This is a genomic window from Serratia sp. NA_112.1 (genome assembly GCF_052691715.1).
Genome location: NZ_JBQZFO010000001.1, coordinates 167,037 through 282,379 on the forward strand (window position 1 = coordinate 167,037; position 115,343 = coordinate 282,379).

106 protein-coding genes, 1 tRNA gene, 1 other RNA gene, 4 pseudogenes and 1 other annotated feature (2 of these 113 cut by a window edge) are annotated in these 115,343 nt (G+C 53.4%); of the genes and pseudogenes, 70 read left to right on the top strand and 42 right to left on the bottom strand.

What is annotated here, in order from left to right; translation table 11 throughout:
• From ACUTQ5_RS00855 to ACUTQ5_RS00890, 8 genes are all read right to left on the bottom strand, one after another.
• Positions 1-478, bottom strand: the 5' end (the start) of a protein-coding gene (locus ACUTQ5_RS00855; RefSeq protein WP_445649701.1) for an MFS transporter. Its footprint begins 887 nt before the window's first position; only the first 478 of its 1,365 coding nucleotides appear in the window; its start codon is at positions 476-478; its stop codon lies beyond the left edge, outside the window.
• 324 nt (positions 479-802) lie between these two features.
• A complete protein-coding gene (gene cyoE, locus ACUTQ5_RS00860; protein WP_445650235.1) occupies positions 803-1,693 on the bottom strand; it encodes a heme o synthase in 891 nt (296 codons plus the stop codon).
• Positions 1,694-1,710: 17 nt separating this feature from the next.
• Positions 1,711-2,049, bottom strand: coding sequence for a cytochrome o ubiquinol oxidase subunit IV (locus ACUTQ5_RS00865; protein WP_012005527.1), 339 nt, complete (start codon positions 2,047-2,049; stop codon positions 1,711-1,713).
• Positions 2,046-2,663: a cytochrome o ubiquinol oxidase subunit III gene (locus ACUTQ5_RS00870; RefSeq protein ID WP_046374351.1), complete on the bottom strand. Its 618-nt coding sequence runs from the start codon at positions 2,661-2,663 to the stop codon at positions 2,046-2,048. The genes ACUTQ5_RS00865 and ACUTQ5_RS00870 overlap by 4 nt, the downstream gene beginning before the upstream one ends.
• Positions 2,653-4,644, bottom strand: a complete 1,992-nt coding sequence (gene cyoB / locus ACUTQ5_RS00875) for a cytochrome o ubiquinol oxidase subunit I (protein ID WP_445649702.1) — start codon at positions 4,642-4,644, stop codon at positions 2,653-2,655. Before cyoB ends, ACUTQ5_RS00870 begins: the two co-directional genes overlap by 11 nt.
• 4 nt (positions 4,645-4,648) lie before the next feature.
• The gene (cyoA, locus tag ACUTQ5_RS00880; protein ID WP_445649703.1) at positions 4,649-5,596 is read right to left on the bottom strand and encodes a cytochrome o ubiquinol oxidase subunit II; all 948 of its coding nucleotides are present in this window, start codon (positions 5,594-5,596) and stop codon (positions 4,649-4,651) included.
• A 439-nt stretch (positions 5,597-6,035) separates the two neighbouring features.
• On the bottom strand, positions 6,036-7,514 hold the full coding sequence (gene ampG, locus ACUTQ5_RS00885; protein ID WP_445649704.1) for a muropeptide MFS transporter AmpG: 1,479 nt from the start codon (positions 7,512-7,514) through the stop codon (positions 6,036-6,038).
• Between the two features lie 53 nt (positions 7,515-7,567).
• Positions 7,568-8,146 carry a lipoprotein gene (locus ACUTQ5_RS00890; RefSeq protein ID WP_012005532.1) on the bottom strand — a complete coding sequence of 193 codons (579 nt, stop codon included), beginning with the start codon at positions 8,144-8,146 and terminating at the stop codon, positions 7,568-7,570.
• A 355-nt stretch (positions 8,147-8,501) separates the two neighbouring features.
• Here ACUTQ5_RS00890 and bolA point away from each other — a divergent pair, with 355 nt between their 5' ends.
• From bolA to ACUTQ5_RS00935, 9 genes are all read left to right on the top strand, one after another.
• Positions 8,502-8,816, top strand: a complete 315-nt coding sequence (gene bolA, locus ACUTQ5_RS00895; RefSeq protein ID WP_012005533.1) for a transcriptional regulator BolA — start codon at positions 8,502-8,504, stop codon at positions 8,814-8,816.
• Between the two features lie 366 nt (positions 8,817-9,182).
• Positions 9,183-10,487, top strand: a complete 1,305-nt coding sequence (tig, locus tag ACUTQ5_RS00900; protein ID WP_445649705.1) for a trigger factor — start codon at positions 9,183-9,185, stop codon at positions 10,485-10,487.
• 573 nt (positions 10,488-11,060) lie between these two features.
• Positions 11,061-11,684 carry an ATP-dependent Clp endopeptidase proteolytic subunit ClpP gene (clpP, locus tag ACUTQ5_RS00905; RefSeq protein ID WP_012005535.1) on the top strand — a complete coding sequence of 208 codons (624 nt, stop codon included), beginning with the start codon at positions 11,061-11,063 and terminating at the stop codon, positions 11,682-11,684.
• A gap of 162 nt (positions 11,685-11,846) precedes the next feature.
• Complete coding sequence (clpX, locus tag ACUTQ5_RS00910) at positions 11,847-13,118, top strand: ATP-dependent protease ATP-binding subunit ClpX (RefSeq protein ID WP_445649706.1); 1,272 nt, start codon at positions 11,847-11,849, stop codon at positions 13,116-13,118.
• Between the two features lie 195 nt (positions 13,119-13,313).
• Positions 13,314-15,668: an endopeptidase La gene (gene lon / locus ACUTQ5_RS00915; RefSeq protein ID WP_135315388.1), complete on the top strand. Its 2,355-nt coding sequence runs from the start codon at positions 13,314-13,316 to the stop codon at positions 15,666-15,668.
• Between the two features lie 216 nt (positions 15,669-15,884).
• Positions 15,885-16,157 (top strand): nucleoid-associated protein HU-beta, encoded by a 273-nt coding sequence (gene hupB, locus ACUTQ5_RS00920; protein ID WP_017891836.1) that lies wholly within the window; start codon positions 15,885-15,887, stop codon positions 16,155-16,157.
• 182 nt (positions 16,158-16,339) lie between these two features.
• Positions 16,340-18,226 (top strand): peptidylprolyl isomerase, encoded by a 1,887-nt coding sequence (gene ppiD, locus ACUTQ5_RS00925; RefSeq protein WP_445649707.1) that lies wholly within the window; start codon positions 16,340-16,342, stop codon positions 18,224-18,226.
• A 139-nt stretch (positions 18,227-18,365) separates the two neighbouring features.
• Complete coding sequence (locus tag ACUTQ5_RS00930) at positions 18,366-18,755, top strand: ComEA family DNA-binding protein (RefSeq protein WP_445649708.1); 390 nt, start codon at positions 18,366-18,368, stop codon at positions 18,753-18,755.
• A 155-nt stretch (positions 18,756-18,910) separates the two neighbouring features.
• Positions 18,911-19,324 carry an acyl-CoA thioesterase gene (locus ACUTQ5_RS00935; protein WP_017891839.1) on the top strand — a complete coding sequence of 138 codons (414 nt, stop codon included), beginning with the start codon at positions 18,911-18,913 and terminating at the stop codon, positions 19,322-19,324.
• A 35-nt stretch (positions 19,325-19,359) separates the two neighbouring features.
• On the opposite strand, the gene queC is transcribed toward ACUTQ5_RS00935, so the two are convergent.
• On the bottom strand, positions 19,360-20,058 hold the full coding sequence (queC, locus tag ACUTQ5_RS00940) for a 7-cyano-7-deazaguanine synthase QueC (protein WP_445649709.1): 699 nt from the start codon (positions 20,056-20,058) through the stop codon (positions 19,360-19,362).
• A gap of 118 nt (positions 20,059-20,176) precedes the next feature.
• The gene (locus ACUTQ5_RS00945) at positions 20,177-21,904 is read right to left on the bottom strand and encodes an SgrR family transcriptional regulator (RefSeq protein ID WP_445649710.1); all 1,728 of its coding nucleotides are present in this window, start codon (positions 21,902-21,904) and stop codon (positions 20,177-20,179) included.
• Between the two features lie 103 nt (positions 21,905-22,007).
• On the opposite strand from ACUTQ5_RS00945, the gene cof reads away from it, so the two are divergent.
• Positions 22,008-22,832, top strand: a complete 825-nt coding sequence (gene cof / locus ACUTQ5_RS00950) for an HMP-PP phosphatase (protein WP_445649711.1) — start codon at positions 22,008-22,010, stop codon at positions 22,830-22,832.
• 45 nt (positions 22,833-22,877) lie between these two features.
• Here cof and ACUTQ5_RS00955 read toward each other — a convergent pair whose 3' ends face one another.
• Positions 22,878-23,822: a DMT family transporter gene (locus ACUTQ5_RS00955; RefSeq protein ID WP_445649712.1), complete on the bottom strand. Its 945-nt coding sequence runs from the start codon at positions 23,820-23,822 to the stop codon at positions 22,878-22,880.
• A 123-nt stretch (positions 23,823-23,945) separates the two neighbouring features.
• On the opposite strand from ACUTQ5_RS00955, the gene ACUTQ5_RS00960 reads away from it, so the two are divergent.
• The 5 genes from ACUTQ5_RS00960 (at position 23,946) to amtB (ending at position 30,126) form a co-directional block, all read left to right on the top strand.
• Entirely contained in the window at positions 23,946-24,407 is a 462-nt protein-coding gene (locus ACUTQ5_RS00960; RefSeq protein ID WP_445649713.1) for an Lrp/AsnC family transcriptional regulator, read from the top strand.
• Between the two features lie 217 nt (positions 24,408-24,624).
• Positions 24,625-26,400 (top strand): SmdA family multidrug ABC transporter permease/ATP-binding protein, encoded by a 1,776-nt coding sequence (locus ACUTQ5_RS00965; RefSeq protein WP_445649714.1) that lies wholly within the window; start codon positions 24,625-24,627, stop codon positions 26,398-26,400.
• Positions 26,393-28,171 (top strand): SmdB family multidrug efflux ABC transporter permease/ATP-binding protein, encoded by a 1,779-nt coding sequence (locus ACUTQ5_RS00970; RefSeq protein WP_445649715.1) that lies wholly within the window; start codon positions 26,393-26,395, stop codon positions 28,169-28,171. The genes ACUTQ5_RS00965 and ACUTQ5_RS00970 overlap by 8 nt, the downstream gene beginning before the upstream one ends.
• Positions 28,172-28,464: 293 nt before the next feature.
• Positions 28,465-28,803: a P-II family nitrogen regulator gene (gene glnK / locus ACUTQ5_RS00975; protein ID WP_012005549.1), complete on the top strand. Its 339-nt coding sequence runs from the start codon at positions 28,465-28,467 to the stop codon at positions 28,801-28,803.
• A 36-nt stretch (positions 28,804-28,839) separates the two neighbouring features.
• Complete coding sequence (gene amtB / locus ACUTQ5_RS00980) at positions 28,840-30,126, top strand: ammonium transporter AmtB (protein WP_445649716.1); 1,287 nt, start codon at positions 28,840-28,842, stop codon at positions 30,124-30,126.
• A 247-nt stretch (positions 30,127-30,373) separates the two neighbouring features.
• Here the strand turns inward: amtB and tesB are convergent, their stop codons facing one another.
• The gene (gene tesB / locus ACUTQ5_RS00985; protein WP_153857814.1) at positions 30,374-31,237 is read right to left on the bottom strand and encodes an acyl-CoA thioesterase II; all 864 of its coding nucleotides are present in this window, start codon (positions 31,235-31,237) and stop codon (positions 30,374-30,376) included.
• 230 nt (positions 31,238-31,467) lie between these two features.
• On the opposite strand from tesB, the gene ACUTQ5_RS00990 reads away from it, so the two are divergent.
• Positions 31,468-31,959: a YbaY family lipoprotein gene (locus tag ACUTQ5_RS00990; RefSeq protein WP_445649717.1), complete on the top strand. Its 492-nt coding sequence runs from the start codon at positions 31,468-31,470 to the stop codon at positions 31,957-31,959.
• A 65-nt stretch (positions 31,960-32,024) separates the two neighbouring features.
• Here ACUTQ5_RS00990 and ACUTQ5_RS00995 read toward each other — a convergent pair whose 3' ends face one another.
• The gene (locus tag ACUTQ5_RS00995) at positions 32,025-32,339 is read right to left on the bottom strand and encodes an MGMT family protein (protein ID WP_445649718.1); all 315 of its coding nucleotides are present in this window, start codon (positions 32,337-32,339) and stop codon (positions 32,025-32,027) included.
• A gap of 157 nt (positions 32,340-32,496) precedes the next feature.
• On the opposite strand from ACUTQ5_RS00995, the gene ffs reads away from it, so the two are divergent.
• The 16 genes from ffs (at position 32,497) to ACUTQ5_RS01075 (ending at position 45,721) form a co-directional block, all read left to right on the top strand.
• Positions 32,497-32,593, top strand: an RNA gene (gene ffs, locus ACUTQ5_RS01000) — signal recognition particle sRNA small type.
• 343 nt (positions 32,594-32,936) lie between these two features.
• Positions 32,937-33,737, top strand: a complete 801-nt coding sequence (locus ACUTQ5_RS01005; RefSeq protein ID WP_445649719.1) for a winged helix-turn-helix domain-containing protein — start codon at positions 32,937-32,939, stop codon at positions 33,735-33,737.
• Positions 33,722-34,216, top strand: coding sequence for a FidL-like protein (locus ACUTQ5_RS01010; protein WP_445649720.1), 495 nt, complete (start codon positions 33,722-33,724; stop codon positions 34,214-34,216). Before ACUTQ5_RS01005 ends, ACUTQ5_RS01010 begins: the two co-directional genes overlap by 16 nt.
• Positions 34,217-34,626: 410 nt before the next feature.
• Positions 34,627-35,118, top strand: coding sequence for a winged helix-turn-helix domain-containing protein (locus tag ACUTQ5_RS01015; protein WP_445649721.1), 492 nt, complete (start codon positions 34,627-34,629; stop codon positions 35,116-35,118).
• A 49-nt stretch (positions 35,119-35,167) separates the two neighbouring features.
• Positions 35,168-35,674, top strand: a complete 507-nt coding sequence (locus tag ACUTQ5_RS01020; RefSeq protein WP_445649722.1) for a type II secretion system protein N — start codon at positions 35,168-35,170, stop codon at positions 35,672-35,674.
• Between the two features lie 125 nt (positions 35,675-35,799).
• Positions 35,800-37,692, top strand: coding sequence for a type II secretion system secretin GspD (gspD, locus tag ACUTQ5_RS01025; RefSeq protein ID WP_445650236.1), 1,893 nt, complete (start codon positions 35,800-35,802; stop codon positions 37,690-37,692).
• Positions 37,689-39,185 carry a type II secretion system ATPase GspE gene (gene gspE / locus ACUTQ5_RS01030; protein WP_445649723.1) on the top strand — a complete coding sequence of 499 codons (1,497 nt, stop codon included), beginning with the start codon at positions 37,689-37,691 and terminating at the stop codon, positions 39,183-39,185. The genes gspD and gspE overlap by 4 nt, the downstream gene beginning before the upstream one ends.
• Positions 39,175-40,386 carry a type II secretion system inner membrane protein GspF gene (gene gspF, locus ACUTQ5_RS01035; RefSeq protein WP_445649724.1) on the top strand — a complete coding sequence of 404 codons (1,212 nt, stop codon included), beginning with the start codon at positions 39,175-39,177 and terminating at the stop codon, positions 40,384-40,386. Before gspE ends, gspF begins: the two co-directional genes overlap by 11 nt.
• 5 nt (positions 40,387-40,391) lie before the next feature.
• Positions 40,392-40,868: a type II secretion system major pseudopilin GspG gene (gspG, locus tag ACUTQ5_RS01040; protein WP_445649725.1), complete on the top strand. Its 477-nt coding sequence runs from the start codon at positions 40,392-40,394 to the stop codon at positions 40,866-40,868.
• Positions 40,868-41,359, top strand: coding sequence for a type II secretion system minor pseudopilin GspH (gene gspH / locus ACUTQ5_RS01045; RefSeq protein WP_445649726.1), 492 nt, complete (start codon positions 40,868-40,870; stop codon positions 41,357-41,359). The genes gspG and gspH overlap by 1 nt, the downstream gene beginning before the upstream one ends.
• Entirely contained in the window at positions 41,349-41,726 is a 378-nt protein-coding gene (gene gspI, locus ACUTQ5_RS01050) for a type II secretion system minor pseudopilin GspI (protein WP_445650237.1), read from the top strand. The genes gspH and gspI overlap by 11 nt, the downstream gene beginning before the upstream one ends.
• Positions 41,723-42,334, top strand: a complete 612-nt coding sequence (gene gspJ / locus ACUTQ5_RS01055; protein ID WP_445649727.1) for a type II secretion system minor pseudopilin GspJ — start codon at positions 41,723-41,725, stop codon at positions 42,332-42,334. Before gspI ends, gspJ begins: the two co-directional genes overlap by 4 nt.
• Entirely contained in the window at positions 42,331-43,266 is a 936-nt protein-coding gene (gene gspK / locus ACUTQ5_RS01060) for a type II secretion system minor pseudopilin GspK (RefSeq protein ID WP_445649728.1), read from the top strand. Before gspJ ends, gspK begins: the two co-directional genes overlap by 4 nt.
• A gap of 3 nt (positions 43,267-43,269) precedes the next feature.
• Positions 43,270-44,400, top strand: coding sequence for a type II secretion system protein GspL (gene gspL, locus ACUTQ5_RS01065; protein ID WP_445649729.1), 1,131 nt, complete (start codon positions 43,270-43,272; stop codon positions 44,398-44,400).
• A complete protein-coding gene (gene gspM / locus ACUTQ5_RS01070; protein ID WP_445649730.1) occupies positions 44,397-44,858 on the top strand; it encodes a type II secretion system protein GspM in 462 nt (153 codons plus the stop codon). Before gspL ends, gspM begins: the two co-directional genes overlap by 4 nt.
• 32 nt (positions 44,859-44,890) lie before the next feature.
• Positions 44,891-45,721 (top strand): prepilin peptidase, encoded by an 831-nt coding sequence (locus ACUTQ5_RS01075; RefSeq protein ID WP_445649731.1) that lies wholly within the window; start codon positions 44,891-44,893, stop codon positions 45,719-45,721.
• On the opposite strand, the gene gspS is transcribed toward ACUTQ5_RS01075, so the two are convergent.
• Complete coding sequence (gene gspS / locus ACUTQ5_RS01080; protein ID WP_445649732.1) at positions 45,718-46,092, bottom strand: type II secretion system pilot lipoprotein GspS; 375 nt, start codon at positions 46,090-46,092, stop codon at positions 45,718-45,720. The genes ACUTQ5_RS01075 and gspS overlap by 4 nt on opposite strands.
• Before the next feature lie 279 nt (positions 46,093-46,371).
• Between gspS and gbpA the strand changes: the two genes are divergently transcribed.
• Together gbpA and ACUTQ5_RS01090 are read left to right on the top strand one after the other, a co-directional pair.
• The gene (gene gbpA / locus ACUTQ5_RS01085) at positions 46,372-47,799 is read left to right on the top strand and encodes an N-acetylglucosamine-binding protein GbpA (RefSeq protein ID WP_445649733.1); all 1,428 of its coding nucleotides are present in this window, start codon (positions 46,372-46,374) and stop codon (positions 47,797-47,799) included.
• Between the two features lie 56 nt (positions 47,800-47,855).
• Positions 47,856-48,392: a cytochrome b gene (locus tag ACUTQ5_RS01090; protein ID WP_445649734.1), complete on the top strand. Its 537-nt coding sequence runs from the start codon at positions 47,856-47,858 to the stop codon at positions 48,390-48,392.
• A gap of 240 nt (positions 48,393-48,632) precedes the next feature.
• Here the strand turns inward: ACUTQ5_RS01090 and ACUTQ5_RS01095 are convergent, their stop codons facing one another.
• The 3 genes from ACUTQ5_RS01095 to ACUTQ5_RS01105 all read right to left on the bottom strand — a co-directional run bounded on the left by ACUTQ5_RS01095 (position 48,633) and on the right by ACUTQ5_RS01105 (position 49,776).
• Positions 48,633-48,836, bottom strand: coding sequence for an HHA domain-containing protein (locus tag ACUTQ5_RS01095; protein WP_021180142.1), 204 nt, complete (start codon positions 48,834-48,836; stop codon positions 48,633-48,635).
• Positions 48,837-48,891: 55 nt separating this feature from the next.
• Positions 48,892-49,260 (bottom strand): Hha toxicity modulator TomB, encoded by a 369-nt coding sequence (tomB, locus tag ACUTQ5_RS01100; RefSeq protein ID WP_004940312.1) that lies wholly within the window; start codon positions 49,258-49,260, stop codon positions 48,892-48,894.
• A 162-nt stretch (positions 49,261-49,422) separates the two neighbouring features.
• On the bottom strand, positions 49,423-49,776 hold the full coding sequence (locus ACUTQ5_RS01105) for a hypothetical protein (RefSeq protein WP_445649735.1): 354 nt from the start codon (positions 49,774-49,776) through the stop codon (positions 49,423-49,425).
• A 448-nt stretch (positions 49,777-50,224) separates the two neighbouring features.
• Here ACUTQ5_RS01105 and ACUTQ5_RS01110 point away from each other — a divergent pair, with 448 nt between their 5' ends.
• The 3 genes from ACUTQ5_RS01110 to ACUTQ5_RS01120 are packed head-to-tail and all read left to right on the top strand — an operon-like array spanning position 50,225 to position 52,696.
• Positions 50,225-50,938 (top strand): metal ABC transporter ATP-binding protein, encoded by a 714-nt coding sequence (locus ACUTQ5_RS01110; RefSeq protein ID WP_445649736.1) that lies wholly within the window; start codon positions 50,225-50,227, stop codon positions 50,936-50,938.
• Positions 50,935-51,792, top strand: coding sequence for a metal ABC transporter permease (locus ACUTQ5_RS01115; protein ID WP_445649737.1), 858 nt, complete (start codon positions 50,935-50,937; stop codon positions 51,790-51,792). The genes ACUTQ5_RS01110 and ACUTQ5_RS01115 overlap by 4 nt, the downstream gene beginning before the upstream one ends.
• A 25-nt stretch (positions 51,793-51,817) precedes the next feature.
• Positions 51,818-52,696, top strand: coding sequence for a metal ABC transporter substrate-binding protein (locus ACUTQ5_RS01120; RefSeq protein ID WP_445649738.1), 879 nt, complete (start codon positions 51,818-51,820; stop codon positions 52,694-52,696).
• Between the two features lie 113 nt (positions 52,697-52,809).
• Here ACUTQ5_RS01120 and ykgO read toward each other — a convergent pair whose 3' ends face one another.
• The 4 genes from ykgO to sdeX all read right to left on the bottom strand — a co-directional run bounded on the left by ykgO (position 52,810) and on the right by sdeX (position 57,753).
• The gene (gene ykgO / locus ACUTQ5_RS01125) at positions 52,810-52,950 is read right to left on the bottom strand and encodes a type B 50S ribosomal protein L36 (RefSeq protein ID WP_012005563.1); all 141 of its coding nucleotides are present in this window, start codon (positions 52,948-52,950) and stop codon (positions 52,810-52,812) included.
• Positions 52,951-52,962: 12 nt separating this feature from the next.
• Positions 52,963-53,220 (bottom strand): type B 50S ribosomal protein L31, encoded by a 258-nt coding sequence (locus ACUTQ5_RS01130; RefSeq protein ID WP_174353276.1) that lies wholly within the window; start codon positions 53,218-53,220, stop codon positions 52,963-52,965.
• 181 nt (positions 53,221-53,401) lie between these two features.
• Complete coding sequence (sdeY, locus tag ACUTQ5_RS01135) at positions 53,402-56,548, bottom strand: multidrug efflux RND transporter permease subunit SdeY (protein WP_445649739.1); 3,147 nt, start codon at positions 56,546-56,548, stop codon at positions 53,402-53,404.
• A gap of 17 nt (positions 56,549-56,565) precedes the next feature.
• On the bottom strand, positions 56,566-57,753 hold the full coding sequence (gene sdeX, locus ACUTQ5_RS01140; protein WP_445649740.1) for a multidrug efflux RND transporter periplasmic adaptor subunit SdeX: 1,188 nt from the start codon (positions 57,751-57,753) through the stop codon (positions 56,566-56,568).
• Between the two features lie 142 nt (positions 57,754-57,895).
• Between sdeX and acrR the strand changes: the two genes are divergently transcribed.
• The 3 genes from acrR to mscK all read left to right on the top strand — a co-directional run bounded on the left by acrR (position 57,896) and on the right by mscK (position 62,443).
• Positions 57,896-58,579 (top strand): multidrug efflux transporter transcriptional repressor AcrR, encoded by a 684-nt coding sequence (acrR, locus tag ACUTQ5_RS01145; protein WP_445649741.1) that lies wholly within the window; start codon positions 57,896-57,898, stop codon positions 58,577-58,579.
• A 14-nt stretch (positions 58,580-58,593) separates the two neighbouring features.
• On the top strand, positions 58,594-58,947 hold the full coding sequence (locus ACUTQ5_RS01150) for a DsrE/DsrF/TusD sulfur relay family protein (protein WP_445649742.1): 354 nt from the start codon (positions 58,594-58,596) through the stop codon (positions 58,945-58,947).
• Between the two features lie 103 nt (positions 58,948-59,050).
• Complete coding sequence (gene mscK, locus ACUTQ5_RS01155; RefSeq protein ID WP_445649743.1) at positions 59,051-62,443, top strand: mechanosensitive channel MscK; 3,393 nt, start codon at positions 59,051-59,053, stop codon at positions 62,441-62,443.
• Positions 62,444-62,486: 43 nt separating this feature from the next.
• On the opposite strand, the gene rsmS is transcribed toward mscK, so the two are convergent.
• Entirely contained in the window at positions 62,487-62,666 is a 180-nt protein-coding gene (rsmS, locus tag ACUTQ5_RS01160; RefSeq protein ID WP_012005570.1) for a pleiotropic regulatory protein RsmS, read from the bottom strand.
• A gap of 106 nt (positions 62,667-62,772) precedes the next feature.
• Positions 62,773-63,309, bottom strand: coding sequence for a primosomal replication protein PriC (priC, locus tag ACUTQ5_RS01165; RefSeq protein WP_445649744.1), 537 nt, complete (start codon positions 63,307-63,309; stop codon positions 62,773-62,775).
• Positions 63,310-63,459: 150 nt separating this feature from the next.
• Here priC and ACUTQ5_RS01170 point away from each other — a divergent pair, with 150 nt between their 5' ends.
• The 12 genes from ACUTQ5_RS01170 (at position 63,460) to ACUTQ5_RS01225 (ending at position 76,713) form a co-directional block, all read left to right on the top strand.
• On the top strand, positions 63,460-63,840 hold the full coding sequence (locus ACUTQ5_RS01170; RefSeq protein WP_445649745.1) for a DUF454 family protein: 381 nt from the start codon (positions 63,460-63,462) through the stop codon (positions 63,838-63,840).
• 113 nt (positions 63,841-63,953) lie between these two features.
• The gene (apt, locus tag ACUTQ5_RS01175) at positions 63,954-64,505 is read left to right on the top strand and encodes an adenine phosphoribosyltransferase (protein WP_445649746.1); all 552 of its coding nucleotides are present in this window, start codon (positions 63,954-63,956) and stop codon (positions 64,503-64,505) included.
• An 83-nt stretch (positions 64,506-64,588) separates the two neighbouring features.
• Entirely contained in the window at positions 64,589-66,541 is a 1,953-nt protein-coding gene (gene dnaX, locus ACUTQ5_RS01180; RefSeq protein ID WP_445649747.1) for a DNA polymerase III subunit gamma/tau, read from the top strand.
• Positions 65,874-65,938: a sequence feature (DnaX frameshifting element), on the top strand. Its footprint overlaps the gene before it by 65 nt.
• A 41-nt stretch (positions 66,542-66,582) precedes the next feature.
• The gene (locus tag ACUTQ5_RS01185; RefSeq protein WP_012005575.1) at positions 66,583-66,912 is read left to right on the top strand and encodes a YbaB/EbfC family nucleoid-associated protein; all 330 of its coding nucleotides are present in this window, start codon (positions 66,583-66,585) and stop codon (positions 66,910-66,912) included.
• A complete protein-coding gene (gene recR, locus ACUTQ5_RS01190) occupies positions 66,912-67,517 on the top strand; it encodes a recombination mediator RecR (RefSeq protein ID WP_012005576.1) in 606 nt (201 codons plus the stop codon). The genes ACUTQ5_RS01185 and recR overlap by 1 nt, the downstream gene beginning before the upstream one ends.
• A 135-nt stretch (positions 67,518-67,652) precedes the next feature.
• Positions 67,653-69,518: a molecular chaperone HtpG gene (htpG, locus tag ACUTQ5_RS01195; protein WP_445649748.1), complete on the top strand. Its 1,866-nt coding sequence runs from the start codon at positions 67,653-67,655 to the stop codon at positions 69,516-69,518.
• A gap of 202 nt (positions 69,519-69,720) precedes the next feature.
• Positions 69,721-70,365, top strand: a complete 645-nt coding sequence (adk, locus tag ACUTQ5_RS01200; RefSeq protein WP_012005578.1) for an adenylate kinase — start codon at positions 69,721-69,723, stop codon at positions 70,363-70,365.
• A 168-nt stretch (positions 70,366-70,533) separates the two neighbouring features.
• The gene (locus ACUTQ5_RS01205) at positions 70,534-71,667 is read left to right on the top strand and encodes a sugar diacid recognition domain-containing protein (RefSeq protein ID WP_445649749.1); all 1,134 of its coding nucleotides are present in this window, start codon (positions 70,534-70,536) and stop codon (positions 71,665-71,667) included.
• A 118-nt stretch (positions 71,668-71,785) separates the two neighbouring features.
• Positions 71,786-73,051: a GntP family permease gene (locus ACUTQ5_RS01210; RefSeq protein ID WP_012005580.1), complete on the top strand. Its 1,266-nt coding sequence runs from the start codon at positions 71,786-71,788 to the stop codon at positions 73,049-73,051.
• Positions 73,052-73,060: 9 nt separating this feature from the next.
• The gene (locus ACUTQ5_RS01215) at positions 73,061-74,209 is read left to right on the top strand and encodes a glycerate kinase (protein WP_445649750.1); all 1,149 of its coding nucleotides are present in this window, start codon (positions 73,061-73,063) and stop codon (positions 74,207-74,209) included.
• 145 nt (positions 74,210-74,354) lie between these two features.
• Entirely contained in the window at positions 74,355-75,317 is a 963-nt protein-coding gene (hemH, locus tag ACUTQ5_RS01220) for a ferrochelatase (RefSeq protein ID WP_445649751.1), read from the top strand.
• Positions 75,318-75,408: 91 nt separating this feature from the next.
• Positions 75,409-76,713 (top strand): inosine/guanosine kinase, encoded by a 1,305-nt coding sequence (locus ACUTQ5_RS01225; protein ID WP_261090298.1) that lies wholly within the window; start codon positions 75,409-75,411, stop codon positions 76,711-76,713.
• Between the two features lie 214 nt (positions 76,714-76,927).
• Here the strand turns inward: ACUTQ5_RS01225 and ybaL are convergent, their stop codons facing one another.
• Both ybaL and ACUTQ5_RS01235 read right to left on the bottom strand, forming a co-directional pair.
• The gene (ybaL, locus tag ACUTQ5_RS01230; RefSeq protein WP_445649752.1) at positions 76,928-78,619 is read right to left on the bottom strand and encodes a YbaL family putative K(+) efflux transporter; all 1,692 of its coding nucleotides are present in this window, start codon (positions 78,617-78,619) and stop codon (positions 76,928-76,930) included.
• Between the two features lie 245 nt (positions 78,620-78,864).
• Positions 78,865-80,085: an MFS transporter gene (locus tag ACUTQ5_RS01235; RefSeq protein WP_445649753.1), complete on the bottom strand. Its 1,221-nt coding sequence runs from the start codon at positions 80,083-80,085 to the stop codon at positions 78,865-78,867.
• 182 nt (positions 80,086-80,267) lie between these two features.
• Here ACUTQ5_RS01235 and ushA point away from each other — a divergent pair, with 182 nt between their 5' ends.
• Positions 80,268-81,923 carry a bifunctional UDP-sugar hydrolase/5'-nucleotidase UshA gene (ushA, locus tag ACUTQ5_RS01240; protein WP_445649754.1) on the top strand — a complete coding sequence of 552 codons (1,656 nt, stop codon included), beginning with the start codon at positions 80,268-80,270 and terminating at the stop codon, positions 81,921-81,923.
• Between the two features lie 38 nt (positions 81,924-81,961).
• Here the strand turns inward: ushA and ybaK are convergent, their stop codons facing one another.
• From ybaK to ACUTQ5_RS01255, 3 genes and pseudogenes are all read right to left on the bottom strand, one after another.
• Entirely contained in the window at positions 81,962-82,441 is a 480-nt protein-coding gene (ybaK, locus tag ACUTQ5_RS01245; protein ID WP_445649755.1) for a Cys-tRNA(Pro)/Cys-tRNA(Cys) deacylase YbaK, read from the bottom strand.
• A gap of 225 nt (positions 82,442-82,666) precedes the next feature.
• On the bottom strand, positions 82,667-83,470 hold the full coding sequence (locus ACUTQ5_RS01250) for a TraB/GumN family protein (RefSeq protein ID WP_445649756.1): 804 nt from the start codon (positions 83,468-83,470) through the stop codon (positions 82,667-82,669).
• Between the two features lie 180 nt (positions 83,471-83,650).
• Positions 83,651-83,848: pseudogene (locus ACUTQ5_RS01255) on the bottom strand (cation transporter); the annotation flags it as partial.
• A gap of 105 nt (positions 83,849-83,953) precedes the next feature.
• On the opposite strand from ACUTQ5_RS01255, the gene cueR reads away from it, so the two are divergent.
• Positions 83,954-84,355, top strand: coding sequence for a Cu(I)-responsive transcriptional regulator (gene cueR / locus ACUTQ5_RS01260; RefSeq protein WP_445649757.1), 402 nt, complete (start codon positions 83,954-83,956; stop codon positions 84,353-84,355).
• Here cueR and ACUTQ5_RS01265 read toward each other — a convergent pair.
• A complete protein-coding gene (locus tag ACUTQ5_RS01265; protein WP_445649758.1) occupies positions 84,352-84,813 on the bottom strand; it encodes an NfeD family protein in 462 nt (153 codons plus the stop codon). The two genes, cueR and ACUTQ5_RS01265, sit on opposite strands and share 4 nt — an antisense overlap.
• A 2-nt stretch (positions 84,814-84,815) precedes the next feature.
• Complete coding sequence (locus tag ACUTQ5_RS01270; RefSeq protein ID WP_445649759.1) at positions 84,816-85,721, bottom strand: SPFH domain-containing protein; 906 nt, start codon at positions 85,719-85,721, stop codon at positions 84,816-84,818.
• 240 nt (positions 85,722-85,961) lie between these two features.
• On the opposite strand from ACUTQ5_RS01270, the gene cfa reads away from it, so the two are divergent.
• A complete protein-coding gene (gene cfa / locus ACUTQ5_RS01275; RefSeq protein ID WP_445649760.1) occupies positions 85,962-87,113 on the top strand; it encodes a cyclopropane fatty acyl phospholipid synthase in 1,152 nt (383 codons plus the stop codon).
• 280 nt (positions 87,114-87,393) lie between these two features.
• On the opposite strand, the gene ACUTQ5_RS01280 is transcribed toward cfa, so the two are convergent.
• The 3 genes from ACUTQ5_RS01280 to tesA all read right to left on the bottom strand — a co-directional run bounded on the left by ACUTQ5_RS01280 (position 87,394) and on the right by tesA (position 89,769).
• Positions 87,394-88,248 (bottom strand): co-chaperone YbbN, encoded by an 855-nt coding sequence (locus ACUTQ5_RS01280; RefSeq protein ID WP_409327254.1) that lies wholly within the window; start codon positions 88,246-88,248, stop codon positions 87,394-87,396.
• Between the two features lie 80 nt (positions 88,249-88,328).
• Positions 88,329-89,105 carry an SDR family oxidoreductase gene (locus ACUTQ5_RS01285; protein ID WP_445649761.1) on the bottom strand — a complete coding sequence of 259 codons (777 nt, stop codon included), beginning with the start codon at positions 89,103-89,105 and terminating at the stop codon, positions 88,329-88,331.
• A gap of 25 nt (positions 89,106-89,130) precedes the next feature.
• Complete coding sequence (tesA, locus tag ACUTQ5_RS01290) at positions 89,131-89,769, bottom strand: multifunctional acyl-CoA thioesterase I/protease I/lysophospholipase L1 (RefSeq protein WP_261090892.1); 639 nt, start codon at positions 89,767-89,769, stop codon at positions 89,131-89,133.
• Between tesA and ybbA the strand changes: the two genes are divergently transcribed.
• The 5 genes from ybbA (at position 89,740) to ACUTQ5_RS01315 (ending at position 96,876) form a co-directional block, all read left to right on the top strand.
• A complete protein-coding gene (gene ybbA / locus ACUTQ5_RS01295) occupies positions 89,740-90,426 on the top strand; it encodes a putative ABC transporter ATP-binding protein YbbA (RefSeq protein ID WP_445649762.1) in 687 nt (228 codons plus the stop codon). The two genes, tesA and ybbA, sit on opposite strands and share 30 nt — an antisense overlap.
• The gene (gene ybbP, locus ACUTQ5_RS01300) at positions 90,423-92,855 is read left to right on the top strand and encodes a putative ABC transporter permease subunit YbbP (protein ID WP_445649763.1); all 2,433 of its coding nucleotides are present in this window, start codon (positions 90,423-90,425) and stop codon (positions 92,853-92,855) included. The genes ybbA and ybbP overlap by 4 nt, the downstream gene beginning before the upstream one ends.
• Positions 92,856-93,262: 407 nt before the next feature.
• A complete protein-coding gene (locus ACUTQ5_RS01305; RefSeq protein WP_445649764.1) occupies positions 93,263-94,669 on the top strand; it encodes a sugar porter family MFS transporter in 1,407 nt (468 codons plus the stop codon).
• 73 nt (positions 94,670-94,742) lie between these two features.
• Positions 94,743-95,759: a UDP-glucose 4-epimerase GalE gene (gene galE, locus ACUTQ5_RS01310; RefSeq protein ID WP_445650238.1), complete on the top strand. Its 1,017-nt coding sequence runs from the start codon at positions 94,743-94,745 to the stop codon at positions 95,757-95,759.
• A gap of 343 nt (positions 95,760-96,102) precedes the next feature.
• Positions 96,103-96,876 (top strand): class I SAM-dependent methyltransferase, encoded by a 774-nt coding sequence (locus ACUTQ5_RS01315; protein ID WP_445649765.1) that lies wholly within the window; start codon positions 96,103-96,105, stop codon positions 96,874-96,876.
• 234 nt (positions 96,877-97,110) lie between these two features.
• On the opposite strand, the gene purK is transcribed toward ACUTQ5_RS01315, so the two are convergent.
• The 4 genes from purK to ppiB form a co-directional block, all read right to left on the bottom strand.
• Positions 97,111-98,178: a 5-(carboxyamino)imidazole ribonucleotide synthase gene (gene purK, locus ACUTQ5_RS01320; protein ID WP_445649766.1), complete on the bottom strand. Its 1,068-nt coding sequence runs from the start codon at positions 98,176-98,178 to the stop codon at positions 97,111-97,113.
• A complete protein-coding gene (purE, locus tag ACUTQ5_RS01325) occupies positions 98,175-98,699 on the bottom strand; it encodes a 5-(carboxyamino)imidazole ribonucleotide mutase (RefSeq protein WP_017891880.1) in 525 nt (174 codons plus the stop codon). Before purE ends, purK begins: the two co-directional genes overlap by 4 nt.
• Before the next feature lie 165 nt (positions 98,700-98,864).
• Positions 98,865-99,587, bottom strand: a complete 723-nt coding sequence (locus ACUTQ5_RS01330) for a UDP-2,3-diacylglucosamine diphosphatase (RefSeq protein WP_445649767.1) — start codon at positions 99,585-99,587, stop codon at positions 98,865-98,867.
• Positions 99,588-99,597: 10 nt separating this feature from the next.
• Positions 99,598-100,092: a peptidylprolyl isomerase B gene (gene ppiB, locus ACUTQ5_RS01335; protein ID WP_012005604.1), complete on the bottom strand. Its 495-nt coding sequence runs from the start codon at positions 100,090-100,092 to the stop codon at positions 99,598-99,600.
• Between the two features lie 302 nt (positions 100,093-100,394).
• On the opposite strand from ppiB, the gene cysS reads away from it, so the two are divergent.
• Positions 100,395-101,780 (top strand): cysteine--tRNA ligase, encoded by a 1,386-nt coding sequence (gene cysS / locus ACUTQ5_RS01340; RefSeq protein ID WP_445649768.1) that lies wholly within the window; start codon positions 100,395-100,397, stop codon positions 101,778-101,780.
• Positions 101,781-101,838: 58 nt separating this feature from the next.
• Here cysS and ACUTQ5_RS01345 read toward each other — a convergent pair whose 3' ends face one another.
• Positions 101,839-104,016, bottom strand: coding sequence for an extracellular solute-binding protein (locus ACUTQ5_RS01345; RefSeq protein WP_445649769.1), 2,178 nt, complete (start codon positions 104,014-104,016; stop codon positions 101,839-101,841).
• 354 nt (positions 104,017-104,370) lie between these two features.
• Here ACUTQ5_RS01345 and ACUTQ5_RS01350 point away from each other — a divergent pair, with 354 nt between their 5' ends.
• The 3 genes and pseudogenes from ACUTQ5_RS01350 (at position 104,371) to ACUTQ5_RS01360 (ending at position 107,165) form a co-directional block, all read left to right on the top strand.
• Positions 104,371-105,192 (top strand): MBL fold metallo-hydrolase, encoded by an 822-nt coding sequence (locus tag ACUTQ5_RS01350; protein ID WP_445649770.1) that lies wholly within the window; start codon positions 104,371-104,373, stop codon positions 105,190-105,192.
• Positions 105,193-105,203: 11 nt separating this feature from the next.
• Entirely contained in the window at positions 105,204-106,439 is a 1,236-nt protein-coding gene (locus tag ACUTQ5_RS01355) for an MFS transporter (RefSeq protein ID WP_445649771.1), read from the top strand.
• 37 nt (positions 106,440-106,476) lie between these two features.
• Positions 106,477-107,165: pseudogene (locus tag ACUTQ5_RS01360) on the top strand (MgtC/SapB family protein).
• A gap of 74 nt (positions 107,166-107,239) precedes the next feature.
• On the opposite strand, the gene ybcJ reads toward ACUTQ5_RS01360, so the two are convergent.
• Entirely contained in the window at positions 107,240-107,452 is a 213-nt protein-coding gene (ybcJ, locus tag ACUTQ5_RS01365) for a ribosome-associated protein YbcJ (RefSeq protein WP_012005606.1), read from the bottom strand.
• Positions 107,453-107,462: 10 nt separating this feature from the next.
• A complete protein-coding gene (folD, locus tag ACUTQ5_RS01370; protein WP_012005607.1) occupies positions 107,463-108,329 on the bottom strand; it encodes a bifunctional methylenetetrahydrofolate dehydrogenase/methenyltetrahydrofolate cyclohydrolase FolD in 867 nt (288 codons plus the stop codon).
• A 231-nt stretch (positions 108,330-108,560) separates the two neighbouring features.
• Between folD and ACUTQ5_RS01375 the strand changes: the two genes are divergently transcribed.
• The 4 genes from ACUTQ5_RS01375 (at position 108,561) to ACUTQ5_RS01390 (ending at position 111,899) form a co-directional block, all read left to right on the top strand.
• Entirely contained in the window at positions 108,561-108,770 is a 210-nt protein-coding gene (locus tag ACUTQ5_RS01375) for a hypothetical protein (protein WP_445649772.1), read from the top strand.
• Positions 108,767-109,054, top strand: coding sequence for a hypothetical protein (locus ACUTQ5_RS01380; RefSeq protein WP_445649773.1), 288 nt, complete (start codon positions 108,767-108,769; stop codon positions 109,052-109,054). The genes ACUTQ5_RS01375 and ACUTQ5_RS01380 overlap by 4 nt, the downstream gene beginning before the upstream one ends.
• Positions 109,055-109,149: 95 nt before the next feature.
• Positions 109,150-109,226, top strand: a tRNA-Arg gene (locus ACUTQ5_RS01385).
• A gap of 717 nt (positions 109,227-109,943) precedes the next feature.
• Positions 109,944-111,899 carry an acyltransferase family protein gene (locus ACUTQ5_RS01390; protein ID WP_445649774.1) on the top strand — a complete coding sequence of 652 codons (1,956 nt, stop codon included), beginning with the start codon at positions 109,944-109,946 and terminating at the stop codon, positions 111,897-111,899.
• Between the two features lie 97 nt (positions 111,900-111,996).
• On the opposite strand, the gene ACUTQ5_RS01395 is transcribed toward ACUTQ5_RS01390, so the two are convergent.
• Positions 111,997-112,158 (bottom strand): YnfU family zinc-binding protein, encoded by a 162-nt coding sequence (locus ACUTQ5_RS01395; protein WP_445649775.1) that lies wholly within the window; start codon positions 112,156-112,158, stop codon positions 111,997-111,999.
• 313 nt (positions 112,159-112,471) lie between these two features.
• A pseudogene (locus ACUTQ5_RS01400) lies at positions 112,472-112,822 on the bottom strand (aldo/keto reductase); the annotation flags it as partial.
• Positions 112,823-113,054: 232 nt separating this feature from the next.
• Between ACUTQ5_RS01400 and ACUTQ5_RS01405 the strand changes: the two are divergent.
• Together ACUTQ5_RS01405 and ACUTQ5_RS01410 are read left to right on the top strand one after the other, a co-directional pair.
• Positions 113,055-113,596 (top strand): annotated as a pseudogene (locus tag ACUTQ5_RS01405) (flavodoxin family protein).
• A 596-nt stretch (positions 113,597-114,192) separates the two neighbouring features.
• Positions 114,193-115,343, top strand: the 5' portion of a protein-coding gene (locus tag ACUTQ5_RS01410; protein ID WP_445649776.1) for a GGDEF domain-containing protein. The gene runs 298 nt beyond the window's last position; the window shows 1,151 of its 1,449 coding nt (coding positions 1-1,151); the start codon lies at positions 114,193-114,195; its stop codon lies off the right edge, out of view.

The window sequence follows — 115,343 nt, forward strand, 5'->3', positions numbered from 1 at the left end:
GGGTGACGATTGGACCAACGACCATCGCAATAGCGAAGGTAATACCGAAGCTGACGCCGATAAACGCCATTGCCTTGGTGCGGTTCTGTTCCCGCGTCAGGTCTGACAGCAGTGCCATCACTGCGGCGGCAATAGCGCCGGAGCCCTGCAATGCCCTGCCGAGGATCACCCCCCAGATGGAGTCGGTCGCGGCGGCAATGACACTACCCAGCGCAAAGATCAGCAGCCCGCCGACAATCAGCGGTTTGCGGCCGATACGATCGGAGATCAGGCCGAAGGGGATCTGAAACACCGCCTGCGCCAGGCCATAAATACCGATGGCGATACCGATCAGGGTTTCGCTGGCGCCGTTCAACGCCATACCGTAGGTGGTCAGTACCGGCAACACCATAAACATACCCAGCATGCGCAGTGAGAATACCGTGCCTAATCCCCAGGTCGCTCGTCGTTCCAGCGGGGTCATTGCATTATCGTTCATTAAAACCTCATTAAAAGCCATTCTGTCAGGCTATCGGTGATAACGCCTGAGGGGATAGCTTCTGTCAAAGCTGCGTCATTTTAGTGTGAAGGGCAGGGGGGGTAAATCTAATGTTGTTTAGCAGATATTACAGCTCTCCCTTCATGTTTGAAGCTACAGCGGTGTTGGCTGCGAGTACTTACCTCGGTCACTTGGTTGGCCAAGCTCCCGAGGATTCGCATTCTTGCCGCTTTGCTGCAGCTCCAATCATTTCGGGAGTAAACGGACTTCTGAACCGACAAATAAAATGGGCCGCGAAAGCGGCCCATTCACAGACGATTTGGCTTACCAGACGTACGTCATCAACGCTTCCGGCGCGGCTGTCGCGCTGAAGTCGATAGACATCATTACGCTTAGCGAAGTGATGGCAACAATCGAGAACACAAACAGCTTGCGTGCCCAAATGCTGTCATTTTCGGTTTTGTAACCACGCAGTGCCATGCCCAGCCACCATACGCTTACCGCCGCAGCGACGATCAGATATTTGTAGCCGGCGTAGCCGCCCAAGGTCAACATCAGGGTGGCAATCATAAACGCCACAATGTAGACCGTGATGTGGTTCTTCGCCACCGAAATGCCTTTCACTACCGGCAGGACCGGAATGTTGGCTGCCTGGTAATCTTTAAAGCGGAAGATGGCAATCGCATAGGAATGCGGCATCTGCCACAGGCTAAAGATAGCCAGCAGGATCAACGCACCGGCATCGAACTCGTTGGTGACTGCGCAATAACCGATAACCGGTGGCGCAGCGCCCGACAGGCTGCCGATCAGCGTGCCGTAGACCGAGTGGCGTTTCATGTACAGGCTATAAACGCCGACATAAACCACGAAGCCCATCACCGCCAGCCACATGGCCAGCGGGTTGGCACCGATATACAGCAACGCAAAGCCCGCAATACCCAGAGCGGTAGCATAAACCAGGCTTACACTCGGCGCGATCAGGCCCTTAACCAGCACCCGATTCTTCGTTCTCTCCATTTTCTTGTCGATGTCGCGGTCAATGTAGTTGTTAAATACACAGCCCGAAGCGACAACCAACGAGACCCCAACCAGGGTGGCGAGAAACAGGGGATAGTCGATGCTCCCTTTTGAGGCGAGCAGGAATCCCCCGACGACAGAAACTAAATTGCCGAAAATAATTCCTGGTTTGGTTACTTGCAGGTATTGCTTAATCATCACGTCCAGCTCTGCTCTTAATCGACCATCATATTGATGTTGAGGTTGTACATAATCCAGAGTGAACCCACAACAACGATACCGATGATCATAGCGGTGAACAGCAATGCCACCAGGTTCCAGCGCTCTTCCGATGAGGTATTCATGTGCAGGAAGTAAATCAGGTGAACAACCACCTGAATCACCGCCATGCCGACTACTACCGCCAGGATAGTGGAGTGAGAGGCGGTGCCGCTCATCACCATCGCAAATGGAATCACCGTCAGGATGATCGACAGAATAAAGCCGATCAGATAGGTCTTGACGCTACCGTGGCTTGCGCCGCCGTGAGAAGTTTCATGGGATGAATGACTCATGACATAACCCCCAGCAGGTAAACAACGGTGAAGACGCAGATCCAGACCACGTCCAGGAAGTGCCAGAACAGGCTCAGGCACATCAAACGGGTTTTGTTGGTTGCGGTCAGGCCACGCTTGCTGACCTGAATCATCATGATGATGATCCAAACCAGACCGGTAGTTACGTGCAGACCGTGGGTTGCAACCAGAGCGAAGAAGCTGGAGAGGAACGCGCTGCGATCCGGACCATAGCCTTCAACGATCAGGTGATGGAATTCGTAGATTTCCATCGCGACGAAGCCCAGACCGAACAGGAAGGTCAGGAACAGCCAGGTGTTAACGCTGCTAACCTTACCTTTGTTCATGCCGATCATCGCCATACCGTAGGTGATGGAGCTGAACAACAGCAGGAAGGTTTCAACCAGGACAAACTTCAGATCGAAGATGTCTTTGCCAGAGGGACCGCCAGCGGTTCCGTTCACCAATACTGCATAAGTCGCAAATAAGCTCGCAAACAAAATACAGTCGCTCATCAGGTAGATCCAGAATCCGAAGACTTTGGTCTCTCCTGCGTCGTGGTGCCCATGCTCTGCATGGGCTGCGTTATGGTTAGTCAGAGTATCAGTTGACATGTTTCACGCCTGCTTTGCTGATTTGTTCATAGTGTTGGTTTTCAATGCGCTCGATCTCATCAACCTGCACATAGTAATCAACATCTTCATCGAAGCTCTTGGCAATCCAGGTCACGATCATACCTACGAAGGCAGCGATCGCCATCCACCAGATTTCCCAGATCATCGCGAAACCAAATACCAGGCTGAAGCCAGCAATAATCACACCGGCACCTGTATTCTTCGGCATATGAATCGGTTCGTATTTAGCCGGTTTCTTATAAGCTACGCCTTTTTCTTTCATGTCCCAGAATTCATCACGGTCATGAATCTGCGGCACTACGGCAAAGTTATAGAACGGCGGTGGAGACGAAGTCGCCCACTCCAGCGTACGAGCACCCCATGGGTCACCAGTCAGGTCACGGTTCTGCTCACGGTCACGCACACTGACGAACACCTGAATCACTTGGCACAGGATACCGCAGGCGATCAGAGCCGCGCCGCCCGCCGCTACCAGCAGCAGTGGGTGGAACTCTGGGTTGATGTTCTGGCTGATACGACGAGTCATACCCATAAAGCCCAGAGCATACAGTGGCATAAAGGCCACGAAGAAGCCGATGATCCAGAACCAGAACGCACGGATACCCCATTTTTCGTTCAGCGTGAAGCCGAAGGATTTAGGGAACCAGTAGGTCAGGCCTGCGAAACAACCGAACACCACACCACCAATGATAACGTTATGGAAGTGGGCAATCAGGAACAGACTGTTGTGCAGCACGAAGTTCGCGCCCGGCACGGCCAACAGAACACCGGTCATACCACCCACGGAGAAAGTGATGATGAAGCCGATGGTCCACAGCATAGCGGAGTTGAGCTGAATGCGGCCCTGGTACATGGTGAACAGCCAGTTGAAGATTTTCACCCCGGTAGGGATGGAAATGATCATGGTGGCGATACCGAAGAAGGCGTTTACGTTCGCGCCGGACCCCATGGTAAAGAAGTGGTGCAGCCATACGATGAACGACAGAACGGTAATCGCGATGGTTGCCCATACCAGTGAGGTATAGCCGAACAGGCGTTTTCTTGAGAAGGTCGCGGTAACTTCAGAGAACACACCAAACACTGGCAGAACCAGGATATACACCTCTGGGTGACCCCAGGCCCAAATCAGGTTGATGTACATCATCATGTTGCCGCCCATATCATTGGTAAAGAAATGGGTGCCCAGGTAGCGATCCAGGGTCAGCAACGCGATGGTAACAGTCAGAATTGGGAAAGAAACGATGATCAGGACGTTAGTACACAGAGCCGCCCAGGTGAACACCGGCATCTTCATCAGAGGCATGCCAGGAGCACGCATCTTCAGAATGGTGGCGAAGAAGTTCACACCGGTCAACAGGGTACCAATACCGGAAATCTGCAGGCTCCAGATCCAGTAGTCGACCCCGACGCCAGGACTGTATTCCTTACCCGACAGCGGTGGATACGCCAGCCAACCTGTTTGCGCGAACTCACCAACCCCCAGAGAGATGTTGATCAGCACTACGCCCACCACGAAGAACCAGAAGCTCAGGGAGTTCAGGAACGGGAAGGCAACGTCGCGCGCACCGATTTGCAAAGGTACCACTACGTTCATCAGACCGACCACGAAAGGCATCGCCATGAAGAAGATCATGATGACGCCGTGGGCGGTGAAGATTTGGTCGTAGTGGTGCGGCGGCAGGAATCCGGCCTCGCCGGCGGACGCAAGCGCCTGCTGACTACGCATCATGATGGCATCGGCAAAACCACGCAGCAACATAACCATTGCCACGATGATGTACATGATACCAATTTTTTTATGGTCAACCGAAGTCAACCAATCGTTCCATAGCCATTTCCACTTGCCGAAATAGGTTATCAGCGCCAGCAGTGCCAGGCCCCCAATAACAATTGCAGCAACGGTGACCATGATGATCGGTTCGTGGTACGGAACCGCATCAATCGTTAATTTTCCCAACATCAGTTTATTCCTCGGCTCCGGCGTGAGCATGTTCACCCATGTCCATACCTTGGCTCATGTCCATACCTTCGTGCGCAGTAGCGCCTTTGTGCATGTCCATATCACCCATGAATTTGCCAATAGTTTCTTTGAACAAATTCGGTTTGACACTGGAGAAGTACTCGACCGGGTTGTTTTCACTCGGCTCTGCCAGTTTGTTAAAGTCGCTGGTGGCGTTTAGGTTATTCGACGATGCTTTCACCTTGGCAACCCACTGATCGAAGTCGCCTTCGGTTGGGGTGACAATGGCGGTGAATTTCATGCCGGAGAACCCGCGACCGCTGAAGCTGCTTGAAATACCGTCGTATTTGCCTGCTTCATTGCCGATCAGGTGCAGTTTGGTTTGCATCCCGGCCATCGCATAAATCTGCCCACCTAACTGAGGAATAAAGAACGAGTTCATTACCGAGTTAGAGGTGATTTTGAATTCAACTGGAACGTCTTTCGGGAAAGCCAGTTCATTAACCGTTGCAATGCCTTGCTCTGGGTAGATGAAGAGCCATTTCCAGTCGAGCGACACCACTTCGATCGTCATCGGCTTCTTGTCAGTGACAATCGGCTTGAACGGATCGAGCTCGTGGGTAGTCTTCCAGGTAATGGTGCCAAGGATGGCGATGATAATGATAGGAATGGTCCAGACGACCGCTTCGATTTTGTTGGAATGTGACCAGTTCGGACTGTATTTGGCATCTTTGTTGGAAGCACGGTACTTCCAGGCAAAGGCGAACGCCATAAAGATAACTGGTACCACCACGATCAACATTAATGCGATTGCAGTGATAATCAGTGTCCGTTGCTCAACACCAATTGCTCCTTTAGGATTCATCAATACCATATTGCAACCACTAAGCATTACAGTGGAGACAATTAATGACAACATCCCAATACTTTTATTGTATTTCTTAAGTCTCATCTAACGACCTCAATTACAAAGGCTCTATTGTCGTTTCATGTGTGCGAGCATTTTACGGGAAGGTTGCAGTACTGTAAACATGCTTAAGGGAGTGTCAGCGCCTTGTTGACTCTTTCTGTTAAGGGGGTCACAGATGTCACGTTGCGTGACAATTTACTAATGGCAACAAAGCGTTGGCAGGCTGAATCGTGCCGGGCAATTCGTATGTTAAGGAAAACTAAAGGTATGATGAATCCGGCAGGTAAAAACGCTTTTTTGAAATACGAATGAAAGGTTTATTTAATGTAAAAGAATTGTGTATTAAAGGTGAATTTAATTTTATTTCCTGAGCGCCACATTCGGATAAAAAATAATTTGGACGGGAATTATATTTTTTAACTAAATAAATACATCACACTGATGCATTTTTGCCGACCGGTGTTACCACCGGCCGACGATATCAGGCCAACCGGGTGCGCCGCAACGCCAGATAGTCCAACAGGCTACCCATCGCAATCCCCACCAGGCTCAGTGCGGCACCCATCTGTAGTAACCGATCGGCCAGACCTGGCAAGATGCTCCAGTCGAGAGCGTTGGTGATAAGCAGAATCAACCACAGCCCCAGCAGCGCGCAACCTAGGGTCAGCATACGCAACGCCCAGCGGTAAAACTGACGGAATTCGGTGCGTGGCATGAAGTTATCCGTACGCTGGGTATATTCAAGCGTCTGTCGACACAGGCGCAGCAACAGCAGGCCGGGCAGGGCAGCGGCAATCGAGAATAAATAGAACAGTGGCCAGCCGTGCGCTTCGACAAACCAGCCGGCAATTGGGCCAACATAGACTCGGCCGACGGCGGATAACGCCGACAGCAGGGCAAATTGGGTAGCGGAAAATGATTTGTTGCACAGCGTCATCAGCAGCGCAACGAAGGCGGCGGTGCCCATGCCGCCACACAGGTTTTCCAGGAAGATAGCGCTGCCCATCGTCATGAGGTTTTTATCGGTAACCGCTAATATCCAGTAACCGAGATTAGAGACCGCCTGCAGGATGCCGAACAGCATCAGGGCGCGGAACAGGCTGAGGCGTTGCATCAGCACGCCGCCAAACAGCGCCCCGACGATAGTGGCGAACAGGCCGAGGGTTTTGTTCACCAGCCCTACTTCCCCGGCATCGAACCCTACGCCGCGGATCAGGAAGGTGGTGCTCAGGCTGCCGGCAAAGGCATCGCCCATTTTGTACATCACAATCAGCAGTAAAATCAGCCAGGCATTGTTACGCGCGAAGAAATCACGCAACGGGGCGACTACCGCCTGTTCCATGGTACGCGGTGCCGGAATGCTGTCGTCCGGTTCTGGTGCCAGCAAAGTAGCGACGATGCCGATCAGCATCAATCCAGCCATCAGCCAGTAGGTTGACTGCCAGCCGAAGTAACGATCCGCCAGCCACAACGCCAGCCCGCCGGACACCAGCATCGCCAAGCGGTAGCCCAGAACCGAAATGGCGGCACCGGCACCGCGTTCTTCAGCGCTTAACAGATCGGTTTTATAGGCATCGAAAACAATATCCTGCGATGCAGAACAGAACGCCACCAATACCGCTAATGCTGCCAGCCACCACAGATGCTGTGCCGGTTGCATAAAGCCCATCGCCACAATCGATACTACCAGAAGCAGCTGGCTGATCAGCAGCCAGCCGCGTCGGCGCCCGAGGAATGGCGGGGTATAGCGGTCCATAAAGGGTGACCACAGGAATTTGAACACATAGGCCTGACCGACCAGCGAAAAAATGCCGATGGTTTTCAGATCGATGCCTTCGACGGTCATCCAGGCTTGTAGCGTGCCGGAGGTCAGCGCCAGTGGCAGACCCGAGGCAAAGCCCAGCAGCAGCAGGATCGCGGAGTTACGCTGGGTGAAGAGGTTAAGATAGTTTTTCGACATGAGTTCCCTGTCTGCACCGCCCGACTATCCGGGCGGTGCAAGGCGTTCGCGGATTAACGCGCGTTTTGCTTGATAAAGTCGTTGACGCTGGTGTCCTGCGCCATATCGGCAATAACGTCACCCAGTACGCTATTGACTGCGTTAGTGATTTTATCGTTGGTTGCCGTGAAGGCGCCCTGGACGTTATAGGTTGAGCGGTAGTTTTTCACCTGCTTATTGCCGTTTTTCGCCTGAGCGATGATTGAGATATCGGCCTTGGTGGTGATGTTGTAGCGCAGGTTGCCTTCGGAGACGTCTGCGTACAGGTTATTCACTACGATTTGCAGATCAACGGCGCCGTCGGCACCGATCATATAGCCGCGTGCGCCCATTTGTTTCTCTAACACTTCCTGTAGCAGGAAGCGCAGGTCGCGTGATGGTGTCAGCGTTACCAACTGGCCGTCGCGATTGACTTTAGCCAGGGCTTGATCTTTGCGCTGATCCGCGCCGTTAATACTGATGGTGACGCCTTGCAGAGTCGGGTCCTGCTGTGGTAGCACGATCTTTGGAGTCACGTTCAGGGTGTTGCTGCTGGTAGCACAGCCGGCCAACAGCAGTGCGGCCAACAGTGGAAGGCAAAGTTTCTTTAACATAGTTACTGTCTCATTCTCGATGGATTTTAAGCTGCCCAATATAGAGAGGCTGGCTTGAGCAAGCTTTCTGTAATAATCAGAGCGGGATAGCCAACAACAAATTGTCGATATCATAGCATCGCCGCCGGCCGGAGGAAGCGCAGAACGCACCGGAGTGACAAATTTTTACCTGTCGTTGATAAAAACATGCTTTTTTGACCGTCTCAATCAGAAAAACCTCAAGCGATGACGGATGTTGGCCGTTTTTTGTCCGCAAAGAAGAGAAATTTACCTGCGCAATGGTCTAAAAGGGGAGAAAGAGGCTAATATTGAAATAGATGGGGACGGTCCTCTGCCGGTGTAGTAAGGAGATCCTATGATTCGCGAGCAAATAGAAGCAAAGTTAAGGGCGGCATTTGAGCCCGCGTATCTGGAAGTCGTTGATGAAAGCTATCGTCATAACGTTCCGGCGGGTTCAGAAAGTCATTTCAAGGTGGTGTTGGTCAGCGATCGCTTCGTCGGCGAACGTTTCCTGACGAGGCATCGCTCGATTTACGGCGTCCTGTCGGAAGAGTTATCCGATGGTGTACATGCGCTGGCGTTGCACACTTACACCCTGAAAGAGTGGGAAGGGTTGCAGGATACCGTGCCGGCCTCGCCCCCTTGTCGTGGTGCCGGTACCTTGGCCTGACGGCTAAATTTGCGGTATCAGTGGAACTTTGACCACGATTTGGGGTATTACTACTGACGAATTTTGGAACGGCCTGCGGGCCGTTTCTGTTTTTGACGACGACACAGCCGATGTGCAATGCAGCCAAGGCCGGGTCGGCTTCGGCGGCCTTTTGGCGATCAAATCGACAAAAGTGTGAGTTTTAGCGCGCCGCCGCTGCCTTGCTTTCCTCGACTCGCTCCGCTTGCATCGCTATAATGTCGCGTCTTATTTTTCCGGAATGGTTTCGGGACACTTCTGTCATCAGGAAACTCGGTTCTGTAATGTAGCCGTCCTGGTTCTTCGAACGGAGTTGACCGAGCACTGTGATTTTTTTGAGGTAACAAGATGCAAGTTTCAGTAGAAACCACTCAAGGCCTTGGGCGCCGTCTCTCTATTACTGTACCTGCTGATACAATCAAGCAGGCTATTAAAAAAGAGCTGATCAACGCTGCAAAAAGCGTTCGTATCGATGGCTTCCGTAAAGGCCATGTACCGATGAACATCGTTGAGCAACGTTATGGCGCTTCAGTTCGTCAAGACGTACTGGGCGATGCGATGCAACGCAGCTTCGTTGATGCGATCATCAAAGAAAAGATCAATCCGGCTGGCGCGCCAAACTACGTGCCAGGCGAGTACAAAGAAGGTGAAGATTTCACTTTCGCCGTTGAGTTCGAAGTATATCCGGAAGTTGAGCTGAAAGGCCTGGACGGCATCGAAGTTGAGAAGCCGGTGGTTGAAGTTAACGACGCTGACGTTGACACCATGCTGGACACCCTGCGCAAGCAGCAGGCGACCTGGAAAGAAACCGATCGCGCAGCTCAGGCTGAAGACCGTGTGACCGTTGACTTCTCTGGTTCTATCGACGGTGAAGAATTCGAAGGCGGCAAAGCCTCTGATTTCGTACTGGCCATGGGCCAGGGCCGCATGATCCCAGGCTTCGAAGAAGGTCTGGTCGGTCATAAAGCCGGTGAAGAATTCGCCATCGACGTTAACTTCCCAGAAGATTATCATGCTGAAAATCTGAAGGGCAAAGCGGCAAAGTTCGATATCGTTCTGAAGAAAGTGGAAGAGCGTGAACTGCCAGAACTGACTGAAGAATTCATCAAACGTTTCGGCGTGGCTGATGGTTCCATTGCTGGCCTGCGTACCGAAGTTCGCAAGAATATGGAGCGCGAGCTGAAAGGCGCTGTGCGTAACCGCATCAAGACTCAGGCAATCGACGGCCTGGTCAGCGCTAACGAAATCGACGTTCCTGCTGCGCTGATCGACGGCGAAGTTGACGTTCTGCGCCGTCAGGCTGCACAACGTTTCGGCGGCAACGAGAAGCAAGCGCTGGAACTGCCACGCGAACTGTTCGAAGAGCAGGCCAAGCGTCGCGTAGTTGTCGGTCTGCTGCTGGGCGAAGTGATCAGCACCAACGATCTGAAAGCTGACGAAGAGCGCGTTAAAACGCTGATCGAAGAAATGGCTTCCGCTTACGAAGATCCAAGTGAAGTTGTTGAGTTCTACAGCAAAAACAAAGAGCTGATGAACAACATGCGCAACGTTGCTCTGGAAGAACAAGCAGTTGAAGCCCTGCTGGCAAAAGCGAAAGTGACTGAGAAAGCCACTACCTTCAGCGAGCTGATGAACCAGACTCAACAGGCGTAATGTCTGTATGCCAGGGCGCAACTTGTTGCGCTCTCAGGGCCGGCTTGCCGGCTCTGGCGTTAAAAAAGCCCGTAACCCTCGGTTGCGGGCTTTTCTTTTTGCCACGTTGCTGATTAATCTCAGGTTAAGCGTGACAATATGCACTATATTTACACTGTTGGTCTTGGCACAGTCTGGCATGATGGTTATCACTTGCAGTCAGGGTGTGCAGGATAACCGCTAAAAATACTCTGCCGGGCTTGAAATTCTGACTGTGGCCCCAATCTGTAAAAATGTATATATACCCTATAGCTTTCAAGTTACAGCTAGGCGCCCAGCTCGCTTATCCCCAGGCGCTTACTCGAGTAAGTAACTGGGGGGAGCGACAAATCTGTCGGGAACAGATTTGAACGCTGCGACTTGAAAGATGACGGGTATAGGCTGTTTGCCAGAGTGCGCGGGATAAGAAAAACCGTCGGGTACGTGTGGCGTGGGTCGAATGCTTGAGCATAGTCATCATGACCGTTCTCAAGTAGAATCGGTGTAATAGGGTGTAACCCTGGCCGCCAAGGCAATTTCTATTAGGAGACGGTAATGTCATACAGTGGCGAACGAGATCAATTTGCACCTAACATGGCCCTGGTGCCGATGGTGGTAGAGCAGACTTCACGCGGGGAGCGTTCTTACGACATCTATTCCCGCCTGCTGAAAGAGCGCATTATTTTCCTGACCGGCCAGGTCGAAGATCACATGGCCAACCTGATTGTGGCGCAGATGCTGTTCCTCGAAGCAGAAAGCCCGGAAAAAGACATTTTCCTCTACATCAACTCCCCGGGTGGCGTGATCACCGCAGGCATGTCAATCTATGACACCATGAAGTTCATCAAGCCGGACGTCAGCACCATTTGTATGGGCCAGGCGTGCTCGATGGGCTCCTTCCTGCTGACCGCGGGTGCCAAGGGCAAACGTTTCTGTCTGCCGAATTCACGCGTGATGATCCACCAGCCGCTGGGCGGCTATCAGGGCCAGGCGACGGATATCGAAATCCATGCGCGTGAAATCCTGAAGGTGAAGGCGCGTATGAATGAGCTGATGGCAGAACACACCGGCCAGACACTGGAGCAGATCGAACGCGATACCGAGCGCGATCGCTTTATGACCGCGGAAGAAGCGGTAGAATACGGTCTGGTTGACGGCATTCTTACGCACCGCAAGTAACACCACGCGGCTGGCGAGGTAATTGTGCGAGCCGATAGACTATAGTAATCAGAGCGGGCGTGGCTCGCTCTGGTGAGCATTATCGGCATTCCCGGTATGAATTCGGGGCGCACGGCCGCCGTGATTTTCCTGCGGGACAAAGACTAAAGAAGAGGTTTACTGATGACAGATAAGCGCAAAGACGGTTCAGGAAAGCTGCTGTACTGCTCTTTCTGCGGCAAAAGCCAGCATGAAGTGCGTAAGCTGATTGCCGGTCCGTCAGTGTATATCTGCGATGAATGTGTTGACCTGTGTAACGACATTATTCGCGAAGAGATTAAAGAAGTTTCACCGCATCGTGAGCGCAGCGCGCTGCCGACGCCGCACGAGATCCGCCACCACCTGGATGACTACGTCATCGGTCAGGAACCGGCAAAGAAAGTGCTGGCGGTAGCGGTGTATAACCACTACAAACGCCTGCGCAACGGCGATACCAGCAACGGTATCGAGTTGGGCAAAAGCAACATTCTGCTGATTGGTCCTACCGGTAGCGGTAAAACCTTGCTGGCAGAAACGCTGGCACGCTTCCTGGATGTGCCTTTCACCATGGCCGATGCCACCACGCTGACCGAAGCCGGTTATGTGGGTGAGGACGTGGAGAATATTATCCAGAAGCTGCTGCAGAAATGTGACTACGACGTGCAGAAAGCCCAGCGCGGCATCGTCTACATCGATGAAATCGATAAGATTTCTCGTAAGTCAGACAACCCGTCCATTACCCGTGACGTTTCGGGTGAGGGCGTGCAGCAGGCGCTGTTGAAGCTGATCGAAGGCACTATTGCTGCCGTTCCCCCTCAGGGTGGCCGTAAGCATCCGCAGCAGGAATTCCTGCAGGTTGATACCTCGAAAATCCTGTTTATCTGCGGCGGGGCATTCGCTGGCCTGGATAAAGTGATCGGTCAGCGCGTTAATACTGGTGCCGGTATTGGTTTTGGCGCTACCGTGAAGGGTGAGTCTGAGAAAGCGACCGAAGGTGAACTGCTGCTGCAGGCTGAACCGGAAGATCTGATCAAGTTTGGCCTGATCCCGGAGTTCATCGGTCGTCTGCCGGTCGTGGCCACGCTGAGTGAGCTGAGCGAAGATGCGCTGATCCAGATCCTGAAAGAGCCGAAAAATGCCCTGACCAAACAGTATCAGGCATTGTTCAATCTGGAAGGTGTGGAGCTGGAATTCCGTGAAGAAGCACTGAACGCCATCGCCAGAAAGGCGATGAAACGCAAAACAGGTGCACGTGGCCTGCGTTCTATCGTGGAAGGCGCACTGCTGGACACCATGTATGACCTGCCTTCAATGGAAAGCGTCGACAAAGTGGTGATCGACGAGTCGGTTATCGCCGGCCAGTCCAAACCGTTGCTGATTTACGGCAAACCGGAAGCACAGGCTTCAGGCGAATAATTAGCCAGTCAAACCAGAAAGTTAATGTCAAAATGGGGGATTTTATCCCCCATTTTTATTTCCTGCATTCTTGCCGTTGAATGTAAGAGATTCATCCCCATATACTCATTAACCAGATTTTGTGAAACGTTTGATGCTTGCGTCTCATGAGATTCCCCCTCAACCTGGCGGAAGTTAAACTTAAGAGAGAGCTCTATGAACCCTGAGCGTTCCGAACGCATTGAAATCCCCGTGTTGCCGTTGCGCGACGTGGTGGTTTATCCGCACATGGTGATCCCGTTATTTGTTGGCCGGGAAAAATCGATTCGGTGCCTCGAAGCAGCAATGGATCACGATAAAAAGATCATGCTGGTGGCACAGAAAGAGGCCTCAACGGATGAACCTGGCATTAATGATTTGTTCTCAGTCGGCACGGTAGCGTCGATCCTGCAAATGCTGAAATTGCCTGATGGCACGGTAAAAGTGTTGGTCGAAGGCCTGCAGCGGGCGCGTATTACTACGCTTTCCGACAGCGGCGAGCATTTTGCTGCCCAGGCAGAATATCTTGAGTCACCCGCGATTGACGAGCGTGAACAAGAAGTGCTGGTACGCACTGCAATTAATCAGTTTGAAGGTTACATCAAACTGAACAAGAAAATTCCACCGGAGGTGCTGACGTCATTGAACAGCATCGACGATGCTGCGCGTCTGGCGGATACCATCGCCGCGCACATGCCGCTGAAGCTCAGCGACAAGCAGTCGGTACTGGAGATGTTCGATATCACCGAGCGTCTTGAATACCTGATGGCGATGATGGAATCGGAAATCGACCTGCTGCAGGTTGAGAAACGCATCCGCAATCGCGTCAAAAAACAGATGGAAAAAAGTCAGCGCGAGTACTATCTGAATGAGCAGATGAAGGCGATTCAGAAAGAACTGGGCGAGATGGACGATGCGCCGGACGAGCATGAAGCGCTGAAGCGCAAGATCGAAGCGGCGAAAATGCCGAAAGACGCGCGTGAAAAAACCGAAGCGGAACTGCAAAAGCTGAAAATGATGTCGCCAATGTCTGCGGAAGCAACCGTGGTGCGTGGCTACATCGATTGGATGCTGCAGGTGCCGTGGAATGCGCGCAGCAAGGTTAAAAAAGACCTGCTCAAGGCGCAGGAAGTGCTTGATATCGATCACTACGGCTTGGAGCGCGTCAAAGACCGTATCCTTGAGTATCTCGCAGTACAGAGCCGTGTAAGCAAAATCAAAGGGCCGATCCTGTGCCTGGTAGGGCCTCCTGGCGTGGGTAAAACCTCGTTGGGTCAGTCGATCGCTAAAGCGACCGGCCGCCAGTATGTGCGTATGGCGCTGGGTGGCGTGCGTGACGAAGCGGAAATCCGCGGTCACCGCCGTACCTATATCGGTTCAATGCCGGGCAAACTGATCCAGAAAATGGCCAAGGTTGGGGTGAAGAACCCGCTGTTCCTGCTCGATGAGATCGACAAGATGTCTTCCGACATGCGTGGCGATCCGGCCTCTGCACTGCTTGAAGTGCTGGATCCGGAACAGAACGTGGCGTTTAACGATCACTATCTGGAAGTGGATTACGATCTGTCCGACGTGATGTTCGTGGCGACCTCGAACTCGATGAACATTCCTGCGCCGTTGCTGGATCGTATGGAAGTGATCCGTTTGTCCGGCTATACCGAGGACGAGAAACTCAATATTGCCAAGCAGCATCTATTGCCGAAGCAACTAGAGCGTAACGCCCTGAAAAAAGGTGAGTTGACGGTCGACGACAGCGCCATTACCGGCATTATTCGCTTCTACACCCGCGAAGCCGGGGTGCGTAGCCTAGAGCGTGAAATCTCCAAGCTGTGCCGTAAAGCGGTGAAAACGCTGCTGATGGACAAGAAGCTCAAGCATATCGAGATCAACGGCGACAACCTGAAAGATTACCTGGGTGTGCAGCGTGTCGACTACGGCCGTGCGGATACCGAAAACCGTGTGGGCGAGGTTACCGGTCTGGCATGGACGGAAGTGGGTGGCGATCTGCTGACCATTGAAACCGCCTGCGTACCGGGTAAAGGCAAGCTGACCTACACCGGCTCGCTCGGTGAAGTGATGCAGGAATCTATCCAGGCTGCACTGACCGTGGTGCGTGCGCGTGCGGATAAATTGGGTATCAACCCTGATTTTTACGAGAAGCGCGACATTCACGTGCATGTGCCGGAAGGCGCTACACCTAAGGATGGCCCAAGCGCCGGTATTGCGATGTGTACCGCGCTGGTTTCCTGCCTGACGGGTAACCCGGTTCGTGCCGATGTGGCGATGACCGGTGAGATCACACTGCGTGGTCAGGTTCTGCCGATTGGTGGCCTGAAAGAGAAACTGCTGGCGGCACATCGCGGCGGCATCAAAACCGTGCTGATCCCGTATGAAAACAAACGCGATCTGGAAGAGATCCCGGCCAATGTTATCGCCGATCTGGATATTCATCCGGTGCAGCGAATTGATGAAGTTTTGGACCTTGCGTTGCTCAATCCGGCCTTCGGCGCACTGCCGGTAGCGGCAAAATAGTGATGTATCGCAAAAACCATTGATAAAACTTATGCTGGCAAGTCATTTCGGACTTGCCAGTCTTTTTTTGTACCGCTAAGTTAGACAGCTGTCGGCCCGCGTTTTGTCACGCTTACGGTGGCTTGCCAAGGCACGATGGGATTGATATAACAGCTGCGCTGTCGCAACCGTAGGGATTTTTCGGTGCGACGTTTGAATTCTAGAGGGGATGATAGAGTGAATAAGTCACAACTGATCGACAAAATTGCCGCAGGTGCTGATATTTCCAAAGCGGCAGCTGGACGTGCTTTAGATGCAGTGATTGCATCCGTTACTGATTCCTTGAAGGAAGGGGATGACGTGGCCCTGGTGGGGTTCGGTTCCTTCACCGTGCGTGAACGTTCGGCCCGTACCGGTCGTAACCCGCAAACCGGTAAAGAGATCAAAATCGCGGCAGCCAAAGTTCCGGCCTTCCGTGCAGGGAAAGCGCTGAAAGACGCAGTAAACTGATTGTTTGCGTCTAACCGTTTAGCGTTACAGGGCTTTGTAATAAACAATCACCTGACGCAACGGTGCTGGTAAGGTAAGATATAAGGCGCATCAGATTGATGCGCTTTTTTTATTTTTGTCGCAGGGAACGCGCCTGCGCAAGGGTGTTTTTAATCCACATCACAGCGGAGTGTTGTCACACTATGATGGACAATTTACGCGCGGCAGCTAATAACGTCGTGCTCAAAATCATCCTGGCCCTGATCATCTTGTCATTTATTTTGACCGGGGTGGGTAACTACCTGATCGGCGGTTCCGGCGATTATGCAGCGAAAGTAAATGGTCAGGTGATCGAGCGCGCTCAGCTGGAACAGGCTTTCCAAAGCGAACGCAGTCGCATGCAGCAACAGCTGGGTGACCAGTTCTCTGCACTGGCGGGCAACGAAGGTTATATGCAGCAGATGCGCCATCAGGCGTTGTCTCAGTTGATCGACAACATGCTGTTGGACCAATATGCTAAGAAATTAGGCCTGGGCGTCAGCGACGATCAGGTAAAAGATGCCATCCGCAAGGCGCCTTACTTCCAGACTAACGGCCAGTTCGATAACGCTAAATATCTCGATCTGATTAGCCGCATGGGTTACACCGCCGATAACTTTGCACAGTCAATGCGCCAGCAGCTGGTTAACCAGCAGGTGATCCAGGCCTTTGGCGGTTCGGGCTTAATTCTGCCTGCCGAAGTTCAGGATATGACGGCACTGGTGCTGCAACAGCGCGATGTGCGCTTGGCTACGCTGGATCTGAAAGCGTTGCAGGCCAAGCAGACCGTGACCGACGACGAGCTGAAAGACTACTACAGCCAGAACAAGAACAGTTTTATTGCGCCAGAACAGGTCAAAGTAAGCTACATCCCAATGGACGCCGCTGCTATGCAAGACAAGGTGACGATAGCCGACGTGGATATCAGTGCCTATTACGACCAGCACAAAAGCAGCTACGGCCAGCCTGAGCGCAAGAACTACAGCGTGATCCAGTTGAAAACCGAGGCGGAAGCCAATGCGGTACTGGATGAACTGAAAAAAGGCGGCGATTTTGCCGCCCTGGCGAAAGACAAATCCACCGACATCATTTCACGCCGTACCGGCGGTGAACTGGGCTGGCTGGAGCCGGACACCACTGCAGACGAACTCAAGCAGGCTAACCTGACCGAAAAAGGCCAGCTTTCCGGCGTCGTGAAGTCTTCGGTAGGTTATCTGGTGATCCGCCTGAACGACATCGAACCGGAAAAAGTCAAACCTTTGAGCGAAGTGCGTGACGCTATCGCCAAGCAGGTTAAGCAGGAGAAAGCGGTAGATGCTTATTACGCACTGCAACAGAAGGTGAGTGAAGCTGCAACCAGCGATAACGAGTCTCTGGCATCGGCCGAAGAGGCCGCAGGCGTGAAGGCGGTGCAGACCGACTGGTTTACCCGCGACAACATCCCGGCAGCGCTGAACTTCAAACCGGTCATTCAGTCGATTTTCGACGGTTCCCTGATTGGTGAAGGCGGCTCTCCGGGCAGCAACTCCGACGTGATCACCGTTGATGGCGACCGTGCCTTCGTGATCCGCGTGTCTGGCCACAAGCCAGAGGGCATTGAACCGTTTGACCAGGTGAAAGATCGCGTGGCAGAACTGGTCAAGCGCAACAAAGCGGAACAGGAAGCCAAACTGCAGGGCGAGAAGCTGCTGGTTGAGCTGAAACAGGGTAAGGGCGACGAGGCGATGAAAGCCGCCGGGCTGAGCTTTGGCAGTGTGCAGAAGATGGCGCGTGCGCCGGAAGACAGCCAGTTGGTGCAGAGCGTGTTCGCGCTGCCGCATCCGCAGGAAGGCAAGCCGGTTTATGGCATGTCGCAGGACCGTCAGGACAACGTGGTATTGATTGCGCTGGATGCCGTGAAGCCAGGCACCTTGCCGGCTGAAGAAATGAAAACCTTCGTCAGCAAGATGGAAGAAGGTGCGACTGGCGTGTCCTTTGACTCTCTGCTGGCCAGCCTGCGCAAAGAAGCCAAGATCACCATGGGTGCCGCTGAGCAGCAGCAACCTCAGTAAAGCGCCGCAGTTTTCTGCAACGCAATGTAATCCTCAAAGGCCGCTTTCGCGGCCTTTTCCATATCTGAAATCCGCCAATTGCTGAAGTGTCTTCGCTGCGGCAAGGTGAGCTTGCTGTTACACACAAGGAGGATACAGCATGCAACCTACAGAAATAAAAGCGATAAATGAGAGTGGCTTTAGCTTCAAAGCCTTGCTGACCGTGGCACTGCTCTGCCTGAGCGGGCCTTCTTTGGCCGTGGAAGAAAAAGCGGTTACCGGGCAACCGGTGCTCTCGGCACCGGCGGCTAATACAGGGCAAGGCGCAGAGGCCGTGGTGGCTGCCAATGATGAGGTATCGGTCAGTATCAATCAGGCGGATGCCGAACAACTGGCCAGCATACTCAAGGGAGTTGGATTGAAAAAAGCGGAGAGCATTGTGCGCTACCGTGAGCAGAATGGCCCCTTTACGCAGATTGAGCAGCTTCAGGAAGTACCGGGCATTGGGCCAGCCCTGTTTGAAAGGAATCGCACGCGGCTCAAAATGTGATTTCGATCACGGCTGTGTGGCAAAGTGATAATGCAGCCCTTTTTCCTCTGCTACATTTTACAGGTCTTACCAGTTTGGCACCTTGACCAAATGGGTGAAGGAGTCGCTTGCGGCTCCTTCTTTCTGTAATCACCAGGCAGGAGCTGTTGTCACCTATGCACCAGACCTTTATCAAAGTCCGTGGTTATCATCTTGATGTTTATCAGCACGTGAACAACGCCCGTTATCTGGAGTTCCTGGAGGAGGCGCGATGGGATTGGCTGGAGAACCAGGAAGGCTTCCGTTGGATGACGGAAAACAACATCGCCTTTATCGTGGTGAACATCAACATTAACTATCGCACCCCAGCGGTATTGGGCGACAAGTTACGCATTGACAGCCAGATGGTACAGCTAAACGGCAAAAGCGGCGTGTTGAGCCAGAAGGTCTCGCAGGATGCCAGCGGGGCTCCGGTAGCAGATGCATTGCTGACCTTTGTTTGTGTCGATCTGAAAACCCAGCGGGCATTGCCGATTGAGGGGCAACTGCGCGAACACCTGCAGGTGCTCACGCCGCTGGAAGACAGGTAAAGCAACGACCGGCAAGCTGTGTCGCCGTTATTCAATTAGGCCAGCCCGGTCTTTTGCTTCAGGCTCGCCATCACTTCGGCCTTGTTGATTTGGTACTGCTGCAGGCCGTTGGCGCGCAGATGACAGGCCGCACATTCACCGCAGCCATCGCCTTTGATGCCGTTGTAGCAGGTCAAAGTCTCCTGCTGCACCAGCTCCAGTTGATGGTAGTAATCTGCCAGTGCCCAGGTTTCTGCCTTGTTCAGCCACATCAAAGGCGTTTCAAAGCGGATATCGCGGGCGATGCCCAGCACTATCGCCTGGTTCAGCGCTTTGACAAACTCGTCGCGACAGTCTGGGTAGCCGGAGAAGTCGGTTTCACACACGCCGGTGATCACCGCTTCAGCTTCGACCTGATAGGCATAAATCGCCGCCAGCGTCAGGAACAGAATGTTGCGACCCGGCACAAAGGTGCTCGGTAACCCATTGCTCTGCGTGCTGTCATAGGCGGGAACCGGAATGTTGTCACGGGTCAGGCTGCTGATCGCCAGCTCATTGAGCAGGCCTACGTCCAACAGCTTATGCGCCTTGGCCCCCAGGGCCACTGACAGTTCCTGAGCCACCTCAATCTCGGCACGATGACGCTGGCCGTAGTCAAAGGTGACGCAGTGAACTTCGTCGTACTGTTGCAATGCCTGAATCAAGCAGGTCGTGGAATCTTGTCCACCGCTGAAAACGACAACCGCGCGCTTCATAAAATAACCTCAATTTATTGCTGAGACCCTACCCGATATACATTCGGGCGGTAAGATAAAAATGCGTTGCGGCAGCAATGGTAGCAGAAATGGTGGCATACCGCTGTGCCGGGCAGATTCAGCCGGTTGATGGAGGAGTCGAATTTTCCACCGGCGGCGGCAGCCAGGCCTGACAGAAATCGAACCAACCATGGGCCGTCAGGGTGACGCCATGAATGCGCGGCGGCGCGCTGATTTGATACTGATAGTGAAACAGCGGAGTGATGATCGCCGCCGCCATAAGCTGCTGATAATAATCTTTCAATTGCTGGTAACGCGCTTGCTGTACCGGGAGCTGCTGGATCTGTTGCAGTGTTTGTTGCTGGTGTTGCCAGCGAGCGTCTGGCAGGATACCGCGCCACAGCGTATCTTGCCGCAGCCAGCTTTCCAGCGTGGCTTCCGGTGACTCTCCAATCAGATTATCCGCCAGCAGCAGATCGGCCTGTTCGATTTGTTCGGCGCTTTGCCAGCGTTTACCTGCGTAGTAGCGCAGCTCCAGCTCGCAGTCGTGTTGTGCCAACAGCTGTTGCAAGGCCACAGTGACTGTCTCTAGTTCTACCGGTGGCCGATACAACAGCGTCAATTTAGCGGGCAGGGCAATATCCTCGTCAACCTGATGCTGTGGAATTGCCCAGCCGGGCAGCATCTCACTGCTGGGGGTGATGACGCTGTTGGGCACCGGCAGATTGGCCAGCAAACCGGATTGCTGGATCAGCATCAGCAGTTTTTTCCCCTGAGCCTCGCTGAGCACGTCGCGCTTCAAATTCAGCGCCAGATAGCACCAACCCAGACTCATGCTGCGCTGTACCGGCCGCGCCAATGCCATCTCTTCTTGCTGACCGAGGGTAATGCGTACCGGATGCTGACAACTGGTATAAGCTTCACCGGTGTTCAGCTCGGGAGTGATCCAATACTCGATGCTCTCAAGAAAAGGATGCTGCAAATGGTAAAACGGGTGTTGTTCCAATCGGACCAGGTGCGGTTGGTTCAGCGTCAGCTTAAACGGGCCGGCTCCCATGCCCGAAGCCTCCGGATGGGTCAGCAGACAAGGCAACTCCGCCAGCCGGTGCGCCAACCAATAGTCTGGGTGCTGCAAATCAAACTGCAGGCACAGCGTATGGGGAAGACTGATAGCGGCAACGTTGGCCAGGCTCGGTTGACTGCGAGGATGCTGCTGCAGTTTTTCCAGCGTTTGCAGCAGTTGCTGGCCGGTCAACGGCTCACCGTTGTGCCAGCGCAATTGGCTGCGTAGAAAGAACTGCCAGCGCAGGCCGTCATGGCTGATTTGCCAATGGTGGGCCAGGTCGGATTGCGGCTCGGGATTACCGGTAATAAACCGCGTTAACCCGGCATGCAGGGTGGCAACCAAATGCTGTTCGGCGCGGCCGGTAAGGGTCAGCGGATCCAGCGATTCGAGCGTGCGGTAGTAGGGAATACGCAGCGTTGGGCTGCCGGCCTGCCATTGCCCACCGAGATGTGGACTGAGCAGCTCCTGCAAATGTTGTGGATCCAACTGCGCCATTTCCAGCGCCCCCTGATGATCGCCCTCCTTCAGCAACTTTTGCAGATGGGCTGCACGTAGTTCATCCGGTGTTTTCAGGCAGTGCAGGTGCGCACGTTTACCGCGCCCGGGCTGTGACTGCCAGCTCAGCCAGCCCTGTTCCTGCAGTTGTTGCACCAGCGTGCGGGCATGGCGTTCGCTGCAATAGAACATCGCCGCCAGCTCGCCAACGGTAATGGCGACCGGCGTGCCACCGAGTTGCTGGTACAGGCGTTGATACTGGCTGAGGCGGTGGGTCAGGCGCATGAAGGAAATCCGGAACAGTTTTCCGGAATTGTTCACTATTACTTCCGTAAATACCATCCCATACTGCTGGGACTGTAATCGCCTTCACATTCACGAGGTTTTTATGTATCGCCTGGCGGCTTTTGATATGGATGGCACTTTGTTGACACCGGACCACCGGGTCGGGCCGGAGACACTGGCAGTGCTAAAACAACTCCTTGAACGTGAGATGGTGGTGACTTTCGCCACCGGGCGCCACTATCTTGATGTGCAACCGATCATGGCGCAGTTAGGCTTGCAGGGTTATCTGATTACCGGCAACGGTACGCGGGTCTATGACAACCGGGGGCAGCAACTGCAGGCTACCGATTTGCCGGCCGATATTGCCGAAGAGGTGCTGCATACCCATTGGCATACCGACGCCAGCATGCACGTTTTCCGTGATGAAGGCTGGATGACCGAGTTTGCGCTGCCGGAGGAAATGTTGCAGGCCCACCACCTGAGCGGCTTCCATTACCAGCTTGCCGAACTGCGGCGTTTACCGGTGTTCGGCAACAGCAAGGTTTGTTTTGTTGGGCCGCATGAGGAACTGCTGAAACTTCAGGTGCAGCTGCGCCAGCAGTTTGCAGCGCGGGTCGATCTCTGTTTCTCGGCTTATAAATGCCTGGAAGTCTTGCCACTGGGCTGCAACAAGGGCTCGGCGCTGGATATGCTGAGCCGCCATCTGGGGCTGAAGATGGCGGACTGTATGGCGTTTGGTGATGCGATGAACGATAAGGAAATGCTGGCGACGGTAGGGCACGGGGTGGTGATGGGCAATGCCCTGCCACAGCTAAAGTCGCTATTGCCACAGCTACCGGTTATCGGCCACTGCGAACAGCAGGCGGTGGCCCACTATTTGCAACATTGGCTGCGTTCACCCTACCTCACCTATTCCCCCGAATTATGATGCTTTATTGGCCGCAGCCGGGTATGACTTACCCGGCTTTTTTTATTATGGCGAGACCTCTAACTGAGGCTTGTTTTTCGTGTTTGGGCTTGGCTGCTTCACGTTCCTGGTGGTATAGAGCGTCATCAGAATGCCGATTAACAGCGGAGCGATCAGCCATAAAGATGTGTTAGTGATAGTCGTTTTATCGACAAGTTTTTCGATGGTAATAGCAATCAAAGGAAACACCAGGAATACCAGTGAGGCCTGGAATGCCGATGCCCGCTGCTGCAAGGCAAAGTAGGCCAGTATGCCAAAAACTCCCGCAACCAGGCCGAGATATCCTACTGATAACAGAGCGTAGGGAGTAAACAAGCTGGTGTCCGGTTTTTCCGTAAAATAGCCCAAAGTAAACAGTAAGATGCCGGCACCCAGACAAGGTAAGGCATTGTAGGTCAGTACTGAAATCTTCTGGCCGTGCTTTTTACACAATACATACATAACAGCATGAATGAATACTGCCGCCAGCAGGGCGGCAATGCCAAGCCATCGGTTTTCCCCATTGCCGGTCGATTCCAGCAACAAGATGCCGGATAAGCTAATAACGCCAATAATTAAGCCTGTTAACTGCGATATGCTGATCCGTTCCCCTAATACCATAACGGAGACCATAAGTACCGCGACAGGCATATTGGCAAAAATGATTGAAGCCAATGCTGAACTGACATAGCGCTCGCCATAAATCATCAGCGTAAAGGGAATGGCAAAATAGGCGACGCAAACCAAGAGTTGGAACCCGCGCTTCCCTTTCGGAAAAAGTAGTGGAGTCCGGGTGAAATAAGCCAACAGCAGCAAGAGTGGCGCAGCCACCAGAAAACGCAGCCCAGTGGCGTAAATCGGTGGGATGACGCTGACTGCTATTTTCATCGCCATCCAGGTAGTTCCCCAAGTCAGTGCGACCAGAGTAAACAAAATAGCAATGATCCCGATCTTCTTGAGCTTGTTATCCATATCGGTGTCCTGTTGAACATTATTGACAATGAAGAATAGAGTACGTGAATGATGAGGAAAAAAGATTGCAATTTTCCCTGTTTAATCGCCTAATGAGAGAAAATTATTCTCCTGGTTGACGATATGTTAGATAAAACAGACCGTAAATTACTGTGCATGCTGCAACAGGACTGTACGCAACCCCTGCAGGTGCTGGCCGACGCGGTCAATCTGACGTCAACACCTTGCTGGAAAAGGCTCAAGCGGCTGGAAGAAGAAGGTTATATCCGTGGGCGAGTCGCGCTGCTGGATAACGAAAAGCTTGGCCTGGGCCTGACGGCATTTGTACTGATCAAAACCCAGCAGCACAGCAGCGAGTGGTATCAACAGTTTGTGCAACTGACCAAGCAGATGCCGGAGGTGCTGGCGTTCTATCGTATGGCGGGAGAGTACGATTACCTGTTGCAGGTGGAAGTGGCAGATATGAAAAGTTATGACAGCTTTTACAAGCGTCTGGTGAACGGCGTGCCGGGGCTGATCGATGTCACTTCCAGCTTCGCGATGGAAAAAATCAAATACACCACCGCACTGCCGGTTCCTGAGTGAAAAGTTCACCAAATTGGCAAAGTAACGGTGGTATCCTACTCTGCTGAGGCAGAACGAGAGACAAAACCAAGACACTTTGAATTTCAAGTTGCAGCTAGGCAACCAGCTCGCTCATTCCCAGACGCATACTCCGGTAAATCGTTGGGGTGAGCGAGTGCAGGAAACAACACTGCGGCTTGAAAGCCGACGAGTATTTTACATCCTGGAATAAAACTGCGTGAGACTATTTGCTCAAATCGGCTGGTATTTCCGCCGCGAGTGGCGCCGCTACCTCGGGGCGGTGGTGCTGCTGATCATCATTGCCATACTGCAACTGTTGCCGCCCAAGCTGGTGGGGATCATTGTGGATGGCGTCACCGAAAAACAGATGTCCGGCGGCGTATTAATGGCATGGCTGGGGCTGATGCTCGGTACTGCCGTGGTGGTTTACCTGCTGCGCTACGTGTGGCGGGTGCTGCTGTTTGGTGCATCCTATCAGCTTGCCGTGGAGCTGCGTGAAAACTTCTACCGCCAGCTTAGCCGTCAGAACCCGGCATTCTACCTGCGTCACCGTACCGGTGATTTGATGGCGCGCGCCACCAATGATGTCGACCGGGTGGTTTTCGCCGCCGGTGAAGGGGTATTGACGCTGGTGGATTCGCTGGTGATGGGATTGGCGGTGCTGGTAGTGATGAGTACCCAAATCAGCTGGCAGCTGACCCTGCTGTCGCTGATCCCGATGCCGATCATGGCGATCGTCATCAAGTACTACGGCGACCAGTTACACCAGCGTTTTAAATCGGCGCAGGCGGCGTTTTCCAGCCTGAACGATCAGGCGCAGGAAAGCATGACCAGCATCCGCATGATCAAGGCGTTTGGCCTGGAAGATCATCAGTCCAATCAGTTTGCCGAAGTGGCCGCCCAGACCGGCGCCAAAAACATGCACGTGGCGCGGGTGGATGCCCGTTTCGACCCGACGATTTATATCGCCATCGGTACCGCCAATCTGCTGGCTATCGGCGGCGGTAGCTGGATGGTGGTGAACGGCACCCTGACGCTGGGCCAACTGACCAGCTTCGTGATGTACCTCGGCCTGATGATTTGGCCAATGTTGGCGCTGGCCTGGATGTTCAACATCGTTGAACGTGGCAGCGCGGCCTATAGCCGTATCCGCAGCCTGCTGGATGAAGCGCCGGCAGTGACGGACGGCGAGCAAGCCTTGCCGACTGGGCGTGGCAATTTGGCAATCGACATTCGCGCATTTCACTACCCGGGCAATACCCACGCGGCGCTACACGATGTGGTGCTGAAGCTGGAACCGGGGCAAATGCTCGGCCTGTGCGGCCCGACCGGGGCCGGTAAATCGACGCTGTTGTCACTGATCCAGCGCCAATTTGATGTTGATGACGGCCAGATAAGCTATCAGGGGCTGCCGTTGACCCAGGTGAAACTCGACGACTGGCGTTCGCGGTTGTCCGTAGTCAGCCAGACCCCGTTTTTGTTCTCTGACAGCGTGGCGAACAATATTGCGCTCGGCAACCCAGGAGCGACGCAGGAACAGATTGAGCATGCGGCCCGCCTGGCCAGCGTGCATGAAGATATTTTGCGCTTGCCGCAAGGCTATGAAACCGAAGTGGGTGAGCGTGGCGTGATGCTTTCCGGTGGTCAGAAGCAGCGTATTTCCATCGCGCGCGCCCTGTTGCTGGACGCGGAAATTCTGATCCTCGACGACGCGTTGTCGGCGGTGGATGGCCGTACCGAACACCAGATCCTGCATAACCTGCGCAGTTGGGGGCAAAACCGCACGGTAATTATCAGCGCACACCGACTTTCGGCGTTGACCGAAGCCAGCGAAATTCTGGTGATCCAGCATGGCGATGTGGCACAGCGTGGGCAGCATGTGTCCCTGGCAGCTCAATCCGGCTGGTATCGCGATATGTATCGCTATCAGCAACTGGAGGCGGCATTGGATGAGGCCCCGGAAAGCGGTGAGGAGAGTGAAGCCAATGAATAAGATGCAAAAGCTGTGGCCGACGCTGAAACGGTTACTGGCTTATGGATCGCCGTATCGCAAACCGCTGGGGCTGGCGGTGTTGATGCTGTGGGTCGCGGCGGCGGCGGAAGTCGCCGGGCCGATCCTGGTCAGTTACTTTATCGATAACTACGTTGCCAAGGGGCAGTTGCCGCTGACTATCGTCTGCGGGTTGGCGGCGGCCTATATTCTGCTGGAGCTGTTGGCGGCGGCACTGCACTATTTTCAGGCATTGTTGTTTAACCAGGCGGCGGTCGGGGTGGTTCAACGGCTGCGAACGGACGTGATGGACGCAGCATTGCGCCAACCGCTGAGCGCTTTTGATACTCAGCCCGTCGGGCAGTTGATCTCACGGGTGACCAATGACACCGAGGTGATTAAAGATCTGTATGTGATGGTGGTGTCCACGGTGCTGAAAAGCGCTGCGCTGATTGGCGCTATGCTGGTGGCCATGTTCAGCCTCGACTGGCGCATGGCGCTGGTGGCTATCTGCATCTTCCCGGCGGTATTTGTGGTGATGGGAATTTATCAATACTACAGCATACCTATTGTGCGCCGGGTGCGGAGCTATCTGGCGGACATCAACGACGGCTTTAACGAAGTGATTAACGGCATGGGCGTGATCCAGCAGTTCCGCCAGCAGATCCGCTTCGGCGAGCGCATGAGCGCTGCCAGCCGTTCCCACTATACCGCGCGTATGCAGACGCTGCGCCTGGACGGTTTCCTGTTGCGTCCGCTGCTCAGCCTGTTTTCGGCGCTGGTGCTGTGCGGCCTGCTGATGTTGTTCGGCTTCAGCGGTGAGGGGGCGATCGGCGTAGGTGTGTTGTATGCCTTTATCAACTATCTGGGGCGTTTGAATGAGCCGTTGATTGAATTGACCTCGCAACAGTCGATTTTGCAGCAGGCAGTGGTGGCCGGTGAGCGTATTTTCGAACTGATGGATCGCAGTCAGCAGAGCTACGGCACGGACAATCGTCCGCTGGAGAGTGGTCGTATTGATATTGACGACCTGAGTTTTTCCTACCGGGATGACAAGAAGGTGCTGCAGCATATTTCTCTGTCGGTGCCTTCACGCGGCTTCGTGGCGCTGGTCGGCCATACCGGCAGCGGCAAGAGCACGCTGGCCAACCTGCTGATGGGTTATTACCCGGTCGATCAGGGGGAAGTGCGTCTCGACGGGCGTCCTCTGTCCAGCCTTTCACACGCTATCCTGCGTCAGGGAGTCGCTATGGTGCAACAGGATCCGGTGGTGATTGCCGAATCGGTGCTGGTCAACGTGACTCTGGGGCGCAATATCAGTGAAGATGCGGTCTGGCAGGCATTGGAAAGGGTGCAACTGGCTGAGTTGGTTCGCTCTTTCCCTGAAGGCATTCACACCCGGCTGGGTGAACAGGGTAATAATCTGTCGGTGGGTCAGAAGCAGCTATTGGCGATGGCCAGGGTACTGGTACAGGCACCGCAGATCCTGATCCTCGATGAAGCTACCGCCAACATTGACTCGGGTACGGAACAAGCTATTCAGAGGGCGTTGAGTTTGATCCGCGAGCACACCACGCTGGTAGTGATCGCTCACCGTTTGTCGACCATTGTGGATGCCGATTCGATTCTGGTGTTGCACCGTGGTCAGGCTGTCGAGCAGGGTAACCATCAGCAACTGCTGGCGCAGCAGGGGCGTTACTACCAGATGTATCAGCTGCAACTGGTGGGTGAAGAATTGGCCGCCGCGACCCGTGAAGGAATACCAACCGCATGATCTCGGGGGGCTGCGGCCCCCTTATTGTTTTGAGCGCCACGCACCACAAACAGGCACAGATCCGTTTTAAATCCCTTTCACTGCACTTTTTCGACGCGATTCGCACCAAAATAGTGCGCAATATTTAACCAGCTCATCAGCTGATCGCGCTCTGCCAGCCGACCGTCGCATGTCAGATCCCCATCCTGCTGGTTAATTTGCTGAATCCGCGTACAAATCCATTTATGGCATAGCCTTTGCTTTATTAAGTCTTGTACCGGGGGGAGTTTGGGCTTAATTCGTGGAGGGGCAATATGAAGCTGGTGACCGTGGTGATTAAACCATTCAAGCTGGAGGACGTGCGTGAAGCCCTATCCTCTGTGGGCATTCAGGGGCTGACCGTAAGCGAAGTAAAAGGCTTTGGTCGCCAGAAGGGGCATGCTGAGCTCTATCGTGGGGCCGAATACAGCGTCAACTTCTTACCTAAGGTAAAAATCGACATCGCTATCGCTGACGATCAGTTGGATGAAGTGGTCGATGTTATCAGTAAAGCGGCCTACACCGGCAAAATCGGTGATGGCAAAATTTTCGTTGCCGAATTGCAACGTGTCATTCGCATTCGCACCGGCGAAACAGACGAAGCAGCACTGTAATCACTGGCTCAGTAAAGTAATGGGGATGGATTGATAATGAAAAAACTTTTATCCATGTTGGGCCTGAGTACGGTAACCATGGTTCCTTCTTTGGCACTGGCCGCTCCGGCGGTCGCAGACAAGGCGGATAACGCCTTCATGATAATTTGCACTGCTTTGGTGCTGTTCATGACCCTGCCGGGTGTCGCTCTGTTTTACGGTGGTTTGCTGCGTTCCAAAAACGTGCTTTCCATGTTGACCCAGGTCACCGTCACTTTTGCTTTGGTGTGCGTGTTGTGGGTGCTTTATGGCTACAGCCTGGCTTTCAGCGAAGGCAATGCCTTCTTCGGCGGTTTCCAGACGGCAATGCTGAAAGGCATAGGTATTGACAGCGTTACCGGAACCTTTAGCCAGATGATCCACGTGGTGTTCCAGTGTTCGTTCGCCTGTATTACCGTGGCGTTGGTGGTGGGGGGCTTTGCCGAGCGTATCCGCTTCTCAGCGGTGGTGATCTTCGCGGCCATCTGGTTCACCATTTCTTACCTGCCGATTGCCCACATGGTGTGGGGCGGCGGCTTCCTGGCCGCTGACGGCGCGCTGGACTTTGCCGGCGGTACCGTGGTGCACATCAATGCTGCCAGTGCCGGTCTGATTGGCGCTTATCTACTGGGTAAGCGTGCCGGTTTCGGTAAGGAAGCTTTCAAACCGCACAACCTGCCAATGGTGTTTACCGGCGCTTCCATCCTGTATATCGGCTGGTTCGGTTTTAACGCCGGTTCTGCCAGCGCGGCTAATGGCATTGCGGCACTGGCATTCCTCAATACCGTGGTGGCCACTGCCGGCGCTATCCTCTCCTGGACCTTTGCCGAGTGGATTGTTCGCGGCAAACCTTCCCTGTTGGGCGCCTGTTCCGGCATGATCGCCGGTCTGGTGGCCATCACGCCGGCTGCAGGCACCGTGGGCGTTGGTGGGGCGTTGATTATCGGCCTGGTTGGCGGTATCGCCGGTCTGTGGGGCGTGGTCACGCTGAAGAAATGGCTGAAGGTAGATGATACCTGTGACGTGTTCGGTGTGCATGGCGTGTGCGGTATCGTCGGTTGCCTGCTGACCGGGGTATTCACCTCGGCCTCACTGGGCGGCACCGGCTACGCAGAAGGCGTGACCATGGGGCATCAGGTGTGGATCCAGTTGCTGAGCGTGGTGATCACGCTGGTGTGGTCAGGTGTGGCGGCCTTTATCGCCTTTAAAGTGGCGGGGGCCATCGTTGGGCTGCGCGTCCCGGAAGAGCAGGAGCGCGAAGGCCTGGACGTCAACAGCCATGGCGAGAGTGCCTATAACCAATAAGCCTTGAAGAAGGGCAGTGCGCTAAATAACTAGAAAATAATGATGATGCAGAAAGGGCGATGCCACCATCGCCCTTAGCCTGATGACAAACACCCGAAAAACGTGGTTTTCGGATGTTTGGGGTAAATCAGAAGATATAATTCTTTGTTTTTTATTAGTCCTCAGATCAGGACTTTTAACTGCAAAGAACGTTGTTAGCAATCTGAGGGCGATGTTACCATCGCCCTTTTTCTTTGGCCTGGGTTTATCAGGCTTCGCGCTGGCGGATCACGCCTTCTTGTACCGTGGTGGCAACCAATACGCCGTCACGGGTATAGAATTGACCGCGTACAAATCCACGGGCGCCGGAGGCGGAAGTGCTTTCCACCACGTACAGCAGCCAGTCATCCATGCGAAATGGGCGGTGGAACCACATTGAGTGATCGATGGTTGCCACCTGCATGCCCGGCTCCAGGAAACCGACGCCGTGTGGCTGCAGCGCCGTCGGCAGGAAGTTGAAGTCGGACGCATAACCCAGCAGGTACTGATGGATGCGCAGGTCGTCTGGCATGGTGCCGTTGGCGCGGAACCATACGTAGCGGTGCGGATCTTCCACGCTGCCTTTCAGCGGATTGTGGAATTTGACCGGACGCATCTCAATCGGTTTCTGGCCGATAAACTTCTCACGCACCTTGTCCGGCAGCATATGCGACAGCTTCTGGGCAATGTCTGATTCACTCATCAGCCCTTCTGGCGGTGGAACATCGGGCATGGTGTTCTGGTGTTCAAAGCCTTCTTCCGGGCTTTGGAAGGAGGCGGTCATGTAGAAAATCGGTTTGCCGTGCTGAATGGCGCTGACGCGGCGGGCGCTGAAGCTGTTGCCGTCGCGCAGAATTTCCACGTCATAAATGATTGGCTTACTGCTGTCGCCCGGACGCAGGAAATAGCTGTGGAACGAGTGGACGCTGCGCTCTGCAGGCACCGTTTGCTTGGCGGCGTACAGTGCCTGGCCCACCACCTGGCCGCCGAAGACCTGGCGTAACCCCAGATCTTCACTTTGGCCGCGGAACAGCCCTTCTTCAATTTTCTCCAGATCCAGTAGATCGAGGAGGTTTTGCAGTGCCTGGCTCATAAAGTTACTACCCTTTTAATAATCATTTTGCGCAGTGTGCGGAATATCACGGTAAGACGTCAATATATTGCGTTATGGCACAGAGAAAATTGACTGAATGCTGAGCGTTATTAGAGGGCTAAGTGATTAATAGGCAGTACTAAATGGATTATTCAGTGTTTTGTGCTAAGTTTAATAGGTGCGGTGGTGAAAGCCACCAACATGTTGATAATAAAAAAGGAGAGCGATCCATGAAACTCTGGCAAATCGTAGGTGGAGCAGCTGCATTGACCATCACCCTGGCGGGCTGTGCCCAAAAGAGTGCGAATGTGCCTGTACCAACAACGGGAAACCCGGCGATTGCGCAACCGCAGATTCAGGGCCCAGCGGTGACTGGCTCGGTTAACATTCGCCAGCGCATCGCGCTGCCACCGGATGCAGTACTGACAGTCACGCTCTCTGATGCCTCACTGGCGGATGCTCCGTCTAAAGTCATTGCCCAGCGTGCGGTTCGCACCGAGGGTAAACAGGCACCGTTTAATTTTGTCCTGCCGTACAACCCGGCCGATATTCAGCCTAATGCACGCATCATCCTGAGTGCGGCAATTACGGTAAATGGGCAGATGACCTTTATTACCGATACAATCCAGGAAGTGGTAAACCGTAACGGCACCCGTGCTGACCTGGTAATGGTCCCGGTACAGGGCGTTGCGGTTCAGGCAGCCCCGGCAACCATGCCGTAAGCCGGCAGTACTGAAGCAGTAAACCATCAACAGCCTTTGCGCTCCGGCCAAAGGCTGTTTTGTTATTACCAGCGCCAGCCGTAAACCAGCAGATCAACCGTGCTGTGCGTGCCGAATATTATCCCTTCCTCAAGCAACGCCTGGCGCTGGCGCTGAAAGTCTTCTCCCTGCTGTGAAATTTGGCCGTGTCGGTTAATCACCCGATGCCAGGGCAGGCTACTGCCTTCGGGCAGGCGCCTTAATACGCCGCCGACCTGACGTGCGGCGCGTGGTGAACCGGCCAGCCGCGCCACTTCGCCATAGGTCGTGACCTTGCCATAGGGAATGGCTGCCACCACATGGAATACGCGTTGGCTGAATGAGGCATCTTCTGGCTCCATTTCTGTTTTCCTGCTGCGGCAAAAACCAAGGATGAAAGTGTGCCACAGTCGAGGTGGGTAAGAAAACAGCGGTTGGCCCCGGTTGGCTTGCTATTTGGCTGGCCATCACCGATAATGCCCACCGCTTCGCAGTCTTGGAAGCCGTCAATGGGGGCCCTGTTGGTTCTCCCGCAACACTAACTTGTGAACTCGGTCAGATCCGGAAGGAAGCAGCCGCAGCAGGTGACGTGTGTGCCGGGATGTAGCTGGCAGGGCCTCCACCAATTTCAGCTTCCGCTTTTTCCTCCCCCACCGCTTACGCACTGTTTTGTCTATCGTCGTTTAACCTGTCCGCTCGATAAATAGACGTTATAATCAGTCATCCGATCAGATTTTTACCTAAAAAATAATATAATGTCTCAAGAATGTTGGTCTCGATGTTTTTTCTTTTTCAGCGATATCTGAATAGGATGATAATTATCTTGATGTTGCGGGGTATCGATGTTGTGGTTAAAATATTGTGAATTCTTGGCGTTGTCAGGCAATAATTTTGATATTGACTATAATGGGGTTGTACGGCGTTTTGGACATTAATCAGGCATCAGATTAGGCTGTAACATGATTTATATCATTGATAACAAAGTTGCCTTTAATACCGAGAACGGCTCTTTAAAGAGTATGAGAAATGGTAAGGAAGTATTTTTATCGAGCCTGAATGTCAGAGTATTCAAATGCTTACTTGAGCATGGCGTGAAGCCGGTCAGCAGGGAGGATATTTTTAAGCAGGTTTGGGGTGAGCAAGGTCTGAGTGTATCTTCCGCAACCTTGAACCAATATATTAGCCTGACTCGCCGGGCATTGCTTTCCGTAGGATTCAGCGATCGCTTGATAATCACGGTGGCTAAAACAGGTTATAGAATTAATAAAACCATTTTAATTAAAATCTTGGAAATTGCCCCTCCCAGCCAATCGCCGGAAGATGCCCCCCCGTTAATGTCTGACACCAGTGGTACCCAAAGGCCATATGCACATCGTTATTATCTGATTACGTTACTTCGTACCTTATCAATTGCATTACCGCTTGCCATCCTGGTTTTCTTGTTTTTTTATTATCAGCATTACCGTGAAAATGAGAAACACCCGTTTATCTCTTATCTTGGTGTGGTCAAAGGTTGCCCGGTTTATTACTCTGGAAGGTATCTCGATAAAAAAACGGATCGCTACCTGCAGTTTTTGACCGAAAAGGATCTTTATGGCAATCGATGTGGTAAGGATGAAGTGATTATTACAGGGCTCAATCACTCACTTAACACCACAGAAGACAGTGGCCGTCAGTTTATCGCAAAATGTGTAATGGACAGCGATCATTTTTATCATCATTGTGAAAGCGAGTATATCCGCGCATGGAAAAAAAGTTAACCGTACTGTCGATGATACTCATTGTTCTGTGCATTGTTTTTGGCAGTAGTATATATTATCTCACCCATTCCCATCAGGATTTAAAGGGCATTGCCTGCGAAGCTAATGCGAAGTTCACTTACGCCAATGATTTGGATAATTCCAGCATACCAATGGATATTCGTCTTGTTTTAAAAATGCACTACGTTTTTTTTACAAGCAATAAGGGTATTATGACTTTGAATGGGGTGGCGAGCAGCGGAGATAAGCGGTTTTTTGTGCGTCGCAATGTTAATTTTACGTATGTCGCACAAGATGATTTTTATAAATTCCAATATGACAATGAACAGCGTTCGGTAAGAGATACCTTACCCTCTGAAGTGTACTCCTATTTTTTTAATAGTGAATCTAACTTCTATCATATAAATTATCTTGATAAGGACACTCTGATGTTTAGTAGCGTTTATGTCCCGATGTTTATTTGTAATGTGAAATCATAATCTGAGGCGTGAGAACATAGTAACGATGGGAATTATTAGTGAACTACTATTCGTCTCCTTTGTTATTATAGTCAGGTTTAGCTTTTCTATTCCTGACTCCCGCCCCACATCAGGATTTCTATAATTATAGAAAATGATATATATTTTTATATATGTTATTTTATTTATTTTATATATTCATGTAATTTGTTGTTTTTATTGATTATTTTTGTTTTTATTTGTTTTTTGAAATATTATTAATTTTATCTTATATATTGTGTTTGGATGCTGTTGCCATTCCTTATTTTTCATGTTTTATTAGATGGTATCTTTAATCGCGCTATTGTTTTGCTTCTTCCCTGAACAGGGGCGTTTGGGAGTGAGAATGCAAAAAATACCTGATTATTATTTTTTCTAGAAATAGGTGAGATGTGGATATACATGACATTGCTCTGAATGACACCCTGATGGAAAATGAGTCAGTTGTATTGGATAACAATAATAAAACATTATTTTTTAAAAGAGAGAACATCGTTATTGAAATGACTGAGTTGCAGCGTCGGTTTATTCTCTGTCTGCTTAGTGGTATATATAAAAAGAATGATATCATTCGCGCAGTATGGTTTTGCAATCATGAAACCATCAGCGATAACAATTATCATCAAATTATATTTCAATGTCGGTCGTTGTTTTCGCGGCACGGTATCCCTGGTCAGGTGATTAAAACCATTCCCCGATTTGGCGTCATGCTGAGTTTTCAGGCCTGCGAGCGGGAAACCACTGAGGGTGCTGGATCTGAAAATAAAAAACTGGCGGAAAGTAAAAAAGGGAAGAAGGGCATTTTGGAAACCATTAACTACAAAATTGCACTGACGTTGACTCTGCTGTTTTCGGTGGCGATGTTTGTGGGTGTGTCTGCTTAGCGCCTGATGAAAACGTGCCGCCAATTTATCTGATTACCCCGAGGCCTAAGTGAGTAAACGGTTTATTGTTTTTTTTATTTCATTTTTCTTCTTGGCGAATGCGGTGTTTATTTTTTCTCAGCTTTGGAAAATTTATCGTCTCGAAAAGACAGATGTATCGTCGCAGCGTAATTTCGTGCCTGAAAGGGGACGTTATGTTGGTTTCCCTGCGCAAGATGATATAGAAAAAATCAACAATGCTGATTTTTTTGGCCGCTATGGGGAAAGTCGGGGAGAGGGAAATAACGGCATGAGCTATAAGATTAGCTCGCAGGGGATAAGCGACGATGTTATCAACAATGCCCCTGAAACGCGTTTGGCGGGCAAAGTTACCGGCTTGCTGTTTAGCGATAACCCCAAACACAGCCTGGCGATAATAGAACGCTCCGGCAAACAGGCCAGTTATGGTATGGGCGATCGCATTGCTAACAGTAACGTCGTCGTATTACGGATACTGCAAGACAAGATATTGCTTGACGAGAATGGATACTACGCCTTGATGATTTTAAAAGACTAGGTGTGCTTTCTTTTTAGAATTGGAACTTTTTAAGGTCATAAGGCTACATTGTGATTACGCATCTTTTTTACCATTTTGGCCATCAACTGGCCCGCCTTCCCTGGCGAGAACTGGTGGTGGTATTAATGTTGGCGGTTACCCCCGGGATAACGCATGCAGCGTCATTCTCTGCCAATTTCAAAGGTACGGATATTCAGGAGTTTATCAATACGGTCAGTAAAAACCTGGGCAAAACGATCATTATTGATCCGGCGGTGAAAGGCAAAGTCACCGTACGTAGCTATGAGCAGCTTAACGATAAACAATATTATCAATTCTTCCTGAACGTGCTGGACGTGTACGGATATACCGTCATCGGTATGCCAAATAACGTACTTAAAGTCATTGTGGCGAAAGACGGGAAAAGAGCCGCTTTGTCGCAGGCCGGCGGTGAGCTGATTGGGGAAGGGGATGAGGTTGTGATGCGTATTGTTCCTTTGCGCAATATCGCGGCCAAGGATATTTCCCCATTATTACGTCAACTGAATGACAGCGTGGGCGTAGGCAGCGTGGCGCACTATGAACAGGGCAACGCGTTGTTGATCACCGGCAGAGCCGCGGTAGTGAATGGGTTGATCGATATTGTTCGGGAGATGGATCAGGACGACAGCAATCAGATAGAAACGCTTGCGCTGAAGCATGCGGCGGCGGCCGAGATTGTGCGTATGGTCAATGCGCTGTTCCGCGAAGAGGGCAAGCAGCGGATGGCGGGTGCTGCGACGCTGCGGCTGGTCGCGGATGAAAGAACCAATACTGTGATGATCACCGGCGACGATCGGATCCGCGAATATGTTAAGGACATGATTTATCAGCTGGATAACAAGAGCGTCAATCAAGGCAATACCCAAGTCATTCAACTGAAATACGCCAAGGCGCAGAGCCTGGTCGAGGTGCTGACGGGGATTAGCTCAGGCTTGCAAAATGAAAAAGAAGGTGCGGCAACCAATGTAGCCTTGTTGAAAAATGTGGTGATCAAAGCCGATGAGCAAACCAATGCGTTGATCATCACCGCTGCGCCGGATGTGATGCGCGACCTGGAAGAGGTGGTGACCAAGTTGGATGTCCGCCGTGCTCAGGTGCTGGTTGAGGCGGTGATTGTCGAAGTGCAGGATGGCCAGGGGCTGAATATCGGCGTCCAGTGGGCCAATAAATACGGCGGTGGCACGCAGTTTGGCGGCAATGTACCTGGCGTTTCATCAGGTTTTGACGGTGGCATGCTCGAGGCTTTCAACAAGGCCAGTGGTTTGATGACCGGCTTTTACAGCGGAAACTGGGGGGTATTGCTATCCGCCATCGCCAGCAATAATCAAAATAATATTCTGGCTACGCCGAGCATTGTCACCCTGGATAACGCCGAAGCGGAGTTTAGCGTAGGCCAGGATGTACCTATTTTGACCGGTTCGCAAACCACCAACAGCGATAACGTTTTCAATACCGTCTCGCGTAAAACCGTGGGGATAAAACTCAAGGTAAAACCGCAGATTAACAAGGGTCAATCGGTCCTGATGCAGATTGAGCAGGAAGTCTCCAGCGTTGCCGACAATACGCAGGTCTCCGCCGATTCCCTGGGCGCCACTTTTAATATCCGTACGGTAAATAACACCGTGTTGGTCGACAGCGGTGAAACGGTAGTGGTTGGCGGTCTGCTGGATAAAACTAATTCAGAGGTGGAAAGCAGCGTTCCGCTGTTGGGAAAAATTCCGGTATTGGGCGCGCTGTTCCGTTCTACGTCGGTGAAAGAGAGCAAGCGCAATTTAATGCTATTCATCCGCCCGACCATCATTCGGACGACCGAAGGATTCTCTCAGCAGAGCCAACGTAAAGTAGGCAAATTTGATGTTGAGCAGCGGGAAGATATCGAGTTGAAAACGGCGTTGCGCGAGGAAATCTCCTCCGGCCAAACCGCGGGTGACAATCAAGCGTTTCTCCGCGTCATTTCGCAGGTCAATGCGTTCTATGACCAAGAGGGAAAATCATGACGCCGAGCCCCTCAGGCCACCTGTTGCCTTTTGCCTGGGCGCGCCAGCACGGCGTGCTCGCCGTCGCCGAACAGAGCGGCACACTGCTGTATTGCCATCAGCAAACGGCTCAGGCCGCGCTGATGGAGGCATACCGCTGTTTGCTGGGCGAGCCGATGTTGGTGCGGTTGGAGCCTGAAATCTTTGAACAAAAACTGGTGGCGTATTACCAGCAGGAGGCCGGTCATGCGCAGAAGATGATCGACGATCTGGGCGGCGAGCTGGACTTTTACACGCTGGCGGAAGAGCTGCCGGAGCAACAGGACCTGCTGGATGAGCAGAACGATGCGCCAATCATCCGCCTGATCAACGCCATGCTGAGCGAGGCAATCAAAGCCCGTGCCTCAGACATCCATATCGAAACCTACGAAAGCGAATTGGTGATCCGTTTTCGGATTGACGGTGCGCTGCAACGCATTCTGGCGCCACAGCGCAAGTTGGCCGCGCTACTGGTGTCGCGCATCAAGGTGATGTCGAAACTGGACATCGCTGAAAAACGGGTGCCGCAGGATGGACGCATGACGTTGAAGGTCGGTGGAAGGGCGATCGACGTGCGCGTATCGGTGATGCCGGCCAGCCACGGCGAACGGGTAGTTATGCGCCTGCTGGACAAAAATAGCGTCAGACTGGATCTGCCCAGTTTGGGGATGACGCAGGAGCGTCAACAGGCGCTTATGCGTCTGATTCAGCAGCCGCATGGCATCATCCTGGTTACCGGGCCGACCGGCTCCGGCAAGAGCACCACGCTCTATACCTTGCTGAACCAGATTAACGACGAAAACCGCAACATCATGACCATCGAAGATCCCGTCGAGTACGAGTTGAGTGGCATTGCGCAGACTCAGGTGAATCCGAAGGTGGACATGACTTTCGCCCGTGGGCTGCGCGCGTTGCTGCGCCAAGATCCCGATGTGGTGCTGATCGGTGAGATCCGCGACGGCGAAACGGCGCAGATTGCGGTTCAGGCTTCGCTGACCGGGCACCTGGTGTTGTCCACGTTGCACACCAATACGGCGATCGGCGCCATTACCCGCCTGCGAGATATGGGGGTTGAGCCATTCTTGCTGTCCAGTTCGCTTAGCGGCGTGTTGGCGCAGCGCCTGGTGCGGCGGCTGTGTCCGCAGTGCCGCGAACCCTACACCTTGTCTGCTCGGCAACGGCGGGCGTTTGATCTGCCTGTGGATCAGGATGTCACTTGCTGGCGGCCTCTAGGCTGTAACGCCTGCAGTGGGCAGGGCTACCTTGGCCGTATCGGGCTGCATGAGCTACTGGTGCTGGATGAATCCATGCGGCTGGCGATCCACCGCGGTGACAGCGAGATCGACATCATGCGGCTGGCCGCCTCGCGCTATCAGTCTTTACGTCAGGATGGGATCGCCAAAATGAGCGCCGGCGAGACCAGCCTGGAAGAGGTGCTGAGAGTGACCCGCGAAGGGGATGGCGATGAGGTTTGATTATCATGCCTGCGACAGGCAAGGGCGTGCCCGACGCGGGGAGCTCGAGGCAGATTCCTTGCGCCATGCCCGTGACCTGCTGCGTGAAAAAGGATGGCAGGTGCTGGCGGTTAAAGCCAAAAAAACGCACAGGTTCAACAAGCTGGCTGGATTCAGGCTGACCTCCGGCGTCACGAGCAGCGATCTGGCGTTGTTGACCCGTCAGTTGGCGACGTTGATGTCCGCCGCGTTGCCGCTAGAAGAAGCGCTGATGGCGGTGGCGCGGCAAACGGAAAAGAAAGGCTTGCAGGCGGTGCTGACGCAGGTACGTCTGCGGATCCTGGAGGGGTTTTCCCTGGCGCATGCCTTGGGGCAATACCCGCCTATTTTTGATCGCCTGTACTGCGCCATGGTGACTGCCGGCGAAATCTCCGGCCATCTTGCGCCGGTGCTGGAGCGTTTGGCCGACTATGTCGAACAGCGTCAGCAAATGAAAAACAAGATCACTCAGGCATTAGTGTACCCAATGGTGCTGACGGTGGTGGCGATCGGGGTAGTAGCCATCTTGCTTACTGCGGTGGTGCCTAAAGTCATAGAGCAATTTATTCATATGAAACAGGCCCTACCGTTGTCTACCCGGCTGCTGATCGGTGCCAGTGACGTCATCCGACAGTGGGGGCTGGCAGTGCTGATGTTGTTGCTGGTGGGCATCGGTTTGTTTCGCTATCGCCTGAAGGAGCCGGCCAGGCGTACCCGGTGGCATGCTTTTATCCTGCGGCTGCCGGTTATCGGCAAGTTGACCCTTGGCGTGAATACGGCGCGCTACGCCAAAACGCTGAGTATTTTGAACGCCAGTGCGGTGCCGTTGCTGGAGGCGATGCGCATCAGCGCCAGCGTGTTGGGCAATGATGATGCCCGGCAGCGGTTGCTGGCGGCGATGGAACGGGTGCGTGAAGGCGAAGGGTTGTCGCCGTCTCTGGAGGGGACCGCGCTTTTTTCGCCGATGATGCGGCACATGATCATGTCCGGTGAGCGCAGCGGTGAATTGGAAATGATGCTCGAGAGGGCGGCGAATATGCAACAGGATGCCTTTAATCGGCAAATAACCTTGGCTCTGGGGCTGTTTGAACCTTTATTGGTGATAGTGATGGCCAGTTCGGTGCTGTTTATTATTTTGGCTATCCTGCAGCCAATATTGCAGCTCAATAACATGATTGGATGAGAAAGATGTTAACGGAAAATAAAGTGAGAAAGAGCAGTCGTGTACGCAAGTTTCGTCAAAAGGGTTTTACGCTTTTGGAAATTATGGTGGTGATTGTGATTCTGGGGTTATTGGCCAGTTTGACTATTCCCAGCCTGATGGGAAATAAAGAGAAAGCGGATAAGCAAAAGGCGACCAGCGATATTGTCGCCCTGGAGAATGCGCTGGATATGTACAAGTTGGACAACGGGCGTTATCCAAGTTCGGAGCAAGGGTTGGCGGCGCTGTCGGCCAAGCCTGAAGTGGCGCCGATTCCTCGCAATTATCCTGAAGACGGTTATATCCGCCGCCTGCCGCAGGATCCCTGGGGCAATGAGTATCAACTGCGTAATCCCGGCAAGCACGGGAAGCTGGACGTGTTTTCCAGCGGCCAGGATGGTATTGCCGACAGTGAGGATGACATCGGTAACTGGCCTGAGAAAACGGCGGATAAAGCAGAGTAATGATGAGGTGCGAACGCGGTTTTACCCTGCTGGAAATTATGCTGGTGCTGCTGTTGTTAGGCATCACCAGCAGCCTGGTGATGCTGCGTTCTCCCGCAGTTGAAAATCAACTGGCAAGGCAGGGTGAGCAACTGGCCTGGCAGCTGAATGAGGTTGCGGAACGGGCTGAGCGTGAAGGAACAACCTATGGCGTGGCGTTCAGCCGCAAGGGGTGGCGTATTGTCGCCGACGGTCAACCGCAGGATAAAACTGCGGTGGCGATAGGCTCACCGCTACCGGCCGAGGTTGAACTGTCGTTGGCCCTGGAACGGCAGGCGGTTTCGCTGAAAGGCGAGTGGCCACCGCAGGAGGAACCGCAGGTTTGGCTGTATCCGGGGGGTGAAACCACCGTGTTTTCCGTCACATTGCTGCAGGGAAAATGCCAGTGGCAGCTCAGCGCGACCGGTTTCTTTACATTTGAAACGACAGAAGCCCACTGTGATGAAGCTTAAATATAAACGGCAGCGAGGCATGACCCTGCTGGAGGTGATGGTTGCGCTGATGATATTCGCCATTGGTTGCATGGCGTTAATCAAAACAACCGGAGGGCAGGTGCAAAGCCTGGGGGCCATCGAGGCGAAGAATATTGCCCTGTGGGTAGCGGATAACCAATTGACTTTGTTGCAGCTTGATAGAGTCCTGCCCGCGCAGGCATGGCGTCAGGGGACGACGGAAATGGCGGATGAAACCTGGTATTGGCGTTATCGCGGCAGAGACACCACGGATGCCGGGATGCGGGCGATAGAAATGGAAGTTCGGCGCGATCCGCAGGCGCCAGGCGCCTTGATCAGGCTGTTGGCCTACAGAGAATTGCCATGAACAGGGACGCGGAGCGCGGTTTTACTCTGGTGGAAATGATGCTGGCCATCGTTATTTTTTCTTTGCTGTCGCTCACGGCGATGATGATTTTCAAAGGTGTATTGAGAAACAGTGAGATCACCCAGCGAAAATCGACGCAAATGGTTCAGTTGCAACGGGCGCTAACCCTCATTGAACGGGACTTTACTCATGCACTCACCCGCACACCGGCCGGTTTGGCCGGTCAACCCGGCATACCTGAGTTTATGGCGCGCGGGGCTGCGGAGAGGGATGGCGGCTATCGGGTCACGATGATCAGAAATTACTGGCATAACCCCGGTGCCAGGCTGCCGCGTTCGACGCTGGAGCGGGTGGAATATCGGTTTCAGAAGGGGAGATTGGACCGCCTGAGCTCCCCAGCCCTGAACAGCCCGCCGTCTGCCGCGCGCAGTGTGGCGTTGTTGTCGGATGTGTTGCGGTTCCAACTGCGTTTTTATTATCAAGGCGAATGGTTAGCGGCATGGCATGCCAGCACCTGGCTGCCTCAGGCAGTCGAGATCACCGTCGAAACAGGTTCTTTCGGCGTGGTGCGGCGCATTGTCCCGCTGTCGCCTGAGGAACAATCATGAATAAACAGCGGGGAATGGCGTTGTTGATGGTTTTGTTAATGATGTCGGTGATGACGATTATTGCGGTGAATATCAATAGCTACTGGCAGCGGTCGTTGACGCGAGCGCAGTTTCAGCAGGATCAATTAAGGGCCAAATGGCTGCTGTTGGGCGGAGAAATCTATGCCAAAAGGCAGTTGCAACAGGCGTTGGATAAGCAGGTCTCGGTGAGTTTGGGGCAGGCATGGGCGCGTGAAGATATGGCCATGCGCACGGAAGAGGGAGAGATTTCAGTGCGTATCGTCAGCGCCGATGTTTGTTTTAATTTGAATGCGCTCGCGGCGTCATCCCCGGTGGATGACGCTGGGGGCGAAAAGCCGAAAATAGCGAGAGAGAAGCGGATATTCATGCTGTTGCTCACCAATCTGGGCGTTGACGAGCCGCAGGCCGGTGCTATCGCCGACGCTGTTATTATGAAAATCAGCGCACAACGCGGTACGTCTGAAACGGGCTATCTGATTGAAGATGCTAGTGAGTTGCGGGAGATCGGCGTCATAAACCGTGAACTGTACCTGCGTATAGCGCCATTGGTCTGCGCCTTACCGGATAATACGCTGCAAATTAACCTTAACACCGCCACGGAGCGGCAGTTGCCGCTGATCAGGGCGATGTTGCTGAATGCTTTGGGGAACGAGCAACTCCTGGCGATCATCGCCGGTCGGCCGCAGCTTGGCTGGAGCTCATTGGACTTTTTAACCACGGATAACTACCCCGAACTGCGTAAGCTGAAAGACGGCGGCCTGGCTGATGGACTGGTCACTACCGGCAACCGCTTTACTGTGGAACTGCGGGTGAAACTGGATGACGGCAGGTATCGCTTGGTCAGCATCTTGCAACGGAACAGTACCGGCATGAAGGTCATTCGGCGCCAGTTTGGCTGGGGAGAACACTAGAGTATGTCGGACAATATTCTGTTAATCGCCCTGGGACACGGCGCCGTCGCCGATGTGCGTTGGGGCAAGGTGGGGGAAGCGCAAAGCGTCTTTGCCGCCAGCCTCGATCTGGATAATGCGGGTGCCGAGCTGGCGGCCATGGCGCGGAATAGCAGAGTGGTGGTGCTGGTTCCTGCGCGCCATGTGGTGCTGCGCAATACGCAGTTTCAGGGGAAATCCAGGCTGGTGACACCGATGGCGTTGGCGTTCCAGCATGAAAGTGAACTGCTGACCGACGTGGAGCAGATGCACTGGGTAATCCTGGGCAAGGAGCAGATGAATTTCGGCATTGCCGGGGTCACACTGACGCAAATGCAAACCTGGTGCGAACGGCTACGTGCCTGCGGCCTTCATGCCGATAAAATGCTCCCGGACGTGCTGGCATTGCCCCTGCCCGGAGAGTGCAGCGTGGCCTATTGGCCCGATCGATGGTTGATAAGAACGGGAAAATGGCAGGGCATGCAATTGCCGTGCGCATGGGAGGACACTGAACTTCCGGTCACGCCGGATCTTTGCATTCACGCCGGTGGCAGTGTGCCCTCGACATGGGAGAGCGGATCCTGTGCAGGGGATCCTCTATGGCAATTGGCGAACGAAGCCGGGCGCAGCAAGAGCAACCTGCTGCAGGGGAAATTTAAACCCGCCCTCAGATGGCCGCGGTTTATTCCGGGAAAGATCGCCTGTGCGTTGATATTGGTCAGTTGTTCGTTGCTGGTTTGCGGTTTGTACCATCAACTGAAGGCCGGGCAAGCCGAAAGGCAGATGGCTGCTTTATATCAGCATCTGTCGCCGGGGCAGCCGCTAACGGCTTCGCCTGTTGAGGAGGCCAGAAAAAAAGTCAGACAGATGCAAAATATATTGAAGGAGCCTCAGCTGTTTAAGCTGTTGCCTTATGCCACCGAGGCGCTATCTCTGTGGGAACAGCCGCAACTACAATCGTTAATTTTCGATGGCGCTAAAAATGAGCTGGTTATCACCCTGTTAAAAGAGGATACGCAACTGGCGCTGCCAACCGAAGACAATGGCATCAGCATCGCTATGACGGAAGGGCCTTCGGATAATTTGGTGACCCTGACGGTTGGAGAAGAGCAATGAAAGCGCGGATAGCTGATTTAAGAGCCGATAAAAGCCTGCAGGTGGCGGTGGCGTTGAGCCTGATGCTGTTGGCTGCCTTCAGTTATTGTCTGTATCAGTTTCATCAGGTGAAAAAAAATACGCAGCGGTTGGAGGCGCTTAATGTGCAGATGGGCAACGTCGCCCGGTTGCAATCGCGATTACCTCCTGACGCCGCCCTCCCTGGGCTGTTGCAGGAACGCCTGCGGCAGAGCGCGCAAGAAAATCAAATTCCCGTTACGGCCTGGGAAGAAAGCGAAGAAGGCGTGCGGATGACGTTAGCCTCGATCCCGTTCGCGCGTTTAACGATCTGGCTGGCCGAATTGCAGCGCGAACAAGGGATTCGGGTGGCGCAACTGGCCGTTGAACGCAGCGAACAGGCTCAGGGCGTGGTGAAGGTCAGCCAACTGTTGGTGGTGGCGCAGCAAGCCATTTTATAAGCGATTCCGGTTTTATTCATTCAGAGGGAAATATGTTATCCGTCATTGAAAATATGGCCAGTGACTGCTGGTTATTATTCAGCGCAGTGCTGAGCCTTTGTTTGGGCAGTTTTATTAATGTGATAATTTACCGACTGCCCAAGATGCTTGAGCGTGAAGAGGATGAAAGGGTTAATGGCCGTCATCCTGATGTATTTAATTTTTTTCTGCCAGGGTCAGCGTGTCCGCATTGTTTAGAGAAAATAAAACCCTATGATAATATTCCACTGCTGAGTTGGTTGATATTGCGCGGGCGTTGCCGCCACTGCCGGGGGGATATTTCCTCACGTTATCCGCTGGTGGAATTAGTTACCATGCTGGCCGGTATATCGATAGCCTGTTTTATCGGCGTCGGTATCGACTGGTTTTTCATGTTGGCGTTATTTTCATTATTGTTGGCACTGTCGGCTATCGATGTGGAACAGCAGCTATTGCCCGATTGTTTAACGCTGTCATTGCTGTGGGCCGGGTTGTTGTGGCATAGCATCGCGCAGCCGCAATTTTTACCCGCCGCGGTAATCGGGGCGGTAGCGGGTTATCTCACCCTTTGGCTGCTTTACTGGGGTTTCCGGTTATCGACCGGGCGTGAAGGCTTGGGATATGGCGACTTTAAATTGCTGGCGGCGTTGGGGGCGTGGGGGGGATATGAAGCCCTGCCGCCTATCCTGCTTATCGGTTCTTCCAGCAGCCTGATCTGGCTGCTGCTACTGCGCGTGATGCGCTCCCGCAGCTGCTCGCAGCCCTTGCCGTTCGGGCCAGGACTGGCGATAGCCGGATGGTCGTGGATGCTTTACCACTGGATTATCCAGCCGGTTGTCGGTTAGCGCGTATGCTCAAGAAAACGCGCCAGCGACTGGTTAAAGCTGCTGCATTTCTGCGCCAGGGGCGTAGCGTCGGCATTCAGCCGAGCAAATACCCCTTTGGCCGCATCGAGTAATTGGGTTTGATTCACGTCTTGGCTTGGCCAACCTTTTTTATTTGCTTCGTTCAATGCCGCTGCGGCCAACTTATCATTGGTCGGGATGTCGGCACGGCTGCATTTTTCCCGAAGAAACTGGCTGGCTCCGACCAGTGAGGACAGTTGTTCCAGCTGATGCTCAGCCGTTGGCGGTGTGGTTTTATGTTCTGCAGAATGCTGGCAGCCGGACAGCAGTCCGAGGGATATCGTTAACGCAGCAATATTTTTAGTAAACACGCTATTCTCATATTCGGTATTGGGAGTGGCTGGTTATTTTATATTCGGATTATTATGGTTTCAATGCTCTCGTTTTTTTTTAAGTATTCTTCATATTTACTAAGGGTTTGCTGCCATTAATGTGCATTAAGTTAAGGCAACCTAAGTATCTCAGGCTTAATTATTCGTTTTATTCTCTTGGGGCGGGAAGTTTCCGCGTTCATTAGAACAGTAAATAATTCGACTGAAAGTTATTTGACTTTTATCAGTTGAAAGCCGAACAGTTTAACTGGAGTAGTAATGAAATTATCAAAAATTGCCTTGATGATGGCAACACTTGTCGCCTCTTCCGCTGCATGGTCACACGGTTATATTGAAGTCCCTGAGAGCCGCGCATTTAAATGCAAACTGGGTTCAAACACCGACTGCGGTCGGGCGCAGTATGAACCGCAGAGCGTGGAGCAAATCTCTGGTTTTCCTGCTAATGACCGGCCTCTGGATGGCCAATTGGCCAGCGGCAGCGTCGGGGGCTTTGAGCCACTTGACCGTCAGGGCATCAACATTTGGGCGCTGAATACCATGAAGCCGGGTCCGCAGGCCTTCACTTGGTACCATACCGCCAAGCATAAAACCAACAACTGGCGTTATTACATCACCAAGCAGAACTGGGATGTGAATAAGCCGCTGTCGCGTGAATCTTTCGAAAGTGAGCCTTTCTGTGAAGTCGATGGCCACGGCAATGCGCCAAAAGAGCGTGAGGTTCACCAGTGCGTAGTTCCGGAAAGAACCGGTTACCAGGTGATTTACGGCGTGTGGGAAATTAACGACACGGTAAACAGCTTCTATCAGGCTGTCGACGTTAACTTTGAAGATAGCGGCATTGTTTCCGAGTGGAACCAGCAACTGCAAGGGCAGATCAACGGCAAAAACCTGTTGCTCGGCGATAAGGTTATCGCCCGTTTCTTCAGTGATGCCGGCGAAGTGATTGCCAAACAGGTCGAACTCGATATCAACAGCGAAGCGCTGACTGATAAAAATCGCTGGAGCCAGGCGCTCGCGGAAAAAATTAACGCCACCCATGCCGACGTGCGCGCCGGTGTTAAAGATAAAGATGGCAACGTCAACCCAATCGCCGGTAACAACTATGTCTTCGCCAAGAAAGGCAGCACGCTGAAGAGCGTGGTGATTTCCTATGAGGAAGAAACACCGGCCGTTACCGAGGAAATCCGCATTAGCGGGCTGTCGAGCACCAAGATCAAAGACGGTAAATCCCAGTTGACCTTTAACGCTGAGGTGAAGGGCAAGCTGACCGTCGAAGCACGCGTGTTCGACCATCATCAGACCGAGAAAGGCTACCTGAAAGTCATCGTAGATGACGCCAGCCAGCCGTTGAGCATGGATCTGAACAACGTCAGCGAAGGTCACCATATGTTGAAGGTGATTGCGACTAACGATAACGGGCATAGCATTCAGCCTGATATCGAAAACTTCAATCTGGAAGCAGAATCCACCGGTGGCGGCGGCAATGGCGACTACAACTTCGTCTTCCCGAACGCGCTGAGTAAATACACCGCCGGCACCACGGTGCTGCAACCGAAAGACGGCAAGGTTTATCAGTGCAAACCTTTCCCTTACAGCGGTTACTGCATGCAGTGGAACCGCGGCGCGACTCAGTTTGAGCCGGGCGTGGGATCCAACTGGCAGGACGCGTGGGTTGTGAAGAAGTAAGCCGATAACGAACAGAATATTCAGCGGCCAGCAATGGCCGCTTTTAAGAGGGTTTTATGCAACATCAAACTGAAACGATTGGCATCCGAACTCGTTACGATCTCTTCAGCCGCCTATTGCATTGGATCATTGCCGTCGCGATGTTTTACGTCATGATTGTCGGATATTCACTGCATTTTATGCCGAATGAGCGGATATTTACCTTTTTCTCGGAGACCAATATGTCGTTGGCTCTGGTGCTGACGCCGCTGATGATGGCACGTTTTCTCTGGCGTTTTTTCAGACCCTCGGTCCCCTATGGCGAAATGCTGAAAGGGCATGGGAAGGGGTTGGTGCATTTGCTGCACGAGGTATTCTACCTGCTTATTTTCGTGGTATTGATCAGCGGTTTTTTAATGTTGGAAAAGGGGTTTCAGGTCTTTGGCGTTATAGATTTCCCCCGGCCGGTGGACAGCCTGGAGGTGAACAGATTCTTTTTTGTCATACACCGTTGTTCGTGTGTGGCGCTGGCGGGAATGATTGTGCTCCACGTGGCTGCGGTGATAAAGCATCACTACTTTGAAAAGAATGCGATTCTGCACCGTATGTTGTAGCTTGCGTACTGTTTGGCGTGCCGGTTTTTCCGCTGGTGCGCCGCCGTTATCCGATGGATTTTCTGGCGGTGTAATAAGGAGCGGGTAATTGACAGTGGCTATTACTGAGGGGGGCTACCGACTATTATTACAGGATAGGGACAGTGAATGAAAATCAATGTAAGTCAATAAGATATATGCGTACTTGCTGTAAACATTGAAGCCGACAAAGGTATCGGCTCAACGCATTTATCACCTGGATTACCGTACGAATTTCCAAACGGCAACAGGGATTTTATCGTACAGTTTATTCATGGTGAGCTCGGCAAGACGGTGGTCTGCCGCGGAGTAAAACAGCTCCAATTCGTCATCTGAAAGCTCATACTTGTTTTTTTCAATAACGCGTTCCAGTGTTTCGATCGTGGTGCATTTACGTAAACGCATCAGATAATCAATTTTAGTCATGATAACCTTTGGTGTTATAAACCGTCGAATAGAATAATTTGGGGATAATTATCCCCTAAGTTTTCATTGTCGTACAGATGTCCTCTCCTGAGAACATTCTGAATAATCGCGCCTTGGTTTTCTGCCAGCGACGCAGATCGGAATCATTTATACCGTAACTGCTGAACAGCGTGTAGGTATCATCGAGGTACTCTTCGACCAGTTCCGATAAATCACTTTCGTCCATGTATTTAATTTTATAACTCATCACAAACGAAGCAATATGTTCGATCAACTCATTAAGCTGGAGGTTGACGGAAGACGTCGGATCGTTCACCCAGCCATGGTGGCTGTCGCCCAGAGTGGCGATACCTTCATCATACAGGTTTTCACACAAGAATTTCAGCTGAGCAATATCGTGCCGTTTAGGCGAATACTCATCCATATCATCCCCTCCGTAAGTCTTAATTTCGGTGTTGATAACACTCTGTGAGTAAGCTGATTTACATCATAGACAGAGGTAGCTTAAAGATGATGATAAAATAAACTTCCCGTATAATGAATATAAATCATTTCTTCGCATCTGGCCTGCTGTTATTACGTAAACTTACAATTCATCTGCGGTAGATGGACGGGAGTTATCAATGATGTCAAAGATGAGTCCCGCTTCGGCAAGGCTGAAAGTGACGCTATCGCTGATGTATTCCTCGGCGTTGATATCCAGACAGGCATTGAAAATTGTCCATTTATAGCGGTAACTCATTGAATACTGGCGGCTGTTCAATTCCTGAATATCAAGTATTTCTAATGAACCTTCAGCATAACGCGCGCTTTCAGAATAAAAACTCTGGCCGCTGGTCAATGCAGGCACCAACTCTGATATTTTTTCGTTAATCACTTTCTTTAGTTTTTTAACAGAAAGTGCTTCCGTCATTGTGCCGCAGCGAAGAGTTACTTGCATTTAATGCCTGACAGTATAGCGATTCTATCTATTAATGTTACTCCTTTTTTATCAATTCGTCGGTAAACTTTTCGTTAACAGTTGGCTTTTTTACAGAATCCCAACGTTGTTTATCGATTAATAACCCTGATACTTCTCGGTATATTTAGGAAGGAGTAACACTGACGTTGTCAAGCCGGTGAATTGCCAGCGAAAGTAGCGCATCCCTTGTTACGTTCAGTTGCATTAATCGTAGTATGGGGGCTTGAGTTAGTGAAATGTTTGTGATGTTATAATATAACAATTGACTTTCCTTCCGTCCGGCCATGAAACTGACATCCACACCGCAAGATGGCGCTATGCCGTCTTTAAACTCCTTGTTCACTGCCTCTGCCCGATTGCGCTGTGGCATTGCCATTTTGTTACTGGCCATACTCTGGCTAGGCATCTACTGGGCGGTAGCGTTGCCATGATTAGCTTAAAACAGGCTGTCATGGGCTATGGTAGTACTCCGCTTTTTCCGCCGCTCAGCGGTCACTTCACCGCCGGCTCTTTGACTGCCGTCGTCGGCGTGAACGGTGCCGGTAAGTCAACATTGTTGAAAACGTTGGCCGGTCTTTTGCCTCTACAAAGTGGGGCCCTGTCTTTTAGCGGAAATAAATTACCGCGCATGGCTTATTTGCCACAGCAGGCCGAGCTGGATCGTCAATTCCCAATAGTCGTCAGCGATCTGGTGGCGATGGGAAGCTGGCCGCAGATGGGGATGTTTGCTGGGCTGAATAAGCGTGCTGCACTGCAGATTGCCGAGGCGCTGGATACCCTAGGGATGACTTCTATGGCCCGTAGCCCGGTTGGTGAGCTTTCCGGTGGCCAACTGCAGCGAGTATTGTTTGCCCGCCTGCTGGTCCAGCAGGCACCGCTGATTTTACTGGATGAACCTTTTACCGGTATCGACAGCGCCACAATCCAGCTATTGCTGCAAGTGATCGCTCAGTTGCATCGACAGGGAAGGACGGTCATTGCGGTGCTGCATGACATGTCGATGGTGGCGAAGCATTTCCCGCAGGCCTTGTTATTGACGCCACAGTGTTGTCACTGGGGGGCGGCAGATCGGGTGCTGGAACACATTCCAGCGTTGAATATTGCCAGCTCGCCGCTGTGTCAAATGGCGGTGGCGCAATGACGTTAGTTGATCTCCTTGTCGATCCTTTTGCCTCGTTCGGTTTTATGCGCCGTGCGCTGGTGGCTTGCTTTGCCTTGTCGCTCAGTGCAGCGCCGTTGGGGGTTTTTCTGCTGTTGCGGCGCATGAGTTTGGTCGGAGATGCACTATCTCATGCGGTCTTGCCCGGTGCGGCGATAGGCTATCTGATTTCCGGCATGTCGATGGTGGCGATGGGCGTCGGTGGCTTTATTGCCGGGCTGGCGGTGGCAATGCTATCCGGGCTGGTCAGCCGACGAACGCCGCTGAAAGAGGACGCCAGTTTCGCCGGTTTTTACCTGGGTTCGCTGGCGTTGGGTGTCACTTTAGTCTCGGTGCGCGGTTCCAGCGTTGATTTGCTGCATGTGTTATTCGGCTCGATTCTGGCAGTGGATGTTCATGCGATTGTGATGGTGGGGGCGATAGCCAGCTTTTCGCTGCTGGCATTGGCCGCACTGTACCGTGCCCTGGTGATTGAATCTTTTGATGCCACCTTTTTACGCGTCAGCGCACCACGTTGGCTGGCGCTGATACACGGATTGTTCCTGGCGCTGGTGGTGATCAATCTGGTCGCTGGTTTCCAGATCCTCGGCACATTGATGTCAGTCGGGCTGATGATGCTTCCCGCCGCCAGCGCGCGCTTTTGGGCGAGTAATTTGCCACATATGTTGGCGGTGGCTATGGGTATCGGCATGCTTTCAAGCCTTGTCGGGCTGGAATGGTCGTATTACGCGTCATTGCCTGCCGGGCCGGCGATCGTGCTCAGCGCCAGCGTGATTTTCTTTGGGTCAATTTTGTTTGGGACGCGTGGGGGGATTTATTCCCTGGCGCGCCGTTGAGAAGTACCAAGTGCAAGGAGAAAGTATGAAACGTTTACCTATATCGCTGGCAGTCGCTGCTCTGCTGTCCAGTCCATTGGCCATGGCAAAGACTGTGGATGCCGTCGCCAGTTTTTCTATCCTCGGGGATATCGTCAAGCAGGTGGGGGGAGAACGCGTCAATGTCTCTACGCTGGTGGGGCCGGACGGCGATCCGCACAGTTTCGAACCCTCCCCGAAAGATAGCAAGCTACTGTCGCAGGCTGATGTGGTGTTCGTCAGTGGCCTGGGGCTGGAAGGGTGGATCGATCGCCTGGTCAGTGCCTCGGGTTACAAGGGGCAGGTTATTACCGCATCGCAGGGGATCAACTCGCGCCAGATGAACGAAGACGGCAAAGAGGTCACCGATCCCCACGCCTGGAACAGCATGAAGAATGGCGTGCAGTACGCTACCAACGTGATGAACGCGCTGATTGCCGCAGACCCTGAGGATGCCAACTATTTCCGTCAGCGTGGTGCGGAGTATATCCAGCAACTGCAGAAGTTGGATCTGTGGGCCAAAACGCAGTTTGCCGCAGTGCCCCAGCAAAAGCGCAAGGTGCTGACCAGTCACGATGCTTTTGGCTATTTTGGCCAAGAATATGGCGTCACCTTCCTTGCCCCGGTCGGCTTCTCTACCGAAGCTGAGGCGAGTGCCAGCGACGTGGCCGGGCTGATCAAACAGATCAAGCAGGAGAAGGTTAATGTCTACTTTATTGAGAACCAAACCGATCCGCGCTTGGTGAAGCAAATTGCTGCCGCCACGGGTGCCAAAGCCGGTGGTGAACTGTATCCAGAGGCGCTGTCCAAACCGCAAGGGCCGGCAGCTACTTACGTGCAGGCGTTCAAACACAACGTTGATACCTTGCTCGGCAGCATGAAGTAAACCGCAGTGGCCCTTTCATCAGGATAGGGCCACTGAAAGCGTTTCCGTTTCTCCATAAAAAAAGCCCCGTTGAGCAGCAACGGGGCTTTGCGACAGACAGATCACTGCTTTACTTAGCGCTTTTTCTTACGTCCCTGTACCGCTTTGAAGCGGGGGTTGGTTTTACAGATCACATAGATACGGCCTTTACGGCGCACGACCTTGCAATCCGGATGGCGATTCTTCGCCGAACGCAATGAACTCAAAACCTGCATGTGGATCCCCTGTTACTTATTGCCGGTAAAAAAGCGGCCAAAACGCTGCTGGAAGCGCGCGGTGCTACCTTCTTTAGAGAACTCTTTCTGTTTGCCGGTGTAATACGGGTGCGAAGCGGAAGAGATGTCGAGGGTGACATACGGCCAGCTTTCACCTTCAAGCTCAATGGTGCGATCGGTGTTAATGGTCGAACCCACCTTGAAGTAGGTATCGGCGCTGAGGTCGTGGAACACCACGGTACGGTAGTTTGGGTGGATGCCTGCTTTCATGATGCGCTCCAATGTTATGTTATACTATAACAATCATTATGCGCCGCACGGCAAGGCGGATCAAGTACAAAATGCGTCTGCCGATAAATTAATGAGAGTGGTTTGCATTAAGGCGATGAAGCTAAAGAAAAAGGCCGCATAAGCGGCCTTTGTATTCAGAGGTTCGGGAGCACTACTTTAATCAGTGATGATCAACCGGGTGGCTGTGTTCTATATCGTCAGACTTCTTGCTGAAGCGGCGGCGAACCACCACGAAGAAGACCGGAACGAAGAAGATGGCCAACACGGTCGCGGTAATCATCCCGCCCATAACGCCGGTACCTACCGCGTTCTGTGCGCCGGAGCCTGCACCGCTGCTGATAACCAGCGGCAGTACCCCGAGGATGAATGCCAAGGAAGTCATCAGAATTGGACGCAGACGCATACGCACCGCTTCCAATGTGGCTTCTATCAGACCCTTGCCTTCTTTATCCATCAGATCCTTGGCGAATTCCACAATCAATATGGCGTTCTTCGCCGACAGACCTATGGTGGTCAACAGCCCCACCTGGAAGTAAACGTCGTTGTTAAGGCCGCGCATGGTGGCTGCCAGCAACGCACCGATAACCCCCAGTGGCAGAACCAGCATGACCGAGAACGGAATTGACCAGCTCTCGTACAATGCTGCCAGACACAGGAATACCACCAGAATCGAGATGGCATACAGTGCCGGAGCCTGGTTGCCGGACAGACGTTCCTGATAGGACATACCGGTCCAGTCATAACCAATGCCGCTCGGCAGCTTGGAGGCCAGTTCTTCCATCAGGTTCATGGCTTCACCGGTACTCTTGCCTGGCGTTGCCTGACCTAAAATTTCCATGGAAGGCAGGCCGTTATAACGTTCCAGACGCGGTGAACCGTATTCCCATTTCGCCGAGGAGAAGGCGGAGAACGGAACCATCTGGCCGCTGGTGCCGCGGACAAACCATTTATTAATGTCTTCCGGCAACATACGGAAGGGGGCATCAGCCTGTACGTACACTTTCTTCACACGACCACGGTCGATGAAGTCGTTAATGTAAGAACCACCCAACGCGGTGCTCAGCGTGCTGTTAATGGTGGTGATGCTGACACCCAGCGCCTTGGCTTTTTCCTGGTCGATAATCAGCTTGAACTGCGGCGTATCTTCCAGACCGTTAGGGCGCATGCCCACCAGCATGTCCGGATGCTCGGCAGCCATGCCCAGCAACTGGTTACGTGCTTCGGTCAGTTTCTCATGTCCCACACCACCCTGGTCGATCAGCTGGAAGTCAAAACCGGTCGCGGTACCCAGTTCGATAATCGCCGGCAGATTGAACGGGAATACCAGGCCATCTTTGATTTGCGAGAACGCGCCCATTGCGCGGCCTGCAATCGCCGGTACTTTATTCCCTTCACCTTTACGTTCAGACCAGTCTTTCAGACTGACAAACGACAGACCGTTGTTCTGACCATTACCGTTAAAGCCGAAGCCCGCAACGGTAAACACTGAAACCACGTTGTCTTTTTCTTTGGTCAGGAAGTAGTCGGTAACTTCTTCCAGCACCTTAGAGGTACGAGCTTCGGTAGCACCCGCAGGCAACTGCACCATGGTCAGCAAAATGCCCTGATCTTCGTCCGGCAGGAACGAGGAAGGCAAGCGCAGGAACAGCAGCGCCATGCCGACCACGATCAGCAGGTAGATCACCAGATAACGACCGGTGCTGCGCAGAATGTTGGCTATGCTGTCGGTGTAGTGATGGGTACTCTTTTCGAACATGCGGTTAAACCAACCGAAGAAGCCGGTTTTAACCCCGTGGTCGCCTTTCGCTACGGGTTTCAACAAGGTGGCGCACAGTGCAGGCGTCAGAATCAACGCAACCAGTACCGACAGCGCCATCGCGGAAATGATGGTGATGGAGAACTGACGGTAAATGGCACCGGTCGAGCCGCCGAAGAACGCCATTGGAACGAATACCGCCGACAGCACCATGGCAATACCGACCAACGCGCCCTGGATTTGCCCCATCGATTTCTTGGTGGCTTCTTTCGGCGGCAGTCCCTCTTCTGACATCACACGCTCGACGTTCTCTACCACCACGATGGCATCATCCACCAGCAAGCCTATCGCCAGCACCATGCCGAACATCGTCAGGGTGTTTATCGAGAAGCCGAAGGCTGCCAGAATGGCAAAGGTACCCAGCAACACCACCGGTACCGCAATGGTTGGGATCAAGGTTGCGCGGAAGTTTTGCAGGAACAAATACATCACCAGGAATACCAGGATGATGGCTTCGATCAGCGTTTTCACCACTTCATTAATCGAGATTTTAACGAACGGCGTGGTGTCGTACGGATAAACCACTTTCATCCCTTGCGGGAAGAAAGGCTGCATTTTGTTCAGCGCGTCTTTCACACCCTGTGCAGTGTTCAGGGCGTTGGCACCTGTAGCCAGTTTGATACCCAGACCCGCCGCCGGTTTGCCGTTATAACGTGCGGTCACGGCATAGCTTTCAGCTCCGCGCTCAATGTGTGCCACGTCGCTCAGGCGAACCTGAGAACCGTCGGCATTCACCTTCAACAGAATTTTGCCGAACTCTTCAGGTGAGGTCAGACGGGTCTGCGCGATGATTGAGGCGTTAAGTTGTTGACCCGGCACCGGTGGCATCCCGCCCAATTGCCCTGCGGCGATCTGGTTGTTCTGCTCGGTAATGGCGGATGTCACATCCGTGGTGGTCAATTGGAAGTTATTGAGCTTATTTGGATCCAACCAGACACGCATCGCGTACTGGGCACCAAACAGCTGCACTTCACCCACGCCGGCTGAACGGCTGATCGGGTCCTTGATGTTGGAGGCCACATAGTCCGCGATATCGTCCTGAGTCATGCTAGGATCGTCGGAAATGAAGCCGGCTACCATCAGGAAGCCGCTGCTGGACTTTTCAACTTTCAGGCCCTGCTGCTGGACTTCTTGCGGCAGTAACGGCGTAGCCAATGACAGTTTGTTCTGTACCTGAACCTGAGCGATGTCAGGGTCTGTTCCGGAGTTAAACGTCAGTGTAATGGTTACGCTACCAGAGGAATCACTGGTGGAGGACATGTACATCAGATTATCGATACCGTTCATGTTCTGTTCGATAATCTGAGTCACGGTATCCTGCACCGTTTTTGCATCTGCGCCCGGATAGTTTGCGGAAATACTAACCGCTGGTGGTGCAATAGTTGGATACTGCGCAACCGGCAGTTTCATTATTGACAGCACACCCGCCAACATGACGATGATGGCGATTACCCAAGCGAAAATCGGGCGATCTATAAAGAACTTAGCCATGTCTTAACGGCTCCTTTTTATGACTTCTGCGCTTCAGACTGCGGCTGCTTTTGCGCCTGAGTGTCAACTTCCTGCACTTTTACCTGAGCGCCTGGGCGGACTTTCATCAGGCCAGTGACAATCACGCGGTCGCCGGCTTTGAGACCGTCGGTAACCAACCATTTGTCACCAATCGCTTGGTCCGCTTTCAGCGTGCGCATTTCGACTTTATCGTCAGCGCCCACCACCATCGCGGTAGCTTCGCCACGCGTGTTACGCGTTACACCCTGCTGTGGCACCAGCAATGCATCGCTACGTACGCCTTCGTCCAGACGGGCGCGAACGAACATACCTGGCAGCAGCGTATCGTTCGGGTTAGGGAACAGGGCGCGAATGGTGATAGAACCGGTGGTTTCATCCACGGTGACGTCAGAGAATTCCAGCGTGCCTTCCTGAGCGTATTGCGCACCGTTCTCCAGCAGCAGTTTCACCTTGGCCTTGCCGTTTTCCTGTTTCAGCGCACCGCTGGCCAGTTCTTGCTTCAGGCGCAGGAAGTCGTTGCTCGATTGGGTAACGTCGACGTAAATCGGATCCAACTGTTGCACGGTAGACAGCGCCGTGGTTTGACCGTTGCTGACCAGCGCGCCTTCGGTTACGGAAGATTTGCCGATACGTCCGGAAATTGGGGACGTCACTTTAGTGTAAGCCAGGTTGATACGCGCAGTTTCTACCGCCGCTTTTGCGGCTATCACAGTGGCGTCAGCCTGCTGCAGGTTGGAAACGGCATTATCGTAATCCTGCTTGCTGATGTAACTGGTGCCCAGCAAGGGTTTGTAGCGGTTGACCGTTACGCGCGCGATAGAGGCGCTGGCCTGTGCTTTGGCCAGATCACCTTTGGCGCTGTCATAGCTTGCCTGGTAGGTTGCAGGATCAATCTGATACAGGGAAGTGCCTGCCTTGATATCGCTGCCTTCAACAAAGTTGCGTTTCAGGATAATGCCACTGACCTGAGGGCGAACTTCGGCGATACGATACGCAGCGGTACGGCCAGGAAGATCGGTAGTCATATTGAGAGGCTCGGCCTTCAATGTCACTACACCCACTTCGGGAGCCGGTGGTTGGGCGCCTTGCTGTTGGGTTTCTTTATCGTTACATCCTGTAAGCATTAAGCTGCCTGAAAGCATCAGAACTGCCGCCAGAGGCGTTAACCCTCTGTTTTTGTTCATAGAAAAACCTCAAGTGTCCGATTTCAAAATGATCAATGGATCACAAGCTTAAAAACCCATTGCTGCGTTAATTATATGTGCGTGCTATGGTACATACATACGCGAATGTATGTAAATCACACTCCCCCTAAAAAACAACGTCATGGCACGAAAAACCAAACAGCAGGCGCTGGAAACTCGACAGCACATACTTGATGCTGCGGTGCAAGAATTCTCTGAACGTGGCGTTTCCGCAACGTCACTGACAGATATTGCTACTGCTGCCGGAGTTACGCGTGGTGCAATTTATTGGCACTTCAAGAACAAGGTAGACCTGTTTAACGAAGTTTGGGAATTATCAGAGTCAAAAATTGGCGATCTGGAACTAGAGTATCAAGCAAAGTTCCCTGAGAATCCACTGCGTATTTTACGAGAAATTCTGATTTACATTCTGACGGCTACGGTTGATGACAGCCGCCGCCGAGCGCTGTTGGAGATCGTTTTCCACAAGTGCGAATTCGTCGGTGAGATGATGCCGCTGCATGAAGCGCGTAAAGTCTTGTACCTGACAGGTTATGAACGCATTGAGTCGGTGCTGCGTGGCTGTATTGAGCATGGCCAACTGCCCGTTGATTTGCACACTCGTCGCACGGCAATTATCCTGCATGCCTATATTACCGGCCTGATGGAGAATTGGCTGTTTATGCCGGAGAGCTTTGATCTGAAAGCCGAAGCGATGGCGCTGATCGACTCCTTCCTCGAAATGGTCCAATTCAGTCCCGCTTTACGAGTCAAGCCGGAAGAACTGGCGACGCAGCCCCGCAGCGTCGAAATCTATCCTTCATAGTTAGGAGAAACACCATGTCATCCGTTGTGTTGATTGCCAATGGTGCCGCTTATGGCAATGAATCCCTGTTTAACGCCTTGCGTCTGGCCATGACTCTGAAAGAGCAGCAAAGCGATCTCGACCTGAAACTGTTTCTGATGTCTGATGCGGTGGTAGCCGGGCTGGCTGGACAACAGCCGCGTGAAGGGTACCATTTACAGCAGATGCTGGAGATTCTCACTGCGCAACAGGTCCCGGTGAAACTGTGCAAGACCTGCGCCGACGCACGTGGCGTGAGCCAACTGCCACTGGCGGATGGAGTAGAGATCGGTACCCTGGTCGAGCTGGCGCAGTGGACTTTGGCGGCCGAGAAAGTGCTGACATTCTAATCCTGCGACATCTGTACATCACCAGCAATGCTTTTCTTATTCTTTGGCTATCTGCGATCGTGATAATCTTTAAGCTTCTTTATTATTGATTCGAAGCCAAATCATGCATCGCAGGTTAGCTAAAGGTTCTTTTCTGGCGTTTCCCTCATTCCTGAGTGTGGGCCTTTCCCGCACCCTTGCCCTGTTTTTACTGATTGCTGTTTGTGCGGTGTGCCAACCTGTGGCCTATGCGTCCTTTAATGGCGACCTGCCGTCCCGCAGCGAAATTCAAAGCCAGATTGAAGCGCTGAACAAGCAAAAGACGTTGACCTCGGTCAATAAGCTCACCCAGCAAGATTTGGCCCGCACGCTTGAGCTGCTGGATGCGATTGAACGCACCAAACAAGATAGCGCTCAGCTTAAACAGCAGTTGCAACTGGCGCCGGGCAAACTGCGTCAGGTAACCGCCGATCTTGATGCACTCAATACGCCGGTAGATGGCACGGCCGCCAGGGGCGAACTGCTGCAGCTTTCGCTGCGCCAGTTGGAAAGTCGCCTTTATCAAACCCTCGACGATCTGCAGACTGCGCAGGAAAACCTGTCGACCTATAACAGCCAACTGGTTTCACTGCAGACCCAGCCAGAGCGAGTGCAGAGCAGCATGTACACTGCCTCGCAGCGTCTGCAGGAGATCCGTAACCAGATCAACGATCGGACGCCGGGCCAAAATTCACTGCGCGACAGCCAGTTAGTCATGCTGGCAACCGAACAGACGTTGCTCAATGCGCAAATTGATCTGCAGCGCAAAAGCCTGGAAGCCAACACCACCCTGCAGGATCTACTGCAAAAACAGCGCGATTATACCACCGGGCATATTGATGCGCTGGATCACAACGTGCAGTTGCTGCAAGAAGTGGTCAACAGCAAGCGCCTGACACTGTCGGAAAAAACCGCCAAAGAGGCGCAGAACCCGGAAGATGCTACGGACATTCAGCACGATAAGCTGGTCAGTAAGGAGCTAGACGTTAACCGCCAGCTCAGCCAACGGCTGATTGCCGCCACCGAAGAGAGCAACGTGCTGTTCCAGCAGAATATTCGGGTAAAGAACTGGCTCGATCGTGGCTTGCAGGCGGAACGCAATCTGAAAGAACAGATCCAGGTGCTCAAAGGCAGTCTGGTGCTGTCACGTATTTTGTATCAACAGCAGCAAAGCCTGCCGCAGGGGACGCTGGTGGCAGACATGGGCACGCGTATCGCCGATCTGCGTCTGGAACAGTTTGATATCAATCAGCAGCGCGACGACCTGTTCAAAGGCGACGATTACATCAATAAGCTGGTTGCCGACAGTAAAGAAAAGGCCAGTGGAGACGTGCTTGACGCTTTAAACGAAATCGTCGATATGCGGCGTGAACTGTTGGATCAGTTGAACAAACAGCTAAGCAATCAATTGGCGCAGTCGATCAACCTGCAGATCAACCAGCAGCAGTTGACCAGCGTTAACAGCTCACTGCGGGATACGCTGACCCAGCAAATTTTCTGGGTTAACAGTAACAAACCGGTTGATTTGGCGTGGTTGAAAGCCCTGCCGGGGGCGGTCAGAGATCAGCTTGCCACCCTCGATTTCAAATTAGAACTTGGCAAAATAGTGCAGGGCGGTTTGAATTCACTGCTGGTGCTGATCCCGCTGCTGCTGCTGCTCGGTCTGTTACGCTGGCGTTACAAGCTGATCGACAGCCATTTGCAACGGCTGGCCAACGATGTCGGGCAGTTAAAGCGCGATGGCCAACTGCACACACCAAAAGCCATCTTACTGACCTTGCTGAAGGTATTACCCGGTTCGGCGCTGCTGCTGGGGGCGGGATTTTGGGGGGAGCGTGCCGAAATTGGCCTCAGTGATTTCATCTGGGCGCTGTCGCAGCAGTTGGCACTGTTTTGGCTGATTTTCGGCTTCACCTACCGCATGCTGGCAGTGGGCGGCGTTTGTGAGCGCCACTTCAATTTCACCCCTGAGCTTTGTGCGCATTACCGCCGTCAGGCGGTGCGCTTGGGCATGGCGCTGCTGCCGTTGATCTTCTGGTCGGTACTGGGCGAGAAAGCGCCGCTGCGGCTGGTGGAAGACGTGATTGGCCAAGTGGTGGTCATGCTGACGTTGGCACTGCTGACCGTGCTGGTGTTCCCGATGTGCCGTGACAGTTGGCGCGAGAAAGGTTCGCACGCGGTACGGTTGGTGATAGTGACCGCCATTGCGGCCACGCCGTTGATCCTGCTTGGGCTGATGTTTGCCGGTTACTTCTACACCACGCTGCGGCTGGCCGGCCGCTGGATCGACAGTCTGTACCTGTTTTTCCTGTGGAATATTGTCTATCTGACTGCGATCCGGGGATTGAGCGTCGCGGCCCGCCGCCTGGCCTACCGCCGTGCGCTGGCCCGTCGTCAGAGCCTGGCGAAAGAGAAAGAGGGAGCCGAAGGGCTGGAACCGGTTGAAGAACCTCCTTTAGCGCTCGATCAAATCAACCAGCAGTCGCTGCGTCTGACCACCATGGCGCTGTTTATTATCTTCGCCAGTGCTTTTTATGCCATTTGGTCCGATCTGGTGACGGTGATTTCGTATCTGGACAGCATCACGCTATGGCATTACACCGCTACCGTTGCCGGCAGCAGCGTGGCGCAGGCGGTAACGTTGGGCAATATGATGGTAGCAATAGCTGCGGTAATCGTTGCCTACGTCATGACGCGCAACCTGCCGGGTTTACTGGAGGTGGTGGTGTTGTCGCGGCTGCAGTTGCGGCAGGGGACCTCTTACGCCGTCACCACCATACTGACCTATCTGATCACCACCGTAGGTGCGGTGACCGCACTGGGATCGCTGGGTGTATCCTGGGATAAGCTGCAGTGGCTGGCGGCCGGTTTGACCGTCGGATTGGGCTTCGGTTTACAGGAGATTTTCGCCAACTTTGTCTCCGGTCTGATTATCCTGTTTGAACGGCCGATCCGTATCGGCGATACCATTACTATCGGCAGTTTCTCAGGCTCGGTCAGTAAAATCCGTATTCGTGCCACCACCATCACCGATTTTGACCGCAAAGAAGTGATCATCCCGAACAAGGCGTTTGTCACCGAGCGGTTGATCAACTGGTCGCTGTCAGACACCATTACCCGCGTATTGATCAAGGTTGGCGTAGCCTACGGATCTGACCTGGACAAGGTGAAAGCGGTACTTTTACAGGCGGCGCGCGATAACCCGCGGGTGATGACCGATCCCGAGCCGCAGGTGTTCTTCCTTAATTTCGGTGCCAGCACGCTGGATCACGAACTGCGCCTTTACGTGCGTGAGTTGCGTGACCGCAGCTACACCGTTGACGAACTGAACCGCTCGATCGAACGCCTGTGCCGTGAGAACGATATCAATATCGCCTTCAACCAGCTTGAGGTGTATTTGCACAATCAGCAGGGCAACGAGGTGCAGGAAGTGAAACGGACATTATCGCCGGATGAAGGCGGTACGTTGGCAGGATGATAATGGAATGAGAAGCAAGGGTTCAGCGCAGGCTGAACCCTTTTTACTGGCCGACAGGCAGATAAGGGGAGGTAACACCGTTGCGCTGCAACTTTTCCTGGTAGTCCCGTTTGACAATATCCAGCGCCGCCAGCGCGGTGGCCGGATCGATCTCATTGCATTCCAGCAGGTAAATCAGATCTACCGCCAGTTGCAATTCTGCTGAGGCATTTTCTAGAGACATAAAACCCACGTTTAAATTGAGATGAATGAGTGATGCTTCGCTTCGGCTGAGTATAGTGAACAAGGTCCGCGGCGGGGAATAAACATTAAAATATTGTGATAAATCTTCAAAAACCGTTTTCTTTACGTTCAATACTGCGCTCGATTCGTGCCAGCGCCTGACGGCAACGCATCAATCGGCCTTCCAGCGCCGCCAGCTCATGCTGCAGTTTTTGCTGAGCTGCCAGCGTGGTCTGTCTACCTAACAGGCTTTCCCGATCCTGGATCATCGAAATGATCCGACGCTCATAATCCTGATGCTCAGCCAGCTTATGGTACAAATCGGCCGCCACGACTTCCCTGGGTTGATTTTTCCGGCGTAGTGCCTGGGTCGCCAATTCGCGCTGCAGAGCGGTGATCTGCGCCACCAGTCTCTCGGCCAGAAAGGCTACCTGGGTGGTGCGGCTGTCGTTGGCGGCGGTCTGCAACTGGGCGAAGTTCTTTTGTACTTCTGTCAGGTAATCGCGCAGCCGGGTGCCACGGTTGGAAAATAACGCAGCGTCAAAGCGTGCCTGAGGGATCGGCGCGTCGCCTTGCGGCGTGATTTCGCCGGCTAACACCGTGATCTGTTGTTCTAACACTTGTAAAAGACGCTGAGTACTCACGTTGGCTCCATGACGATGATAGTGGGTTCAGCTTGCACGCGTTCACACCGTGAAACAAGCGCTGTAAGCATATTCCGGCCGTTGCGACTGGTGATGCTGGGGGGGCTGGTGATAAAGTGACGTCAGACAGGTTGATGGACAAGGAGCCCCATGACGCGTTGGTTATTGATAATCCTCGGTTGGCTGGCGGTGGTGCTGGCGACGCTGGGCGTGGTATTGCCGCTGCTGCCCACCACGCCCTTTTTACTGTTGGCCGCATGGTGTTTTGCCCGTTCATCCCCGCGATTTCACGGCTGGTTGCTGTACCGTTCATGGTTTGGCCCCTACTTGCGCCACTGGCAACAGCACCGCGCATTGCCGCCAGGGACCAAATGGAAGGCCGTATTGATGATTGTGCTGACGTTTGCGGTTTCGCTGTGGTTGGTGAAGCTTTGGTGGGTGCGCGGCTTACTGTTAGTGATGCTGGCCGTTCTGCTGATCTTTATGTCACGGTTGCCGGTTGTTGACCTGCCGCAACAAAAACAGCACTGATCGCACACCGTCGGTTGCATTTGTCCGCCAGTTTGCATAGATTTGACCGTTTTCGTGTGCGGGTTAAGATGACCTGCGCGCAAGTCATCAGGCAGTTTTATCAGGCAACAATTATGACCGCTACTGCGCAGCAGCTTCAGTTTATTAAAGACAGTATCAAAACCATCCCGGATTACCCTAAGCCGGGCATACTGTTCCGCGACGTCACCAGCCTGCTGGAAAACCCGCTGGCTTACGCTGCCAGCATCGAATTGCTGGTTGAGCGTTTTCGCGAAGCGGGCGTGACCAAAGTGGTTGGCACCGAAGCGCGCGGCTTTCTGTTTGGCGCACCGGTGGCGTTGGCGCTGGGCGTGGGTTTTGTACCGGTGCGCAAACCGGGCAAACTGCCGCGTGCCACCCTCAGCGAGAGCTATGAGCTGGAATACGGCACCGACAAGTTGGAAATTCACACCGATGCTATCAGCGCCGGTGATAAAGTGCTGGTGGTGGACGATCTGCTGGCCACGGGTGGCACTATAGAAGCTACCGCAAAACTGATCCGCCGTTTGGGGGGGGAAGTGACAGACGCCGCCTTTATTATCAATCTGCCGGAGCTCGGCGGTGAAGCGCGTTTAAATACCCTGGGTATTGAATGCTACAGCCTGGTCAACTTCTCCGGCCACTGATCCGCATTACCACAACGGCCTCGCGGATTGCCGCGGGGCTGTGTTAGCATGACCCTCCAGATTACTCGACTTTTCCGGTATTAATGAGCTATCAGGTTCTAGCCCGTAAGTGGCGCCCTCAAACGTTTGCAGATGTTGTCGGACAGGAACACGTCCTGACTGCACTGGCTAACGGCCTCTCGCTGGGGCGGATCCATCACGCCTATCTGTTCTCGGGCACGCGCGGCGTGGGTAAAACCACCATTGCGCGCCTGCTGGCCAAAGGCCTGAACTGTGAAACCGGCATCACCGCCACGCCGTGCGGTCAATGTGATAACTGCCGCGAGATTGAGCAGGGGCGTTTTGTCGATCTTATCGAGATTGACGCCGCGTCCAGAACCAAGGTGGAAGATACCCGCGATTTGCTGGATAACGTCCAGTACGCCCCCGCCCGTGGCCGCTTCAAGGTTTACCTGATTGACGAAGTGCACATGCTCTCGCGCCACAGCTTTAATGCGCTGTTGAAAACGCTGGAAGAGCCGCCTTCGCACGTCAAATTCCTGTTGGCAACCACCGATCCGCAAAAGTTGCCGGTGACCATTTTGTCCCGCTGTCTGCAATTTCATTTGAAGGCGCTGGATGTCGATCAGATCCGCAGCCAATTGGAAACGGTGCTGCAGGCAGAACAGATCACCAGCGATCAGCGTGCGTTGCAGCTATTGGCGCGTGCCGCCGATGGCAGCATGCGTGATGCACTGAGCCTCACTGACCAAGCGATTGCCATGGGACAGGGGCAGGTGACCACCGCCACCGTCAGCCAAATGCTCGGTACGCTTGACGATGAACAACCCCTGGCGATCCTCGAAGCGCTGGTCAGTGCCGATGGCGAGAAGGTGATGGCCCAGGTCGCGCAGGCTGCTTCGCGCGGTGTCGATTGGGAAAATCTGCTGATCGAGACACTGGCGTTGCTGCACCGTATTGCGATGGTACAGTTGCTGCCGTCGGTGTTGGATAATCATTACGCTGCCATTGAACAGCGGCTGCGTGAGCTGGCGCGTACTTTGCCGCCGACTGATGTACAACTCTATTACCAAACGCTGTTGGTTGGCCGCAAAGAGCTGGCCTTTGCGCCGGATCGTCGCATGGGGGTTGAAATGACCCTGCTGCGTGCGCTGGCGTTTCACCCGAAAGCGGTGATATCGGAGCCGGTAGCCATGGTGCAAACCGCGCCGGTGCAAATGGCACAACCACAGGCTCAGGCGGCCCAGCCGCCGCAGTTTCAGGACACACCACCGCCGTTAGGGCAGGTTGCACCGCAAAACAGCCAGCAAGCGAATTTACCGGATGCCACCGCGCAATTATTAAAGGCGCGTACCCAACTGCTGAGGCAGCAGGGAGCATCCACAACAAAAAAGAGTGAACCGGCGGCGCCTGGAAAAGCGCGGCCGGCGAACTCGGCACTGGAGCGGTTGGCTTCCGTGACTGAGCGCAGCCAGCAGCGCCAGGCGGAAAAGATCGTGCAGGAAAAACCGGCCAAGCCGGAGGCTTACCGCTGGCGCGCACTGACCGAGCCGGAGGCCGAGCCGGAGCCGCTGGCTACGCCGAAAGCGTTGCGCACCGCGCTTGAGCATGAGAAAACGCCCGAGCTGTCGGCCAAACTGGTGGCTGAATCGCTGGAACGCGATGCCTGGGCGGCGGAAATCGATAAGCTTAAAATTCCAAAACTGGTGCAGCAACTGGCATTAAACGCGGTTAAACAACAGTTGGAACCCGGTAAGATTTGTCTTCACCTGCGGTCGTCGCAGCGCCATCTGAATTCGCCTTCGGCGCAGAAGGTCCTGACCGATGCGCTCAGCGAGCTATACGGTAGCCCGGTTGAGTTGACCGTGGTGGAAGACGATAATCCGGCGGAGCGGACTCCGCTGGAGTGGCGACAAGCCATTTATGAAGAAAAACTGGCGCAGGCGCGCCAGTCGATCGTTGCGGATACCCATATCCAGACCCTGCGCCGTTTCTTCGACGCGGACCTGGATGAAGAGAGTATTCGCCCCATTTAAACGCTGCGTAAAGTGCGCGGCCCTAGCGACGAGAGACGACTATGTTTGGTAAAGGCGGTCTGGGCAACCTGATGAAGCAAGCCCAGCAAATGCAAGAAAAAATGCAGCAGATGCAGGAAGAAGTCGCCAAATTGGAAGTGACTGGCGAATCCGGTGCTGGCCTGGTGAAAGTCACCATCAATGGCGCGCACAACTGCCGTCGTGTGGAGATCGATCCGAGCCTGATGGAAGACGATAAAGATATGCTGGAAGATTTGATCGCTGCTGCGATCAACGACGCCGCACGTCGTATCGACGAAACCCAGAAAGAGAAGATGGCGTCTGTGTCCAATGGCATGCAACTGCCACCTGGCTTTAAGATGCCGTTCTGATGCAAACCAGCCCGCTCCTTGAAACACTGATGGAGGCGTTGCGTTGCCTGCCGGGCGTTGGCCCGAAGTCGGCGCAGCGCATGGCATTCCAACTGTTGCAGCGCGATCGCAGCGGTGGCATGCGTTTGGCGCAGGCTCTGACCCGTGCCATGTCGGAAATCGGCCACTGTGCCGATTGCCGTACCTTCACCGAGCAGGATATCTGCACCATCTGCGCCAATCCGCGCCGTCAACAAAACGGCCAGATCTGCGTGGTGGAAAGCCCGGCTGATATTCACGCCATCGAGCAGACCGGTCAGTTCGCCGGGCGCTACTTTGTGCTGATGGGGCACCTGTCGCCGATGGACGGCATTGGCCCTGGTGATATAGGTCTGGATCGGTTGGAGCAACGGCTGGAAAAAGAAAGCGTTACCGAAGTGATCCTGGCGACCAATCCGACGGTGGAAGGTGACGCAACCGCCAACTACATCGCCGAGATGTGTGGTCAGTATGGCGTAGTGGCCAGCCGCATCGCCCACGGCGTGCCGGTAGGGGGCGAGCTTGAGATGGTCGACGGCACCACGCTGTCGCATTCCCTCGCCGGTCGCCACGTTATCAAATTCTGACGCTGAGCGGGGCCATCGCGGCCCCGCTACTTTCCAAAAAAATTCCCCCCAGTCGCTTGAAAAACAATGTCCTGACCCCCACTTGATCCTCATTGTCCGATTTTGGTAGCTATATCTTTGAGGTAATCAATGAGTATGAAAGGTCAAGAAACCCGTGGTTTCCAGTCTGAAGTAAAACAACTGCTTCATTTGATGATTCATTCGCTGTACTCCAATAAAGAAATTTTCCTGCGCGAGCTGATCTCAAACGCCTCAGACGCCGCCGACAAGCTGCGTTTCCGCGCGCTGTCCGCGCCTGAGCTGTATGAAGGCGACGGCGAGTTGCGTGTGCGTCTTTCCTTCGATAAAGACCAGCGTACGCTGACGATTGCCGACAACGGCATTGGTATGAGCCGCGAAGAAGTGATTGAAAACCTGGGCACCATTGCAAAATCAGGGACCAAAGCCTTCCTCGAATCTATCGGTTCCGATCAGGCCAAAGACAGCCAACTGATCGGTCAGTTCGGCGTGGGCTTCTACTCTGCGTTCATCGTGGCAGATAAGGTCACCGTGCGTACCCGAGCTGCCGGTGCAGCCGCCGATCAGGGCGTGTTCTGGGAGTCGGTCGGTGAGGGCGATTACACCATTGCCGACGTCAGCAAAGAAGATCGCGGTACCGAAATCACCCTGCATCTGCGCGAAGGTGAAGATGAATATCTCGACGCCTGGCGTTTGCGTTCGGTGATCGGTAAATACTCCGACCACATCGCACTGCCGGTTGAGATTGAAACCAAAAACGAAGAAGACGGCACCGTTACCTGGGAAAAAATCAACAAGGCGCAGGCCCTGTGGACCCGCAGCAAGGCTGACGTCACCGACGAAGAATACAAAGAGTTCTACAAGCACATTGCTCACGACTTTACTGACCCGCTGAGCTGGAGCCACAACCGTGTGGAAGGCAAGCAGGAATACACCAGCCTGCTGTATATCCCGGCCCAAGCCCCGTGGGATATGTGGAACCGCGATCACAAGCACGGTCTGAAACTGTACGTACAGCGCGTATTCATTATGGACGACGCTGAGCAGTTCATGCCGAATTACCTGCGTTTCGTGCGTGGTCTGATAGATTCCAACGATCTGCCGTTGAACGTCTCGCGTGAAATTCTGCAAGACAGCCGCGTGACGCAAAACCTGCGCGGTGCGCTGACCAAGCGTGTGCTGCAGATGCTGGAAAAACTGGCCAAAGACGACGCGGAAGGCTACCAGAAGTTCTGGCAGCAGTTCGGTCTGGTATTGAAAGAAGGCCCGGCGGAAGACGCGAACAACAAAGAAACCATCGCCAAACTGCTGCGTTTCGCCTCTACCCAGAGTGACAGCTCGGCGCAAACCGTTTCGCTGGAAGAATACGTTGGCCGTATGGCCGAAGGGCAGGAGAAAATTTATTACATCACTGCCGACAGCTATGCCGCCGCCAAGAGCAGCCCGCACCTGGAGCTGTTCCGTAAGAAAGGCATCGAAGTGCTGCTGCTTTCTGACCGCATTGATGAATGGATGATGAGCTATCTGACCGAGTTTGACGGCAAGCTGTTCCAGTCGGTCAGCAAGGCGGACGACGCGCTGGACAAGCTGGCGGATGAAACCGAAGAGCAGAAGGCCGCTGAGAAGCAGCTGGAGCCATTTGTTGACCGCGTGAAGACCCTGCTGGGCGATCGCGTGAAGGATGTGCGTCTGACGCACCGCCTGACCGACACGCCGGCCATCGTCATCACCGACGCCGATGAAATGAGTACCCAGATGGCGAAATTGTTTGCCGCTGCGGGCCAGGAAGCGCCGGCCGTGAAATACATCTTCGAACTGAACCCGGAGCATGCGCTGGTCAAACGCGCATCCGATGTGGGCGATAACGAACAATTCGCCGAATGGATTGACCTGTTATTGGATCAGGCGCTGCTGGCCGAACGTGGCACGCTGGAAGACCCAAATCAGTTTATCCGCCGCATGAATAAACTGTTGTCCGCATAATTGTCACTCTATACGCCTCTGACCTAAAGGTTGGAGGCGTTTTTTTTGCTTTTCTCACTGATTTTCCGCGTTTTATCCTCTTTTTCGTCCCTTCGGCTCCGCAATCGATTTCCTCGCGTACCTTGAGCCAGCCCCCCCTGAAATGGTATGGTTGAGTGTTTTCGCAATTTTATAAAAACTACATAGCAAGGGGATTTACGCAATGCGTATCATTCTGCTGGGCGCTCCGGGCGCTGGTAAAGGTACTCAGGCTCAATTCATCATGGAGAAATACGGTATTCCGCAAATCTCTACTGGTGATATGTTGCGCGCAGCCGTGAAGGCCGGCAGTGAACTGGGCAAGCAGGCGAAAGAAATCATGGATGCCGGCAAGCTGGTAACCGATGAACTGGTCATTGCACTGGTTAAAGAACGCATCACCCAGGAAGACTGCCGTAACGGCTTCCTGTTGGACGGTTTCCCACGCACTATTCCACAGGCTGACGCGATGAAAGAAGCCGGTATCAACGTGGATTATGTGCTGGAATTCGACGTACCGGACGAACTGATCGTTGATCGCATCGTTGGTCGCCGCGTGCATGCGCCATCTGGCCGCGTGTACCACGTTAAATTCAATCCGCCGAAGGTGGAAGGCAAAGACGACGCAACCGGCGAAGACCTGACGACCCGTAAAGACGATCAGGAAGAAACCGTGCGCAAACGTCTGGTTGAATACCACCAGATGACGGCACCGTTGATTTCCTACTACAGCAAAGAAGCTGCAGCAGGCAACACCCAATACCGTAAAATCGACGGCACCCGTAAAGTGACCGAAGTGAGCGCTGAACTGGCGACCATCCTCGGCTGATCGGTTTTTCATTGCGGTGCATAGCGCCAGGCCTTATCGGTCTGGCGTTTTTTTTCGCCATTTTCCAGCCGAACTGTGATCGCCGTGGCTTGTTGAGCCCGTGAGCTTTAATCACCCGCGATAAATGACGTATAACTGCCTTCGTAATCACCCATGGGGACCTTCCTGATGCTCAGAACCACCAATTTGCTGGCAGAATCCACCGCACGCCAGATCGTGCAGCGGGCGATGAGCATCATCAACCATTCCGTCAACGTTATGGACAGCAACGGTGTCATCATCGCTTCCGGTAATCCCTCACGCCTGTTCCAGCGCCATGAGGGCGCGGTATTGGCGCTAACCGAGAACCGGGTGGTGGAAATCGATACGGTGACCGCATCGCATCTTAAAGGTGTACGGCCAGGAATTAACCTGCCATTTAGCTTTCGCAGCCAGCAGGTGGGGGTGATCGGCATTTCCGGCGAGCCCGCTCAGGTGCGTGCCTATGCCGAACTGGTGAAAATGGCGGCTGAGCTGATGGTGGAGCAGGCAGCATTGCTCAGCCAAAACCAGTGGGAAAAGCGCTATCGCGAGGAGCTGGCGAATCAGTTGCTGCAGTCGCAGCCGGCATCGGCCTCACTGGAGGCGATGGCTGCCTATCTGGGCCTGGACCTGCAACTGCCGCGTATCGTCTGGATCCTGGAGTTACAGGATCCCCAGCCGAATTTGTTGCGTGAACTATTGGAGGAGCTGGAACACACCCAGCGTGAAGCGCTGCTCGCCATCACCGGCCTAAACGAAATGGTTCTGCTGCGGCCCGCCAGCCTGGTGCAAGGGGAATGGAACTTGAAGCAGGAGCGCAAGCAGGCGCAGCAGTTGCAAAGCCAGCTACAGTCGCGTTTCAACCTGCGTTTGATTATCGGCGGTTTCTTTAGCAGTGAGATGGGGCTTCATCGTTCTAACCTGACGGCCCGCGCCACGCAGGCGATGGCGCAGCGCTTGAAGTTGCGCCACAAGACGCTGTTCTACCAAGACTATCCGCTGCCGTCATTGCTGTGCGATTTGGGCGAAGACTGGCGTGCGCAGGAGCTTTCACGCCCCTGGCAGATCCTGGGTGCCAGTGATGAAAAAGGCGTCCTGCGCAGCACCCTGCGGCACTATTTTTCGCGGAATTGTGATCAGACGCAGACCGCCGCTGAGCTGCATATTCACGTCAATACTCTGCGCTATCGCTTGCAGCGCATTGAGGCGATTACCGGATTGAAAATCAATCAGTTAACGGATGCCTTGCAGCTATATATCGGCATGCTGATGCACCACTGAGTTGTGTAAAACCACAACTTTCCGGTGCGCCACCCGCTGGGTTTTTGTGGCTTCCTCTCACGCTAATGTTCGGCGCTCAGGATATGTTTTCCCCACACCAACAACGGGGAAAATAATAATGACAACGGTATCCACATTGGGGGCGCTGGTGGCATTGGTTGTCGCTATCGTTCTGATTTTACGCAAGGTTCCACCAGCCTACGGTATGATTGCCGGTGCGCTGGCCGGTGGGCTGTGTGGCGGCGCCGATCTGGTTCAGACCGTGACGCTGATGATCACCGGCGCTCAGGGCATCACCAACGCCGTGATGCGCATTCTGGCCGCGGGGGTATTGGCCGGGGTGCTGATTGAGTCTGGCGCGGCACATACCATTGCTGAAACCATTGTCCGCAAGGTCGGGGAAACCCGTGCGCTGCTGGCGTTGGCGATAGCTACACTGATCCTGACGGCGGTTGGGGTATTTATCGACGTGGCGGTGATCACCGTAGCGCCGATCGCACTCTCCATTGCCCAGAAGGCCGGGATCTCGCGCGGTGCCATCCTGTTGGCGATGATCGGTGGCGGCAAGGCCGGTAACGTGATGTCACCCAACCCGAACACCATTGCGGCCGCCGATAACTTCCACGTGCCGCTGACCTCGGTAATGATGGCCGGCATTGTGCCTGGCCTGTGTGGGCTGGTGGTAGCCTATCTGCTGGCCCGGCGCTTGAGCAACAAAGGTGACAAGGTGCTGGCAGAGGAACTGACGCAGCATGCTGAAGGTTCTCGCCCAGGTTTTGCGGCGGCGATCAGCGCACCGTTGGTTGCCATTGTGCTGTTGTCGCTGCGGCCGATCGCCGGTATTGCTGTCGATCCGCTGATTGCGCTACCTGCCGGCGGATTGGTAGGGGCGTTATTGATGGGGCGTATTCGCCAGTGTAATCAGTTTATGGTTTCTGGCCTGAGCCGCATGGCACCGGTGGCCATTATGCTGCTCGGCACGGGTACGCTGGCGGGCATTATCGCCAACTCGGCGCTGAAGGACGCATTAATTAACGGATTGACCCACACCGGTATGCCAGCCTGGCTGTTGGCCCCGCTTTCCGGGGCATTGATGTCGATGGCGACCGCTTCCACCACCGCCGGTACCGCCGTGGCATCCGGCGTATTCAGCAGCACCTTGCTGGAGCTGGGAGTCAGTGGGCTGGCAGGGGCGGCGATGATCCATGCCGGTGCTACGGTGCTGGATCACCTGCCACACGGCAGTTTCTTCCACGCTACCGGCGGCAGCGTCAATATGGTGGTTCATCAACGGCTGAAGTTACTGCCGTATGAAACCCTGATCGGCTTTACCATTGCGGCCGTCTCGGCGTTGATGTTTGGCGTATTTAATCTGGCGGGATAAGGAATACTGATGAAAACGCTGAAAAAAGTGGTTATTGCCCCAGACTCGTTTAAAGAAAGCCTGAGTGCGATGGAGGTGGCCGAGGCCATCGAACGCGGATTCCGCCAGATTTACCCACAGGTGCAGTATGTAAAATTGCCGATGGCGGACGGCGGTGAAGGCACGGTGGATTCGATGGTGGCGGCCACCGGCGGAGAAATTGTCCGGGTTGAGGTCACCGGCCCGTTGGGCCAGCCAGTCACTGCCTTTTACGGCTTGTTGGGGGAGGGGGAAACTGCCGTTATCGAGATGGCGGCCGCTTCCGGCCTGCATCTGGCCCCCAAAGAGCGGCGCGATCCGCGTATTACCACCAGTTACGGTACTGGTGAACTGATCCTGGCGGCGCTGGAACGCGGCGTGAAGGCGATTATTCTGGGTATCGGCGGTAGCGCTACCAACGACGGTGGTGCCGGTATGATGCAGGCGCTGGGGGCCAGGCTGCTGGATGACCAACAGCAACCGTTGCCGCCGGGTGGCGCGGCGCTGGCCCGGTTAGCGCAAATTGATCTTTCAGCGGTAGACCCACGCCTGCAGCAGGTGAGCGTAACGGCTGCCTGTGACGTGGATAACCCTTTATGTGGCCCTTATGGGGCTTCGGCGGTGTTTGGCCCGCAGAAGGGAGCCACGCCGGAGATGGTGACGCAGTTAGATGCGGCACTAAGCCATTTCGGCAGTTTGCTGCAGCAGGCCACCGGCCGTGAGGTGCTCAACGCATTGGGCGCCGGTGCAGCGGGCGGAATGGGGGCAGCCTTGCTCGGCATGCTCAACGCTAGCTTACGTCCTGGCATTGAGATCGTGATTGAAACTTTGCGGCTGGAAGAGGCGCTTCGTGACGCCGATCTGGTGATCACCGGAGAGGGGCGACTGGACAGCCAGTCGATCCACGGCAAAACGCCGATTGGCGTGGCAAGGGTAGCCAAACGTAATGGTTTGCCGGTGATCGGCATTTCCGGCAGCCTGTCGAAAGATTATCAGGTGGTGCACCAGCATGGCATTGACGCCGCTTTTTCGGTGCTTGACCGGGTCGTCACGCTGGAGGAAGCCCTGACGGACGCGGCCGATAATCTTGAGGTCACGGCCCGCAATGTGGCGGCGGTGTGGCTGTTGGCGCAAGGCTGAGATCAATCTATTTGTTATGGGCTGTACCTGTTGCTGATATCGGTTCCGATGAGGCGCTTTTCCGTTACAATGGGCGCCATTAATTGACGTTAACCCCCTGACCCAGAACCGGGGGTTAGCTTGCAATGAACCAAGGGGAACTGAGATGAAGCAAGAGAAACACGGAGTATTGCTGGTGAACCTGGGCACGCCGGATGCTCCGACCTCGTCGGCGGTAAAACGCTATCTAAAGGAATTCCTCAGTGACGACCGCGTGGTGGATACGGCCCCTCTGATTTGGTGGCCGATCCTCAACGGCGCTATCTTGCCGATCCGTTCACCGCGTGTCGCCAAGTTGTATCAGTCGGTATGGATGGACGAAGGTTCTCCGTTGCTGGTTTACAGCCGCCGCCAGCAGTGCGCGTTGGCCGCACGTATGCCCAACACGCCGGTTGAACTGGGTATGAGTTACGGCTCCCCAAGCCTGGCAGAGGCGATTGACAAGCTGCTGGCACAAGGGGTGACCAATCTGGTGGTGTTGCCGCTGTACCCGCAATACTCCTGCTCGACCAGCGCCGCGGTATGGGACGGTGTGGCCCGCGTACTGAAGGGGTATCGCCGTCTGCCGTCAGTCAGTTTTATCCGCGACTATGCCGAGCACCCGGCCTATATTGCCGCGCTGCGTCAGAGCGTTGAGCGGTCGTTTGCCGAACATGGTCAACCGGATAGGTTGGTTCTGTCGTTCCACGGCATTCCCAAGCGTTATGTGCGTCTCGGTGATGACTACTCGCAGCGCTGCGAAGATACGCTAAGGTCTTTGACCGATACCTTGCCACTGGCAGCGGATCGGGTCATGTTGACCTACCAGTCGCGCTTTGGCCGTGAGCCCTGGTTGACGCCATATACTGACGAAACCCTCAAAGGCCTGCCGGCTCAGGGCGTTAAGCATATTCAGCTGATCTGCCCCGGTTTCTCGGCGGACTGCCTGGAAACGCTGGAGGAGATCAAAGAGCAAAACCGCGAGATCTTCCTTAAGGCCGGCGGTGAGAAGTTCGAGTACATTTCGGCGCTCAACGACGAGCCGGCGCACATTGATATGATGCAGCAACTGGTGGCACAGCGCCTCTGATCCTCAGAACGCAAAATGGTGACAGCCATCATCAATCAGGCAGGAATGTGCTAACATTCTCTGCCTGTTAACTGCCACTGCTGCCAATTAAATGAAATTTCCTGGTAAACGTAAGTCCAAACACTATTTTCCGGTGAACGCCCGCGATCCGCTCTTGCAGCAGGCTCAGCCCGAAAATGAAGTCAGCACCTCTTATGTCGTCGGTATTGACCAGACGCTGGTGGATATCGAAGCCAAAGTGGACGACAGCTTCGTCCAGCGCTATGGCCTGAGTCTGGGACATTCTCTGGTGATCGAGGATGACGTCGCCGAGGCGCTGTATCAGGAATTGATCGACAACAATTTAATCACCCATCAGTTTGCCGGCGGTACCATTGGCAATACTTTGCACAACTATTCCGTGCTGGCGGATGACCGTTCGGTGCTGCTTGGCGTGATGTGCAGCAACATCAAGATTGGCAGCTACGCCTACCGCTATCTGTGCAATACCTCCAGCCGTACCGATCTTAACCACCTGCAGGCGGTTGACGGTGCCATTGGGCGCTGCTTCACGCTGATCGGTGAAAGCGGTGAGCGTACCTTCGCCATTAGCCCTGGGCAGATGAACCAACTGCGTCCGGAAAGCGTGAAGGAAGAGGTGATTGCCGGTGCCTCGGCATTGGTGCTGACGTCCTATCTGGTGCGTTGCAAGGAAGGTGAACCGATGCCGGCGGCTACCATGCAGGCGATCGAGTTTGCCAAAAAGCACGATGTGCCGGTGGTACTGACGCTCGGCACCAAGTACGTGATCGCCGACAATCCACAGTGGTGGCGCGACTTCCTGAAACAGCACGTTTCTATCCTGGCGATGAACGAAGATGAAGCGCTGGAACTGACCGGGCTGAGCGATCCGCTGACTGCTTCAGACATGGCGCTGGAGTGGGTCGATCTGGTGCTGTGCACCGCCGGGCCAAGCGGCCTGTATATGGCGGGCTACACCGAAGAGGCCAACAAGCGTGAAACTCAGCATCCGCTGTTGCCGGGGCATATCGCCGAATTCAACCGCTATGAGTTCAGCCGCGCGATGCGTCGTGAAAGCTGCGAAACCCCGTTCCGCATCTATTCGCACATTGCACCTTACATGGGTGGACCGGAAAAAATCATGAACACCAACGGTGCCGGTGATGGGGCGCTGTCAGCGCTGTTGCATGATATTGCCGCTAACGGTTTTCACCGCAATAACGTGCCGAACTCCAGCAAGCACGTTCGCAGTTACCTGACTTACTCCTCGTTGGCGCAGGTGTGTAAATACGCCAACCGTGTCAGCTATCAGGTGCTGAACCAGCATTCACCGCGTCTGACGCGCGGCTTGCCGGAACGGGAAGACAGTCTGGAAGAGTCTTACTGGGAACGGTAAAAAAACAAAAAGGTCCGGCGAGCCGGACCTTTCAGACTGATGACAAACCTCATTCCTGCCCAGAGCGAGTAGAGGTCGATAAATAAAAATCAGGAAAATCAATTTATTGATTTTCGGCTGCTCACCATAAAGCAGGAAAAACCACGCTTTTTCCTGCTTTGTCAGCAACCTAAAAGGTCCGGCGAGCCGGACCTTTTTTACATCGCTTGTCACATCAGATCGGGCAACCGCCCATTTTCTCTTCTTCAGTCAGTGTATCCAGCTTAAGGATATTCAGCATGCTGTTGGCGATTTCCCGTTCACCCATCACCACCTGATCCGCCCCGCGATCAGAGATATACGACACTTCATCATCGTAGTGCGCCCGGGCGATAATCTCGATGTTCGGCCGCTTGGTTCGTGCAGAGGCTACGATCTCACCGGCTTCGTAACCGTTGGGGATGGTCAACAGCAGCCAGCGTGCGCAGTCCAGCCGTGCCAGATCCATCACTTCCGGATTGGCGGCGTTGCCCAGCACCGTTTTAATGCCCTGTTCACGCAATGCTTCCACCCGTGGCCGTGAGTTTTCGATCACCACCAGCGGAATACCGGCTTCGGCCAGCTTGGTCCCCAACAGGCTGCCGACGCGGCCAAAGCCAACCACCAACGCGTGGTTACACATATCGACAGGGATCTGCTTCTCGTCCTCTACCGCTTCTTCCAGGATTTGGTCTTCTATGGTCTCGGTCTTGGCCAGATAACGTTCGAGCAGGGTGAACAGCAGTGGGTTAAGCATGATCGACAAAATAGCTCCTGCCAGCACCAGATTGCGACCATGCTCCGACATCATGCCCAGCGTGATCCCGAGCCCTGCCAGGATGAAGGCAAACTCGCCAATCTGCGCCAGGCTGGCGGAGATGGTCAGCGCGGTACGTTTGGAGTGGCCGAACATTTTTACCAGCAGGAATGCGGCCGCAGATTTGCCGAACACGATAATCGCCAGCGTTGCCAGCACCGCCAGAGGCTCGTTGATCAGGATCATCGGATCAAACAGCATGCCGACCGAGACAAAGAACAGCACGGCGAAGGCATCGCGCAGCGGTAAGGTGTCGTGGGCCGCTCGATGGCTCAGCTCAGACTCATTGAGCACCATACCGGCAAAGAATGCCCCCAGGGCAAAGGAAACATCGAACAGCTTCACCGCGCCGTAGGCAATGCCGAGTGCCAATGCCAACACGGCCAGGGTAAAGAGTTCACGTGAGCCGGTACTGGCGGTTTTCGCAAGGATCCACGGCACCAGGCGACGGCCAACCACAATCATCAGCGCGATAAAGGCGATGACTTTACCAATGGTCACTGCCAACTCAATCAGTAACTGGCCGCTGCTGGCGTTGTTATTGCCCAGCATATTGCCGAATGCCGGCAGCAATACCAGCGTCAGCACCATCGCCAAGTCTTCTACGATCAGCCAGCCGATGGCGATTTGCCCACGCTGGCTATCAATCAACTGACGTTCTTCCAGCGCACGCAGCAACACCACGGTACTGGCGGTGGATAGGCAAAGTCCGAACACCAGACCGGAAATCAAATCCCAGCCGAGCAGTTTCGATAGCCCCATACCCAGCAAGGTGGCCACGGCAATCTGGGCCACGGCACCGGGAATGGCGATATGTTTTACTGCGAGGAGGTCTTTAAGAGAGAAGTGGAGGCCAACACCAAACATCAACAAAATCACGCCGATTTCCGCCAGTTCCGGAGCCAGCGAGGTGTCGGCAACAAAACCGGGGGTAAAAGGGCCGGCGAGCACGCCTGCGGCAAGGTACCCGACCAGCGGGGAGATGCGAAGGCGATTGGCCAGCATACCGAGGAGGAAGGCGAGGACCAAGCCTCCGACAATGGTGGTGATTAACGGTGTTGAATTATGCATCCAGACTCCTTCTAGCTATGCATGGCAGCAGAGGGGAAACGCAACATAGTTACGAAAAGACACATTTAGTTTATTGCATTTGTTCGCGACGTGCTTGGCTAAATATAGCTATTTTGCGAAAAAGCAGAGGATTCCACTTTTGGAATGCCAATGAGGAGATTTAACACTTAATAAGTCAAAGGATATGGGTTTGTGTGGGGGATGACCCGGTTTGGCGATAAACTCAAACCGGGACTACAGCAGGGTTATTGTGAGTTATGGTCCATATTGGGCAGCAATGCGGTAATAATGCCGATTAGTGGCAGGAAAGCACAGATTTGATAAACCAGTTCGATACTGGTCAAATCTGCGACATAACCAAGAACCGCCGCACCTAATCCCCCCATGCCAAAAGCAAAACCGAAGAATAAACCGGAAACCATACCCACTTTTCCTGGGATCAGTTCCTGAGCGTAAACCAGAATGGCAGAAAACGCCGAAGCGAGTATTACCCCTATAAATACCGTTAAAATACCGGTCCAATACAGAGATGCATAGGGTAAAACAAGCGTAAATGGCGCAGCACCAAGAATGGAACCCCAAATAACACGCTTTCGACCTATCTTGTCGCCAAGAGGCCCACCAATAATGGTACCTGCGGCTACAGCGAACAGAAATGCAAACAGGTGAAATTGCGCGTTTTGCACTGAAACACCGAACTTGTGCATCAGATAAAAGGTGTAATAACTGCTAATGCTGGCCAGATAGAAGTATTTGGAGAAAATGAGCACCAGCAGGATGCTGATGGCATAGGTAACCGTACGTTTCGGCAGCGGTTTCACCAAAGAGGCCGTTTTAGGCTGGCCTTTTGTTGCCCGATGCTGCTGTTGATACCATTTACTGACCTGCAATAGCACCACAATCGCCAGCAGCGCTGCCAGGGAGAACCAGGCGACGTTACCCTTGCCATAAGGCGCGATAATCAGCGCCGCCAGTAGAGGCCCGAGGGAACTGCCAAAGTTACCGCCGACCTGGAACAGTGACTGCGCCAGGCCATGTCGGCCACCGGAAGCCATCCGCGCTACACGGGAGGATTCAGGATGGAATACCGAAGAGCCGGTACCGACCAATGCCGCCGCCAACAGCACCAGCGGGAAGGTATTGGCCACGGACAGCAACAGCAGCCCGCACAGGGTAAACCCCATGCCGATGGGCAGCGAATACGGCTTCGGATGTTTATCCGTGTAGTAGCCGATCAGCGGCTGCAATAAGGACGCCGTGAGCTGGTAGGTCAGAGTAATCATACCGATCTGCACGAAGCTGAGGCTGAAGTCAGCCTGCAGGATCGGGTAAATCGCCAGAATCAGCGATTGAATCATGTCGTTGAGCAGGTGAGAGACGCTGATGGCACCGAGAATGGAGAAAGCAGTCCTTTTAACCGCACTGCCCTTGGCCGGTGGCAGGGCGGTTTCGCTACGGTCGGTCATTTTATTATTAGCCTGGTAAGTTTTAGAGGAAAGAGCAGATATCTTAGGCAATTTGTTCAAAATTTACCATATCCGACATAATTTGATGCATATCGCAAAAATTTGAAATTTGTTACCTTTGTTTCGCGCTACAATTTCGTCAACCTCTAAAAAAACAGTTAATTATCATATGGAGTTCCGCCATGCGCTTTTCGTTAAAGACCACCGCATGCGCTTTGGCCGTGTCCCTGACTTTCCTGTCGGGAGCCGCCAGCGCCTGGGAAAAGGATAAGACCTACGACATCACTATTCTGCACACCAACGATCACCACGGCCATTTCTGGCAGAACGACCACGGTGAATATGGTCTGGGCGCACAAAAAACGCTGGTGGACAGCATTCGCCAAGAGGTCGCTGCCAAGGGCGGTAGCCTGTTACTGCTTTCGGGTGGTGATATTAATACCGGCGTGCCGGAATCCGATTTGCAGGATGCCGAGCCGGACTTCCGTGGTATGAATCTGGTGGGCTATGACGCGATGGCGATCGGCAACCATGAATTCGACAATCCGCTCAGCGTATTGCGCCAGCAGGAAAAGTGGGCCACTTTCCCACTGCTTTCGGCCAACATTTATCAGAAAAGCACCCAGCAGCGTCTGTTCAAGCCTTATGCCTTGTTCGACAAGCAGGGCATCAAAATTGCGGTGATCGGCCTGACCACCGATGACACTTCCAAGATTGGCAACCCGGAATATTTCACCGACATCGAGTTCCACGTGCCGGCGCAGGAAGCCAAACAGGTCGTAGAGCAACTGCGTAAGGACGAGAAGCCTGACGTGATCATCGCCGCGACCCATATGGGCCATTACGATGATGGTAACCACGGCTCTAACGCACCCGGTGATGTCGAAATGGCGCGCAGCCTGCCTGCCGGTTATCTGGACATGATCGTCGGTGGCCACTCGCAGGATCCGGTCTGTATGGCTGGTGAAAACCACAAGCAGGTGGATTATGTTCCGGGCACCCCGTGCTCGCCGGATCGTCAGAACGGTACCTGGATCGTGCAGGCGCACGAGTGGGGCAAGTATGTCGGCCGTGCCGATTTCCAGTTCCGTAACGGTGAACTGAAGCTGGTGCATTATCAGCTGATCCCGGTCAATCTGAAGAAGAAGGTGGAGAAAGCCGACGGCACCAGCGAGCGCGTGTATTACACCCAGCAAATCGCGGAAGATGCGTCGATGATGAAACTACTGACGCCATTCCAGGAAAAGGGCAAGGCGCAGTTGGACGTGAAAATTGGCAGCGTTAATGGCAAGCTGGAAGGCGATCGCAGTAAGGTGCGCTTTGTTCAAACCAACCTGTCACGCGTTCTGCTGGCAGCACAGATGGAACGTGCCGAGGCCGACTTTGCCGTAATGAGTGGGGGCGGGGTACGTGACTCGATTGAAGCTGGTAACATTACCTATAAAAACGTGTTGAAGGTACAGCCGTTTGGCAACACGCTGGTCTACGTCGAAATGAAAGGCAGCGAGGTGGAGAAATACCTGGCGACGGTGGCTAATATGAAAGTGGATTCCGGTGCCTATGCACAGTTTGCCAACGTCAGCCTGACGGCGGACGGCAAGCAGGGCGTCAGCAATGTCAAAATCAAAGGCGAACCGTTGCAGGTGGATAAAACTTACCGTATGGCCACGCTGAACTTCAATGCGCTGGGCGGTGACGGCTATCCGAAGCTGGATACTTTGCCAAGCTACGTCAACACCGGCTTTATCGATGCCGAAGTCCTGAAACAGTACATTGAGAAGCACTCACCGCTGGATGCGGCGGCCTATGAGCCGAAGGGCGAGATTGTTTATCAGTAAGTCGTCAGCGGGGGAGGCGTAAGTCTCCCCCTATCGATTCAGTCGCGCTTGGCGATATCGGCGAAGCTGCCGGTCAGCAGCCGACAAAGATCCTCTGCCGCCAGCTCAATGTCCAACCCGCGTTTGCCGCCGGAGACGTAAATGGTGGCGAACTGCTGTGCCGGGCTGTCAATCACCGTCGGCAGGCGCTTTTTTTGCCCCAGTGGGCTAATGCCGCCCACCAGATAACCGGTGACGCGCTGTGCCAGCAACGGATCGGCCATTTCGGCCTTTTTAGCCCCCAGGGCGCGGGCAACCTTCTTCAAATCCAATTGGCTGGCAACCGGTGTGACGGCCACCGCCAGATGTTTGGCATCGCCATTCAACGCCACCAGCAGCGTTTTATAGACGCGGTCGGCATCCAGTCCAAGCTTCTTCACCGCTTCATCCCCGAAATTGGTTTCGGCACTGTCATGATGATAGGGATGAAGAGTAAAGGCGATTTTTTGTTTCTCTAGCAGGATCACTGCGGGCGTCATGTGTTTTCCTATTTCTCCCGCTGCTCAAGGTTGCAACGGGATGCAACAAAATTACAAAAATATAATGGTAACAGCAACCTGAGCAATGCCAGCGTAAAGCGGGTTGCCAAGATGTTCACTCGGTTGCTACCCTGTGTACTGTAACCGTTAACACGGTTGCTATGCGTATAACTACAATACAAGAAATTCCTCTTTGACTGGCCAGTAGCGATATTGGCCACTTTTTTACTGCCCCCGCAGCATCGCCGGCAGATTATCCTCGCCGTACAGATGCAGCGCACCCACCGCTACCACATAGTTACCGGCCGGTAACGCCTCCAGTTTTTGTCGCCAGTCGTGGTTGCGCTGATGCATCAGCACGTCGTAAAGATCGGCACTGAAAGTGGCGGGCAGGGTTTCCAGCATACCGCTGGGTTTCGCGTCCAGCCACCAGCTCACCATGGTTTGCAGCAGTCGTGCGTTGGTATGCCAGTGTTCCAGCGTATCACGCAGCAGGGCCATGCCTCCTTCGGGTAACTGCTCCAGCATCGCCATTTGCTGCTCCGCACCTTCCAGTTCGATCACCTTTTTATGCTGTGTTCTGGCAGCTTGCAGCAGTTGATAATCCACCCCGTATTCGGCACGCAACCCCAAACGCTGCGCCTGGCGGGCCTGCATCATTAGCGCCACCTGCCAGCCGGGCAGGGTGGAAAAGGTTTCCGCATCGGCGCCCAGTTCCTGACACAGCGTCAGTAACTGCTGAAACTCGGGTTTAGAGAGCCGTTGCTCAAGTTCCGTTTGCTGTTCGATATGGTCAAAGGGGGAGGCTGCGCCGGTAATATCGGCTTCCACAATCAAGGCATCTGCCTGCTTCAGGCGTGCGGCCAGTTTGGCCGGCAACGGCGACATATCTACCGTACCCATATGAATGCTGCCGACCAGATGGAACTGACGATCGCCAGGCAGTCGAATATCCAGCGCCGGGTAGGCGTAGCTCATGGGAGAGATCAGACCGAGAAAGGCGGCGATGCGGCGTAACAGTTGACCCATACGGCGTGGCTCCTGAATAACTTGTTCGCCTTTCAGCTTGAAAGGTGAGAGGTGTAATACTTACCCCATGCTAAACGCTATCAGGCAGACAAGAAAGTCTGAAGAGTGAAGGAATTATCCCAAAGGAAATGGGGCGCGATGATGTGCGCCCCGTGATCTTGGCTCAGACGATGGGGGTTAGGCCAGGGTGGCTTGATAACCGGCTTCTTCTACTGCCTTAATCAGCGTTTGTGGCGCGATATCGCCAGTCACTTTGGCGCTATCAAGGGCGACTTCCACGGCGGTAACGCCAGGCACAGCCTCTAAAGCTTTACGTGTGCTGCCAACACAATGCATGCAGGTCAGCCCCTGCAATGCCAGTACGGTAATTTGTGACATGGTTCGATTCCTCTCAAGAACGGTGTTTAAAGGTTGACCGCTTTACCTGTTTTCACTAAGAATAAAGGATAAACCTTCCAGCAAGGGGAAGGTCAAGGAGTGAAAATGAATATCAGCGACGTAGCGAAAAAAACCGGTTTAACCAGCAAGGCCATTCGCTTTTATGAAGAGAAAGGGCTTGTGACTGCGCCGATCCGTACCGACAACGGCTATCGCAGCTACAGTCCGAAGCACATCGAAGAACTGACACTGCTGCGCCAGGCACGGCAGGTGGGATTTAATCTGGATGAATGTCGTGAGCTGGTGGCGCTGTTTAACGATCCGGCCCGTCACAGTGCCGATGTGAAAGCGCGTACGCTGCAAAAAGTGGCGGACATTGAAAAGCACATCGCCGAACTCGGTGAGATGCGCCAGCGTTTGGTGACGCTGGCGGATCAATGTCCGGGTGATGACGGAGCCGAATGTCCGATCATTAACAATCTGGCGGGCTGTTGCCATAACCATTAACGGGGAATGGCGCGGATCACCAGAGTTATGCCTTCAACGGCAATGACTTCTACCTCTGTGCCCATCGGCAGATCTTCACTGGCCTGTGCGCGCCAGCTGCTGTCGCCGATGTTAATGCGGCCCATACCGTTGTGCATGGGTTCGGTCAGCGTAGCGCGGGTGCCAATCAACTGACGATTGCGTTGGTTCAGCACCTGCGAACCGCTGGACGCTGCGGCCGGACGCTGGCGTAGCCAGTACCACCACAGGTAGGCCACCACCACGGTCAGTACGGCAAAAATCACCCCCTGCCACTCCCAGGCCAGCTGCGGCAGCAGCCAGACGATGGCGCCGACCACCACCGCCGATACGCCACTCCATAGCAGGTAGCCGCTGGCACCGAGCATTTCTGCTGCCAGCAGCAGCCCGCCGAGGGAAAGCCAAAACCAGTGCGGGTTTGCTGCAATTTGTTCGAGCATGATTACTTGCCTTTGTTGTCTTTCAACAGTTCGGTAATGCCACCAATGGAACCGAGCAGGCTGCTGGCGTCCAGCGGCATCATGATGACTTTACTGTTGTTGGCAGAGCCGATTTTTTGCAGCGCATCGGTGTACTTCTGCGCCACAAAGTAGTTCACCGCCTGGATATTACCGCTGGCGATAGCGTCAGAAACCAGTTGTGTGGCTCGCGCTTCCGCTTCAGCGGCACGTTCACGGGCTTCGGCCTGCAGGAACGCCGACTGACGTTCACCTTCCGCCTTGAGGATTTGTGACTGTTTGTCGCCTTCGGCACGCAGGATGGCGGCCTGACGCACACCTTCGGCTTCCAGAATATCTGCACGCTTGGTTCGCTCGGCCTTCATCTGGGCGTTCATTGCCGAGACTAACTCTGCCGGTGGGCGTACGTCACGGATCTCGATACGGGTGATTTTAATGCCCCACGGATTGGTGGCTTCGTCGACGATATGCAGCAGGCGGCTGTTGATGCTGTCACGCTGCGAGAGAATTTCGTCCAGCTCCATGGAGCCAAGCACGGTACGGAAGTTGGTCATGGTCAGGTTGACGATCGCCAGTTCCAGATTGCTGACCTCATAAGCTGCGCGTGCCGGATCGACGACCTGGATAAAACACACCGCATCGATGGCTACGTTGGCGTTGTCGCGCGAGATAATTTCCTGCGAGGGAATATCCAGCACCTGTTCCATCATATTAATTTTTCTGCCGATGCGGTCCATAAACGGCACCACCAGGTTAAGGCCGGGCATCAACGTTTTGGTGTAGCGGCCGAAGCGTTCCACCGTCCATTGGAAGCCCTGCGGAACAATTTTGACGCCGGCGAATACGATGATCAGCGCGACGACAATCACGATGGGAATAAGGGTAAACATGGCAAACCTCCTGTCAGACATATGTAAACAGATATTACGCCAGCTACAGGGCAAAGACTAATAAATCAGGGGCGTTGGGCCATTAACATTCCAAATTGGCATGTTTCCAATAATTTTAATTCATTTCATGACGTTGTCCGTCTTGGCTAGAGTAAAAAACATTGCCGCTTTTCACTTCGAATATTTGTCATTTTTATTTGCGACTATGCTTTTTGAAATGACATTTCTCCAAGGATTGTTATGGACTCAATCAGTGTTGATGAACTCGCCCCAAAAAAAGATCGTTGGTATCGCATTGTGGAGGAATTGCTGTCCGCTGCCGGTATTGCCATCAATGGCAACCGTGCCTGCGATATCAAGGTACGCAACCCGGCGTTGTTTAAACGCATTTTGCAGGAGGGTTCGCTGGGGTTCGGCGAAAGTTACATGGACGGCTGGTGGGACTGCGAGCGGTTGGACGCACTATTCACCCGCGTCTTGCAGGCCGGCGTTGATGAACGCTTGCCAAAAAACCTGAGCGACATTGCGCGCATCGCCTATACCCGGTTGTTCAATCTTCAGTCACGCAAACGCGCCTGGCAGGTGGGCAAAGAGCATTACGATATCGGCAACGATCTGTTCCGTGCAATGCTCGATCCCTATATGCAATATTCCTGCGGTTACTGGAAAGAGGCCGAAACGCTGGAGCAGGCTCAGTTGGCCAAGCTGAAAATGCTGTGCGAAAAGCTGCAGTTGAAACCGGGCATGTCGTTGCTGGATATCGGCTGTGGCTGGGGTGGGCTGGCGCAGTATGCGGCGGAAAACTACGGCGTAACAGTGCACGGTGTGACCATTTCGGCCGAGCAGCAAAAACTGGCGCAGGAGCGCTGTGCAGGTCTTGACGTCGAAATCCTTCTACAGGATTACCGTGACCTGAACCGCCAGTTTGATCGTATTGTTTCTGTTGGCATGTTTGAACACGTGGGGCCGAAAAACTACGACACTTACTTCCGTGTTGCAGCGCGTAATCTTAAGCCCGATGGTTTGTTCCTGCTGCACACCATTGGTGCCAACCAAACTAATCTTCACGTCGATGCCTGGATAAACAAGTATATCTTCCCCAATGGCTGTCTGCCTTCGGTGCGCCATATTGCCGAAGCCAGCGAAGGGCGCTTTGTGATGGAGGATTGGCACAATATCGGCGCCGATTACGATCGCACGCTGATGGCCTGGTATGAGAATTTCAAACAGGCGTGGCCGATGCTGTCTGAGGGCTATTCTGAACGTTTTGAACGTATGTTCACCTATTACCTGAACGCCTGTGCGGGGGCATTCCGCTCGCGTGATATTCAGTTATGGCAGGTGTTGTTCAGCCCGAAAGGTGTGGAAGGCGGTGTGCGGGTTTACCGCTAATATCCTCGTCATATTTCAAGCTGCCTCGGCGTTGGCTGCGTTTGCTCACCCCAGTCACTTACTTGAGTAAGCTCCTGGGGACTTACAAACTTGCCGCCTTGATGCAACTCGAACTATTTAGAGGATATTTCCTCAATTATTTACTTTGAGATAGAGACCCAATGGATTTCCAGTTGCATCTAGGCGGCAAACGCGAGAAACCCCAGGAGCTTAGATAACTAAGTGACTGGGGTTCGAACGTGAAGCCAACAACGATGCGGCTGGAAAGACGAAGGGTATATCAGTAGAGCAGAGAATACAGCTGGCGGCGGTATTTGGCGGCCAGCGCGTCGCCGGTGCCCAGTGCGGCCAGAATATCCATCAGTGTTTTACGCGCGCTGCCGTTGGCGGCGGCGAGATCTTTCTTCAGATGCCCGATCAACAGCTCCAGCGCTTCTTCATTGCGCCCAACCTGATGCAGTTGCAGCGCCAGTTGCACGGCTAAGTCGACGTTCTCCGGCTGCTGCTCCACTTGCTGTTGCAACAGCTGAATTTCCGGCGTGTCGGCAGCCTGTTTCAGCAGTTCAATCTGCGCCATCAGGCCCTGATAACGGGTATCTTTATCCTGCAACGGAATGGTCGCCAGCACGGCTTCGGCATCTTCGGTACGGTTCAACGCGATCTGGGTTTCTGCCAGTGTCAAACCGATATCACTGCGTTGCTGGCTGGCTTGCCAGGCGTCTTTCAACAGCGGCAGCGCTTCTGCCGCATTGCCTTCGGCCAACAGCTCGGTCGCCTGCGCCAGTTTCAGATCTTCTTCCTTTGGTAGGAAGCGCTGCAGGAATTCACGGATCATTTCTTCCGGCTGGGGGCCCTGGAAACCGTCTACCGGCTGACCATCTTTGAACAGATATACCGTCGGCAGCGAACGCAGGCCGAACTGAGCGGCGATGGCCTGTTCGGTGTCACAATCCACTTTTGCCAGCAGGAACTGACCGGCATATTCTGCCGCCAGCTTATCGAGAATCGGGGTGAGTTGCAGACAGTGTTGGCTGCGATCCGACCAGAAGTAGAACACCACCGGCATGGACATTGACTGTTCCAGCGTCTGGTGCAGGTTTGTTTCGTTAATATCAACAACAGCTTGAGCTAGCATGTAATTTTCTCTCTGATCTTGCGGAGCCATTGGCTTTTAGATGGGGGCTGGACGGCATTCTTCAACCCCGGACAGCCAAATTAACCGTTGCTGCGTAACACCCAGTCCAGACAGCGGCCGGGCAGAATGCGGCGTAAAACGCTTAGTGCGTGCGCCAGCAGGGTCACCGGATACCGCAGTTTGGCCCTTGGGCTTTCCAGCGCGTGGCGTAATTTGGGTAAAATCGCCTCCGGCGGCAGCGTCAAACGTTTGGCAATACCGGGGTTATGCACCGGTTTGTCGCTCTGCGCCTGATTGACGTTCTGGGTAAAGTGGGTGGAGATCGGACCGGGTTCTATCAGGCTGACCTGAATGCCGGTGCCGTGCAGCTCCATTCGCAGTGCGTCGGACCAGGCTTCCAGCGCAAACTTGCTGGCCGCATAGGCACCGCGTCCGGCGCTGGACACCAGCCCCATCACCGAACTGGTCTGAATAATACGCCCCTCGCCGTGCGGCAGCATCGCCGGCAACAGCAACTGGGTCAACTGGTGGGTGCCGAACAGGTTGGTGGCGAACTGCCGTTCCAACTGCTGGCGGGATATGCTGCTCAGCGGGCCGTACACACCAAAACCGCCGTTGTTGAACAGGCCATAAAGGCGGCCGTCGGTCAGTTCGAACACCTGTGCGGCGGCGCGTTCGACGCTGGCGCTGTCGTCCAGATCCAGCTCAATGCCTTCCAGCCCAAGTTGACGCATATTTTCAACGTCCTGCGGCTTGCGACAGGCGGCCAGCACCCGGTAGCCTCGGTTACGCAGATCCTGCGCGGCAATCAATCCAATCCCGCTGGAACAGCCGGTTATCAATACTGCTTTTTGCATAACTTTACCTAGTGTACAGCCCTATTTAGTTGGACTCGTGTTTTACTAACGGTTCCAGGCGTTCCGCCATCCAGGTGGCGATAAACGGTTGGGCATCCTTATTGGGATGCAATCCGTCATCCTGCATCCATTCCGCTTTCACCACCACCTGTTCCATATAGAACGGCAGCAGTGGAATGTCGAATTGTTTGGCAAGCTGCGGGTAAATCGCGCTGAAGGCCTCGGTATAGCGGCGGCCATAGTTGGGCGGAATACGGATTTGCATCAGCAGAGGCTGCGCGCCGGCTTGTTGCACCAGCGTGATGATTTGGCTGAGGTCGCGTTGCAGATCCTGCGCCGGGAAACCGCGCAGACCATCGTTGGCACCCAGTTCAATCAGTACCCAGCGTGGCTTATGTTGTTTCAGCAGCTCGGGCAGGCGTGCCAGCCCCTGAGCGGCGGTGTCGCCGCTGATGCTGGCGTTGACCAACTGCGGTTCACCCGGTTTTTTCTGCCATTGGTCGGCCAACAGCGTCGGCCAGGCTTGCGCCACCGGCAGGCGGTAACCGGCGCTTAAACTGTCGCCTAATATCAATAAGGTATCGGCGGCGACAGCGCGTAAACTGAATAATCCCAACAGCAAAAGGAAGGGAAGATGCCAGCGGAAAACGTTCTTGAAGTTCATCATCTTAGTAAACACGTTGGTCAGGGTGAGCATCAGCTCTCCATCCTTACCGGAGTCGAGCTGGTTGTCAAACCCGCACAGACAATTGCTCTGATTGGCGAATCCGGTTCGGGCAAATCAACGCTGCTGGGGATCCTCGCCGGGCTGGACGACGGTAGTGAAGGGGAGGTGTATTTGTTGGGCGAGTCACTGACCGCGCTGGATGAAGAAGGCCGTGCCGCGCTACGCGCCAAAAATGTCGGCTTTGTTTTTCAATCCTTTATGCTGGTGCCGACGCTCAATGCGCTGGAAAACGTCCAGTTACCGGCGTTGCTGCGTGGCGAAAGCGATCGCCAGAGCCGTGATCAGGCGGTGCAACTGCTGGAGCAACTTGGGCTGGGCCAGCGCCTTGACCACTTGCCGGCACAGCTTTCCGGCGGTGAGCAACAGCGCGTAGCGCTGGCACGGGCGTTCAGTGGCCGACCGCGGGTGCTGTTTGCCGATGAACCCACCGGCAACCTCGATCGCCAGACCGGCGAACGCATCGCCGATCTCCTGTTTTCCCTCAACCGCGATTTCTCCACCACGTTAATCCTGGTCACCCATGACGAAACCCTGGCGGCTCGCTGCCAGCGTCGGCTGCGCCTGCGCGAAGGCCAGCTGTGGGAGGAAGCATGATCTGGCGCTGGTTTTGGCGTGAGTGGCGTTCGCCGTCACTGCTGATTGTTTGGCTGGCGCTGACGCTGTCGATGGCCTGCGTATTGGCATTGGGCAGTATCAGCGATCGCATGGACAAAGGCCTGAGCCAGCAGAGCCGCGATTTTATTGCCGGCGATCGGGTACTGCGCAGCGCCCGGCCGGTACCGGAAGGCTGGCTGCTGGACGCGCAGCAACAGGGGCTGAAAGTCAGCCGACAGTTGTCGTTCAGCACCATGACCTATGCTGGCGATCGGCCCCAGTTGGCGGATGTGAAGGCCACCGACCTGGCCTATCCGCTGTACGGCAAGCTGGAGACCCGCCCGGCCAACGTCAAACTGGAACCGGGGAGCGTGCTGGTGGCGCCGCGTCTATTGGCGTTGCTGAATGTGAAAGTGGGAGACTCGCTGGACGTGGGTGATACCAGCCTGCGCATAGCCGGTGAAATTATTCAGGAACCGGATTCCGGTTTTAACCCGTTCCAGACGGCACCGCGCATCATGATCAATCTGGCGGACGTGGACAAAACTGGGGCGGTGCAACCGGGCAGCCGTCTGACCTACCGTTATATGTTTGCCGGTGCCCCGGAGGGCATTCAGCGTTACGAAACGCGCCTGACGCCGCAACTCCAGCCCGACCAGCGTTGGTTTGGCTTGCAGGAGTCCGGTAGTGCGCTGAGTAAATCGCTGCAACGATCGCAACAGTTCCTGTTGCTGTCGGCGTTGCTAACCTTGCTGCTGTCGATTGCCGCCGTGGCGGTGGCGATGAGCCACTACTGCCGCAGCCGTTATGACTTGATCGCAGTGCTGAAAACGTTGGGTGCCGGCCGCAGCGCCTTGCGCAAGCTGATTGTCGGCCAGTGGTTGGCGGTGATCCTGCTGGCGGCAGCGTGTGGCGGCATTATCGGCCTGGGTTTTGAAGCGGTGCTGATCCGCCTGCTGGCACCTGTGCTGCCGGCGGAGCTGCCTGCCGCCGGGGCCTGGCCATGGCTGTGGGCGGTCGGCGCGTTGCTGATGATTTCGCTGCTGGTGGGGCTGCGGCCGTACCGGCAATTGCTGGCAACCCAACCGCTGCGGGTGTTGCGCCGCGACGTGGTGGCTAACGTCTGGCCGCTGCGTTATTTCCTGCCGGTGACGGCGGTGATAGTGGTGGCGCTGCTGACCGCATTAATGGGGGCCAGCACGCTGCTGTGGTCGATCCTTGCCGGTATTGTGGTGCTGGCGCTGCTGTTGGGCGCTATCGGCTGGGGCAGCTTGTTATTGCTGCGGCGCATTACGCTGAAGAACCTGGCACTGCGACTGGCGGTTAACCGTCTGCTGCATCAACCCTGGGTCACGGTCAGCCAACTGGCGGCTTTCTCGCTGTCGTTTATGCTGCTGGCGTTATTGCTGGTGCTGCGTGGTGATCTGCTTGAGCGTTGGCAGCAACAACTGCCGCCGGACAGCCCGAACTACTTCCTGCTGAATATGACTGAGGCGCAGGTGCCACAGGTGAAAACCTTCCTGCAACAGCATCAAATTAAACCGGAGACCTACTATCCGATTGTCCGCGTGCGCCTGACCGAGATTAATCAGCAGGTGGCGACCGAGCGGGTGCATGAGGACGATCCGGGCGGCGAGGCGGTGAATCGTGAGCTGAACCTGACCTGGCTGGCCGATCTTCCTGCGCACAATCCACTGGTGGCCGGCAGTTGGCCGCCGAAAGCCGGTGAGGTGTCGATGGATCAGGGCATTGCCGGACGACTCAAAATCAAACTGGGCGATACGCTGACCTTCAGCGGTGATACCCAGTCGTTCAGCGCCAGGGTTACCAGCCTGCGCCAGGTGGATTGGGAAAGTCTGAAACCGAACTTCTATTTCATCTTCCCGCCGGGTGCGCTGGACGGCCAGCCGCAAACCTGGCTCACCAGTTTCCGTTACGACGGCGACGGGCAGATGCTGACCCAGCTTAATCGCCAGTTCCCGACGCTCAGCCTGCTGGATATCGGATCGATCCTTAAACAGGTGGGCGGCGTGCTGCAGCAGGTGAGCCGCGCACTGGAAGTGATGGTGGTGCTGGTGGTGATCTGCGGCGGCCTGTTGCTGATGGCGCAGGTGCAGGTGGGGATGCGTCAGCGGCGTCAGGAACTGGTGGTGTATCGCACGCTCGGCGCTGGCAAACGCTTGTTACGCAGCACGCTGTGGTGTGAGTTTGCTCTACTGGGGCTGGTGGCAGGCATTGCCGCCACGGTGGGCGCTGAAGCGGCACTGTGGTTGTTGCAAAGCCAGGTGTTTGACTTCCCATGGGCACCAACACCGGTGCTGTGGTGGGCGCTGCCGCTACTCAGTGCGTTGCTGTTGTCGCTGTGCGGTGGTTGGCTGGGTGTGCGCTTGCTGCGCGGGCAGGCGCTGTTCCGCAGTTACGACGGTTAATTCTCGCTGAATATCGAGCTGGCCCAGGTGAGCGGGCCAGTCGAACAACGATCGATATCCCTCTATATCTCCTTATCTCCTTCGCTATCCCTCCAACTGCAGGCCTTTAATCCACTGCATTCGGCCGATTATGGTGTGAAATCGGTTACAATTAGTGGTTGCCTTATTAAAGGGGATACCTTGCGATATGGTAAAAATATGTTGCGGTATCTTCATTTCAAAACAGTAAATACGATTATTATCTTTCTTAATCAAGGATATTTTACGGTTTTATGGTGGTTAGGCGTTTATTATGCTTAAGATAAATTTGTGTAATCGCTTCCACTAATGTGATCGCACTCACTTACCTCTGACGGATTGCCTCCTATCATAATGGCAACTTAAGAACGTTATCGATTGGAGGCAGTATGAGTACTACCGTCAAAGTGTCGGCGGCTGAGAAAAGCCAAAGCAATGCAGGCATGACTTTCTTTGTCTGTTTTTTGGCCGCCCTGGCCGGGCTGCTGTTTGGTCTGGATATCGGCGTTATTGCGGGGGCTCTGCCGTTTATCACCGATTCGTTTCATATGACCAGTTCCCAGCAGGAGTGGGTGGTTAGCTCAATGATGTTTGGCGCTGCGGTTGGTGCCGTGGGCAGTGGTTGGATGAACTTCCGTATCGGGCGTAAATACAGCCTGATGATTGGTGCCGTGCTGTTCGTGCTGGGCTCCTTGTGCTCAGCGGCAGCGCCTAACGTAGAAGTTTTGTTGGTGTCCCGCATCCTGCTCGGGCTGGCGGTGGGTGTCGCCTCCTATACGGCGCCCATTTACCTGTCTGAAATCGCGCCGGAAAAAATTCGCGGCAGCATGATTTCCATGTACCAGCTGATGATTACCATCGGCATCCTGGCGGCTTATCTGTCTGATACCGCGTTCAGTTACACCGGTGCCTGGCGCTGGATGCTGGGGGTGATCACCATTCCAGCCGTGTTGCTGCTGGTCGGGGTGTTCTTCCTGCCGGATAGCCCACGCTGGCTGGCTTCACGTAACCGCCATGAGCAGGCGCGTCAGGTGTTGGAGAAGCTACGCGACAGCAGTGCCCAGGCGCAGCATGAACTGAATGAAATTCGTGAGAGCCTCAAGCTGAAACAGAGCGGCTGGTCGCTGTTTAAAGACAATAAAAACTTCCGCCGTGCCGTTTTTCTTGGCGTGCTGCTGCAGGTGATGCAACAGTTCACCGGTATGAACGTCATTATGTATTACGCGCCGAAGATTTTTGGGCTGGCGGGTTTTGCCAGTACCGCACAGCAGATGTGGGGTACGGTGATCGTTGGCCTGGTCAACGTGCTGGCCACCTTTATCGCCATCGGGCTGGTTGACCGCTGGGGCCGAAAACCGACGCTGACGCTGGGCTTTATCGTCATGGCGGTGGGTATGGGAGCCCTGGGGACGATGATGCATGTGGGGATGAATTCTCCGGCCGAGCAATACTTCGCCGTTATCATGCTGCTGATGTTTATCGTCGGTTTTGCCATGAGCGCCGGCCCACTGATTTGGGTGCTGTGTTCTGAGATCCAACCGCTGAAAGGCCGTGACTTTGGTATCACTTGTTCCACCGCCACCAACTGGATCGCCAACATGATCGTCGGGGCGACCTTCCTGACCATGCTCAATTCGCTGGGCAGCGCCTCTACCTTCTGGGTCTACGCGGCGCTTAACCTGGTGTTTATCTTCATCACGCTGGCGTTGATCCCGGAAACGAAAAATATCTCTCTGGAACATATCGAACGCAATCTGATGGCCGGCAAGCCATTACGCAACATCGGTACGCGCTAGTCGGCTGGCTGCGCGCATGAAACAGGCTTATGCCTCGGGCGCTGGCGCCTGAGGCTGATGAAAGGGGAGCATGATGGCGATTTTAGTGACCGGCGGTGCCGGATACATAGGTTCACATACGATATTGGCGCTGCTGGAGCGCGGTGAAGAGGTGGTAGTGGTAGATAATTTGGTCAACGCTTCCGAAGAGTCCTTGCTCCGTGCAGAGCAACTGACCGGTAAAGCGGCGGTGTTCTACCAAGGGGATGTGCGAGACGCGGCGTGCCTGAACCGGATATTCGGCGAGCACAAGATCGCTTCGGTGATCCATTTCGCTGGCCTGAAAGCGGTGGGAGAATCCACCCGCAAGCCGCTGGAGTACTACCAGAACAACGTAGCGGGCACGCTGGTATTGCTGGAGGCCATGCGCGACGCTGGGGTCCATCAGTTTATCTTCAGCTCTTCGGCGACGGTGTACGGTGAAGAGACGCCGGTGCCTTACCGAGAGGACATGCCGATCGGCGGCACGACCAACCCTTACGGCACCTCCAAGTGGATGGTGGAGCAGATCCTGCAGGATTTCGCCAAGGCGGAACCGGTCTTTTCCATTGTCTCTCTGCGCTACTTCAACCCGGTGGGCGCCCATGAGTCTGGATTGATGGGAGAAGACCCCAGCGGCATCCCGAATAACCTGTTGCCTTATATTGCTCAGGTGGCCGTCGGTAAGCGGGATCACCTGAGCGTATTCGGCGGCGATTATCCCACCAAAGACGGAACCGGCGTGCGCGATTATATTCACGTGATGGATCTGGCGCAGGGCCACCTGGCGGCGATGGATCATCTGAAGCGGATCGTCGGTTTTAAAGCTTATAACCTGGGTTCCGGTGTAGGGCATTCGGTGCTGGAGATGGTGCATGCGTTTGAAAAAGCCGCTGGCGTTGCCGTGCCTTACCAGATCTTACCGCGCCGTGCCGGGGATTTACCCGCTTTTTGGGCGGATGTCAGTTTGGCTAAGCAGGAACTGGGCTGGGAAGTGCAGCGTGGGATCGATGAGATGATGCGCGATACCTGGAACTGGCAAAGCAAAAATCCGCAGGGTTATCGGCGCTAAGGTTCCCTGAGCAACAGAAGAGGGTTCAGTTCACTGGTGAACTGAACCCTCTGTTTTAGTGCGGCGTAAACCCTCAGAGTAGTTTTTGTTACGCCCATATCCGGCCGCTTTGGTATTTGGTCTTCAGAGAGTGTTCTGCCCTGACGAGAATTCATCGATCGCGAAGAAGTTTGAAATACGGGCAGACACCTGGCTGACGTAATGGATTTTTTTCCTGCATCCCTTTTTATGAATTATTATTTTTTATTAATATTTTTTTATTTTTGGTTTTTTGATGGTTTGCCACTTTTTCATAATACCTGCTACCTTTATTAAATAAAATTAACGCAACGGGTAAATCATTATGAGTAACACTCAGTCTAGCTATGCTCGCGTAATTGGTTCCCCTCCCTCAGAACCGGAACGTCTAAAGTTTCTTGCGCAATCAATCGACCCATATAGTTATAAAATCCTTGAAAAAATACCCGTTAATAAAAATTGGCGTTGTCTGGATATAGGTATCGGCTCAGGGAGTTTTGCTGATGAGTTATCCAGGCGTTGTCCCGATGGGGAGGTTATAGGAACGGACTTAGATCTGACAAATCTGTCGGAGGGATATTCATTTCGCGCGATAGAACATAACGTCATTACGGATGCCTTTGAGCCGGAAAGTTTCGACTTAATTCATGCCCGATGGTTATTGTGCCATCTCAATGAGCGCGAAAAAATATTGTCCAAGATAGTTTCTTGGCTAAAACCCAATGGATGGATATTTATTGAAGAAGCCCATCCTTTTCCCATAGAGTCTTCTCAAAACCATCAGTACCGGCAGGCTGCTATGGGAGTTTGGGAGGTTGTCGCCAACTCCATCGGGACCAGCGCTGACTGGGGGCGTTCTCTTCCCGCGCCGTTGACTGCTCTGGGGATACGGAATGTCCGTATCGATCTTTGCGCCCCCACGGTTGGCGATACGGCGATGGGAAGATTTATGGCCGCGACTATTCGCCTTTTTGCTAAAGACATCTCTGCAATTAAAAATAACAGCCTCAATGAAATAGAAGCAATCGCAAGGCGTGTCGAGTCGGCAGGATTTTATGATTTTGGTTATGCCAATATTTCGGCGTGGGGCCAACGGTAATCTTTTCCCAATTATCATTGCCCATGAAGATTAATGTAATTGCATTGTATTTTTAGAGGGGAAATTAACTGTATTCGGACGAAATTTTATCACGTGAATGGTGAACTGATAAGTAGACTTGCCGCCGATTTACCCGCATATTTATCTTAATATAACAGCAACAGGTATAGCACCATAGAAAAAGGGTTCAGTTATCGGTGAACTGAACCCTTTATTTTTGCGTGGAGTAAACCTTTAAGCCAGCTTTTGCCGTGCCCAGGCCAGGCCGCTTTGGTATTCGGCCGGTAGCAGAGGCGCCAGTGCCTGCAACGCCTGTTGCAGCGCGGCGGCGCTCGGATCGTTCAGGTTGAGATGACCGACCTTGCGGCCTTCGCGCACCTCTTTCTCATACCAGTGCAAATGCACCAACGGCAGCGCCAGCCACTGTTGATTCACGGCGGTGCCGAGCAGGTTGACCATCACCGACGGCGTGCTCACCACCGGTTTTGGCAGCGGCAGGGCGAGAATAGCGCGCAGGTGCAGTTCGAACTGGTTGATGGAGGCGCCGTTTTGCGTCCAGTGGCCGCTGTTGTGCACCCGGGGCGCCAGCTCGTTAATCAGCAGGCTGTCGCCAACGATAAAACACTCCATCGCCATGACGCCGACGTAGTTCAACTCGTCGAGGATCGCCGCCAGCATCTGTTCAGCCTGCCGTTGCAGGGCAGGGTCAGGCTGCGGCAGCGCCACGCTGGTGCGCAGAATGCCTTCTTCATGCAGGTTATGGGTCAGCGGGTAGAACACCGAGTGGCCGTCATGCCCGCGTGCGCCGATCAGCGACACCTCACCGGAGAAGTTTATCCCTTGCTCGACGATACATTCGCCATAGGCATCGGCTGGCAATTCGGCTTCTTGCCCTGGGCGCAAGCGCCACTGGCCGCGGCCGTCGTAACCGCCAACGCGACGTTTGACGATCGCCAGTTCACCCAGGGTAGCGAACACCCGTGGCCATTCGGCGGCGTCAGCCAGCAGTTGCCACGGCGCGGTGGCCAGGCCAAGCTGGTCGAGCAACTGTTTTTGCGTCAGGCGGTCCGCCAGACGAGGGAAAATATCACGGTTAACGAAGCTGTTATGGGTTGCCAGTTCGCGCGTCAGCGCGGTTTCCGGCCAGCGTTCTATTTCGGCGGTGATCACGCTGTTCTGGTAGGGCACGGCTTCCGGTTCGGCGTCGAGGCCCACCGGATACACGGCGATGCCCAGCGGTTCACCGGCCTGGCGCAGCATGCGCCCTAACTGACCGTTGCCCAGTACGCAAACCGGCTTCATGCTTCCTCCCGCGGATCCGGGTGGTTCAACACCTCGTCAGTTTGTGCCTGACGCCAATCGGCCAGGCGTTGCGCCAGCGCGGCATCGTGCAGTGCCAGAATTTGCGCCGCCAGCAGGGCAGCGTTGGCTGCGCCGGCTTTGCCGATGGCCAGCGTACCCACTGGAATACCGCGCGGCATTTGTACGATCGAATACAGACTGTCTACACCGCTCAGGGCGGCGCTTTGCACCGGAACACCCAGCACCGGAACCAGCGTTTTTGCTGCCAGCATGCCCGGCAGGTGCGCAGCACCGCCAGCACCGGCAATGATCACGTCAAAGCCATTGTCAGTTGCCTGCTCGGCAAAGCTGAACAGCTTGTCTGGCGTGCGATGAGCGGAAACGACTTCGACATGGAACGGGACATCGAGCGAGGTCAGGACTTCGGCGGCAAACTGCATAGTGGCCCAGTCACTTTTCGATCCCATTACAATTGCGATTTTAACCCCAGCGTGGGTGGCTGAAGCGGCGTTGGCTCCCATGGGTGTAAGGCTCCTGTATTGTACAAACGACGGCCGGTTGCCTGCGGCGGGAGGCCGAATGAGGGCACAGAGCATACCATGAGCGCACGGCGAGGAAAACGGTTGCGTCGCCGGTTTTCATTGCCAAAAGCGTGAATTTTTTTACCTGTGCGACAAGTCAGGAACTTAGAACGGGAATTGGATCAGCTCGACGGCGTCGGCACTGACTTTTATCATTGAGCCTTCAACGTGCCAGGCTCCCAGCACTACACGGTGGGCCTTGCCGTTGCTCAGTGCCAATTCATGTACCGCCGGACGATGAGTGTGGCCGTGGATTATCCAATGAACCTGGTGGCGTAGCATTGCCTGTTCAACCGCCTGTGGGTTGACGTCCATAATGGAGTCCGACTTGTACTGGTTACTCTGCTGGCTGCGGGTACGCATTTTGGCTGCGATCTTAAGACGCCAGCGCAACGGCATGGCCAAAAACAGTTTTTGGATCAGCGGATTGTGTACCTTACGGCGAAACTGTTGGTAGGCCTGATCGTCGGTACACAGTGTGTCGCCATGCAGGATCAGGATTTTTCGCCCATATAGCTCCAGCACTTTCTCTTCCGGTAGCAGTTGCATACCGCTGGCACGGGCAAAGCGTTTACCGACCAGAAAATCGCGGTTGCCGTGGATAAAGTAGCAGGGTACGCCAGCCTGTTGCAGCGCCTTCAGCGCCGCGGCGATTTCGCCGTGCAGCGGCTCGGGATCGTCATCGCCGATCCAGGCTTCAAACAGGTCGCCAAGAATGTACAGGGCGTCGGCGTGAATGGCATCTTGCCGCAAAAAGCGCAGAAAACCGGCAGTGATTGCCGGTTCCTGTGCGCTTAAATGCAGATCTGCGATGAACAGCGTGTTCATGCAGCCGCGATTACTCGCTGACGGTAACGCTAGTGACGATCACGTCTTCTACCGGTACGTCCTGGTGCATGCCACTACGGCCGGTTTTCACCGCTTTGATCTTGTTAACCACGTCCATGCCTTCAACCACTTCAGCAAATACGCAGTAGCCCCAGCCCTGCGCGTTTTCGCCGCGGAAATTCAGGAAGTCGTTGTCTGCCACGTTGATGAAGAACTGTGCGGTCGCAGAGTGTGGATCGTTGGTGCGAGCCATTGCCAGGGTACCGATGGTGTTTTTCAGACCGTTGTTGGCTTCATTCTTGATAGTCGCTTTGGTGTCTTTCTGGGTCATGCCAGGCTCAAAACCGCCGCCCTGAACCATAAAGCCATTGATAACACGGTGGAAAATGGTGTTATTGTAGAAACCTTCACGGCAGTAGTTCAGGAAGTTTTCAACGGTAACCGGCGCTTTGTCAGCAAAGGTGTTGATAACGATATCGCCGTGATTAGTGTGGAAAGTAACCATAGTTTTAGTCCTAACAAGATGAATTGAGATGTCACAAGGATCGAGTGAACAATCAGACCGCCGTTATAACATATCTCCTTTAATCAGTCAGCAGCGGGTAAACCGCACGCTGGCTGTGGTAAAATGAAAATTGTTATACTATAACATTTGTGGCGATCGCTGATTTCTCACCGTTTTCCACCTCTCAGCTTAGCAAAGCGCGGCCTTAACCTTGCATTAGATCAGGCTTCGGGTTTCAATACGCTGCTGGGTGAATCGCCTAATTACCATTTTTGTTATCACGCACACCACGGAATGTCCCGATGCTAAAGATTTTTAATACCCTGAGTCGTCAAAAAGAGGAATTTAAACCCATTCATGCCGGTAAAGTGGGCATGTACGTGTGCGGGGTAACCATCTATGACCTGTGTCATATTGGCCACGGGCGTACCTTTGTTGCTTTCGACGTCGTTGCGCGCTATTTGCGTTATCTCGGCTATTCGCTGAACTACGTGCGTAACGTTACCGACGTTGACGATAAAATTATCCGCCGTGCTACAGAGAATGGCGAAAGCTGCGATCAACTGACCACGCGCATGCTGTCAGAGATGCACGCCGACTTCGATTCTCTGCTGATTGAGCGCCCGGACATCGAACCACGCGCCACTCAGCATATTGCCGAGATCGTTGAGATCACCCAGCGCCTGATCGATCGCGAGCATGCCTACGTGGCCAGCAACGGCGACGTGATGTTCTCTATCGACAGCGATCCGCAATACGGCTTGTTGTCACGCCAGGATCTGGATCAACTGCAGGCCGGTGCGCGGGTAGAGATCGATGACGTAAAACGCAATCCGATGGATTTCGTGCTGTGGAAAATGTCCAAGCCGGGTGAGCCGAGCTGGGAATCTCCGTGGGGCGCAGGTCGTCCAGGCTGGCACATTGAATGTTCTGCCATGAATGGCAAGCAGTTGGGTACCCATTTTGACATTCACGGCGGCGGTTCCGATCTGATGTTCCCGCACCACGAGAATGAGATTGCTCAGTCAAGCTGTGCACATGACGGCCCGTACGTAAATTACTGGATGCACTCCGGTATGGTGATGATCGACAAAGAAAAAATGTCGAAATCGCTGGATAACTTCTTCACCATCCGTGACGTGCTGGGTTACTACGACGCCGAAACTGTGCGTTACTTCCTGATGTCTGGGCACTATCGCAGCCAACTGAACTACAGCGAAGAGAACCTGAAACAGGCGCGTACCGCACTGGAACGTCTGTACACCGCGCTGCGCGGTACCGACGTTAACGCCCAACCGGCCGGTGGCGAAGTGTTTGAAGCCCGTTTCCGCGAAGCCATGGATGACGATTTCAACACCCCGGAAGCTTACTCAGTCCTGTTTGATTTGGCGCGCGAAGTTAACCGCCTGAAGGCTGAAGACCTGAATGCCGCTAATGGGCTGGCAGCGGAATTACGTAAGCTGGCGAAGGTACTGGGCCTGTTGCAGCAAGAGCCGGAACTGTTCCTGAAGGGCGGTGCACAGGCAGACGACGGTGAAGTGACGGAGATCGAAGCTTTGATCAAGCAACGTAACGATGCCCGTAAAGCTAAAGACTGGGCGCTGGCGGATGCTGCGCGCGATCGCTTGAACGAGATGAACATCGTACTGGAAGATGGCCCGCAGGGGACGACCTGGCGCCGTAAGTAAGCGAAGAGTTAGGCAATTTGAAAAACCGGGTGGTGTAAGCCAGCCGGTTTTTTTGTTTTCAGACGCCGGTTTCGTGCATCAGGCGTTGGTTGATATAGGTTATTGCCTGTTCTGAAGACATCATTTTATTCACTACGTTGGTGATCCCCTGGCCGATAATGATCTCGGCATGACGTAAATTGAACAGTTTGTCTTGCTGTCCGCGAGATTCACGTACCCCGTTGCTGGGATTATCACGCAGTAATTTGAACCAGGGATACTGGTGCAGAATACGCTGATTTTGGTAAATGCTTTGATGTGCGCTGTTACCCCCTAAAAGCACCAGTTGTTCGGTAATTTCTGACGAATACAGCCAGCGGAAGAACTGTTCAACAGGCGCTTTCTTGTCACTGAAACGGGACATTCCAATCGAGCCGCCTCCCATCTGTGGGATGTTGCCCGGCACCGGCGCATAACCGATAGCGGGGGACTGGGGGCTGTGTGCGACATCGTTGAATAAATTCATATACATAATCAACATCGCCAATTGCCCCTGCTCAAATTTGGCTACCGAGGCACTCCACCATTCGCAGCTCAGATTCATGGTGACCGCGAGTTGCTTAAGGTATAGCTGCAAGGCATCAATGGCCAAAGAGGGCTCAAGTTGCACTGGTTTATCTTCATGCACTAACCTGCCACCCAGGGCGTAGTAACGAATCAGATACTCGGTGGCGATCAATCCTGCACTGCCCAGCGTAGTTGATGACCCCATTGGGCGTTGTGGGTTTCCAGGCTGATGAAGGGTGGTAAAAAAGTCAGTAATTACGTCGAACTCTTCAAAACTGTTTGGAACCTTCAGCTCTTTACCTGACTTTTCGTAGAACATGCGCTTGATTGTTGGGTCTTCAAACAAGTCGCGGCGATAAAACAGGAGTTGTGTGCTGGCATCAAACGGGAATGCGTAAGCTTTACCATCAAGTTTGCTGAAATGATGGCAGATTTCCTCAGAGAAGTTATTCAGTAACTCTGGCAGTCCAGGCGCTATCTTCGCCAACGGCGTGAGTGTTTTTTCGGCAAACCAAGGGAAGCAAGCCATGTCGATACGCAGTAAATCGTAATAAGGGTGCAAATGCAGGTTTGAGAGGATCTCAAACACTTCATCATACGGGTAAACGGCGAGATTAACCTTGATGCCTGTCTGGCGATAAAAATGCGGCAACAGTTTCTTTAGCGCTTCGGTTGAGGGGCTTGGCAGAATCAACATGTTCAGTGTCTCACCCCGGTAAGGCATTGCTGGGGGGGGCTGGACATCGAAAGCAAATCCGCGGTTGGCAATAACCTGATGTTTGGGTTGTGGTTCTTCAGCACTGATGTAACGGGCTATTTCCAACCCCAATCGGGCGTAATCCATCTGATAATTGTATAGATTCGTGACGATGGCAGGTTGATCGTCGCTTAATTGCCAGATAGGCGGACATGGCTTATCGCTGCCTAAATAAGCCGCCAGTGTTAGACAACGGCTCTTTTCGCTGTCTTGAGCAACCAGTATTTGAGGTTGGAGCCTGTCAAAAAGGGCAAACGCGGCAGTCGGACATTCGCTGGCGGGTGAGGGGACGATTGTTAATTGAGTCGATGGACTTAACTGCGCCAAAGTCTCTTTCAATGTATTGATAAAATTTTGGCTGTTGGTGTAATTGATTGGTTCGCAAAGCAAACCTACGTGTTGAGGGGAACTCTTGGCAATCTCCGAGCCAATCGCCCGCGCCGCTTGGGCAAAGTCTAGGTTGAATGTAACCTGCGACTGTAAGGGATTGCGATAGACAAACAGGATCTGCTCGGCTGGTAATCGTAACGTTTGGTAGTAGATTTCGCTGTCACTAAGACAGGAGACGGTAACGACTGTGCGGTAGGACTTTGCTGCTAGCGTCTGCAGAATATTCTTCTCTGCAGAAGGGAGATCGTTAGTGATATACAGATCTAAATCATCGGCAGAAAAGGATTGCAGCGATTGCTGCAGCCCACGGTAGAGTTGATGGAATTGCTCTGTGTTGATATTGGGTAGGATCAGCGCGACACCACTGTTTTTACTGGTGCGCAAAGATTGCGCCTGAGCATTGATCTGATACCCCATTTGTTTGGCAGCCTGTTTGACGGCTTCTATCTTCTCAACACTGACATTGCCACGTCCGTTCAATACGTTGGAAACTGTGCCGTGTGAGACCCCCGCCAGCTTCGCTATATCCTTGATAGTTGCCATTTTTCTCATCACGTTGACCCACCTATTTTGATGCTAGCATTCGCATGCAGACATCGCTATCTCAATTTTTTACTTAGATTAAATATTAGATCGTTCCATTTTAACTTGATTGTTTTTTGTTCGGTATTTGAGTGGGGGTAATGTAATAAAATAATCATATTTTTTTGGTTTTTTTTAGTTAATTATTTGATTTAAATGAATAAAAAATAAATATTTTGAAGATTGTCACTAATGTGGGTTTTGTACGTTGTTCACTTTTTATCTCAAATAGTATTGTTGACACGTTCCAATTTTTATTGGATGAAAAAACGTCATTGGGTTTGGCATTAATGATTTGAATAAAAAGGATAAAAAATGAAAATAAATTTCCTGGGATCAGCAGCCTCTGAAGGGATCCCAAATCCGTTTTGTCGTTGTGAACATTGTCAGCAAGCTCGCTTTCTGAAAGGGAAAGATCTACGTACCCACTCATCTGTGATTATTGACGATGTGATGTTAATTGATATGGCCCCGGAGTTTAGTCAGCAACTATTGCGTGATGGGCTGGATGCTAGCGGGCTTACCGATCTGCTTTTTACCCATACGCACCCAGACCATTTTAACGTGGGTGAACTGTTCAGCAGGATGGAGGGCTATGGTTTCAATATTGATAATCCGTTGGCGATATTTGGTAATGACCTGGCAATCAATGGCTGCGCTGCTGTTCTGCCCGGTTACAGTAAAGAGCGCTTTGCTTTCCACTGCCTGGTGCCCTTCGTTACCGTAGAAAGTCATGGCTATAAGATCACTCCGTTGTTGGCCAACCATGCTAAATGGGAATTGTGCTACGTATATGTGATCGAAAAGGCCGGAAAAACGATTTTCTATGGTCATGATTCTGGTTGGTTCCCTGAACTTACCTGGCAATGGCTACAGGGAAGAACCTTGGATTTGGTGGTGCTTGAATGCACCTATGGTTTTAACGGTGATGATCGTACGGATAACCATATGAGCCTGGAAACGGTATTTGCTGCACAGGAAAAGTTGAAGACCATGCAATGCCTGCGTGCCAATAGTCAGGTCGTGGTATCGCACATCTCCCACAGCGGTAAATTGCTGCATGAAGAATTAGTTGCGGCCTGCCGGGATAATCATATTACCGTCGCCTATGACGGTCTGATCGTCAACCTCAATTAGCGGAGGCACTCATGGATCTTAACAAGACACCTCGCTTGCTGATCATGATGTTTGTGCAGTATTTCATGCAGGGCGCTTGGAATATGACTATGGGTCTGGTCTTGAGCACCTATGGTATGGCGACCATTATCGGTTCCTCTTATGCATTGCTGGGGCTGGCAACGATAATTTCGCCGTTATTTATCGGTATGGTGGCGGACCGCTTTTTTGCTTCGCAGAAAGTGATGGGCATTCTGCATCTGATTAACGCTGGGGTGATCCTCTGTGTGCCACAGTTTATCGAAGCACATGATACCACCATGACGTTGGTGATGATCTTCCTGGTTGGGCTGTTGTTCTACCCAACAACAGCATTGGCAAACAGTATCAGTTTCAATCACATCAACGGTGTGAAGTATTTTCCAGTGATTCGCGTATTTGGCACTTTCGGCTTTATGGCGATTGGTTTCATCATTGGTCAGATGGGCTATTCCGGCGATACCATGACCTGGTATATCGCTTCGACTACTGGAGTTGCCTTGGGATTGTACTGTTTTACTTTGCCAGATACACCGCCGAAGGCCAAAGGCAGCGCGTTTGGTCTGCGCGATTTGCTGTGTCTGGATGCACTGGCGCTATTTAAAGATCGCAACTTCACAATTTTGATGCTGAGCATCTTTGTATTGATGATCCCAAAAACTGCCTACTCAGCCTATATCCCGGTATTTTTGAAGGCACTCGGTTTTGATAATGCGGCATCAATGATGCAAGTGGGGATCGCTTGCGAAGTTATCTTTATGTTTTTGCTTTCATTTTTCTTACTGAAAGCGGGTTTCAAAGTCACTCTGATGATGGGGGCGGTTTGTTGGATCATCCGTTCCATGTTCTTCTCCCATGCAGCGATTGAGGTCAACATGATGTTTGTCCTGATAGGTCTGATGTTGCAAGGTTTCTGTTGGGACTTTTTCTTCACTGTTGGTGATATCTATGTTGACCGTAAGGCACGACCAGAAATTAAAGCTCAGGCGCAGAGTCTGCGTTTTATCGTCTCAAATGGTTTTGGCTTACTTTTCGCTTCAACGATTTGTGGGCAAATCTTTAATAGTACGGTGACGGAGAAAGGACCACAGTCACTGCCGCAATGGGAAAGTTTCTGGATATTCTCGGCGATAATTGCGGCCATTGTTTCGGTCTTCTTCTTTATTTTCTTCAAGGACTATCTGCCCAAAGAGAAAACCCCGGTCACTTTGAAACCCGTCAAACAATAACCCAGTTAAATGGTTAGCTGTAGGAAATGGGGCACTCATGGACAGCTTGTTATCGGAACTTGGCGGATTGGGGCCATTTCATCTGGCGACGGTAGCCAAGATATTATCGGCGTTTGTTTTGGGGGGCGTAATTGGTTTGGAACGGGAATCCAAGGGCAAGCCCGTCGGGTTTAAAACCTGCGTCATTATTGCCGTTGCCAGTTGTGTATTAACGGTAGTGTCAATTCAGTCTGCCGAGTATTACGCTGAGATTTCCATCAATATCCGCAGTGATCCTATGCGGCTGGCGGCACAAATTATCAGTGGGGGCGGTTTTTTAGGCGCCGGTGTGATTTTACATCGTCATGACGATGCGATTTCGGGCCTGACGACTGCAGCAATCATCTGGGCATCAGCAGGGGTTGGCATCGCCTGCGGAGCGAGTTTCCATCTGCACGCATTATTGGCTACAGGGTTGTTTTTACTGGCAATAAAACTTAGCCCTTATATTTTTTTACTGCAATCGCAACACCAACACTTAGGGAAAGTGAAAGTACGTTTGATACTCGATGAAAAAGAAGGTCTGCCATCGTTGATGGTCGAGCTTAATCAGCAGAAAAATTTCATTGATGCGATGACGATACGCGACATTAAAAAAATAAAATAGAAGTGAACCTCAAGCTGACGATCAGAAGACGTGCGGCACTGCATGAATTGTATAACATGCTAAGCGTCATTGAGCCGTGAAGGGGGAATATTAAAAATGCCGGGCAGAAGGGCTATCCCGGCATTTTTTTAATGGCTTTTCTACGGAGCACGGCTTACGGCTTAACTACAACCTTGCCACCGTTAAACTCCACCACCTGATCGGCGACGATTTTGCAGCGCTTGCGCGTTTCTACCTTGCCGTTTACTTTCACCTGCCCATCGGCGATGACTTCTTTGGCGGCACCGCCACTTTCACACCAGCCCTGGAACTTGAGCAGGTCGCACAGTTCGACGTGCGGGTGATTATCCAGATTAAAAGTTTCCATACTGCCTTACTTATTTAGGTTGAACGTCGTGATAAACCTCGCAGGCCTGCAAGGTATTTTGGATCAGTGTAGCAACGGTCATTGGGCCAACGCCACCCGGAACCGGAGTAATGTAGGCCGCACGTTCGCTGGCGGCATCGAATTCTACATCGCCGACTACTTTACCACTTTCCAGACGGTTGATGCCGACATCCACCACGATCGCGCCCGGTTTGATCCAATCACCCGGAATAAAGCCCGGTTTACCGACCGCGACTATCAGCAGATCGGCGTTTTCAACGTGATGACGCAGGTTCTTGGTGAAACGGTGAGTCACTGTGGTGGTGCAACCGGCCAGCAGTAGCTCCATGCTCATCGGGCGGCCAACGATGTTGGATGCGCCAACCACGACGGCATTCAGGCCATAGGTATCGATGTTGTAACGCTCGAGCAGAGTGACGATGCCGCGCGGGGTACATGGGCGCAGTTTAGGTGAGCGCTGGCACAGACGGCCGACGTTGTAAGGGTGGAAACCGTCGACATCTTTATCCGGATGAATACGCTCCAGCACTTTGACGTTATCGATGCCGGCAGGCAGCGGCAACTGCACCAGGATGCCGTCGATTTCGCCGTCGGCATTCAGCCGATCAATTAGCGCCAGCAATTCTGCCTCACTGGTGGTGGCAGGCAAATCGTAGGAGCGGGAGAGGAAGCCCACCTCATCACAGGCGCGGCGCTTGCTGGCGACGTAAATCTGTGAGGCCGGGTTCTCGCCAACCAGCACGACTGCCAGGCCCGGCGCACGTTTGCCGGCGGCCAGACGTTGTTTAACTTGCTCAGCCACTTCGTTTCTAACCTGCTGCGCAATCGTTTTACCATCAATAATCTTTGCTGACATCAGTGAGGAAATCCATCAATTAAGAAAAGCCGGGGATGGCGCTATTTTGTCAGAAGCGGAGCGCGCTGTCAGGCGCTGAATCGTGTTCGACGGCGTTTGCCAGGCATGATTTACGCTTTTTTTATGCCAACAGAATGATCCTCTACGCCTTTTTTACTTCGTGCTACTTAAGCTGTGACTTTTCACACTGCGGTATTAGCACCGGTCACAGGGGCTAACGGAGCAACCATCATGATGATCATCACTCGGCTACACCCACGGCATCACCCAATTGATAACCCGACTTATCCGCCTAAACATGTGGGTGAAACGGTGTTTGATTCGTCGCTGCACCCGGCGGACGTAGCGCAGCTGGTCGCATTGCACCAGCTTAGCGCCCACAAAGCACGCCCCGCCTGGCGGGCACGTTTGGGGGCGCTGTGTCGGCGGTTCTACGTATGAGCCACATCAAAGGCATTGGGATTCTGCTATTGGCATGGGTACCCACGGGGCAGGCTTCGTTAAATGCCGCGCCGGTCAACGCCACGCTAAGTCAATCGCTGTCGGTCGCTTGCAACCTGCTGGCGACCGAACATGTCGATTGGGGCAATATTAATGCAATGGTGCACTCGGCACGCATTTGCCAGCAGCGCTCCACAGAGCAACAGTCGGAGCGTATTCCTGAACAACCCGTTTCCGATCCGACTCAACGAGCGGCGGCGGTAATGGTTGAAAAAACACCATAAAGCACGCTTGCCGCCGTAACGTCATGAAAAGGCATTGACTCAGTAACCTCTGACCGTATAATCGCACTCCGCAACTTTGGTTGCCGCATCCCAATGCGCCCTTAGCTCAGTTGGATAGAGCAACGGCCTTCTAAGCCGTAGGTCACAGGTTCGAGCCCTGTAGGGCGTACCATTTTCAAGTCAACACACCTCTACTGAATTCGCTTTTTATCCTTTATACTCCCTGAAATTACTGAATTTTTCTGTCACGAGCTCTATCGAGGTCAACTCAGTTATACCCAAATCAAGTGGTCTCTGGGGGCCTTTGAGGGGGCTCATCTCGTTCAATGGAAATTAGGGGCCCCTTTATGCCACTAAACAGCGGCAAAGCGGATAGACCAGGTTGTAACGCTTGGCTGCAGCCTTGTTAGAGTCAGCGCGTTGCGGTTCATCAGCACGCATGCCGATCGCTGTCTTTGCCGACCAGCCGCGCCGAACCAGACCAACTTCGCGCATCCATGAGCGGATCGTCTGAGTTTTCAGGTAGTCGCTGCACTTCTGGCGGGATACGTTGGGAATACCCTCCACGCTGATAAATTTCTCGAAGGGGTCGCCGTTCCGTGCTGCGGTTTCGAAGCTAACTATGCCACTACACCTGCCTGTACTGTAACGAGTACTGATGTGGACTGCAGAAGCAATGGTAGTCAAGTGTGGCGTGGTGTAAAGTACTGAGCGCTGTAGCTAAGGGCAGTCAGTTACTGAACGATATCACTTCTTTAAGAATCCGCCGTAAAAATCTGATTAGTCATTCCTCCTATAGGTAAAATTCTGCACATGATGCAAAATGCACCGTCAAGAAACATTACAAGCTGTTAGCTATCCTCATAATTTTGATAGATGAGTATTATATATGTCTTCTACTGCAAGGACTTTTCGGCATGACATCAACGGGCTTCGTGCCTGGGCTGTAATCGCTGTTGTTCTCTTCCACTTTGGCATACCTGGTTTTGCTGGCGGTTTTGTCGGGGTGGATGTTTTCTTTGTTATTTCTGGTTTTCTGATGACGCAGATTATCGTCACTGGGTTGGAAACCGGTAAATTCTCAATTTGGCGGTTCTATCTGGCCCGCGCCCGTAGAATTATCCCAGCACTGCTGGCTTTGTGTTTGACTCTGCTTGTCCTTGGCTGGTTCTTCCTCACTACGGTAGATTACAGCACGCTTTCAAAGCATGTTTTAGTCGCGATTCTATTTATTTCAAACGTAAAGTTCTGGAAAGAGTCGGGTTATTTCGATGCTGCATCTCATGAAAAGTGGTTGCTTCATACCTGGTCCCTATCTGTTGAATGGCAGTTTTATATTATTCTTCCCATTATCTTGCTGATTATGTGGAGGTTTTGGAAAGCTGGCGGGATAAAATTCACGATCTTCGCTGGGTTTATTCTCTCGTTTTCCCTTGCCTGTTATTTATCGATCAAATTGCCTTCTGCCGCGTTTTTCTTATTGCCAACGCGGGCTTGGGAGATGCTGGGAGGCGGTGCTGTATGGTGGCTAACCCGTAACGCGAAATTTTCTAAGAACCAAGAAAATCTGATGGAACTAGTGGGTTTCATCATGATTACTTTTGCGATTGTCTTTTTCACACCCAAGCTTGCCTGGCCGGGTGTTTATGCATTGGTTCCGGTTGGTGGGGCAATGTTGGTGCTTGCTGCTGGCAGGCAAGGGTCTATCTTTACGTCAAACTACGTTGCGGAGCGTATTGGGGTTTCATCTTACTCTATCTACCTTTGGCATTGGCCGATTGTGGTATTTCTGGCGTACAACAATACTGCCGGATTATGGACATGGATGATTGGCGGGCTCATTTTAAGCGTCATTTTGGGTGAGTTGTCGTTGAGGTTGATTGAAAATCCTACGCGTCAAGGATTATCCAGACAAACTGCATGGGGTAATGTGTTCAGTATCGCTGCCTGCATGATGATTATTGGTGTTGCATCCGTAGCGATGTTTAAATTTAATTATCCTGATAGAGTTCCGGCAAAGATTGATCTTATCGCTAACGAGAGTCTTAATTCCAATCCAAGCCGGGTGGGCTGTTTTGCAATATCGGGTACAACCTCTCCTGGGTGCGTTTTTGGCGGCAGCAAGATTAAGGCAATACTCGTTGGCGACAGCCATGCTAATGCCATGACTACTGCGGTGGAAGCTGCATTACCGAGCAAAAATGATGGGGTCTTAAATCTTACTTATGCTGGTTGCCCAACAATCTATGGTGCAAAAACTGTTCCTGGTGAAGCAACAGATAATCAAGACTGCTATGGGTTCAATCAGTGGCAGCGGAAAAAATTAGCTGGTCTTGATAAATCGATCCCAATCGTCATCGTTAACAGGACTTCAGTCTATGCATTTGGGCGCCAGATTATTGCAGAAAGAATGAATACCCCGATAGTTTATTTTTCCACCGTATATCAGACGCCAACGCCTGAGTTTTTGGCTGAATTTAAGGCATCCATGATAGATACTGCCTGTGAACTGGCGGCTGAACACCCTGTCTTTATGGTCAGGCCTATGCCTGAAATGACATCTAATGTGTCAAAAACTATCTCCAGAGCAATGATGCTTGGCAAAGAAGCTCCACATATTTACCTTTCTGAAAGTGATTATATGAAGCGCCACTCATTTGTGTGGGAAGCTCAGGATGAAGCAGCAGCAAAATGCGGCGTGAAGATCCTGAATCCGTTGCCGCTACTTTGTAAAAATGGCAAGTGCGAAAGCACTCATGATGGTCGTCCTATCTATTATGATGATAATCATGTCAGTGAGTACGGTAATAAATTATTAGTTCCGATGTTCCAGAAGATGTTTTAACGTTAATTCGGAGTGGATTTTGCGTTGGCGCTGAGGTTTTTTTTCAAAATCAGCGCTAACGTACTTTCGCATTAACGGCGGCGAGGTGTTGCAGGCACTACTTTTCGTCAGGAAGGAAATAGTGGCCGCATTTGGGGCAAATCAGGGTGATGTTTTTACGCACCTTGCGGCTATTTTGTTCAAATACGTGTGCGCATTCTGGACACGTCACTTTTATCGTTGTGCTGCTGAACATCTTAAGGGCATCAAAGATAGACATATCTTTCACCGGGTAGATGTAGGGAACCTCATTCTACCATCTGGCACCGGCAATAGCCCTTTATTGATTGTTTATTAATCATTTTTGTGAGTGCGACGCGGGGATTACGCCGGACTGGAGTAAGGAAGTACAGAGTAAAAATGTCACATTTGCATCCAGCGTTACATCTGCCGGAGCAAACTTACTCAGGGATGACAGTTCTATACATTGGGATTGGTAATGTAGTCCTACCCGATGATGTTGTGTGTTATCCATTCCCTGTAGTGTATTACCCCATCCCTGTTAAGTTTATCCCGCCTTGAGCGGGATTTTTTTATCTGCGCTCAATCGTCAAACCGCCAAACATGATATCGCGCGTAACCTGTAGCGCCAGAAAATCATGAGGGAAGCCCAGTTCAATGGCGCTTGTCGTGTCCAGACGCTGCCACTGCTCTTCTGTCAGCCTGACCTCCAGCGCTCCCAGGTTATCTTCCAGTTGTGCCAGCGTGCGTGCACCGATGATCGGGGCCATCACTGCCGGGTTGTGCTGCGTCCAGGCCGGGGCTATCTGAGAAGGGCTAAAACCCGCCTCGCTAGCCAGCGTCAATACCGTTTCGGCAATGGTAATATTGTGCTCGGTCAGCATACCTTTGTTGCGAACCATGGCTCGTCGAGTACCGTTCTCTTTGGCGCGTTATGGCACCCCGCCAACCGGCAAATACCGCGGCCGCTGCGTGCGATTATTGACTTCGCCCGACAGCAGGGCCCACAGGCCATTGGCGCATGAGTGCTGCCCGTTTTTTTTGAATAACTCTGTCAGATAAATTTGGTATTCACCCCAAGGTCAGTTGATTAGATTGGATAAGAATATCCTCGGGTGCCGTCGGCACTCTACTGCCACGATCTGGGCGTTCCTAATGGCGAAGACAGTGGTTATTTTTCATTCCGGCTACGGCCACACCGAGCGTTTGGCAAAGGTTGTTGCCGAGGGCGTGCAAGCGGAACTGATCGCTATCGATCAGGAAGGCAATATCAGCGATGAAGCCTGGCAGAAACTCGATGAGGCGGATGCCATTATTTTTGGTTCGCCGACCTGTATGGGGGGCCCGTCCTGGCAGTTTAAAAAGTTTGCCGATGCCAGTTCAAAAGTCTGGTTCGGCCGTAAGTGGCAGGACAAGGTTTTCGGTGGAGCGCCAGCCTGAACGGTGATAAGCAGGTTACGCTGATCGCTCTGCAAACTCTGGCCTCGCAGCATGGTGGCCTGTGGGGCAGCCTGGGGCTGATGCCCGCGAATCCCAATTCGGCGCAGCGTACCGATATCAACAACCTGGGAGGCTCGGTAGGGCTGCTGGTGCAAACGCCTGCTGACGCCGGTGTGGATGAAATGTTGTCTGGCGATTTGGAAACGGCCAGCCTTTACGGGCAGCGCGTGGCGGGCTTTGCCGCCAAACTGGCTTAATAGCCATTCCCCTGCGCTCATTTTTTCTACACAATTGCAGCGTAAAATGGCGAATGTTATTAGCCTGCTTGGGCTAACACTGCATTTTGTACAAACATTCCCGGTTCCTAGACCGGGTTTTTTGTTGCTAAGGTGGGCTTAAGCTTCCGGCGATACAATGAGCAGCAACACGGTCATGCAATGGCTGTGTCGTAACTGTCAATTAGCTGCTTTTCAAGCGAGCCCACACTGTGCGGGCTTTTTTTTACATTCCTGGTTTTAATTGTTGTCAGGAGTCACTGGCTGAAAAATAATAATCAACAGAATGGTTCGTGCAGCAAGTAAAATACCCTTTTTATTTTTATGGTTTTTGCGTTGTGCTGATTGGCGATGCTTTACGTTATGCTGTTAGATATCCTTGAACATTATTTTTTCATGTACTCTGCCGTTGACGGCTTGAGTTAAGAACATTCCGTTAAATAAAAATGAATGTATCTTTGTGACTGATCTGCCTGTATTTTTTAAGTCTGCCTCTGGTTTTTATGTCATTTGCATTATGCCGGGCGAGGGAATATGCATAGAATTGCTCTGGTTATTATAAATGTATGGGTAAGGCGATGAACGCCAGAATAAGCGACAAACATGGCTTGCCTGCGGCTATCCAGCTGATTACACTTTTTCTGCTGGCCTTTTTGCTTTCCATGCTGGGTATTTTTACCCGCCCAATAGGATCGCTTTCGCTGTTTTGGCCGGTAAATGCGATTTTACTCGGCCTGTTATTACGTAAACCCGCCTATGCCAGGCCAGCCGGTTGGCTGGTCATCTGTATTGGCATGACCGGCGCCGATTTGGCCAACGGCGAGAGCCTGTCGCTGGCGATGTGGCTGAACGCCTGCAATATGTCGCTGATTGCCACCGGTTATGGCGTGATATCGCTGCTGCCAAAGTCGCAGCGCCGGATGGGCAAGCCCCAGACAATCCTTTATATGTTTACCGCCAGCCTGAGTAGCGCGGCGGTGGCGTCGACCTTATCGATACTGCGTAATGACAGCCTGTACAACAACTCGGTCGTTATCGCCTGGTTAGCCTGGTTCAGCGAGCAGTTCTCGACCAACCTGCTGTTGTTGCCGGTGCTGCTGGCGGCACCGCGTCTCAAACAACTGTTGCGTATGCAAATCAACTGGCAGCTGCGCGCCAGTATGCCGCTGCTGGCGCTGCTGTTTTCACTGGTGTTCAGTGTGTATATCGGCGGTCCGGGAGCGATTGCATTCCCCATTCCTGCGCTGCTGTGGTGTGCGGTGCGCTACCAACTGTTCACGGTGACGTTGTTGACGTTGCTGACGGGGATGACCGAGATCAGCAGTATCTCCGCCAACCTGATGTTGTATGAAACGCCGAACAACCACGTTGCCTTCCTCGACACGCTGATGTCAGCCCGTTTGGGGATCGCCATGCTGGTGATGGGGCCGCTGATCCTTGCCAGCTCAATTGCCGTTAACCGCAAGCTGATGCGGCGACTGGAGCACAGCGCTAATCACGATTTTCTGACTGGCGTACTGGCGCGCAATGCACTGACTCGCAAGGCTGGCGAACTGCTGGAGCACAAACATATATCGAAGGAGGCGGTGTCGCTGCTGCTGATCGATATTGACCATTTTAAACAGATTAATGATACCCATGGGCATCTGGCGGGCGATCAGATACTGGCTTCATTCGCCCATATCGTGCGGCGTGAGTTGCGTCACGATCAGCTATTTGGCCGTTTGGG

Coding starts and splice junctions, on each gene's coding strand:
- cyoE (WP_445650235.1), bottom strand. CDS start 1,693: ATGATTAAGCAATACCTGCAAGTAACCAAACCAGGAATTATTTTCGGC.
- ACUTQ5_RS00865 (WP_012005527.1), bottom strand. CDS start 2,049: ATGAGTCATTCATCCCATGAAACTTCTCACGGCGGCGCAAGCCACGGT.
- ACUTQ5_RS00870 (WP_046374351.1), bottom strand. CDS start 2,663: ATGTCAACTGATACTCTGACTAACCATAACGCAGCCCATGCAGAGCAT.
- cyoB (WP_445649702.1), bottom strand. CDS start 4,644: ATGTTGGGAAAATTAACGATTGATGCGGTTCCGTACCACGAACCGATC.
- cyoA (WP_445649703.1), bottom strand. CDS start 5,596: ATGAGACTTAAGAAATACAATAAAAGTATTGGGATGTTGTCATTAATT.
- ampG (WP_445649704.1), bottom strand. CDS start 7,514: ATGTCGAAAAACTATCTTAACCTCTTCACCCAGCGTAACTCCGCGATC.
- ACUTQ5_RS00890 (WP_012005532.1), bottom strand. CDS start 8,146: ATGTTAAAGAAACTTTGCCTTCCACTGTTGGCCGCACTGCTGTTGGCC.
- bolA (WP_012005533.1), top strand. CDS start 8,502: ATGATTCGCGAGCAAATAGAAGCAAAGTTAAGGGCGGCATTTGAGCCC.
- tig (WP_445649705.1), top strand. CDS start 9,183: ATGCAAGTTTCAGTAGAAACCACTCAAGGCCTTGGGCGCCGTCTCTCT.
- clpP (WP_012005535.1), top strand. CDS start 11,061: ATGTCATACAGTGGCGAACGAGATCAATTTGCACCTAACATGGCCCTG.
- clpX (WP_445649706.1), top strand. CDS start 11,847: ATGACAGATAAGCGCAAAGACGGTTCAGGAAAGCTGCTGTACTGCTCT.
- lon (WP_135315388.1), top strand. CDS start 13,314: ATGAACCCTGAGCGTTCCGAACGCATTGAAATCCCCGTGTTGCCGTTG.
- ppiD (WP_445649707.1), top strand. CDS start 16,340: ATGATGGACAATTTACGCGCGGCAGCTAATAACGTCGTGCTCAAAATC.
- ACUTQ5_RS00930 (WP_445649708.1), top strand. CDS start 18,366: ATGCAACCTACAGAAATAAAAGCGATAAATGAGAGTGGCTTTAGCTTC.
- ACUTQ5_RS00935 (WP_017891839.1), top strand. CDS start 18,911: ATGCACCAGACCTTTATCAAAGTCCGTGGTTATCATCTTGATGTTTAT.
- queC (WP_445649709.1), bottom strand. CDS start 20,058: ATGAAGCGCGCGGTTGTCGTTTTCAGCGGTGGACAAGATTCCACGACC.
- ACUTQ5_RS00945 (WP_445649710.1), bottom strand. CDS start 21,904: ATGCGCCTGACCCACCGCCTCAGCCAGTATCAACGCCTGTACCAGCAA.
- cof (WP_445649711.1), top strand. CDS start 22,008: ATGTATCGCCTGGCGGCTTTTGATATGGATGGCACTTTGTTGACACCG.
- ACUTQ5_RS00955 (WP_445649712.1), bottom strand. CDS start 23,822: ATGGATAACAAGCTCAAGAAGATCGGGATCATTGCTATTTTGTTTACT.
- ACUTQ5_RS00960 (WP_445649713.1), top strand. CDS start 23,946: ATGTTAGATAAAACAGACCGTAAATTACTGTGCATGCTGCAACAGGAC.
- ACUTQ5_RS00970 (WP_445649715.1), top strand. CDS start 26,393: ATGAATAAGATGCAAAAGCTGTGGCCGACGCTGAAACGGTTACTGGCT.
- glnK (WP_012005549.1), top strand. CDS start 28,465: ATGAAGCTGGTGACCGTGGTGATTAAACCATTCAAGCTGGAGGACGTG.
- amtB (WP_445649716.1), top strand. CDS start 28,840: ATGAAAAAACTTTTATCCATGTTGGGCCTGAGTACGGTAACCATGGTT.
- tesB (WP_153857814.1), bottom strand. CDS start 31,237: ATGAGCCAGGCACTGCAAAACCTCCTCGATCTACTGGATCTGGAGAAA.
- ACUTQ5_RS00990 (WP_445649717.1), top strand. CDS start 31,468: ATGAAACTCTGGCAAATCGTAGGTGGAGCAGCTGCATTGACCATCACC.
- ACUTQ5_RS00995 (WP_445649718.1), bottom strand. CDS start 32,339: ATGGAGCCAGAAGATGCCTCATTCAGCCAACGCGTATTCCATGTGGTG.
- ACUTQ5_RS01005 (WP_445649719.1), top strand. CDS start 32,937: ATGATTTATATCATTGATAACAAAGTTGCCTTTAATACCGAGAACGGC.
- ACUTQ5_RS01010 (WP_445649720.1), top strand. CDS start 33,722: ATGGAAAAAAAGTTAACCGTACTGTCGATGATACTCATTGTTCTGTGC.
- gspD (WP_445650236.1), top strand. CDS start 35,800: ATGTTGGCGGTTACCCCCGGGATAACGCATGCAGCGTCATTCTCTGCC.
- gspE (WP_445649723.1), top strand. CDS start 37,689: ATGACGCCGAGCCCCTCAGGCCACCTGTTGCCTTTTGCCTGGGCGCGC.
- gspF (WP_445649724.1), top strand. CDS start 39,175: ATGAGGTTTGATTATCATGCCTGCGACAGGCAAGGGCGTGCCCGACGC.
- gspG (WP_445649725.1), top strand. CDS start 40,392: ATGTTAACGGAAAATAAAGTGAGAAAGAGCAGTCGTGTACGCAAGTTT.
- gspH (WP_445649726.1), top strand. CDS start 40,868: ATGATGAGGTGCGAACGCGGTTTTACCCTGCTGGAAATTATGCTGGTG.
- gspI (WP_445650237.1), top strand. CDS start 41,349: ATGAAGCTTAAATATAAACGGCAGCGAGGCATGACCCTGCTGGAGGTG.
- gspJ (WP_445649727.1), top strand. CDS start 41,723: ATGAACAGGGACGCGGAGCGCGGTTTTACTCTGGTGGAAATGATGCTG.
- gspK (WP_445649728.1), top strand. CDS start 42,331: ATGAATAAACAGCGGGGAATGGCGTTGTTGATGGTTTTGTTAATGATG.
- gspL (WP_445649729.1), top strand. CDS start 43,270: ATGTCGGACAATATTCTGTTAATCGCCCTGGGACACGGCGCCGTCGCC.
- gspM (WP_445649730.1), top strand. CDS start 44,397: ATGAAAGCGCGGATAGCTGATTTAAGAGCCGATAAAAGCCTGCAGGTG.
- ACUTQ5_RS01075 (WP_445649731.1), top strand. CDS start 44,891: ATGTTATCCGTCATTGAAAATATGGCCAGTGACTGCTGGTTATTATTC.
- gbpA (WP_445649733.1), top strand. CDS start 46,372: ATGAAATTATCAAAAATTGCCTTGATGATGGCAACACTTGTCGCCTCT.
- ACUTQ5_RS01090 (WP_445649734.1), top strand. CDS start 47,856: ATGCAACATCAAACTGAAACGATTGGCATCCGAACTCGTTACGATCTC.
- ACUTQ5_RS01095 (WP_021180142.1), bottom strand. CDS start 48,836: ATGACTAAAATTGATTATCTGATGCGTTTACGTAAATGCACCACGATC.
- tomB (WP_004940312.1), bottom strand. CDS start 49,260: ATGGATGAGTATTCGCCTAAACGGCACGATATTGCTCAGCTGAAATTC.
- ACUTQ5_RS01105 (WP_445649735.1), bottom strand. CDS start 49,776: ATGCAAGTAACTCTTCGCTGCGGCACAATGACGGAAGCACTTTCTGTT.
- ACUTQ5_RS01110 (WP_445649736.1), top strand. CDS start 50,225: ATGATTAGCTTAAAACAGGCTGTCATGGGCTATGGTAGTACTCCGCTT.
- ACUTQ5_RS01115 (WP_445649737.1), top strand. CDS start 50,935: ATGACGTTAGTTGATCTCCTTGTCGATCCTTTTGCCTCGTTCGGTTTT.
- ACUTQ5_RS01120 (WP_445649738.1), top strand. CDS start 51,818: ATGAAACGTTTACCTATATCGCTGGCAGTCGCTGCTCTGCTGTCCAGT.
- ykgO (WP_012005563.1), bottom strand. CDS start 52,950: ATGCAGGTTTTGAGTTCATTGCGTTCGGCGAAGAATCGCCATCCGGAT.
- ACUTQ5_RS01130 (WP_174353276.1), bottom strand. CDS start 53,220: ATGAAAGCAGGCATCCACCCAAACTACCGTACCGTGGTGTTCCACGAC.
- sdeY (WP_445649739.1), bottom strand. CDS start 56,548: ATGGCTAAGTTCTTTATAGATCGCCCGATTTTCGCTTGGGTAATCGCC.
- sdeX (WP_445649740.1), bottom strand. CDS start 57,753: ATGAACAAAAACAGAGGGTTAACGCCTCTGGCGGCAGTTCTGATGCTT.
- acrR (WP_445649741.1), top strand. CDS start 57,896: ATGGCACGAAAAACCAAACAGCAGGCGCTGGAAACTCGACAGCACATA.
- ACUTQ5_RS01150 (WP_445649742.1), top strand. CDS start 58,594: ATGTCATCCGTTGTGTTGATTGCCAATGGTGCCGCTTATGGCAATGAA.
- mscK (WP_445649743.1), top strand. CDS start 59,051: ATGCATCGCAGGTTAGCTAAAGGTTCTTTTCTGGCGTTTCCCTCATTC.
- rsmS (WP_012005570.1), bottom strand. CDS start 62,666: ATGTCTCTAGAAAATGCCTCAGCAGAATTGCAACTGGCGGTAGATCTG.
- ACUTQ5_RS01170 (WP_445649745.1), top strand. CDS start 63,460: ATGACGCGTTGGTTATTGATAATCCTCGGTTGGCTGGCGGTGGTGCTG.
- apt (WP_445649746.1), top strand. CDS start 63,954: ATGACCGCTACTGCGCAGCAGCTTCAGTTTATTAAAGACAGTATCAAA.
- dnaX (WP_445649747.1), top strand. CDS start 64,589: ATGAGCTATCAGGTTCTAGCCCGTAAGTGGCGCCCTCAAACGTTTGCA.
- ACUTQ5_RS01185 (WP_012005575.1), top strand. CDS start 66,583: ATGTTTGGTAAAGGCGGTCTGGGCAACCTGATGAAGCAAGCCCAGCAA.
- recR (WP_012005576.1), top strand. CDS start 66,912: ATGCAAACCAGCCCGCTCCTTGAAACACTGATGGAGGCGTTGCGTTGC.
- htpG (WP_445649748.1), top strand. CDS start 67,653: ATGAAAGGTCAAGAAACCCGTGGTTTCCAGTCTGAAGTAAAACAACTG.
- adk (WP_012005578.1), top strand. CDS start 69,721: ATGCGTATCATTCTGCTGGGCGCTCCGGGCGCTGGTAAAGGTACTCAG.
- ACUTQ5_RS01205 (WP_445649749.1), top strand. CDS start 70,534: ATGCTCAGAACCACCAATTTGCTGGCAGAATCCACCGCACGCCAGATC.
- ACUTQ5_RS01210 (WP_012005580.1), top strand. CDS start 71,786: ATGACAACGGTATCCACATTGGGGGCGCTGGTGGCATTGGTTGTCGCT.
- ACUTQ5_RS01215 (WP_445649750.1), top strand. CDS start 73,061: ATGAAAACGCTGAAAAAAGTGGTTATTGCCCCAGACTCGTTTAAAGAA.
- hemH (WP_445649751.1), top strand. CDS start 74,355: ATGAAGCAAGAGAAACACGGAGTATTGCTGGTGAACCTGGGCACGCCG.
- ACUTQ5_RS01225 (WP_261090298.1), top strand. CDS start 75,409: ATGAAATTTCCTGGTAAACGTAAGTCCAAACACTATTTTCCGGTGAAC.
- ybaL (WP_445649752.1), bottom strand. CDS start 78,619: ATGCATAATTCAACACCGTTAATCACCACCATTGTCGGAGGCTTGGTC.
- ACUTQ5_RS01235 (WP_445649753.1), bottom strand. CDS start 80,085: ATGACCGACCGTAGCGAAACCGCCCTGCCACCGGCCAAGGGCAGTGCG.
- ushA (WP_445649754.1), top strand. CDS start 80,268: ATGCGCTTTTCGTTAAAGACCACCGCATGCGCTTTGGCCGTGTCCCTG.
- ybaK (WP_445649755.1), bottom strand. CDS start 82,441: ATGACGCCCGCAGTGATCCTGCTAGAGAAACAAAAAATCGCCTTTACT.
- ACUTQ5_RS01250 (WP_445649756.1), bottom strand. CDS start 83,470: ATGGGTCAACTGTTACGCCGCATCGCCGCCTTTCTCGGTCTGATCTCT.
- cueR (WP_445649757.1), top strand. CDS start 83,954: ATGAATATCAGCGACGTAGCGAAAAAAACCGGTTTAACCAGCAAGGCC.
- ACUTQ5_RS01265 (WP_445649758.1), bottom strand. CDS start 84,813: ATGCTCGAACAAATTGCAGCAAACCCGCACTGGTTTTGGCTTTCCCTC.
- ACUTQ5_RS01270 (WP_445649759.1), bottom strand. CDS start 85,721: ATGTTTACCCTTATTCCCATCGTGATTGTCGTCGCGCTGATCATCGTA.
- cfa (WP_445649760.1), top strand. CDS start 85,962: ATGGACTCAATCAGTGTTGATGAACTCGCCCCAAAAAAAGATCGTTGG.
- ACUTQ5_RS01280 (WP_409327254.1), bottom strand. CDS start 88,248: ATGCTAGCTCAAGCTGTTGTTGATATTAACGAAACAAACCTGCACCAG.
- ACUTQ5_RS01285 (WP_445649761.1), bottom strand. CDS start 89,105: ATGCAAAAAGCAGTATTGATAACCGGCTGTTCCAGCGGGATTGGATTG.
- ybbA (WP_445649762.1), top strand. CDS start 89,740: ATGCCAGCGGAAAACGTTCTTGAAGTTCATCATCTTAGTAAACACGTT.
- tesA (WP_261090892.1), bottom strand. CDS start 89,769: ATGAACTTCAAGAACGTTTTCCGCTGGCATCTTCCCTTCCTTTTGCTG.
- ybbP (WP_445649763.1), top strand. CDS start 90,423: ATGATCTGGCGCTGGTTTTGGCGTGAGTGGCGTTCGCCGTCACTGCTG.
- ACUTQ5_RS01305 (WP_445649764.1), top strand. CDS start 93,263: ATGAGTACTACCGTCAAAGTGTCGGCGGCTGAGAAAAGCCAAAGCAAT.
- galE (WP_445650238.1), top strand. CDS start 94,743: ATGGCGATTTTAGTGACCGGCGGTGCCGGATACATAGGTTCACATACG.
- ACUTQ5_RS01315 (WP_445649765.1), top strand. CDS start 96,103: ATGAGTAACACTCAGTCTAGCTATGCTCGCGTAATTGGTTCCCCTCCC.
- purK (WP_445649766.1), bottom strand. CDS start 98,178: ATGAAGCCGGTTTGCGTACTGGGCAACGGTCAGTTAGGGCGCATGCTG.
- purE (WP_017891880.1), bottom strand. CDS start 98,699: ATGGGAGCCAACGCCGCTTCAGCCACCCACGCTGGGGTTAAAATCGCA.
- ACUTQ5_RS01330 (WP_445649767.1), bottom strand. CDS start 99,587: ATGAACACGCTGTTCATCGCAGATCTGCATTTAAGCGCACAGGAACCG.
- ppiB (WP_012005604.1), bottom strand. CDS start 100,092: ATGGTTACTTTCCACACTAATCACGGCGATATCGTTATCAACACCTTT.
- cysS (WP_445649768.1), top strand. CDS start 100,395: ATGCTAAAGATTTTTAATACCCTGAGTCGTCAAAAAGAGGAATTTAAA.
- ACUTQ5_RS01345 (WP_445649769.1), bottom strand. CDS start 104,016: ATGGCAACTATCAAGGATATAGCGAAGCTGGCGGGGGTCTCACACGGC.
- ACUTQ5_RS01350 (WP_445649770.1), top strand. CDS start 104,371: ATGAAAATAAATTTCCTGGGATCAGCAGCCTCTGAAGGGATCCCAAAT.
- ACUTQ5_RS01355 (WP_445649771.1), top strand. CDS start 105,204: ATGGATCTTAACAAGACACCTCGCTTGCTGATCATGATGTTTGTGCAG.
- ybcJ (WP_012005606.1), bottom strand. CDS start 107,452: ATGGAAACTTTTAATCTGGATAATCACCCGCACGTCGAACTGTGCGAC.
- folD (WP_012005607.1), bottom strand. CDS start 108,329: ATGTCAGCAAAGATTATTGATGGTAAAACGATTGCGCAGCAGGTTAGA.
- ACUTQ5_RS01375 (WP_445649772.1), top strand. CDS start 108,561: ATGATGATCATCACTCGGCTACACCCACGGCATCACCCAATTGATAAC.
- ACUTQ5_RS01380 (WP_445649773.1), top strand. CDS start 108,767: ATGAGCCACATCAAAGGCATTGGGATTCTGCTATTGGCATGGGTACCC.
- ACUTQ5_RS01390 (WP_445649774.1), top strand. CDS start 109,944: ATGTCTTCTACTGCAAGGACTTTTCGGCATGACATCAACGGGCTTCGT.
- ACUTQ5_RS01395 (WP_445649775.1), bottom strand. CDS start 112,158: ATGTCTATCTTTGATGCCCTTAAGATGTTCAGCAGCACAACGATAAAA.